Here is a 112,077-nt window from a genome sequence, read left to right on the forward strand (position 1 = left end):
CTCGCTCCCACAGGGGTTGTGGTGACTGTGGGAGCGAGCCTGCTCGCGATGATTTCAGAAGTTAGTTCGGCCCCGGATCCGCCACCAAACGACCACCATCCTTGGCCAGTGACTTCATGAATTCGGTCTGCAACTCGGGATCGTTGCGCGTCAGTTCGATCAGGCTCTGTTCCAGCTCGCTGGCCTCTTCCTCCAGGCCCAGCTCCGAGAGGCGCTTGACCCGGTGTACCCACTGGCTCACTTCGCCGTCTTCGAGGTCGTCGTAAATCAGGCCATGGGCTTCGAGCAATTTGCCACGCAGCGAGCTGCTGACCGCCAGGCTCGAGTCCGTATGCACATCGTCCTGGCCGTCCTCGACACGGATCAGCAACCGGCTCAGGTGATTGATGTCACGTTCGGCGAAAGGGCTGTCCAGCAGGTTCAGGCGCAAGACGCCGTTCTTGTCCGTGCTCAGCTCGAACGTTTCCTTGCCGGCCTTGACCTCGACCGGACGCTCGCTCCACGGCAGGCTCGAGTACTCGTTGCGTTTGTCGAGCTGGACTTCGTCGATGCCGGCGAGGTTCTGCTGTGAGCGACCGTTGGACGGTGCGTTCATGAACGGGTTGAGCCCGGCGATGCCGTAGCTGAACCAGTCCTTGGTCATGCTATCGGGCAGGTTGCCGAGGGCGAACACGTTGGCCACGTTCGCGCCGACACCGGCCACCACCGCCACCGCGCCCAGCGGGATCTCGTAGATCTCCCGCCAGGGTTGGTAAGGCGTGTAGCGATCGTAATGCCGCGTCACTTCGAACTCGGTGACTTCGAAAGTCTTTTGCTCGTGGATCTTCACCCGACGTTGCGGCAGCTCGAGCACCTTGGGCTCGCCGACATCGATCTGCAGGCGGTGGTCGAGCAGTTTGCGCTCGACACGTTCCTCGTGCTCGCTGCGTTGCGACATGTGGTTGGCACAGCCGCTGACCAGCAGGGCGCCGCACAGGGCGGCGCCACCGAGGCCTAAGGTGTTTCGCTTGAACATGACGTCTCTATCTGGTTTCAGCGGCGGATACGGGCCTGAAGGAACGACAGTACCTCAGCAACCGGCAGCGCTTGCGGCTCGGCCTCGGTACGGCTCTTGTACTCCAGGTTGCCTTCGGCGAGGCCGCGGTCGCTGACCACGATCCGGTGAGGAATGCCGATCAGCTCCATGTCCGCGAACTTGATGCCCGGGCTGGTTTTCTTGTCGCGATCGTCCAGCAGCACTTCGAACCCGGCAGCGGTCAACTCGGCGTACAGCTTGTCGGTGGCTTCGCGCACCTGCTCGGTTTCGTAGCGCAATGGCACCAGGGCGACCTGGAACGGCGCCAGCGTGTCGCTCCAGATGATCCCCTTGTCGTCGTTGCTCTGCTCGATGGCGGCGGCGACCACGCGGGACACGCCGATGCCGTAGCAACCCATTTCCAGGGTGACCGGCTTGCCGTTCTCGCCCAGCACTTCGCACTTCATCGCCTTGCTGTACTTGTTGCCCAGCTGGAAGATGTGCCCGACTTCGATGCCGCGCTTGATTTCCAGGGTGCCCTTGCCGTCCGGGCTCGGGTCGCCGCTGACCACGTTACGCAGGTCGGCCACGGTCGGCACTGGCAGGTCGCGCTCCCAGTTCACGCCGAAATAGTGCTTGTCGTCGATGTTCGCGCCAATGCCGAAGTCGCTCATCAGCTCGACGGAGCGGTCGATGATCACGGGCAGCGGCAGGTTCAGCGGGCCGAGGGAACCGGCGCCGGCGCCAATGGCGTCGCGCAGTTCGGCGTCGGACGCCATCACCAGCGGGCTGGCCACGCCTGGCTGCTGGGCGGCCTTGATTTCGTTGAGTTCGTGGTCGCCACGGATCACCAGTGCAATCAGCTTGCCTTCTTCTTCGGCGTGCACGATCAGGGTCTTGATGGTCTTTTCAATCGGCAGATTGAATTTTTCCACCAGGGCGGCAATGGTCTTGGTGTCCGGGGTGTCCACCAGGCGCAGCTCTTCGCAAGGAGCAGGACGGGACGTCTCCCGTGGCACGGCTTCGGCTTTCTCGATGTTGGCCGCGTAGTCGGAACCGTTGCTGAAGACGATATCGTCTTCGCCGGATTCGGCCAGCACGTGGAATTCGTGGGAGCCGGCACCGCCGATGGAGCCGTTGTCGGCTTCCACCGGACGGAATTTCAGGCCCAGGCGTGTGAACACGTTGCAGTAGGCCTGGTGCATGCGGTCATAGGTGACCTGCAGCGAGGCCTGGTCGGCGTGGAACGAATAGGCGTCCTTCATGATGAATTCGCGGCCGCGCATCAAACCGAAGCGTGGGCGGATTTCGTCACGGAATTTGGTCTGGATCTGATACAGGTTGATGGGCAGCTGCTTGTAGCTGCTCAGCTCGTTGCGCATCAGGTCGGTGATCACTTCTTCGTGGGTCGGGCCGGCACAGAAGTCACGATTGTGGCGATCCTTGAAGCGCAGCAGCTCCGGGCCGTACTCTTCCCAGCGACCGGATTCCTGCCACAGTTCAGCCGGTTGGGTGCTCGGCATCAACACTTCCAAAGAGCCTGCTGCGTTCATTTCTTCGCGAACGACGGCTTCGACCTTGCGCATCACTCGCAAGCCCATCGGCAGCCAGGTGTACAGGCCCGAGGCGAGTTTGCGGATCATGCCGGCGCGCAGCATCAGCTGATGGCTGATCACAACCGCGTCGGAAGGCGTTTCTTTCTGTGTGGCGAGCAAAAATTGACTGGTGCGCATGGTTGGCCGTTATCGATTGCTGATGACGAGAAATGACGGAGCATTGTACGGGCGAGATCCGCTGGCGTACAGGCGTGCGGTCGGCGGTGTGGCAGGTGGGCGGGAATCTCCCCGCCCGTTGCGATGCTGGCTGGGTGAACGCCCTACGATTCTTCCGCAACTTGCGTGGGCGCCGGCTCCGGGGTGGGAGTCGGGCCTTCGCGACGGCTCTCCTGGAACCAGTGCAAGGCAATCAGCAGCAGTGTCGGAACGCCGAGCAGCGCGGTGATCAGGAAGAAATTGTGATAGCCGAATTTTTCCACCATGACCCCCGAGTAACCCCCGATCAGGCGCGGCAGCAGCAGCATGATCGAGCTGAGCAGAGCGTATTGGGTGGCGGAGAACTTGAGGTTGGTCAGGCTCGACAGGTAGGCGACGAACGCCGAGGTCGCCAGGCCCGAGCTGAAGTTGTCCAGGGAAATGGTCACGATCAGCATGTTCAGGTTGGCGCCCATGTCGGCGAGCATCAGGAACAGCAGGTTGGTGGCGGCTGACGCCGCGCCGCCGATGAACAGGATGGGCAGGATGCCGAAGCGTACGATCAGCAGGCCGCCCATGCCGGCCCCGACGAGGGTCATGATCAGGCCGAAGATCTTGCTGACGCTGGCAATCTGGTCCTTGGTGAAACCCTGGTCGATGTAGAAGACGTTGGCCATCACACCCATGACCGTGTCCGACATTCGGTACGTAGCGATCAGCCCGAGCAGTAGCAGCGCCTGCCAGCGGTAGCGCAGGATGAAGTCGTTGACCGGTGTCAGCACTGGCGCAAGCCCGCGACGTCCCATGGCCGATAGGCACATGGCCGTCAGCGTGATGTAGAGGATGGCGCGCAGGAACGCACGATCCTCCAGCAGCAGGTCGAGCAGACTGACACCGCCAAACAGTACGCTGGCGAAGTCGGTGTTGAACAGCTGAGTGAAGGTCGCTGGCACCGACACCAGCAGCACGATCAGCACGAACACCGAGGCCAGTTGATGCACGAAGCTGTAGCGCCCGGCCTGCAGTTGCGTGCGCAGCGGCACCGGCGGTTCGCGCATGAACAAGGAAGTCAGCAGCGCCGGGATCATCAGTACGCCGAACAGCAGATAGGTGCCGGCCCAGGCCGAATGCTTGTAATTGAAGCCGGTGGAGCCGAAGCCTTCGGCAAAGTACAGGGCGCCGGCAGTGGCCAGCAGCGCCGCCACCCGATAACCGGACATGTAGCTGGCAGCGAGCGCGGCCTGGCGGCTGTCGTCGGCGATTTCCAGGCGATAGGCGTCGACCGCGATGTCCTGGGTCGCGGAAGCGAAGGCAACGAGTACGGCGATGGCGATCAGCCAGGACAGGTGTTTTTGCGGGTCGCAGAAACCCATGCCGATCAGACCCAGAATCACCAGTGCCTGGGAAAGCACCAGCCACGAACGACGGCGGCCGAGCTTGCCGAGCAACGGCAGGCGCCATTGATCGAGCAGCGGTGACCAGACCCATTTGAAGGCGTAGGCCAGACCGATCAGACTGGCATAGCCAATGGTTTCGCGAGCCACACCGGCTTCGCGCAACCAGACCGAAAGCGTCGAAAATACCAGCATGTAGGGCAAGCCGGCGGCGAAACCAAGCAACAACAGCACAAGTGTCGAAGGGCTGGCATAGGCAGCAAGCGCGGCGCGCCAGGTTTTACGGGGCATGGGCTGGAGTCTGCCTCAAAATTTCAGAAACAAAGCGCGCACTCTAACCGCTGTGCTCTACCGGGCGCCAGCCATGGCACCGAATATCAACACGATTATTCAGGATGCTGATGCCTTCGTCGCGTAATCGTGCGCGCTGTTCGTCGCCTGAAGGGCTGCCCACCGGCAGGCTGATTCTGCCGCCCGCCCCGAGTACCCGGTGCCAGGGCAGTTTGGTGTCCGCAGGCAACTGGCTCAGAGTCCTCCCCACCCAACGTGCCGCGCGACCCAGGCCCGCCAGTTCGGCCAGCTGACCATAACTCACGACCTTGCCCTCGGGTACTTGCGCCAGGGTCAGATAGAGCGCCGTGCGTCGGATTTGCGCAGCGCTTTCGGTTTCGTTCGCGGGATCGGTCAAGGCGGATTTCCTGAAAGGGTACACACAGCCGTTCGTAGAGTAATGCACGGATTGGCATTTGAGATTTGAACTCAATAGCAATCGTCAGGTCAGTCGTTGCTAGGGTCTTATTCCTACGGATAATGCCAATTTTTTCCGCAAATATGAGCGTTTGTTTTGCTTATGGTCTCCAGAACTCTGCTGTGCCTCGCTGTTCTCGGTGCTTCCACGCCCTTGCTTGCCGATACCGTCTGGTTGAAAAACGGAGACAAGGTGAGCGGCAAGATCATCCTGTTCGACGGCGGCAAACTGTTGGTCCAGACCGAATACGCCGGGGCGGTGCCCATCGACTGGAAGCAGGTCAAGACCCTGGACAGCGACCAGCAACTGCTGGTCAAGCAGGATGCCTACACCGGCGAGAAAGCCAAATCGCTGAAGCCGGCGGAGGATGGCAAAGTCACGCTGGCCAACGGTGATGGTCCGAAGACGGTTGAGCTGGCCAGCATCCAGCAGATCCTCAAACCCAAGCCGGTTGTCGAAGACCTGGTGTGGAAGGGCAACATCGATGCGGCCCTGGATTACCAGCGTGCGGAAAAAGACACCGACGACTATGACATCGATTTCAAGACCACGGCGCGCCACGGCAAGTGGCGTCACATTGCCGAGGGTGAATACAACCGGGAGTTCCAGGATGACGTGGTGACCACGGACAACTGGCGCGCCGAGTACTCGCTTGACCGGTTCCTGACCGACAAGTGGTTCTGGCAAGGGCGACTCGTCTACAAGCGCGACAAGGTCGAGGAGTTGTCTCGTCAGCGCACCGTCGGTACCGGCCCGGGTTACCAGTTCTGGGATGACGAGCTGGGCGCATTCTCTCTGGGATCGCTGATCAACCGCACGGACTATGAGTACGATGACGGCAGCAAGGAGAACTTCTATTCCGTGGCCATGAAGTGGGATTACAACCGCTACCTGATCGGTAAGAAGGTCGAGTTCTTCACCAATGGCGAAGTGGGCAAACCGCTGTCGGGCGTTGCCGAATATGCATTGGATGCCGAGATGGGGCTGCGTTACAAGGTGACGGACTGGGCTTCGCTCAACCTCAAGGCCGAGCGTGACATCATCGATGGCTCCAGCGATGCCGATCTGGACAAGACGCGCTACACCGCTGGGTTTGGCGTGACTTGGTGAGGTGTTGAGCAGAAAAAAACGCGGCCATCGGGTCGCGTTTTTTTTGCCCGGCCGTCATGGACAAAGCTGTCCCGTGCAAAAAATGCCAGGCACAAAAAAGCCCCGCTGTTGAGGGCGGGGCTTTTTACTAAAGCAAGGACAAGTTAGATAACTTGAACTTCTTCAGCTTGCATGCCTTTCTGACCGCGGGTAGCGATGAAAGAAACCTGTTGGCCTTCTTTCAGGCTTTTGAAGCCGTCGGATTGGATAGCTTTGAAGTGAACGAACAGGTCGTCACCGGATTGTGGAGTGATGAAGCCGAAGCCTTTTTCATCGTTGAACCACTTAACGGTACCGGTTTGGCGATTAGACATGGTGTAACTCCTTGAACAAAGATAACTGCGACTCAGGAAAAACCCTGGTCGAGACTGAGTGCAAAGAGCAGGAAAAATTCTTGTAGATGGTTGGATCGAAATTCAACATATCGTGTAGAGATTCTCAGTGACACAAGCAGCACAGTGGCGCCACCTTAACCCTTTTTCCGGAACGTGCCAATGCTTCTTGCGAAGGTTTCTCGGTTTTCGTGACTGACGGTGCGCCGGGCTGCCTTGAACCCCCATATTTTGCGGAGGATCGCCGAGATTTGCGCCCGGTCTTTGAACCCTGAGCGCGGCCCCGGTAAGATGCCGGACAGATTTTTTCCACCTCGCTATTCAGGACATCGCCATGAGCATCAAATCGGACAAGTGGATTCGCCGCATGGCGCAGGAACACAACATGATCGAGCCTTTCGTCGAGCGCCAGGTGCGCGGCGAGAGCGACAGTCGGGTGATCTCCTTCGGCGTGTCCAGCTATGGCTACGATGTGCGTTGCACCAACAAATTCAAGGTCTTCACCAACATCAACTCGGCCATCGTCGACCCGAAGAACTTCGACGCCGGCAGCTTCGTCGACATCGAAAGCGATGTCTGCATCATCCCGCCGAACTCCTTCGCGCTGGCCAGCACCGTCGAGTACTTCCGCATTCCGCGCAATGTGCTGACCATCTGCCTGGGCAAGAGCACCTACGCCCGTTGCGGCATCATCGTCAACGTCACCCCGCTGGAGCCGGAGTGGGAAGGCCACGTGACCCTGGAGTTCTCCAACACCACCAACCTGCCGGCGAAAATCTACGCCAACGAAGGCGTGGCGCAGATGTTGTTCCTCGAGTCCGACGAAGAATGTGAAGTGTCCTACAAGGATCGGGGTGGTAAATACCAGGGCCAACGCGGCGTGACCCTGCCACGCACCTGATCCGTTCATCCTCGATGGGGAATTCCTTGGCGTTTGGACACTCTATTGGGTGTCCTGCCCGGTTCGCGCTCAGCGGACGGGGCTCTCGCTCAGGAGCGTCTCATGAAAATCGATCCGCGAATAAGTGCCGAACTCGCAAGGCTTGAACCCAATCAGATTGGCGTTCTAGCCTGGTCGTTACTGGCGCACCCTCCCGTCGCGATGGCAGGTGGAATCCCCGGTCAGCCAGATCCGGACAGCCCCAGCGAACAACCCGAAGAACCTGACGAAACCGGTGTGCCAACGCTGCCGGATGAGCCGCCTCCCGCGCCCGTGGCCTGATTTCCGATGACCCTGTAGGAGGGAGCATGTTCGCGATGGTCGTTCGGACACTGCTGGCTGCCTGACATCCCGCGTTGTTCGATCCACCATCGCGAACATGCTCGCTCCTACAGGGGATGCGGACCCACTGGCCATATCTCGTTATCGCCGATCACGAAGATTCGGCTACGGTCATTGCGTTCTACTTCGTACCCGCCCGTAAACGCGCCAAACGCCGGCAGCAGGCTGATGTGCTCACCGAACCTGAAACACGCCAGGCGCAAGCGTTGCCGACCGCGACCATGAAGGCGGTACACAGGATGGACGTGCCCGGCGATCACGTGCCGTTGCGGGTGTGGGTCCGGCTCATGCTGGAGCGCAAACGGTCCCAGCAGCATGGGCTCCGCCACCACCCCAATGTTCAATGAAGCCGGCGGGTCGCCCGCACGTTTGTCGTGGTTGCCGCGAATCAGCGTCATGGCCAGGTCGCGGTGTCGCGCGCGCCATGCCGCCAGCGCATCAAGCGTGCCGCTGGCGTGGGAGCCTGGGCCGTGGAGGAAATCGCCGAGGAAGATCAGTTGGCGGCAGGGCAGGGCGGCAAGCAGGCTGTCCAGCACCGCAATGTTGCTCGACGTGGTGCCTTGGGGCACCGGTTGGCCCAGGCTGCGATAGGCAGCGGCTTTGCCAAAGTGCACATCGGCAATCAGCAGAGCCTGTTGGTCGGGCCAGTACAGCGCTTTCTCCGGCAGCAACCACAGTTCTTCACCTGCCAGGCGTATGGGGTAGGGCGTATTCATCAGGCTTTTCCGGTTTCGGCACTTTTCTCAAGGTCGCCGACCATGCGTCTGATACGGTCGGCGAGTTTTTCCGAGCTCATGCTCTCGCGCATCCGCTCCACCAGCAGGGGAAAGCTCAGGGGCGTTGGGCGCTTGACTGCATGCACGTCCAACCTCAGCCGGCTGATCCGCCCCAGCGTCTGTTCCAGGCGGTCAATATCCAGTTCGTTGCGCAGCACTTCTTCTCCCGCCTGGGCCAGCAGCAGGTTGCCGGCGTCGTATTGCTTGAAGACTTCGAAGAACAATCCGCTGGAGGCCTGGACCTGACGGGTGCTTTTCGGCGCGCCGGGGTAACCGGCGAACACCAATCCGGCAATCCGGGCAATTTCGCGAAAGCGGCGCAGCGCCAGTTCACCGGCATTCAGGCTGGCGAGCACATCGCTCATCAGGTGTTCCGGGCTCAGCAGTGCCTGATTCAGGGCTGCCGGCCAGTCCACGTAAGTGGCACTGAGCAGTTCCAGGCCGTAATCATTGACGGCAATGGAAAAGGTCACCGCCTGCTGCTGGCTGACGCGCCAGGCCAACAGGCTCGCCAACCCCAAGTGCACCTGCCGGCCTGCGAAGGGATACAGAAACAGATGCCAGCCTTCGCGCGACTTCAGGGTCTCGGCGAGCAGGCTGTTTGCCGTCGGCAGTCCGGACCAGCGCTGTTGGACCTCCAGCAATGGGCGCAATGCCTGCATTTCCGGACCGCTGAACTCGCCTTGCGCCGCAGCGCTGAAACGCGCAACCACCGCTTGCGCCAGCTCGTTGGAGAGCGGCATTCGCCCACCGTTCCAGCGTGGCACGGCGGCTTTTTTCGCGGTGCTGCGCTTGACGTAGGCGGTCATGTTTTCCACCCGGACCAGTTCCAGCAAGCGCCCGGCGAAGAGAAACCCGTCGCCGGGTTTGAGCCGGGCGATAAAACCTTCCTCGACACTGCCCAACTGCTTGCCACCACCGCCCTTGCTCCAGTATTTCAGGTGGATGCTGGCGTCGCTGACAATGGTGCCGACGCTCATGCGGTGTCGGCGGGCCAACCGCGCATCCGGCACGCGCCAGACACCCTGCTCATCCGGCTCGACCCGGCGGTAATCCGGGTAGGCGGTCAGGGAAAGCCCGCCGTGGCGTACGAACGCCAGCGCCCAGGTCCAGTCTTCGGGCGTGAGGTCGCGATAAGCCCAGGCAGTGCGGACTTCTTCATACAGCTCATCGGGCAAAAAACCTCCGCCCAAGGCCATGCTGACCAGGTGCTGGACCAGCACGTCCAACGGCTTGTGCGGCGATTCGCGGGGCTCGATGCGGCGTTGGGCCACGGCATCCTGCGCGGCGGCGGCCTCGATCAACTCCAGGCTGTGCGTCGGCACCAGGCTCACCCGCGACACGCGCCCAGGTGCATGACCGGAGCGCCCCGCCCGTTGCATCAGCCGCGCCACGCCCTTGGCGGAGCCGATTTGCAGTACCCGTTCCACCGGCAGGAAGTCCACGCCCAGGTCCAGGCTGGAGGTGCAGACCACCGCTTTGAGCTGGCCGTCCTTGAGTGCCCGCTCGACCCAATCGCGGGTCTCGCGTGACAGCGAACCGTGATGCAGCGCAATCAGGCCGGCCCAATCCGGACGGGCTTCGAGCAAGGCCTGGTACCAGATCTCCGATTGCGCGCGCGTGTTGGTGAAGACTAGACAACTGGCGCTCGACTCGACCTCGGCGACGACCTGCGGCAACATTTTCAAGCCGATGTGCCCCGCCCACGGAAAGCGCTCCGTGGCCGGTGGCAGCAGCGTGTCGATCTGCAGCGCCTTGCGAGTGTGTCCCTGTACGCTGATCCCGCCGCCCTGCGGGATCAATACCTGCTCGGCGTGGCTTTGATTACCCAGCGTCGCAGAAACGCCCCACACGATCAGTTGCGGATTCCACCGTCGTAGACGGGCCAGGGCCAATTGAAGCTGCACGCCGCGCTTGTTGCCGAGCAGTTCGTGCCATTCATCCACCACCACCATGCGCAAGGTCGACAGCGCGGTGTGCGCATCGGCGCGGGCCAGCATCAGGGTCAGGCTTTCCGGTGTGGTGATCAGCGCGGTGGGCAATCTGCGGCTCTGGCGCGCCCGCTCGCTGCTGCTGGTGTCGCCGGTGCGAAGGCCGACGCTCCAGGGAATCTGCAGATCCTGCAGCGGTGCTTCCAGCGACCGCGCCGTGTCGGCCGCGAGGGCGCGCATGGGCGTGATCCACAGGACGGTCAGGGGTTCGGCGGCGGGTTTACGCTTGCGCGGTTTTTCTTGCGGCGCACGGGTGACGGCAAAGCGATTGAGCGCGGCGAACCACACCGCGTAAGTCTTGCCGGCACCGGTGCTCGCATGCAGCAGCCCGGATTGCCCTTGCTTGACTGCGGCCCATACCTCTTTCTGAAAGGCGAACGGTTTCCAGCCGCGAGTGGCGAACCATGTTCTGGCGAAGTCCTGGGCTTTTGCCATGCCGGGCGTGTGCGCTCTGAGGGTGTTCCTTCACAGACCGCGGGGGATGAAGAGTGGTTCTACTTAACTCGAACCGACGCACGACCTCTGTAGGAGCGAGCATGCTCGCGAAGAACGTCCAGTCACCGCTGGGTATCAGACAGCCAGCGTTATCGTTGACGACCATCGCGGACAAGTCCGCTCCTACAGTTTTGAACGTGTCCCCCTGTAGGAGCGAGCATGCTCGCGGTGGAGCCAATTACACCGGTGGGTGTCAGGCAGCCAGCGTTATCGTTGACGTCCATCGCGAGCATGCTCGCTCCTGCAGGGGACCGGGCTATTTGAGGTTGCCGCTCAAGAACTGCTTCAACCGCTCGCTCCTCGGATTGCCCAGCACGTCGTCCGGTGCGCCTTCTTCCTCGACCAGCCCCTGGTGCAGGAACAGCACCTGGTTCGATACCTTGCGCGCGAAGCTCATTTCGTGGGTGACCATGATCATGGTCCGGCCTTCCTCGGCCAGGCCCTGAATCACCCGCAGCACTTCGCCCACCAGTTCCGGGTCGAGCGCCGAGGTGGGTTCGTCGAACAGCATAACCTCCGGTTCCATGGCCAGGGCCCGGGCGATGGCGACCCGTTGCTGCTGGCCGCCGGAGAGGAACGCCGGGTACTGGTCCGCCACGCGGGCGGCCAGACCTACTTTGTCGAGGTAGCGACGGGCACGGTCTTCGGCCTCCTGCTTGCTGCAACCCAACACCCGGCGCGGTGCCATGGTGATGTTTTCCAGCACGGTCATGTGGCTCCACAGGTTGAAGTGCTGGAACACCATGGCCAGGCGCGTGCGAATACGCTGCAGCTCGTCGGCGTCGGCCACGTGCATGCCGTGGCGATCCTTGATCATGCGGATGTTCTGGCCGTCCAGGGTCATCGCGCCGTCGTTGGGCTGTTCGAGAAAATTGATGCAACGCAGAAAGGTACTTTTGCCCGAGCCGCTGGCGCCGATCAGGCTGATGACGTCGCCGGTGTTGGCCTTGAGCGAAACACCCTTGAGCACCTCATGATCGCCATAGCTTTTATGCAGGCCTTCAATGGTCAGTTTGTACATGGAGCAGGCATCCTCAAGGCGAAAGTAGGTAACCGCTGCGGAAGGCTTCGGTGCCCGCGACATGGGCGATCACCATGCCGGCAGTGGCCATGCGCCGTAACGAGCGGGCGTACATCAGGCCGGCGACGGTGCAGTGAACGGGGGTGACGCGATCAGTGATCGGGTCGATGATTTCGGCAATCAACTGGCCGGCTTCCAGGTATTCCCCGGGTAGCACGGTGTACACCAGCAAACCGCCCACGGGGGTTGCCACCGGCTCGACGGCCGCCAGCGGCGTGGCCGGATAGGGCAGCTCGGGCAGGGGCAGCGGCTCGCCGGCAATCGCACCGAAGTGAATCAGGTAATCGAGCAGCGCCTGGCAATCGAGGCTGGCCAGCGGGTGGTTGACGTCGCCCTGGCCGCGCAGTTCGACGGTCACGGAAAAGCTCCCCAGCGGAATATCGAAGTGTTCGCCGAAGCGCTCCTTCAATTGCCACCACAGCAGGGTGAAGCACTCGTCGAACGATTGGCCGCCGGAGTCGGTGGCCAGCAGGCTGGCTTCGCTGCCGATGTAGCGCGCCAGCGGCTCGACCTGCGGCCAGGCCTCGGGCGTGGTGTAGAGGTGCGCGACGGCTTCGAAGTCGCAATGCAGGTCCAGCACCATGTCGGCATCACAGGCCAGGCGTTGCAGGGTCAGGCGCTGGGATTGCAGCTGAGTGCTGGCAGTCTGGCGTGCCAGTGCGGCCCGCAGGCTGGTGCGGATCAGTTCGAGGTTGCGCTGCGGATCGTCGCCGAGCTGACCTTCGATGTCGTTGCCGACTTCCTCGCTCAGATCGACGAACCAGCGGTTGAAATTCTGCCCGCTTTCCAGCTCGTAGCGGCCCAGGGGCACGTCCATCAGCACTTGCTCGAGGCCGATCGGGTTGGCCACCGGCACCAGCACGATTTCACTGCGCAGACGGCCGGCGGCTTCAAGTTCCGCCAGGCGTTGCTTGAGGTGCCAGGCGACCAGCATGCCGGGCAGTTCATCGGCGTGCAGCGACGCCTGGATGTAGATCTTGCCCTCGGCCGTCTGCGGGCCGAAGTGGAAACTGTGAATCTGGCGTGCGGTCCCCGGCAGCGGGGCCAGCAAGTCATGTATCTGGTGGCGCATGTGCTTTTATCTCAGTGGGTCGGCCCGAGGAAGGCCAGCCATCGGCGTTCGGCGAGGCGGAACAGGCCGACCAGCGTAAAGGTGATCGCCAGGTAGATCAGCGCGGCGATGCCGAACGACTGGAAAGTCAGGAAGGTCGCCGAGTTGGCGTCCCGCGCAACCTTGAGGATGTCCGGGATGGTCGCGGTGAACGCCACGGTGGTCGAGTGCAGCATCAGGATCACTTCGTTGCTGTAGTAGGGCAGCGAACGGCGCAGCGCCGACGGCATGATCACATAGGTATACAGCTTCCAGCCGGTCAGCCCGTAGGCCTTGGCGGCTTCGACTTCGCCGTGGTTCATGCTGCGGATCGCCCCGGCGAAAATTTCCGTGGTGTAGGCGCAGGTGTTCAGGGCGAACGCCAGGATGGTGCAGTTCATCGCATCGCGGAAGAAGCTGTCGAGCAGTGGTTGCGCGCGCACGGCGGCCAGGCTGTAGATCCCGGTGTAGCAGATCAACAACTGGATATACAGCGGCGTGCCCCGGAACAGGTAGGTGTAGAACTGCACCGGCCAGCGAATGTAGAAATGGCTCGACACCCGGGCGATGGACAGCGGGATCGAGACGATGAAGCCGAAGAAGATCGACGCGCTGAGCAGCCACAGGGTCATGGCCAGGCCGGTGATGTTGTTGCCGTCGCTATAAAGGAAGGGTTTCCAGTATTCCTGCAGGAGTTCGATCATCGTACGGCCTCCCGGGTGCCGGCGGCGTAACGGCGTTCCAGCCAACGCAGAATGAAGTTGGAAACACTGGTGATCAGCAGGTAGATCAGTGCAGCGATGACCAGGAAATAGAACAGTTGATAGGTGCTTTTACCGGCGTCCTGCGCAGCCTTGACCAGGTCGGCCAGACCGATGATCGAGACCAGTGCGGTGGCCTTGAGCATCACCATCCAGTTGTTGCCGATGCCGGGCAGGGCGTAGCGCATCATCTGCGGGAACACCACAATCCAGAACCGTTGCCCGCGTTTGAGGCCATAGGCGACGGCCGCTTCGACCTGGCCCCGTGGGACGGCGAGGATCGCGCCACGAAAGGTTTCAGTGAAGTAGGCGCCGTAAATGAAGCCCAGGGTCAGGACCCCGGCGCTGAACGGGTTGATCTCGATGTATTCCCATTCCATGTAATCGGTGAACGACGTCAGCCAGGTTTGCAGGCTGTAGAAGATCAGCAGCATCAGGACCAGGTCCGGTACGCCGCGAATCAGCGTGGTGTAGCACTGGGCGGGCAGGCGCAGCAGTTTGACTTTTGACAGCTTGGCACTGGCGCCGAGCAGACCGAGCAACACGGCCACCAGCAGCGACATCGCCGATAATTTGATGGTCATCCAGGTGCCTTCCATCAGCAACGGGCCGAAGCCCTTGAGGCTGAGGGCAGAGAGCCCCAGATTTTGCAGGAGGTTTTCGAACATAAATCAGCAACCTGATGGGAAGAAAAAAGCGCCCATCGCGAGATGGGCGCCTGGCATTATTTGCCGCTGTACAGGTTCAGATCGCCAAAGTGTTTCTTCTGAATGGTGGCGTAGGTGCCATCATCGTGTAACGCTTTGATACCTTTATCCAAAAGCGCCTTCAGCTCGGTGTTACCTTTCTTAATGCCGACAGCGGTTTTGGACGGCAGCAGTTTGTCGTCAACCGGCTCGCTGACGGCATAGTCAGCGCCCTGTGGCGACTTCAGAAAACCCAGTTCAGCTTGCAGCATGTCCTGGATGCCCGCGTCGAGGCGGCCGGATGTCAGGTCGGCGTACACCTGGTCCTGGTTCTGATAGGCCTGGGTTTTCACGCCGGCCTTGTCCAGCACGGCCTTGGCGTAGGCTTCCTGAATGGTGCCTTGCTCGTAGCCGACGGTTTTGCCTTTGAGCGACGCGACGTCTGCGGTGATGCCGGAGCCTTTCTTGAAGACCAGGGCGGTCGGGCCGGAGAACAGCTCGCTGGAGAAGTCGATGACTTTTTCGCGGGCTTCGGTGACGGTCATCGAAGAGATCACACCGTCGAATTTATTGGCCTTGAGGCCAGGAATCATGCCGTCGAAATCGCTTTCGACCCATTTGCACTTGACCTTCAGCTCGGCGCAGATGGCGTTGCCCAGGTCGATGTCGAAACCTACCAGGCTGCCGTCCGCTGCTTTCGACTCGAACGGAGCGTAGGAAGGGTCAACGCCAAAACGCAATTCCTTGTATTCCTTGGCCATTGCGGCGCCGGCGGTTACGCACAATGCCAGTGCAGAAAGGGTCAGCAATGCTTTTTTCATTATTCAATCCCTAAGAACCAATATGAGCGCTTGTGGCGCAGATTTATTGTTACTGGTAAGCGTAAGACCTAATGAAAGTAGCAATTTCCGAACCAGAGTGCCGAACAAGCGTTTAAAAGGCGTTCAGGAAATGGCCGGACGGGATTAGTGCACGAAAACGGGCATCGTGAATAGAGCGCACACTTTTGAAGCGTTATGCCGATCCCCTGCAGGAGCGAGCATGCTCGCGATGGACTCAAGGACAACGCGGGGCATCAGGCTTGCGGCGTTATCGTTGAGCGCCATCGCGAGCATGCCCGCTCCTACAAGGTGGGCGTGCTAGCCGAGCAAATCCTGAAGTGTCGCGAGGCTGTCCGCCTCCTCGACGCGCTTGTCCTGCCGCCAGCGCAGCATGCGGGGGAAGCGCACGGCGATCCCGCTTTTGTGCCGTTTGGACAGGGCAATGCCCTCGAACCCCAATTCGAATACCAGGCTCGGTTTGACGCTGCTGACCGGGCCGAACTTCTCGATCGTGGTCTTGCGCACGATGCTGTCGACCTGACGCATTTCTGCATCGGTCAGCCCCGAGTAGGCCTTGGCGAACGGCACCAGGGTTCGTTCGCTGGCGTCGGGCGGGCCGTCCCACACGGCGAAGGTGTAGTCGCTGTAGAGGCTGGCGCGTCGACCATGCCCGCGTTGTGCGTAGATCAACACCGCGTCGACGCTGAAAGGGTCGACTTTCCACTTCCACCAGGTGCCCATGTCCTTGGTCCGGCCGACGCCATACAAGGCGTCCCGGGCTTTGAGCATCATGCCTTCGACCCCGAGGCTGCGTGAGGCTTCGCGTTGGCGGGCGAGGTCGAACCAGTCGTCGCCGGTGAGCACGGGGGAGGGCAGCAGCACCGGGTTATTGCACCGGGTGATCAGTTGTTCGAGCTGTGCGCGGCGTTCAATTTGCGGACGATTGCGCCAATCTGCGCCTTGCCATTCCAGCAGATCGTAGGCGAGCAGCACCACCGGCACCTCATCGAGGATCTTCTTGCCCAAGGTCTTGCGCCCGATCCGCTGTTGCAGCAGGGCGAATGGCTGCACGGCAGGCGGGGCCGATGTCGCGGGATCGAAGGCGTCTTCGGTGTCGGGCGGCGCGGTTTTCCAGACCACGATCTCACCGTCGATCACCGTGCCGTCGGGCAGGCCATGGACCAGGCTGTCGAATTCCGGAAAGCGTTCGGTGACCAGTTCTTCCCCGCGCGACCACACCCACAGCCGACCTTCACGCTTGACGATCTGGGCGCGGATGCCATCCCATTTCCACTCGACCTGCCACTGGCTGGCCGGCCCGAGCAGGGCTTCGAACTGTTCGACCGGCTGCGACAGCGCATGGGCGAGAAAGAATGGATAGGGTTGGCCGCCGCGCTGGGCATGTTCGTCGGCGGATTCGGCGGCAATCAACTTCAGGTAGCTCGCAGAGCTCGGGCGGTTGGACAAATCGGTGTAACCCACCAGGCGCTGGGCCACGCGCTTGCTGTCCAGTTGCGCCATGGCCGCCAGGGCGCGGGTGACGAGCAATTTCGAAACGCCGACGCGGAAGCTGCCGGTAATGAGTTTGATGCACAGCATCAGGCTGGAACGGTCCAGTTGCGACCAGAGCGCGGGCAGGCGCTCGGCGAGGATCTCCGGGGCTTCGCCGCGCAGGGGCAGCAGTTTTTCCTCGATCCACACGGCCAGCCCGTCGCTGGAGGTGTGGGGCGCTTCGGGCAGGACCAGCGAGATGGTTTCCGCCAGATCGCCGACCGCCTGATAACTTTCTTCGAACAACCACGGCGTCAAGCCAGAATAGGCCACCGCCAGTTCACGCAGGATGCGCACCGGCACCAGTTGCCGAGGCCGTCCACCGGACAGGAAATACACCGCCCAGGCGGCATCTTCCGGCGCGGCCTGGGCAAAGTAGCGTTGCATCGCCGCCAGCTTGGCGTTGCTTGAGGTGGTGGCGTCGAGGTCGGCGTACAGTTCGGCGAAGGCTTTCATGGTTGCACCTCGGCCGTTTCGGCGGCGGCACTGGCGTGATCTTCCTCATCGTCGCCGTACTCGGTGTTGAAGCCTTGGGCATCGAGGCCCTGTTCGCGCAAATGACGCACCAGCACGCCGATCGAACCGTGGGTGACCATGACGCGCTCGGCGCCGGTCTGCTCGATGGCCCAGAGCAGGCCAGGCCAGTCGGCGTGATCGGACAGCACGAAGCCACGGTCCACGCCGCGCCGCCGCCGCGTGCCGCGCAGGCGCATCCAGCCGCTGGCGAAGGCGTCGCTGTAGTCGCCGAATCGCCGCATCCAGGTGCTGCCGCCGGCTGAGGGCGGGGCCAGCACCAGCGCCCTGCGCATCACCGGATCGGTCTTGTTGACCTCGCCGGCATAGATCGTCGGCGGGATGTAGATGCCGCCTTCGCGGTACACCCGGTTGAGCGGCTCGACGGCACCATGCACCAGGATCGGCCCGATGGTTTCGTCGATGCCGTGCAGAATCCGCTGAGCCTTGCCGAAGGAATAACAGAACAGCACGCTGGCCTTGTCCTGGGCCGCATTGGCCTGCCACCACTGGTTGATCTCGGCGAACACCTGCGCCTGGGGCTGCCAGCGATAGATCGGCAGGCCGAAGGTCGACTCGGTGATGAAGGTGTGACAGCGCACCGGCTCGAACGGAGCGCAGGTGCCGTCGGGCTCGATCTTGTAATCCCCCGAGGCGACCCAGACTTCGCCGCCGTATTCCAGACGGACCTGGGCCGAACCGAGTACATGCCCGGCCGGATGAAAGCTCAGGGTCACGCCGTGATGCTGCAGCCGTTCGCCATAGGCCAGGGTTTGCAGGTTGATGTCCTGACCCAGTCGCGAACGCAGAATGCCTTCACCGGGCGCGGCGGCCAGGTAGTGCTGGTTGCCGTTGCGGGCATGGTCGCCGTGGGCATGGGTAATGACCGAACGCTCGACCGGCCGCCACGGGTCGATGTAGAAATCCCCGGGCGGGCAATACAAACCTTCGGGACGCGCGATGACAAGGTCCATGGTGTGACCGCAATGGAGGGCTTGTTAGCTGAGAGGTCGGCGCGGGGAGGGAAGTTCTATCGAATCTGGGGCAGTCATCATTTGGGAGCGAGCCTGCTCGCGATGGCATTGCTTCAGCCAACGGTGATGTTGACTGGACAACTGCTATCGCGAGCAGGCTCGCTCCCACAGGTTTGATGTGGCTGTTATTTACCGGGCGTCAACGTCAACCGCTTGGTCCCATACACCCTGTCATAGTTCTGCGACTGCATCGGCAGGCTCATGTATTGCGCCTTGAGCCACGGTTCGACGCTGTCCAGATAATGCGGGCTGGCCGGGTTGCCGGATTGGCCGCTGCCGTTCTGCCCCATCAGCGGTTCAGCCTGGCTGAAGTCGACGATGAAGCGCATGGCCGGTGCCTGCGTGGTGTTGAAATCCTGACCCCAGGCGAACGCGGCCATGTTCAGCGTGGTGTGATCGCCACCCGCCGCGAGTGGACCGCGCACGGTCTGGCCATTGGCGTTCTTCCACTCGTAGCGGTGCAGCTTGCCCCACTGCCAGGTTTTGTGATCGCTGCCCAACTGGCTGTCGCCGGCGGTGATGGCCGCCGCCAGGCTGCGGGCGAGAATGGTCGGTTTGTCCTCTTTCTGCGCGGTACGGGTGTCATCCCAGAAGGGGCTGTCCTCGCGACCGAGCAGGTGATCGGCCTGCGCTGCGTAGGACAACTTGCCATTGGCGATGAAGGCGTTCCACGCCGGGCTGTTTTGCGGGCCGAGTTCGTCGAGGAAAATCTGTTTGCTGCTTTCCTGCAGGAACAGCTCGTAAATCGCCGCATCGGCGGACGTCGGGGTGAGCTTGCCATCGAACGCCATCAGGCGGGCCAGCGCCTCACGAGCCTTGCCGCGATCGGCCTCCGGCAACGCCTCGATGGCCTGTTTCAGCGGTTGCGCCATGCCGGGCGCGCTGAACATGAGCTTCAGTTTCGCGGCGAAGGTGGTGGTCTGGTCGTACTGCATGGCAATCACGCTGCGGCTGTCGTGTTTACCCGCGCCGGCCAGTTCGGCCAGGCGTTCGCCACGCTCCGGTGCCGACCAGGAGTTGGACAACTGCATGCCGTAGCCATGGGGAATCACGCGTTGGTTGGCGGTGCCGAGCCAGCCTTGGGCCGGGTCCTGGTCGTAAGGGTGCAGCATCGGATCGGCGTAGCCGTCCCAATCGTAGCGACCTTCCCAGCCCGGCGAGGGCAGCAGGCCTTCGCCTTCGCGTCGGTTGGGGTAACGGCCGGTGACCTGCCAGCCGATGTTGCTGGCGTCGGCAAACACCAGGTTCAAGGTGATTGCACGGATCTCCCGGCTGGCATCCGAGGCTTTCTCGACGTTCTGCGCCCGGGACAGGTCGAAGAAGGCGTCCAGCGATTTGTCATCGGCAAAGCTCGGCGTCTGCAGGGCCAGGCCGAAACCGTTGCCCAGCGCCGTCCCCTGCGCGCTGTTGAGCAATGGCCCGTGGCGGGTTTCGTACACCGCTTCGCGAAGAGGCCGTTGGCCTTTGACGAAATAGGTTTCGTTGCGAACGATGACTGGCTGCCATTTGCCACCGGCTTCGTAGGTCAGGCCGTTGCCCTGGCGCCTGATTTTTTCCAGAAACAGGTCCTGGTTGTCGCCCATCACCGAAGCGATGCTCCAGGCCACCTTGCCGTTGAAACCGCCCAGCACCATCGGCAGGCCGGCGATGGTCACGCCCGAGGCCTGGTATTTTGGCGCGCGAATCTGCACATAGCTGAACAGGGCCGGTACGCCCAGCGGGCCGTGGCTGTCGCTGGCCAGCAGGCTCTTGCCGCTGCGGCTGCGTTGCGGGGCGATTGCCCAGTTGTTCGAAGACGTGGCGCCCAGCAGGTTCAGGGCGGACAGCTGGCCGGTGGCCTTGCTGAGGTCGGCCAGCCCCGGGATTGCGCCGCTGAGCTTGATGCCGCGCAGTTTTTCCGCCTCGGCCTCAGGCAGTTTTTCGTCGGGCGCGGAAGGCGTCAGCCACGGCAGTTTGTCGGTGCTGAGCGTCTGGGCCAGGACCAGCGAGGCGATTTCCTCGGGCAGATTCGCCGACTGGCTGAAATTCAGCAGGCAGAAGATCAGCGCCGAATCTTCCGGCTTCCAGTATTCGGGCTTGTAGCCCGTGGCCGCGAGATCGGCCGGCAGCTTGTCGCGGTAGCGGAACAGGTACGCGTTGACCCCGCGAGCATAGACCTCGAAGAAGCGCTTGAGCCGTGGCGAAGACGCCTTGTACAGCTCGTCGGCACTTTTGCGCAGATTGACGGCGCGCATGTAGCGGTCGGCATCGAGCAGATCGGCACCGGACATCTCCGACAAACGGCCCTGGGCCAACAGCCGCAAGGTGACCATCTGCGTGATGCGATCACTGGCGTGCACATAGCCGAGGGTGAACAGCGCGTCATGGAAGCTGCTGCTTTCGATCAGCGGCACGCCCATGGCGTTGCGCCGCACCGAAACGTTCTGCGCCAGGCCCTTGAGCGGCTGCACGCCGACGGTCGGCACAAGGCTGTCCTGGGCGTTGAAGGTCTGACAGCCGCTCAGGCCCAGAACAGCGGCTACTGCTGCGGCAACGCCGAACCGGGGAAGAAAATGAGTGAGGGCTGGCGAGGCCATGGCAAGGCTCCTGCGGGGGTGGCGTCGGTAAAGGCGCTACGTTAGTGAGCGGGAGGTGGCCGCGCAAGCGGGGCACGAGGTTATTTCAGGATTTGTCTGTCAAATGCTTGTCCGCAGCAGACACCGATGCAAAAGTGGGTGAAATCCAACGACCGTGTATGGGAACAGGCAGCATGGAGCTCAAGAGCAACGCAGCACTGATTATTATCGATCAGCAGAAAGGCATTCTGGAACCTCGGCTCGGTCGGCGAAACAATCCACAGGCTGAGGAGCGCATGGTCGAATTGCTCGCCGCCTGGCGGCGCAGCGGGCGGTCGCTGTTTCACGTGCAGCACCTGTCGCGTTCGCCGCAATCGGTATTCTGGCCGCAGCAATCGGGTGTCGAGTTCCAGCCGCGTTTTCAGCCATTGCCCGGCGAGTCACTGATTCAGAAGCAGGTGCCGGATGCGTTTTGTGCGACGGCGCTGGAGGCCCGTTTGCGGGAGGCGGGGATAGGGCAATTGATCATCGTCGGCGTGGCCACGAACAACTCGGTGGAGGCCACGGCGCGAACGGCCGGAAACCTGGGGTTCGACACCTGGGTGGCGGAGGATGCGTGCTTTACGTTCGACAAGGCCGATTACTTTGGCAAGCTATGGGCGGCCGAGGATGTGCATGCGATGTCGCTGGGTAACCTGCATGGCGAGTATGCGACGGTGGTGGGCAGTGCGCAGATTCTGGAAGGGGCGTGATTGTTGGGGCTTCATCGCGAGCAGGCTCGCTCCCACAGGGTTTTTGATGTGGGAGCGAGCCTGCTCGCGATGCAGTTCAACAGGCGACGCCAAACATCGCCCGAGGCTTCAGGCGCCGTGGCACTTCTTGAATTTTTTGCCGTTGCCGCATGGGCAAGGGTCGTTGCGGCCGACGTCCTTCAAGGCGTTGCGTACCGGTTCCTGGTGCGCGTGGCCGCAGTTCGGGCCGTGGACATGACCATGGTCGTGATCATGGTGGTGGTCGTGATCATGATCGTGGTTGCAGTCAGGGCCATGGACGTGGGGTTGCTGGGTCATCGGGTGTGCTCCGGAATTAGATCGGCTGGGATTATCACGCCATTGCGCGTCAGGTGCACGTAGTGCGCGATGAATAAACCGGTTTCCAGCTCACCTTCCAGTCGATAGGGAATGGGTTGGTCGGACTTTTCCAGGAGTTTGACCAGGTCGCGCACCTTGGGCCACAGGTTGGTACGGATCGGCACCTTGAAAAACCCGCTGCGTTTGGGGCCCACGGTGAACCAGTGCTCATGTTCGCCTTCGGCCAAAAGGATTGTGCCCAGGTAAATCCGGTAATCGATGCCGCGCACGGTCAGGTCGCTGTCGGCGGGGTTGTCCACCCGGAAGTAAAGCTCGAAGCGTTGCTGCATCAGTTTCGCCGAGACCACCTCGACCTTGACCAGGTGCACGGCGGGGTCCGGAGTATCGTCGCTGAACCAGGACGCGCAGCCGCCCAGCCCAAGCAGCAGGATCAAGATGAACAGGCGCTGTGCGAACCGATGGCTGATCATGGTGGTATGTCTCCCTTGACCCCCAGTCTAGTCCTTCACGCCTGACCTTAACCGGCGAAGTACCCCGCACAGCATTTCTTGAATTTCTGCCCGCTGGCACAGGGGCAGGCGTCATTGCGTCCGGCCTTGAGCGCCACGGTCGGGTCGATGAAGTACCAACGGCCGGCGTTCTGTACGAACGAGGAGCGCTCGCGGTGGCTGTGTTCGCCGCTGCCGTCATGCCAGCGCGCGGTGAAGGTCACGAAGGCATGCTCCGGCTGACCGCCGAACACCTCGGAGCTTTCCACCTCCAGACCCAGCCAAGTGCTCTGCGCGCTCCAGTCGCTGATGGATTGCCGGTCCAGCCCGGGCTGCTGCGCGGGCAGGGTGGTCGCCACCAGGTAATCGACCAGGCCCAGCACATAGGCGCTGTAGCGCGAACGCATCAGGGCTTCGGCGCAAGGGGCCGGATGGCCGGCGTGAAAGTGGCCGCAGCAGGCGTCGAGCAGGGTGCCGCTGCCACAGGGGCAAATGGATGTACTCATTGCGTTACCACCAATATTTCCCGAAGTTTTCCGGATTGGCCCAGAAGCGTGAATTGAGCCAGTCGGGGACTTGTTTGTAGTCAAGCAGATCATAGGTGAACAGGGTCAGCACCTGGTCGTCGCGCTGGAAGCGTTCGCTGGCTTGCAGGGCCAGGGAGAAAAAATCGGTTTCCTGCCAGCCGCTGGCCGGCACGTCCGCGAGCACCGCCAGACGACTGGCATTGAGGTTGCGGATCCCGCCGAGCAGGTTCAGTCCCTCGCGCTTGGGCAGATGTTCGAGGCAATCGAGCACCAATGCCAGGTCAAAGCGACGGGCCGCCAGTTCACTTGGCAATGGTCCCGGCGCGGCATGGTCTACGCAAGTGTCCGGGTGCGCGAGCCGGAATGCCTCGAGCGCCGGGAACTCGCTGGCGCCGATCAGCAGCAGGCGCGGCGGGGCGTAACGGTCGAGCAAAGCGGCCAGCGCCTGTTGGGGCGTGCGCGAAGAAATAGCTGCAGTCATCGAAGATCCTCAATCAGAGCGCCAAGACTAGCGCGCCCACAGGTCCAGATATAGAGCGGTCTGGCAGCTCTGGTGCCAATGGCCTGCGAACACGGGACAAAACTGCAATGGCCTATTGCTGGCGGAGATTAAAACTCGGGTCTTTACTCCCTGAATCGGTTCTAAGCCGATCCTTCAGGAGAAAACTAGATGAGCATAGTTCGGACAGCATTACCCTTGGTTCTGCTCACCAGTGTGTTGACTGGTTGCGCAGGTTTGCAGAAAACCGACTGGCCGACCTGTGCGGCCGTCGGCGGTGTCGTGGGTGCGGGTCTCGGCGCGACCGAGAGCTCGGCGTGGGCAGGTTACGGTGCGCTGCTGATCGGCGGTACGGCGGCAGCCTACTGCTGGGTGCACGGTGATGGCGACGAGGACGGCGATGGTGTGCCGGACAGCCGCGACAAGTGCCCGGGCACGCCTCGTGGCGTGAAAGTCGATGCCGATGGCTGCCCACCCCCTGTACCTGCGCCAGTGGTTGAAGAAGTGGTCGTGGTCAAGGAAGAAACCATCGTCATCCGCGATGTTCACTTCCAGTTCGACAAAGCCACGCTGACCGCTGCTGACAAAGACGTCCTCAATACCGTCGCGACTCGTCTGAAACAGGAATCCTCCACCGCTCAACTGACCGTGACCGGCCACACCGACAGCGTGGGCAGCGATGCCTACAACCAGAAACTGTCGGATCGTCGTGCCCATTCGGTTGTGGACTACCTCGTCCAGAGTGGTGTGCCACGCAACAGCTTCGTGTCGGTGTCCGGTGCCGGTGAAAGCCAGCCAGTGGCCGACAACAAAACCGCTGAAGGCCGTGCGCAGAACCGTCGTACGGAAATCAGGATCAATCGCTAACCCCCCCCTGCGTCCGCGGCTTGTGCAGTCGCGGATGCGGGTCTTTACTCCTGTGTAGCCGGCATCGGCCGGTAACACAGGAGCTTCCTTTATGAGCGTACTCATTCGGACCGTCTTGCCGGTTGTGCTGCTGAGCAGCCTGTTGACCGGTTGCGCTACTCACAGCGATGGCACCGCCCCCCTCAACCAAAGAACCTGGCCGATCTGCAGCGTCATCGGCGGGCTGGTCGGTGGCGGCCTGGGCGCCATTGAAAGTGGCGGATGGGCGGCCGGTGGTGCGGCGCTCGGGATCCTCACCGGCGGTTTGATCTGCTACGCCCAGGATGGCGACGAAGACGACGATGGCGTGTTTGACCGACGCGATCGCTGCCCGGACACGCCGGCCAATACCCCTGTCGATCATCGTGGTTGCCCGCTGCCGCAGTACCCGGTCAACGCGAAACCCGCCGAACCCGCACCGGTCGAGATCATCACCCTGAGTGATGCCGGCGCGGTGTTGTTCGCCTTCGACAAATCCGACCTGACGCCGGCGGCGCAGAGCCAACTGGACGAGGTGATGCCCCGATTGCAAAGCCCCGACGTGACAAGCGTCAAGGTCATCGGTCACACCGACAGCAAGGGCTCGGACGCCTATAACCAGGCGCTTTCGGAGCGCAGGGCCAGCAGCGTGGCCGCTTACCTGCTGGGCATGCACGTGGCGCCGAACAAGATCACCAGCGAAGGTCGGGGCGAGAGCGAGCCGGTGGCCGACAACGAAACGGAAGAAGGCCGGGCGAAAAATCGTCGTGTGGAGTTGCACCTCAATCGCTGAGCCGCGTGGTAGAGCCGTCGGATCGTTCCTGTGGGCGATTCGGTGGCCATTCGGCAATCTTCATGAAGAATTTTCCCTTGTCCTCTGGCTTATCCCGCGTGGAAGCCGTTACTGTGCGCAAAAGAATAATTCTCATCGGGGGAACGTATGAAGGTGGTCTGGGGGCTGGGCAAGCTGTTGACCCTGCTGTTCTGGGCGGTGGTGCTGGTCAATCTGATGACTCCCTTCGTCTATCCGCTGCACCTGCTGGTCACCCTGGCCGGTGGTGCGCTGGCGGTCCTTCACCTGCTCGAGGCGTTGTTCTGCTTTCGCAGCCTGCGGGGGCGTGCCCATCCTTGGCGAGACCGTCTGAAAATTGTCCTTTTTGGTGTTTTCCACCTGCAAACCCTTCCAGCTCCTGCCGAATCTAAGGCTTCCCATGCGTAAACTCTGTCTGCTCGCCGTACTTGTCAGCCCGTTCGCCTGTGCCCAGGTGGTCAGCGTCGAAACCAACTCCCTGATGCGCCTGCCCAACGCCACCAGCACCTTGCAGCTGGAGCGTCTGGAGGTGGCCGATTACGGCACGCTGCTGATTCCTGCGAATGTGACCGAAGTCAGCGTCGGCGAGCTGCACCTGGGCCGCGAAGCGCGGATCGCCATTGTCCCAGGCGAGAATGCGCTGGACTTGAAGGTCAACCGCGCCGAGTTGTCCGAGGGCAGCCAGATCACTTCGCGGGGTGCGCCGGGCACTTATCAGAAAGCCGCTCGTGCGGGGCGTAATCTGAACGTACAGTTCAAGGCATTGACGGCGCCGCAGCTGTCGGTCGATGCACGTGGTGGCGCCGGGGCGCCGGGTTTTGTCGGGCTCGATGGCGCCAACGGTCAGGCGCCGGGCTGCACCTGGGGTCAGGCCGGTCGCGGTGCCGACGGCAGCAATGGCAGCGACGGCCAGCCGGGCGCGCCCGGTGCGCTGGTCAGGCTGGCTGTGCCGCAGGATTATCCGGCTGAGCAGATCAAGGTCCAGGTCGACGGTGGCGCGGGCGGCCTGGCCGGTCCCGGCGGCAAACCGGGGGCGGGTGGCAAGGCCAAGGGCTGTCTGATCTACAAGGCCGACGGTGGCAAGAGCGGCAAGCCGGGGGTTGATGGCCAGCCAGGTCCTGCGGGTGCGGCGGGGGCGGTGACCGTACAAAGGTTGTAGTCGCCCAACCTGACTCTGCGGGCTCGCGGGAGATGGCTTTAAAAAGTCAGTGCCCCTGTAGGAGCGAGCATGCTCGCGAGGGTGGTGTGGACAGCGCGGGGAGTGAGGCAGGCCCCGTCATCGTTAGCGACCATCGCGAGCGTGCTCGCTCCTGCAGGGGGAGTCTCTCAGAAACCCGGGCGTGCTGCCGCGATTGCCACCACCGCCAACCCCACCAGCAGGTTGATCCCCACCAACCGCCGAATCCTTCCCAGCACCGCAGCCCCTGCCGGCCAATCCTGCGCGTCGACGGCGGTGCGCAGTTCCGGCAGCAGCAAGGCCTGGATCCGGATGAACAGGGCGGTCATCACCAGGTACAGCCCCATCATGACCTGCACATAACGGGGCGCGTGTTCGAAACCGGTGAAGTGCAGGTTGAGCATGATCACGCCACTGACCGGCAGCAGCACCACCGCGCCCCAGACCCAGCGGAAAAATCCTTGAAACACTTCAACCCACAGCTTCAGCCGGCCAGGGCCCTCCAGTGCCTTCATCGCCGCAGGGCGCAGGACCATCCAGGCGAAAAACATGCCGCCCACCCACACCAGTGCGGCGAGGACATGCAAGCTGTAGACGAGGCTGAAAGCGGTCATTCGGGTACTCCGTTCTGCGCAGATTTGATTACCGGGGTATGATAGCCGCCGATCCAAACCACTGAAAATTTATCCAGCGTTTTTCGCGCCCGACAATACATGATCAGCACTGAACTCAAAACCACGATCCAGGGCGCCTACTCGCGTTTTCTCGAAGCCAAGAGCCTCAAGCCGCGCTACGGCCAACGCCTGATGATCGCCGAGGTGGCCAAGGTCCTGGGTGACATCGACACCGACGACGAGGGCCGGCGCAGTGGCGACCCCGCGATTGTCGCGGTGGAGGCCGGCACCGGTACCGGCAAGACCGTGGCCTACAGCCTGGCAGCGATCCCCACTGCCAAGGCCGCCGGTAAACGTCTGGTGATCGCCACGGCCACCGTCGCCCTGCAGGAGCAGATCGTCTACAAGGACCTGCCCGACCTGATGCGCAACAGCGGGCTGAACTTCAGCTTTGCCCTGGCCAAGGGACGGGGCCGTTACATGTGCCTGTCCAAGCTCGACATGTTGCTCCAGGAAGGCCACGCGCAAACCGCCACGGCACAGCTGTTCGAGGAAGAAGGCTTCAAGATCGAGGTCGATGAGGCCAGTCAGAAGCTGTTCACCAGCATGATCGAGAAGCTGGCGGGCAATAAATGGGACGGCGACCGCGACAGCTGGCCCAATGCCCTGGAAGATGCCGACTGGGCGCGCCTGACCACCGATCACAGCCAGTGCACTAATCGCCATTGCCCGAACTTCGGCCAGTGCGCCTTCTACAAGGCCCGCGAAGGCATGGGTAAGGTCGACGTGATCGTCACCAACCACGACATGGTCCTGGCCGACCTGGCCCTGGGCGGTGGCGCCGTGCTGCCGGACCCGCGCGATACCGTCTATGTGTTCGACGAAGGCCATCACTTGCCGGACAAGGCCATCGGTCACTTTGCCCACTACACGCGCCTGCGCTCCACGGCCGACTGGCTGGAAACCACCGCCAAGAACCTCACCAAGCTGCTGGCCCAGCACCCACTGCCGGGCGATCTGGGCAAATTGATCGAGCAGGTGCCGGAGCTGGCGCGGGAGATCAAGTCGCAGCAGCAATTCATGTTCAGCGCCTGCGAGCAGGTTGCCGATTTCAAACCCGGCGAAGATGTCGAGGGCCGCGAGCGGCCGCGCCATCGATTCGTCGGCGGGGTGATTCCCGAGCACATGCGCGAGATGGGCATCGAGCTGAAAAAAGGCTTCGCCCGGCTCACCGATCTGTTTACCCGCCTGACCGACCTGCTCAAGGAAGGCATGGACGGCGAGGTCAACATCGGTATCGCGAGCAACCAGGCCGAAGAGTGGTATCCGTTGTTCGGCAGCCTGTTGTCCCGTTCCTCGGGCAACTGGGAGTTGTGGACCGCATTCACGGTCGAGGACCCGGAAGACAACCCGCCCATGGCCCGCTGGCTCACGCTGGCCGAAAGTGGCTCGCTGTTCGACATCGAGGTCAACGCCAGCCCGATCCTTGCGGCGGAAATGCTGCGGCGCAACCTGTGGAACGTGGCGTACGGCTGCCTGGTGACTTCGGCGACCCTGACCGCCCTCGGCACCTTCGACCGCTTTCGCATGCGCGCCGGCCTGCCGAAAAAAGCCGTGACGGCCGTGGTCCCCAGCCCGTTCCACCACGCCGACGCCGGCGTACTGCGGGTGCCGAACCTGAACGCCGATCCCCGGGATGCGGCGGCGCACACGGCGGCGATCATTCGTGATCTGCCGGAACTGGTGGAAGGTTCGCGCGGTACGCTGGTGCTGTTTTCTTCGCGCAAGCAGATGCAGGACGTGTTCGACGGGCTCGACCGCGACTGGCGCAAGCAGGTGTTCATTCAGGGCAACCTGTCGAAACAGGAAACCCTGAACAAACACAAGGCGCGGGTCGATGGCGGGGATTCCAGCGTGTTGTTCGGCCTGGCGAGCTTCGCCGAAGGGGTCGACCTGCCCGGCGCCTATTGCGAGCACGTGGTCATCGCCAAAATTCCGTTTTCCGTGCCCGACGATCCGGTCGAAGCGGCACTGGCGGAATGGATCGAGGCGCGGGGCGGCAATCCATTCATGGAAATCTCCGTGCCCGACGCCTCGCTGAAGCTGGTCCAGGCCTGCGGTCGCCTGCTGCGCACCGAAGAAGACCGCGGCACCATCACCTTGCTCGACCGGCGCCTGGTCACCCAGCGCTATGGCAAGGCGATTCTCAATGCGTTGCCGCCTTTCCGTCGTGAAATTTCCTGAGACATCGGTGGGCAATTCAGCCCGCCGTGTTGTCTATCTCTCTGTCATCGTATTTCCACTGGCCATCATTGGTCGTTAGGGAGAATTTCGTTCTTATGATCCGCCGTTCGTTGCCCGCTGTTCTTGCCGTGTTCATCGCAGCCCCCGTATGGGCAGCGCCCGCCGGCCAGCAGACGCTGTTCAACTTTGTCCGTCCCGCCGATGTGGTCCAGGTGGCGACTCAGGACGCCAGCCTGCCGCAATCGAACGCCGAGCAGACGGCCGAAGGCGAAGTGCTGCGTCGGGTGACGTTCAATCCGGTGGCGCAACCGACCCTGCGCTTGACCCCGCAAACCGGCGCCTGGGACTGGTCGCAGTCCGGGATGATGAGCCTGCGGATCCAGAGTGCGATGAACTGGGCCGTGACCCTCTACGTGAAAATCCAGAGCAACGATGGCAAGACCCTCGTCAGTCGCGTCGACCTGCCGGCGGGCCCGGCGCAGACGCTGTTGGTGCCGTTGCAACCGAGTACGCCGTTGAGCCTGGGCATGAAGGCCGGGCCGCCGATGCCGATGACCATTGACGGGCAGCGCGTGTTGCTGGCCAGCAGCGCCGGCGAGCTGGATCGCAGCCAGGTGGTGTCGGTCAGCCTGTCGATGGATCAGCCCAAAGCCGCGCAGAGCATACTGCTGGAGCGCTTTGGTGTGCAGGACGGCGAGGCTGTGACCCGCGCGGCGTATGGCGGCCTGGTCGACGCTTACGGCCAATCGACCCGGGGTCGGTGGCCGGAGAAAGTCAGCAGCGACGAGCAGCTCAAAAGCGCCAGCGCCAGGGAACAACAGCAAACCAGGACCTGGCTGGCCGAGCGGCAGAAGGCGTCCCTGGACAAATTCGGCGGCTGGACCCAGGGCCCGACATTCAAGGCCAGCGGGTTTTTCCGCAGTGAAAAACGTGACGGCCGCTGGTACCTGGTGACGCCCGAGGGCCATCCGTTCTATTCGCTCGGGGTCAATACCGTCGCCCCGGACGTCAACGCGACTTACATTGCCGGTCGCGAGTGGATGTTCGAATCATTGCCCGCGCCCGACGCACCGCTGGCCAGTCATTACGGTGAAGGCGACAACCGGGGCGGCAATGGCGCCGACCAGGGACGTGGTTACAACGCCGGTCGCTGGTACGATTTTTATGGCGCCAACCTGCAACGCCTGTATGGCAGTCCCTGCGCGCCGGTCAGCGAGCCCAAGGCTGGCGTCGCCGAGGCAGCCAAGGCTGATGCGGTTGAAGCGAGCAGCGAAAAGGCGGCTGAGCAGCCTGTCGTCCCATCCACGACCGAAGCGGGTGTGGCCGAAGCCGCCAGAACCGGCGCCGAGGACGCCACCGCTGCGAAAGCCGTCGAACAGAAACCCGCCGAACCTTGCACAGCGGTGATCGATCAGCAGCGTTGGGCCAGCCAAACCCTGGACCGCCTGCAAGCCTGGGGTTTCAACACCATCGGTAACTGGAGCGCCCCGGCGTTGGCCAGTGCCGATCGGGTGCCCTACACCTTGCCGCTGTCCATCGTGGGCGATTACGCCAGCATCAGCACCGGTGCCGACTGGTGGGGTGGCATGCCCGACCCGTTCGATCCGCGCTTTGCCATGGCCACCGAACGTGCCGTGGCCATTGCCGCCCGTGATCATCGCGACGATCCGTGGCTGATCGGTTATTTCGCCGATAACGAGCTGGCCTGGGCAGGCCCCAGCCCTGCCGACGATCCGAAAGCCCGTTACGCGCTGGCCTATGGCACGCTGAAACTGACCACCGACGTGCCGGCCAAACGTGCGTTCCTCAAGCAATTACGTGACAAATACCGCAATCAGGCCGGCCTCTCCAAGGCCTGGGGCATTGACCTGCCCGCCTGGGAACTGATGGAAGACCCCGGCTTCGTACCGCCGCTGCCGAGCGCGGAACACCCGGAAATCGAGAACGACTTCAAATATTTCCAGAAAGTCTTCGCCGATACCTACTTCAAGACGATTTCCGACTCGCTCAAGTGGCACGCGCCAAACCAGTTGCTGCTGGGCGGCCGCTTTGCCGTCAGCACCCCGGAGGCGGTCGCCGCCTGCGCCCAGTACTGCGACGTCCTGAGTTTCAACATGTACACCCTGCAACCGCAGGACGGCTATGACTTCGCCAGCCTGCGCAGCCTCGACAAGCCGGTGCTGATCACCGAGTTCAACTTCGGCTCGACCGATCGAGGGCCGTTCTGGGGCGGGGTCACGCAACTGGCGCGAGAAGAGGACCGGGGCCCGGCCTACGCGAACTTCCTCAAACAGGCCGTGAGCGAGCCGTCGATTGTCGGGGTGCACTGGTTCCAGTACCTCGATCAACCGGTGACCGGCCGACTGCTGGATGGCGAGAACGGGCACTTCGGCCTGGTGGGCGTCACCGATCTGCCGTTCCAGGGCTTCGTCGACAGCGTGCGCAAGAGCAACCTGGCGACCCTCGATCAGCTGGGCAAAGAAGCGCAGAAGGCCAAGGCCGAAGCGGAAAAGGCCGGGCATGATGCCGCCGGTGGGCGTCAAGGCGAGGCGGGCAAGGGTGCCGGGCATGCGGGCGGGCATTCGGGCACCGGGCATTGAGACCGCATCGCGGGCAAGCCCGCTCCCACAGGTATCCGGGGTAACCTGAGATTGGGTAACGACCCGAATCACTGTGGGAGCGGGCTTGCCCGCGATGCCGTCCTTCCAGTCCTCGACTGATTCGGGGCAAAGCGACCGCCCGGCCCGACCCTGTTCCCAAAACCGTCAATGGCTGGAACAATGCCTGCCTCTGTGTAACAGGCTTATTCGAGAGGTAGCGGGTGCAGATTCAGGGTCATTACGAACTCAGGTTCGAAGCGGTGCGTGAAGCGTTTGCCGCGTTGTTCGACGATCCCCAGGAACGTGGTGCCGCGTTGTGCATCCGGATCGGCGACGAAACGGTCGTCGATCTCTGGTCCGGCACCGCCGACAAGGACGGCCTGGAAGCCTGGCACAGCGACACCATCGCTAACCTGTTTTCCTGCACCAAGACCTTCACGGCCGTCACCGCCCTGCAACTGGTGGCCGAAGGCAAGCTGCAACTGGATGCCCCGGTGGCCCGCTACTGGCCCGAATTCGCGGCGGCTGGCAAAGAGTCCGTGACCCTGCGCCAGTTGCTCTGCCATCAGGCGGGTCTTCCGGCGCTGCGTGAGTTGCTTGCCCCTGAAGCCCTGTACGACTGGCAGCTCATGGTCGATGCCCTGGCGGCTGAATCACCCTGGTGGACGCCCGGCACCGCGCACGGCTACGCCGCCATCACTTATGGCTGGCTGGTGGGTGAGTTGCTGCGCCGGGCGGACAATCGCGGGCCGGGGGAATCGATCCTGGCCCGTGTTGCCAAGCCGCTTGGGCTGGATTTCCATGTCGGGCTGGCGGATGAAGAGTTCCATCGTGTGGCGCATATCGCCCGAGGCAAGGGCAATGTCGGCGATGCCGCTGCCCAGCGCCTGCTGCAAGTGACGATGCGCGAACCGACGGCCATGACCACGCGGGCGTTCACCAACCCGCCTTCGGTCCTGACCAGCACCAACAAACCCGAGTGGCGGCGCATGCAGCAGCCGGCCGCCAATGGCCACGGCAATGCCCGCAGCTTGGCCGGTTTTTACGCCGGGCTGCTCGACGGCAGCCTGCTGGAAAGCGACATGCTTGAAGAGCTCACCCGCGAACACAGCATCGGCGAAGACAAGACCTTGCTGACCCGGACCCGCTTCGGCCTGGGGTGCATGCTCGATCAACCGGACGTGCCCAACGCGACCTACGGCCTCGGCCCACGGGCGTTCGGCCATCCCGGCGCAGGCGGTTCCATCGGCTTTGCCGACCCGGAACGTGATGTCGCCTTCGGTTTCGTCACCAACACACTGGGGCCATATGTATTGATGGATCCGCGCGCGCAGCAGCTCGCCCGGGTACTGGCCACTTGTCTGTAAAACGCGCTCCAGGGTTCCAGGGCCGGAACCCGAAGGCCTTTATGTTTTCCAAGCGTCTATTTATCCGGTACCTGCCGGCCTTTTTTTCATGATCATCATTTTGTGGATATCCAATGTCATTCAATAAAACCACCCTCGCTCTGGCCCTGAGCATCGCCGTCACCGGTTGTGCGCAAACTCCAAAAAATGATTCGGATGGCGGCAGTTGGTGGTCGTTCGGCTCCTCCGACAAGGTCGCGGCAAAAGAGCCGGCACCCGCTGCCGCACCTGTGAAGCCGGTTGCAGCGGCGCCGGCGGCCAAGGCAGAAAGCAGCAACCCCTGGTATTGGCCGTTCGGCTCCGAGGAAGTGCTGGACAAGAAACCCGAAGCCAAGCCGGTCGAAGTGGCGAAGGCTGAAGCTCAAGCAGGCGGTAAATGGTGGTGGCCGTTTGGCGGCAAAGAGCAAAGCACCGCCAAGGCGGTGCCGATGCCTGACCCGAAAGTCACCCAGGCCTGGCTCGATGACTACGAGCCGCGCCTGCGCACGGCAATCAAGGACAGCAATCTGCAACTCGAGCGCCGTGATGATGTGCTGGTGATCACCGCACCGGTCGAGGGCTCGTTCAACCCCGACCGTCCGGCCATGTTGCTGCCCGTGACCCTGGGCCCGTTCACCCGGGTGGCGAAAATCCTTGAAGTCGATCCGAAAACCGCCGTGCTGGTGTTGGGGCACAGCGATACCTCGGGTGAAGCGCCGGCCAACGTCAAGCTCAGCCAGGAACGCGCCCAGGCCGTGGCGGCGATCTTCCGTCTCAGCGGTCTGCAGCGCGATCGCCTGATGCTGCGCGGCATGGGCAGCGATGCTCCGCGTGCGGCGAACGACAGCGTCGAAGGTCGTGCGCTGAATCGTCGGGTTGAAATGCTGGTGACCCCGCAAAACACCATGGTTGCGCTGCTGAGCAAATACAACATGCCGGCCCCGGCACCGGTGAAAATGGTCGCGGCCCAGGACGTCAAGCCGGCGGCCAAGCCTGTGACCCCGGCGCCTGCCGCCAAGAAAGCCGCTGTGCCGGCCGCGAAAAAAGCGCCAGCCAAGAAAGCGGCTGCCAAGGCACCGGCCAAGAAAGCACCGGCCAAGACCGCCACCCCGGCGAAAAAGACCACCCCGGCGAAAGCGGCCACGGCTGACAAGAAAGTCGCTACCGCCGATGCCACGAAGAAGTGATTCGTTAATCAAAAGGAATGCGCCATGACCCAGGGCCTGGCTGATATGCGTCGCGACTACACCCGAGACGGCCTGACCGAGGCGCAAGCTCCGGCCGAGCCGTTTGCGCTGTTCCACACCTGGTTTGCCGACGCGGTGAAAACCGAACAGGCGCCGGTGGAGGCCAATGCCATGACATTGGCCACCGTCGACTCGGACGGTCGACCGCATTGCCGCATTCTGTTGCTCAAGGGGCTGGACGAGCAGGGTTTCACGTTCTTCACCAACTACGACAGCGCCAAGGGCCAGCACCTGGCCGCGAACCCGTTCGCGGCCATGACCTTCTTCTGGCCGGCGCTGGAACGCCAGGTGCGCATCGAAGGACGAGTGGTGAAGGTCACGCCAGAGGAGTCCGATGCCTATTTTCAGGTTCGGCCACTGGGCAGTCGCCTCGGCGCCTGGGCCTCACCGCAAAGCCGGGTCATCGCCGACCGTGGTGAGCTGGAAGCCCTGCTCAAGCGCACCGAGCAACGATTCAGCGATACCCAGCCGCATTGTCCGCAGCATTGGGGCGGTTATCGCCTGCTCCCCGAGCGCATCGAGTTCTGGCAGGGCCGTTCGAGCCGCCTGCATGATCGCCTCAACTACCGTGCCCAGGGCGCCGACTGGATTCTTGAACGTCTGGCACCCTAGGCAGTCTACCGACCGGGATAACCTGCCGCAGCGGCCTCAAGCCACTGCGGCAAGTCCCGGCGCTTGATTTTCTGCGCTTGAGCGTTCGCCAGTTGCTGGAGCATGAAGACTTTCTTATGCTCGTCATCACCTGCCAGGGCGAGCGCCAGGTCGCGGTCCATCCAGCGTTTGATCCGCACGTAGATCCACCAGTGGAAGTACAGACCGGCGAACGTGGTGACGACAATGATGAAGTAATCCATGACAATCTCTGGTTGAGCGGCGCAAATTCGGCCAAATGCCGCGTGCCAAGTGGGTGAAAACGCCTGTACCTGGCCTGAATCAAACCCATTTTATCCCGGCTACGTCGTGACACGCGTCAAGCTGCGGAGTTTAATGAATACCTGTCCTTTGGAGTTGATCCCATGCGTAAGTCTGTTCTGCTAATTGCTTCCTTTTCCACGATGGCGATGTTGCTCACTGGCTGCCAATCGAGCTTGACCGGTGACTCCTACTCCCGTGACGAAGCGCGTCGCGTGCAGACGGTTCGCATGGGCACCATCGAGTCCCTGCGTCCGGTCAAGATCGAAGGCACCAAGACCCCGATCGGTGGCGCTGCAGGCGCCGTGGTGGGCGGTGTCGGCGGCAGCGCCATTGGCGGTGGTCGCGGCAGCATCGTTGCCGCCGTTATCGGTGCCGTTGCCGGTGGCCTGCTCGGCTCTGCCACCGAAGAAGGCCTGACCCGCACCCAGGGTGTGGAAATCACCGTTCGCGAAGACGACGGCAGCATGCGCGCCTACGTGCAACAGGTTCAGGAAAACGAAGTGTTCCGTGTCGGCGAACGCGTTCGTATCTCTACCGTTGACGGCACCAGCCGCGTTTCGCATTAAGCGCAGCGGCGGGTAACGAAGAACCCCGATCAGCGAGCGCTGGTTGGGGTTTTTTGTTTTGGCTGTTGCGACCCTATGCGTTGCAGGTCAATTGGAATGTGTACGCGGGGTCGTAGATAGTCTTTCCCAACAACTCTTGCAGGGCGCCAAGCTGCTGGGCATTCAGGTCGTACCCTTCCCAACCCTGCTGTTCGGTCCCCCATCCCATGATTTCTTTCAGCTTTGCATCAGAGCCTTGCGGCAGCGCTTCTTCGAATGCAAGGAATTCGGTCTTTTTATCGAACGCTTCAATCAAGTAAATCATGACGCTGACCCCTGTCTGCGCTCAGCTAATCTTGGATGTTGCACTGAGGGGGGAGGTAAATCTTCCCTCTGCGATACCCTCATTGCTGGGGGGAAAGTCAATCTGAATGCCCGACGACTTGGAATAGATACTGTGGATCGTAGAAGTCGTTTTTGAGCATTAATTGAAGTTTCTCAATCTGAAAGGCGTCCAGATCGTAGCCGTAAATTTCGTCTTCGGGGTCCTTCCATCCCATAATTATTCTCAGCTCTTCAATTTTCATCGCTGGGATGTGCACTTCGAAACCCAGTGCCTCGGTTTCCTTATCAAAAGCGAAAATGATGTGATTCACGGTTCAATCCTTCTTGTGGAGTCCGCCGGTTTCGTTCTGTTTCCTGTTAGTGGGTCAAACTCACCAAGATGCCGACCTCGCTTGTCGTACATCTCTACCGCTCCATGCTGATAGTCCCATTCCAGAATTCGCCCATCCGCAGTTTTCCAGCGCTTCCTCGTGCCTTTCCCTTTTACCCTTGTTTTTTGTTTCGCCGCAATCGCATCGGGAAAAGCAATCAGTCCTGTGGGTGCCTGATGGTATTTGTGATTGGAGGCGACCACGACATAAACCGGCCGAACCCCCGACCCCACCGGAAACACAAGAATGAAATCCTTGTAATCCGGCGGGTAAACCGGGTCGACGATGATCGCCTCAGCCTGTTTCGTCGGCGGATAGACCCAGATATGTGGTGCCTGCGGCGCCGCTTCCAGCTTGGGAATGCCGAGAATGTCCGAACCATCGACGGCCGGGGTCCAGATCAGCTCGATGCCTTCGCCCAGATCGGCAACGTATTGGCTGTCGCGCAACGCAAGTTGCACCACATCGACCATTTCCCAATCGCGGTTCGTACCGGTGTAGAAGCCGTAGCCCTTGAGGGTGCCGTCGGCCAGCTGCTCGACGTGCAGGCGCACGCGGGTACGGGCCTGTTTCAGGGTGCGCAGTTGCTCTTCGCTGTAGAGCGCGCTGTCGCCCAGGCTCGGCGACCAGAACACCGCTATCAGTGCGACCAGGGCGGTTGAGCCGGCCACGCTGAGTGCGCCGACGGGCGCTGCAGCAGCCGGCGTCCACAGCGCCAGTCGGCCGATGGCGAGCGCCGTGCCGCCGATGCGGTTGAGCTCTGCCAGGCCTGCGCTGTCGACCTCGGAGGCGCCGAGCCAGGCCACTTCGCCGTAATCCTTGAGGCTGTCGGTGGGCACCATCCCCGAAGGGTTCGTGTAGTCGATGATGGCGTCCGGCAGCTTGCAGGACTTGGCGAACACGCAGCCCTTGCGAACCATCGCGGGCTCGCCTGGCACCACCGTCCGGCTGTCTTCGAACGCCTGCTGCCGTTCGCGCATGGCGTCGTAGGCCTTCTGCCTTGCCTCCCGCTCGGCCAGCTCGGTGGCGTTCATCAGGCGATAGGTCACATGATGGCCATCGCCCGACGGAGGGTTTTTGACCCTGGGAATATCCTTGTTGCCAGCCACTGATCGTCCTTGCATTCATACGTCGCCAACCCTTGGCAAACGGGTTGTGCGACGTTATCGAAGCGGATTGATCGTGGCTGTAGGAAGCGTCGCTAATGTGACGCGGAGTTGTCTCAGATGATCAGGACGGCAGCGCAGCATTCCTGCGACTCGCCGCCGCCGTCACCGCATAACCGATCAAGGCGGCCAGGATCGAGCCGGTGAGGATGCCCATGCGGTCCATGCCCGCGTAGTCGCTGGCGCCGGGCACGAAGGCCAGGGAGCCGACGAACAGGCTCATGGTGAATCCGATCCCGCAGAGGATCGCCACACCCAGCACCTGCCCCCAATTGGCGCCCTGGGGCAGGGCGGCGATGCCGGTTTTTACCGCCAGCCAGGTCAGGCCGAACACGCCGAGGGTCTTGCCCAGCAGCAGGCCCGCTGCGATGCCCATGGGAACGTGGTGGGTGAAGCTTTCAACGGTTACGCCGCTGAGGGACAGGCCGGCGTTGGCGAAAGCGAACAATGGCAGGATGCCGTACGCCACCCAGGGGTGCAGGGCGTGCTCCAGCGTCAGCAGGGGCGAAGGTTCGGCGTTTTTCGTGCGCAACGGGATGCAGAACGCCAGGGTCACGCCGGCCAGCGTCGCGTGGACCCCGCTCTTGAGCACGCACACCCACAGGATCAGGCCGATGATCATGTACGGCCCGAGCTTGACCACCCCGAGCCGGTTCATCGCGATCAGCGCAATGATGCACGCCGCCGCCAGCGCGAGGGACAGGGTCGACAGCGCCCCGGAGTAGAAGATGGCGATGACGATGATGGCCCCGAGGTCATCGATGATTGCCAGGGTCATGAGAAACAGCTTCAGCGATACCGGCACCCGTTTGCCCAGCAGGGCGAGGACGCCGAGGGCGAAGGCGATGTCCGTGGCCATCGGGATGGCCCAGCCGCCCAGTGCGGCCGGATCGTCACGGTTGATGAACCAGTAGATCAGCGCCGGCACGACCATGCCGCCGATCGCCGCCGCGCCGGGCAAGACCACCTGTGAGGGTTTTGCCAGTTGGCCATCGAGCACTTCGCGTTTCACTTCCAGGCCGATCAGCAGGAAGAACAGCGCCATCAGGCCGTCGTTGATCCACAGCAGCAGGGGCTTGGCGATTTTCAGCGCGCCGACCTGGGCCACCACCGGGGTGTCCAGCAGGCCGCTGTACAGCCATGACAGCGAGGAGTTGTTGATGATCAGGGCCAGGGCCGCGGCGGCGATCAACAACAGACCGCTGGCAGCTTCCAACTGAAAGAAACGTGTGAATGTGCTACGCAGAGGCAAGGTCGCTCTCCATCGAATTCGAGAACAGGTGGCACACCCTAACCCGTACCCTTAGTTGTTAAAACAAAAATTATATTCTTTTTTGTTATATGCGGTCAGGGCGCGATGGGCAGCACGGACCTGAGCCTAGCAGTTGAATCAGCTATTGAGGCTCAGCTGTATCTGTGCGCGATGTCGGATATTTCCTAAGCTGCCGGGCTGAGCCTTGCAACAAGGCCGCCTCAACGAGATAACCATCATGAGCGACAACCGACAATGGGCCCGGGAAGCGATCCGGATCATCGAAGCCGACTTCCAGCGCAGCGCCGACACGCACCTGATTCCCTTGCCCCTGGCGGGTTTCCCGGGGATCGAGCTGTATTTCAAGGACGAGTCGAGCCACCCCACCGGCAGCCTGAAACATCGTCTGGCCCGTTCGTTGTTCCTGTATGCGCTGTGCAACGGCTGGCTCAAGCCCGGTGCGCCGGTGATCGAAGCCTCCAGCGGCTCGACGGCGATTTCCGAGGCCTACTTCGCTCGTTTGCTCGGCCTGCCGTTCATTGCAGTGATGCCGGCGACCACCTCCCGGGAGAAAATCGCGCAGATCGAGTTCTACGGCGGCAAAAGCCACCTGGTGGACGATCCGACCCAGATCTATGCCGAGTCCGAGCGCCTGGCCCGTGAGCACGACGGGCATTTTATCGACCAGTTCACCTACGCCGAACGCGCCACCGACTGGCGGGCGAACAACAACATCGCCGAATCGATCTTCCAGCAGATGCGGTTCGAGCAGCATCCCGAACCGAGCTGGCTGATCTCCAGCCCGGGTACCGGCGGCACCACCGCGACCCTCGGTCGTTACGTGCGTTATCGCCAGCACTGCACCCGCGTGCTGTGCGCCGATGCCGAGCGTTCGGTGTTTTTCGATTATTACCAGACGGGCGATGCCAGCCTGCGCCTGGATCACGGCTCGCGGATCGAAGGTATCGGACGGCCACGGGTCGAGGCGTCATTCCTGCCGAAAGTGATCGATGCGATGGTCAAGGTGCCAGACGCCTTGTCACTGGCCGCCATGCACTACCTGGCGCAACGCCTGGGGCGGCGTGTGGGTGGTTCGAGCGGGACCAACCTGATCGGCGCGCTGATGGCGGCGCAGCAGATGGCGGCTGCGGGGGCGTCGGGATCGATCGTGGCGATTCTGTGTGATGGCGGCGAGCGTTACGAGACCAGCTACTACGATCAGGCCTGGCTCAAGGCCCAAGGGTATGAATTGAGCGGGTTGATGGCTGAAGTGGCTGCCACGGTCGAACGAGGTGAGCCACTGCCGGACACAGTGCTGCGCGCCAACATCTGACACCCACACTATCAAGTGTGGGAGCGGGCTTGCTCGCGAAGGGGTTTAACACTCAACAGAGATGTTGGCTAATCTACCGCATTCGCGAGCAAGCCCGCTCCCATATTTGAATCGGGTCAGGCTTGCAGGCCGAGGATGTCCCGCGCCACAGCTTCGGCAATGCGAATGCCATCGACACCCGCCGACAGAATCCCGCCGGCATAACCTGCGCCTTCACCCGCCGGGAACAGACCCTTCACGTTCAGGCTCTGCATCGACTCATCGCGGGTGATGCGCAAAGGCGACGACGTGCGGGTTTCGATGCCCGTCAACACCGCATCATGCAACGAGTAACCACGGATCTGCTTTTCGAACGCTGGCAAGGCTTCGCGAATGGCTTCGATCGCGAACGCCGGCAAGGCCAGCGCCAGGTCACCCAGTGCAACCCCGGGTTTGTATGACGGTTCGACGCTGCCCAGTTCGGTGGACGGCTTGCCGGCGATGAAATCGCCCACCAGCTGCGCCGGTGCCTCGTAGTTGCTGCCGCCCAGGACGTAGGCGTGGGATTCCAGCCGTTCCTGCAACTCGATACCCGCCAGCGGGCCGCCCGGATAGTCGACTTCCGGGGTGATGCCGACCACGATGCCGGAGTTGGCATTGCGCTCGTTACGCGAATACTGGCTCATGCCGTTGGTCACGACGCGATTGGGCTCGGACGTCGCGGCCACCACGGTGCCCCCTGGGCACATGCAGAAGCTGTAGACCGAGCGGCCATTCTTGGCGTGGTGCACCAGCTTGTAGTCGGCAGCCCCGAGTTTCGGGTGGCCGGCGTACTTGCCCAGGCGCGCGCGGTCGATCAGCGACTGCGGGTGCTCGATGCGGAAACCCACGGAGAACGGCTTGGCTTCCATGAACACGCCACGGCCGTGGAGCATGCGGAAGGTGTCGCGGGCGCTGTGGCCGAGGGCCAGGATCACGTGTTTAGAGTGAATCTGTTCGCCGCCATGGAGTTCGACGCCGACCAGTTGGCCGTCCTCGATCATCACATCGGTGACACGCTGCTGGAAGCGGACTTCGCCGCCCAGGGCACGAATTTCTTCGCGCATGTTTTCCACCACGCCCGTCAGGCGGAACGTACCGATGTGCGGTTTGCTGACGTAGAGGATCTCTTCCGGTGCGCCGGCCTTGACGAACTCGTGCAGGACCTTGCGACCGATGAATTTCGGGTCCTTGATCTGGCTGTAGAGCTTGCCGTCGGAGAAGGTGCCTGCACCCCCCTCGCCGAACTGCACGTTGGACTCGGGGTTGAGCACGCTTTTGCGCCACAGGCCCCAGGTGTCCTTGGTGCGCTGGCGCACATCGGGGCCACGCTCGAGGATGATCGGCTTGAAGCCCATCTGTGCCAGCAACAGCCCGGCGAAAATCCCGCAGGGACCGAATCCGACCACGACCGGACGTTGTTCGAGATCGGCCGGAGCCTGGCCGACCACTTTGTAGCTGACATCCGGTGCCACGTTGACGTTACGGTCATCGGCGAACTTGTGCAGCAGTGCCGCCTCATCCCGGGCGGTGAGGTCGATGGTGTAGATGAAGCACAGTTCGGAAGATTTCTTGCGCGCATCGTAGCTGCGCTTGAACAAGGTGAAATCGAGCAGGTCATCACTGGCGATGCCCAGGCGTTGCACGATGGCGCGGCGCAGGTCTTCATCGGGATGGTCGATCGGCAACTTGAGTTCGGTGATTCGTAACATGACAGGATCCGGTTCGCGGGGCGCACAACTGCGCCAGGGCGTTTGAACCGGCGATTATAAGCCTCAAAGGACGATTCCCGTGAGGCTTAAACGATCAGTCGTTGCGCGAACCGCCGAAATACCCGCAGCCCCGTTGCACCTGGCCATCGATGCGCAATTCGGCGCTCATGTGCGCGATGTTGCCGGTGCTGCTGTCGACGCAGCGCTGCGGCGCGACCCACAATTCGATGTGCTGGTCATTGGCTTCGGTGCTGAGGTTGAAGCGCCCGTCGCCCAGTTGTTCTTCAACATAGGGAAGGGCGAGGGGCGGTTGGCCCGCGCGGTCGATGACCATGCCCTTGCCACTGACCCGAACGTTCCAGTCCGGACCGTGGCCGGCGGCGCGCAGGATCAGCAGCTTGAAGTTCGGATCGTCGCACGCGGTGCCCGAGCGCTCGACCCGGTACAGCTGCGTGAGGTCGAGTCGGCTCTCGCCGCCGCTGGTCTCGACGCGCCCACGGACATCGGCGAACAGCTTGCCCTGGTCATCGGCCAGGGTCGCGGCTTCCTGGAGGACGCTGGTGCCGCCGACATCGTTGACCACCAGGCTGCGCTGCTCATTGCACGGCTGGAACACCAGTTTGCCATCGACCGCTGTGAGTTGACCCTGCAGGCGGGTCTGCCCCACGTGAGAGGCATTTTCACGGGGGCCCTCCAGCAACTGGCAGGCGGCGAACAGCGGAAGCAGGGCAATCAGGACGAAGGAACGGGCAACACGCATCTTTGGCTCTCCAGACAAGTGCCGCCACGTTACGCAGCCTGACCGTTCATCACAAGGGCTCAGCCCACATGAAAGGTCTGACCTGTTTGCAGGCCTTCCACGCTTTTGGCGTAGGCCAGCGCCACATCGGCGGCCGGAACCGGTTTGTAGCCACGGAAGTACGGTGCATATTTGCCCATCGCTTCGAGCAGGACGGCAGGACTCACCGAGTTCACACGCAGGCCGCGCGGCAGTTCGATCGCGGCGGCTCGCACGAAGCTGTCGAGGGCGCCATTGACCAGGGCTGCGGAGGCGCCGCTGCGGATCGGATCGTGGCTGAGCACGCCGGTAGTGAAGGTGAACGAGGCGCCATCGTTGGCGAACTCGCGGCCGATCAGCAGCAGGTTGACCTGGCCCATGAGTTTGTCTTTCAGGCCCAGGGCAAAACTGTCCGAGGTCATTTCGCCCAGTGGCGCGAAGGTGACGTTGCCGGCGGCGCAGATCAGTGCATCGAATTTCCCGGTTTTTTCGAACAGTGCGCGAATCGAGGCGCTGTCGCTGATATCCACCTGCAAATCGCCGCTGTTGCGGCCGATGCGGATGATCTCGTGACGTTCCGACAGTTCTTTGTCGATGGCTGTGCCGATGGTGCCGCCGGCGCCGATCAGAAGGATTTTCATGGGATGGTCCTCGTGTGTTTGAAAGTGCCCTCAGTCTAGAGTGGTTTTTTCGGCGGATAAGCGCGCTAATAGGCAACCTTTGGTTTTCTATTGGAAACAATCCATGAGCGAGATGGATGATCTGGCGGCGTTCGCTGTGCTGATCGAAGCAGGCAGCTTCACGCTGGCGGCGCAGCAACTGGGTTGCAGCAAAGGCCAGTTGTCCAAACGCATCAGCCTGCTGGAAACGCGGTTTAGCGTGGTGCTGCTGCAGCGCACCACGCGTCGCCTGAGCCTGACGGCAGCCGGGGCGGCGCTGTTGCCCCAAGCCCAGGCGCTGGTGGTGCAGGTGGAAAGGGCGCGTCAGGCATTGGCGCGCCTCAAGGACGATATGGCGGGACCTGTGCGCATGACCGTTCCGGTGTCCCTGGGAGAAACCTTCTTCGATGGCCTGTTGCTGGAGTTTTCCCACCAGTACCCGCAGGTGCAGATCGAACTCGACCTCAGCAACGACTACCGGGATCTGTCCCGGGAGGGGTTTGACCTGGCGGTGCGATCCGAAGTGGGCAAAGACGAGCGTCTGGTGGCGCGGCCGCTGCTGGCCTGGCACGAACTGACCTGCGCCAGCCCGGCCTATCTCGCGCAACATGGCGAACCCCTGGCGCCGCAGTCTCTGGCCGAGCACCAGTGCCTGCTCAACAGCCACTACAGCGGGCGCGAGGAATGGCTCTATCACCAGCAACACGATTTGTTGCGGGTGCGGGTTTCCGGGCCGTTCGCCAGCAATCACTACAGCCTGCTGAAAAAGGCCGCACTGGCCGGCGCCGGCATTGCGCGTCTGCCGTCCTACCTGTTGCAGGCGGAATTGGCGGACGGTCGATTGCGCTGGCTGCTGCGCGACTTCCAGACCCGGCGCATGCCGATGTACCTGGTGCACCCGTACCAAGGCGGATTGCCCAGGCGTACGCAGGTGTTGGCGGATTATCTGATCGGCTGGTTCAAGCGCAGTGGGGAGGCGTTGGATCGGCTGTAGCCAGCACAACCTGAAACCTGTGGGAGCGGGCTTGCTCGCGAAAGCGTTGTATCATTCGCCGTAGATGTTGACTGTGCGGGCCTTTTCGCGAGGAAGCCCGCTCCCACATTGGGTACTTCATGGACGCATAAAAAAACGGCCCGCAGGCCGTTTTTTCGTTCAAGTGCAAAACACTCAACCGCCCAGGTACGCCTCGCGCACTTTCGGGTCGGTCAGCAGCGCTTCGCCGGTGCCTTGCATCACCACCCGGCCGTTCTCCAGCACGTAGGCGCGGTCAGCGATCTTCAGCGCCTGGTTGGCGTTCTGCTCCACCAGGAACACCGTCACGCCATCCTTGCGCAGCTGTTCGATGATGTCGAAGATCTGCTGGATGATGATCGGGGCCAGGCCCAGCGAAGGCTCGTCGAGCAGCAACAGCTTGGGTTTGCTCATCAGCGCGCGGCCGATGGCAAGCATTTGCTGTTCGCCGCCGGACATGGTGCCGCCGCGCTGGTTGAAGCGTTCTTTCAGCCGTGGGAAAAGCTCCAGGACCTTGTCCATCTGTTCCTGGTAATCGCCCTTTTCGGTGAAGAAACCGCCCATCGAGAGGTTTTCTTCCACGGTCAGGCGGGCAAACACCCGACGACCTTCCGGGACCACGGCGATGCTCTTGCGCATGATCTGCGACGAACTCTGGCCGACGAGCTCTTCACCCAGGTAGCGGATGCTGCCGCTGTGGGCTTGCGGCGAACCGCAGAGGGTCATCAGCAGGGTCGACTTGCCGGCGCCGTTGGCACCGATCAAGGTCACGATCTCGCCCTGACGGACTTCGACGTTGACGCTGTGCAGGGCCTGGATCTTGCCGTAGAAGGTGGAAACGTTTTCGAACTGCAGCATTTACGCTTCCCCCAGGTAGGCTTTGATCACTTCAGGATTGTCGCGAATCTGTTCCGGCGTGCCATCGGCCAGGGGGGTGCCCTGGTTGATCACGACGATGTGGTCGGAAATGCTCATGACCAGCTTCATGTCGTGCTCGATCAGCAGCACGGTCACGTCGTGTTCTTCACGCAACACGCTGATCAGCGCCTTCAGGTCTTCGGTTTCCTTGGGGTTCAGGCCGGCGGCCGGTTCGTCGAGCATGAGGATCCGCGGGCGGGTCATCATGCAGCGAGCAATTTCCAGGCGGCGTTGCTGGCCGTAGGCCAGGGTGCCGGCCGGACGGTTGGCGAACTCCGTGAGGTTGACCTTGTCGAGCCAGTACGCGGCGAATTCCATCGCCTCGCGCTCGCTCTTGCGGAACCCCGGGGTCTTGAACAGCCCGGACAGGAAGTTGGTGTTCAGGTGACGGTGTTGCGCGATCAACAGGTTCTCGACCGCCGTCATGTCCTTGAACAAACGCACGTTCTGGAAGGTCCGCACCACGCCCTTGAGGGCGATCTTGTGGCCGGGCAGGCCCTGGATCGGCTCGCCGTCCAGCAGGATGCTGCCGCCGCTCGGCTTGTAGAAACCGGTCAGGCAGTTGAACACCGTGGTCTTGCCGGCACCGTTGGGGCCGATCAGGGCAACCACTTGTTTCTCTTTCACGGTCAGGGCCACGCCGTTGACCGCGAGCAGGCCGCCGAAGCGCATGCTCAGATTTTCGACTTTAAGGATCTCGCGGCTCATTTGCGCAGCTCCATGTGAGGACGTTGCATGGGCAGCAGGCCTTGAGGTCGCCAGATCATCATCAGCACCATCAAGGCGCCGAACATCAACATGCGGTACTCACTGAACTCACGCATCATTTCCGGCAGCAGGATCATCACCACGGCCGCCAGGATCACGCCCAACTGCGAGCCCATGCCACCCAGCACGACGATGGCGAGGATGATCGCCGACTCGATGAAGGTGAACGACTCCGGTGTCACCAGGCCCTGACGGGCGGCGAAGAAGCTGCCGGCGAAACCGGCGAAGCTGGCACCGAGGGTGAAGGCCGAGAGCTTGATCACCGTAGGATTGAGACCCAGCGCACGGCAGGCGATTTCATCTTCACGCAGCGCTTCCCAGGCACGGCCGATCGGCATGCGCAGCAGGCGGTTGATGATGAACAGCGCGGCCAGGGCCAGCAACAGCGCAACCAGGTAGAGGAAAATCACCTTGTTGATCGAGTTGTATTCCAGGCCGAAATATTCGTGGAAGGTCTGCATGCCTTCGGCGGCTTTACGCTCGAAGGTCAGGCCGAAGAACGTCGGCTTCTCGATGTTGCTGATGCCGTTCGGGCCCCCGGTGATGTCGGTCAGGTTGCGCAGGAACAGACGGATGATTTCACCGAAGCCCAGGGTCACGATCGCCAGGTAGTCACCGCGCAGACGCAGCACCGGGAAGCCCAGCAGGAAGCCGAAGGTGGCCGCCATCAGGCCGGCGATCGGCAGGCAGACCCAGAAGCTCAGGCCCAGGTAATGCGAGAGCAGGGCATAGCTGTAGGCGCCGACGGCGTAGAAGCCGACGTAGCCGAGGTCGAGCAGGCCGGCCAGGCCGACCACGATGTTCAGGCCCAGGCCCAGCATCACGTAGATCAGCACCAGGGTGGCGATGTCCACCGCGCCGCGGGAGCCGAAGAACGGCCAGATCAGGGCGCCGACGATCAACGCAATGATGATCCAGCGTTGAGTGCCCGGCAGGGTCAGGAAGTTGCTGGTCTTGGCCGGGATCAACGGCATGCGTGGCGAGGCGCGCCAGGCCGAGCTGATCTGCTGATCGAACAGCACCCGCAGGAACATCAGCACCGAGCACACGGCGATGATGGTCAGCGTGGTGGTGCTGGTGCCGTGAACTTCGAGCCTGATACCGACGATGGACAGTTTCAGGCCCAGTACCGGGTAGGCAACCGCCCACACCAGCAAGGCGCTGAACAACGCCTGTTTAAGATTCCTAGTCATACTTTCTCAACCTCCGGACGACCCAGCAGGCCGGTTGGCCGGAACAACAACACCAGGACCAATAGACCGAACGCCACGACGTCCTTGTACTGGTCGCCGAAGATATCGGCACCGAAGGCTTCCGCCACGCCGAGCACCAGCCCGCCGAGCATGGCGCCGGGGATGCTGCCGATTCCGCCCAGTACGGCGGCGGTGAAGGCCTTGAGGCCGACCAGGAAACCGGCGTTCGGGTTGATCACGCCATATTGCATGCTCAGCAGCACGGCCGCGATGGCCGCCAGGGCGGCGCCGATGACGAAGGTCAGGGCGATGATGTTGTTGGTGTTGATGCCCAGCAGGTTGGCCATCTTGATGTCTTCGGCGCAGGCGCGGCAGGCGCGGCCCAGGCGAGAGCGGGAGATGAACAGCGTCAGGCCGAGCATGGCGATCAGCGTCACCACGAACACCACGATTTGCATGTAGGAAATCAGCACTTCATGTGCGCCACCTGGCCCAAAGGCAAAGTTGCCCGGAATCAGGTTGGGAATGGATTTGTCCTTGGAGTCCTGCGCCAGCAGAACGGTGTTCTGCAGGAAGATCGACATGCCGATGGCGGAAATCAGCGGGATCAGACGGTTGCTGCCGCGCAAGGGGCGGTAGGCGATCCGTTCGATGCTGTAGCCGTAGGCACTGGTCACGACAATGGTCGCGAGGAAAGCGGCGGTCATCAACAGCGGCACACTGTCGAGTCCCATCATGGCCAGCCCGGCGATGGCGATGAACGCCACGTAGGAACCGATCATGTACACCTCGCCGTGGGCGAAGTTGATCATTCCAATGATGCCGTAAACCATCGTATAGCCGATGGCGATCAGGGCATACGTGCTGCCAATGGTCATGCCATTAACCAGCTGTTGGAAAAAGTGATAGATGTCAGGCATTACAGCGCTCCTAAAAACCTGATACGCATTTCACTGGTGGAGTCATTTTCCCGCCCGGGCCCCGTGGATCTGCATCCACTTCGAATCCGGGTTTTGCCAGCGAACCGCTGATGACGGTTTTGAGATTTTCAGGTGGGGAGACTGGCGGATCACGCCAGCACGGCCCAGGTACATTCGTAAAACAAAGCCCACGGCACGCCGTGGGCTTTGTGGGCAGTCAGTCAGGCAAAGCCTTACTGAGGCGAAGCTTCGGTTTTAGGTTTGCCGAAGTGCCACTCGTAAACCACGAATTTGAAGTCTTTCAGGTCGCCCTTGGCGTCGAAGCTCAGGTCGCCGGTCGGGGTCTTGAAAGTGCCTGCGTGGATGGCGGCAGCCACCTTGGCAGTGTCTTCGCTCTTGGCGGCGGTGATGGCATCAGCGATCACGGTCACAGCCGAGTACGACGGGAATACGAACGGACCGCTCGGGTCTTCTTTCTTCGCTTTGAAGGCGTCAGCCAGTGCAACGTTGGCCGGATCCTGGTCGAACGACTTCGGCAAGGTCACCAGCAGGCCTTCGGAAGCACCCTGGGCGATTTGCGAGATGGAGTCGTTACCCACGCCTTCCGGACCCATGAACTTGGCTTTCAGGCCTTTTTCCTGAGCCTGGCGCAGGATCAGGCCCAGCTCCGGGTGGTAGCCGCCGTAGTAGACGAAGTCGACGTTGGCTTGCTTGAGCTTGGCGATGATCGAGGAGAAGTCCTTGTCGCCGGCGTTGATGCCTTCGAACACGGCAACCTTGACGTTCTTGCCTTCCAGGGTTTTCTTCACGGCCGAGGCGATGCCTTCGCCGTATTGCTGTTTGTCGTGGAGCACAGCAACGATTTTCGGTTTCACGTGATCGGCAATGTAGTTACCGGCGGCAGGGCCCTGGGCGCTGTCCAGGCCAATGGTGCGGAACACCATTTTGTAACCACGGTTGGTGATGTCCGGGCTGGTGGCAGCCGGGGTGATCATGATCACGCCTTCGTCTTCGTAGATGTCCGAAGCCGGTTGAGTGGAGCTGGAGCACAGGTGACCGACCACGAACTTGACGCCGTCGTTGACGACCTTGTTCGCTACCGCCACGGCTTGTTTTGGATCACAGGCGTCGTCGTATTCAACAGCTTCGAGTTTCTTGCCGTCGACGCCGCCCTTGGCGTTGATCTGCTCGATGGCCATTTTGGCGCCACTGAACTGCATGTCGCCGTATTGGGCTACAGCACCGGTTTTAGGGCCGGCGATACCGATCTTGATGGTGTCAGCTGCGAACGAATGGCTGGCAACCCCGGCCAGAACCATAGCGGCAAACAGTTTGGAAATCTGCTTAGTAGCCTTTGTCATAGTGCTCCACTCTTTACTGTTGTAGTTTTTATAGTCCTGGCGCCGAAGCAGCAGAACCGGGTCAGATATCGCGACATCCCCCGGAAAATACCCTCGGCAACTGTACCGGTACAGTGTAGAGCGCCGATTGTCAGCCTGGGAAGCTGGCGCCGGGGGGCAAAATCAGGGGGTGTCGCTTTTATGAAAGAAAAAGACAGAATTGCGGCGGGGTTCCAGCTGAACAATCCAGCAATCCTTGGCGCTCCTGCAGTTTTCAATCGGTGACGCATTTGCTTCCGGGTTTTTCTGACGGACCACCGACGTTATCATCCGCGTCGATTTCTTTTCCGGACAGGACCCATGACTGAAGAACCTAGCACCCTCTATGCCAAGCTGCTTGGTGAAACCGCATCTATTTCGTGGAAAGAGCTTGAGCCCTTCTTCGCCAAGGGTGCCCTATTGTGGGTCGATCCGGGGCTGGATTTGATCGCGGCGGCGGAGGCCGTGGCGAAGGACGAGGGCGAGAAAGTGGCTGCCTGGCTGGCCGCCGATGAGGTCGCGAAACTGTCTGAAACGCGGGCGCTGGATCTTTTTGAACGCGATCCCGAGCTTTGGGCCGTGGTCGTTTCGCCCTGGATCCTGATCCAGGAAAGGGCGACGAACTGAACCTTGGCACCGTATTGGTGCGTCATCTTCGCGGCGGAAAGTGTGTAGCCGAGTAGCGTGATGGCATGTTGCCGTAGAGAAAGACCCCAGCTTCACGGTGACGTAAACGTAACGGGCACAGTTGGGGGCGCTGGTTGAGGCGGGTTTAATTGTTTCCAGATGTGGATTTGCGCTGGATTCAAGGCCAATCGCGAGCAGGCTCGCTCCCACAGGTGGACGGTGGGCCCCTGTGGGAGCGAGCCTGCTCGCGATCGATTCGCCTCGGTCTGTATCAGACCGAGTAAGTCTTGCCCGTGTGGTTGTTCAGGGAAATGACCTTGGTCTTGCCGATACGGTGACGGTAGATCTCGCGCAGGTACTTGATCGCCTTCTTCACGCAATCGCGTGACAGGCGAATGTCGTTGATCGAGACGAACTTCTCCTTGTCGTTGATCAGTTCACGGTACTTCTTCTCGTACATCGGCTTGATCGCATACCAGTTGGTATCGAGGATTTTCGCCGGGTTCTCGAACTCGTTGAGCAAGTCGTCGATCAACTCTTCGTTGAATTCCTCCTGGATGATGAAGTCCAGGATCGAGTTGTCCAGCGTTTCGTCGAAGCGGTACGGGTTCCGCGCGAAGCAGCGCTTGATGAAGGCGACGATCAGCGTCAGGAAGTCATCCGACAGGCACGGGCTCTTGGCGATCAACGTGGTCAGCGACAGGTTGGCCGAGGCGCCGATCACCAGCGCATAGCGCTTGAGCGTGGTGTTCGGGAACAGGCTGTTGAGGTGAGTCTTCAGGCGGTTCAGGTCCATGTAGGACAGTTTGTAGTCTTTCGGCAGCGAGACGATCGACACCACCGACGAGCAGTTCTTGAAGAAGTGCAGGTCGTGCAGCGCGGCCGCGTCGTAGCCGGAATTCTTGTACTGCTCCAGCGAAGCGCGATAGCGCTTGGATTCGATCGGCAGCAGGCTGATGCCTTCGATGGCCTGGGTCACCTTGTTGAAGTGCGGCAGGTCGATGGAGCGGAAGAACAGGTCATCGATGTTCAGGCGCTGCGGCTCTTTTTCGAACACCTTGAACTTGTCGCTGCTCGGTGGCGGTGTTTCCGGCACCACGGATTCGGCGTAGGCAATCGCCACCGGACCGGCCAGGCTCATGAACAGGTCGTTGGCGTCCAGACGAATGGTTTCGCCGATGTCGATGCCGGCGCGGCGGAAGTAGTTCTGGTCGTAGTCGGTGGTCACCGCCTGCGCCGTCAGGATGTTGAAGATCTGCTGCGAGATGTACTGGTTGGCGTGCTTCTCCATCGCGTTGACGTCGATATTCTGAATGTTGCCATCATCGTTTTCTTCGGCGTAGCGCATGATGTCGTTGGAGATCAGCATCATCGCGTTCCATGGACGGATACGGCCCATGACGCTGGCTTCGCTGCTGTCTTCGTTGGCGAAGTTGTAGGAGAAGTCCCACTCTTCCGACAGGTATTTACACAGCAGGCGACCAGCGTTGATGTGCAGGGCTTCGGACATTTCACTGCGGTGGTCGGAAATGTTCGGCAGCACGCAGATGCCGCTGGTGAAAATCGGTTCGAACACAAACGAATGACCGCTCTTGCCGTCGTGTTCGTCCATGGGCTTGGTGTCGAACGTCTTGTTCATGTACGAGTGCTGCTGCGCCAGGCCGAATTCCGAGGCCATGCCCGAACCGGTACCGCCACCGGCACTGAAGATCGAGAAATACAGGCGCGACTGGTTGGCCTTGATCCCGCAGCTGTCGATCAGGTACGAGTGGATCATCTTCCAGTCGGGGCTGGAGAAACGCTGGGTGTCCTTGTTCAGGATGATCTTGGCCAGGTACTGGCCGAGGATCGGCGCGTTACCGGCGCCACCGGCGTGGACTTCCGACAGGTCCATGATTTTCATTTTGCTGTAGTCGCGCAGGAAACCGCTCTTTTCGCCCTTGCGCGAGAAGCGGATGCGGCCGGCGATGTCCTTGTCGAGGTCGCCGAGCATGACCAGCGGCTCGACCAGGAACACCGGCTTGGTGGCCTTGTTCGGGATCAGGCGCAGGCTGGAACGGATCCACTGTGCCGGGCTGTAGCCTTTGTCGGCGAGCCGTTTATCCGACGACACGCGATCTTCGTTGTTGAATTCGTTGAGGTAGAACTTGCGGGCGTTGTACACCAGCTCCGCGACATCCAGCGCGATATTCGAACCGCAGCGACCGAGGCCGATCAGGCACACCGACGGGAATTCCTGGGCGCTGTACTGTTCGCTGTCGCCTTCCAGGTGTGGTGGGCGCGGGAACACCAGGTCGCGCAGGCCGTCGAGGTTGTCGAGGATGCGGTCAGTGTTGGTCTCGGTGAAATACAGGTATTGCTGGCTCGCCAGCGGGCGCGACGGCGTCAATGGCTTCGACGGAACAGGGCTGTTCGCTGCCGGGCTGGGCGTCAGATCGGAAATGGCGGGTGCCGGGTTGTTTTTGGAAGTCATTGTGCGCCATGTACCTGGGCTGGTCGGTTGGGCGGCGGGGATCGCCGGACCGTCACGGTTGGGTTCTCGCGTCTTCGTTCGGCGCGTAATGGGCCCAAGCATTCAGGGGGTTGGCCTGAGCATCGCTCGGGGGAATCCTTTCCTAGTCATGATGGATCGGCCAATATTCGGCGATCTTTAATCGAAAAGAAGGCTAAATGATGTCAACCCTACCATCGTTGGGTTTTGCCGGGATCGGCCTGATGGGACTGCCAATGTGTCGACGCCTGCTGGCTGCGGGCTATCCGCTGACCGTCTGGAACCGCAACCCGGCCAAGTGTATCCCGCTGGTTGAAGCGGGCGCGCGGCACGTTGCCACACCGGCCGAGCTGTGCCAGCACGCCGATGTGGTGATGTTGTGCCTGGCCGACACGGTCGGGGTCCGCGAAGTGGTGTTTGGGCCAGACGGCATCGCCGAAGGTGGGAAAAGTGGTCAGTTGCTGGTGGATTTTTCCAGCCTGGAGCCCACCGCGACCCGGGAAATGTCGGCCCGCTTGGCCCGTCAGGCCGGCATGGGCTGGCTGGACGCTCCGGTGTCAGGCGGTGTGGTCGGCGCCGAGGCCGGCAGCCTGGCCATCATGGTTGGCGGTACGGCGGCGGACCTTGAGCGAGTCAGGCCGGTGCTGCTCGATCTCGGTCAGCGAGTCACCCACATGGGCGCGGTCGGGGCGGGGCAGGTGACCAAGGCCTGCAATCAGATGATCGTTGCCTGTAACGTGCTGGTCATCGCCGAGGTGGTGGCGCTGGCCGAGCGCTCGGGCGTTCAGGCAGGTCTGATCGCCGAGGCGCTGGCCGGCGGATTTGCCGACTCGAAGCCGTTGCAGATCCTGGCCCCGCAGATGGCCGACAGCCGTTTCGAACCGGTGAAGTGGCACGTGCGCACCTTGCTCAAGGACCTCGACACGGCGGTGCAATTTTCCCGTGAGCAAGGTTCGGCCACGCCCATCAGCGGATTGGCCGCACAACTGATGCGCCTGCATGGGAGCCAGGGCTTTTTGGAAAAGGATCCGTCGACGTTGGTGCAGTTGTACCGTGAGCCAGGGTCAGGGAGCTGAACGCATAGGTGTGCTGGCGCTGCTGGATGTCGTCGAGCACCGTGCGCAGCTCCGCCAGTGGTACCGGGCGGCTGAGCAGGTAACCCTGCACCAGGTCGCAGCCGTTGCGCTCCAGAAATGCATATTGCTCGGGGGTTTCCACGCCTTCGGTGACCACCTGCAGGTGCAGCGTATGGGCCATGACGATGATCGCCTGGACGATCTCCATGTCCTGGCTGGCCTTGGGAATGTCCTGGATGAACGAGCGATCGATCTTCAGCGTGTTCAGCGGCAAGCGCCTCAGGTAGGCCAGGGACGAATAACCGGTGCCGAAATCGTCGATCGACAGCGAAACGCCGAGGGCGCGGATCTGGCGCAACAGCACCAGTGATTCGGCGATGTTGCCCATCAGCGCGTCCTCGGTGACCTCCAGCTCCAGACGCTGCGGGGCGACCCCGGTCGCACGCAGCGCGTGTTCGATGTCGTCGGCCAGGTCTGCACGCGCCAGATTCAGCGGTGAGCAGTTGACCGCGATATGCAGCGTTTCTGCGCCCTGGCGCGACAGCTCGGCGAGGTCTTCGCAGGCTTTGCGCAGGACCCATTGATCCAGCTCGGCGATCAGGCCGTTGGCTTCGGCGATGGCAATGAAGCGATCGGGTGTCAGCAGGCCGTGGATGGGATGTTGCCAGCGCACGAGCGCTTCGAGCTTGGTGACCTGGTGGCTTTTCAGGTCATAGATCGGTTGGTAGTGCAGCACCAGTCCGGTGTTCTCGCGCAGGGCATGGCGCAGTTCTTCTTCAATTTGCAAGTCCAGGGAGGCCCGGGTTTTGAGGCTGGGGTTGAAGAAGTTCAGCCCGTTACGCCCGCCGCCCTTGGATTGATAGAGCGCCAGGTCGGCGTGTTTCAACAGTTCTTCACAGGTGGTGCCGTCCTCGGGGAACAGGCTGATACCGATGCTGGTGGTCATGACCATGCGGCGCCCGGCCAACTCGATCGGCTCCTTCATTTTCAGCATGATGCGCTGGGCCATGAGCCGTGCTTCCTCGCGATCGCGCAGGCTGATGAGCAGGCAGAACTCATCGCCGCCAAAGCGCGCCACCACGTCTTCCTGGCCGCGTACCGAGCCCTTGATGTGCCGGGCCACGACCATCAGCAATTCATCGCCGGCGTCATGCCCGAGGCTGTCGTTGATGCGTTTGAAATGGTCCAGGTCCAGGAACATCACGGCGAGCATGCCGCCTTCGCTGGTCTTCTGCAGCAGCTTCTCGGCGAACACCTGGTTGAAGCCTCGGCGATTGATCAGGCCGGTCAGGGCATCGTAATTCGCCGCGTGTTGCAATGACAGGCGCGCCTCGTCGAGCTGACCGAGCAGCAGGTTGACCCGTTGCAGGTCGCGTTCCTTGTGCTGCAGTTTCTTGTCCGCCAGCGCGGCACTGATGCCGCTGCCGATGATCAGCAATGTAATCACCGCCACCGTGAGGGCCAGTTGGTGGTGGCTGCTTTCCCCGGGCAGTAGCAGCGTGCCGCCAGTGGGGAGCACCAGGGTAAACGCTGCCATGCCGGTGAAATGCATGCTGATGATGCCCGCGCCCAGTACCAGGCTGGCGCTGAGTTTGATCAACTGATGCAGCCGGCCCGAGCCGTCACGCAGGCGACTGGAAAGCAGCAGCGCCGCGAAGCTGGCGCCGATGGCAATCGCGATGGAGAGACCGAACAGGACAGGCTGGTAATAGGCGGTCGCGTCCGAGCGCATGGCCGACATGCCGACGTAGTGCATGGCGGCGACACCCAGACCGATGCAGACCGACGCCTGGACGTATTGACGGATCGTCAGGCGTGGACGGCTGAGGGTATGCATCGCCAGCCACGAGGCGAGCAGGGCGATCAACAACGAGGCCAGGGTGATGGGCAACTCGTAGTGGATCTGCACCGGTGCCTGAAATGCCAGCATGGCGATGAAGTGCATGGCCCAGATGCCCCCCGCCAGGCACGCGGCGCCGACCCAGCGCCACAGTCTTTGGGAGGAAGGTTTTTCCGAGTGTCCTATGCGCTCGGCGATGTCCAGCGTGGCAAAGCCGCCCACGCAGGCGACGATGTACGCCAGCACCACCAGAAAGGGGTCATGGGTGCAGTTGAGAATGACCCTGCCGTCAAATGGCAGCCCCGCGACAAAGTGCAACCCAAGCCATTCCATAGCATGCCCCAATTCGTTCCCTGGCCGGCACGAGGACACCGGCGAACTTCAGGGAGTATAGAGGGCACGCAAAATCCGTATCGGCTAATGGCACTCTGCTTTCTATGATTTTGGAATTGGCGTTATAGCCAACGGTGCTGAGCGATCAGGCGATTCGCCCGGGCAGATGCGCCGGGGCTGGCAAAGGCAAAAGGCCGAAGGCGGCGCGCGCCTTGTCGCAATCGGTATTGACCTGACCGTCGACCCAGGAGGCCTCGAACTCCCGGCAAGGGGTAGAACGCTGGTCATAGATCGTGCATTTCACCGCGCTGCCCACTTCTCCCTCCAGGCTGATGCAGCGAGGGGATTTGCAGTTCGTGCCCAGCATAGCCACCCGACTGGGCGTGACCTGTTCGACGAGTTCATCGGGCACTGTTCCGCCGGATGAAGCACATTCGCCCCAAAAAAAAGACACACGAAAATGTGAACAGCAGGCACCGCAATTCAGGCACGGACTGGCTTCGGACATGGGTAATGATCTAAGGGAGGAGTGGGGAGGCCGGAGGGACCGGCAAGTTCGCTATTCTAGGCTTTGCCCACGGCTTGAGAAGGGGGGCGCAGGGTTATTTTTCAACGACTGGACGCGCGGTCGAGGCCAGCACCGGAAGCCCGTCAGCAGGGCGCCTAGCCGATGCACGGCGCCGAGTCGCGGGTCGGGAACAGGCGATGGGTGGGTATCAGCCTTACGAATAATTACAGACAGTTTTGGCCGGCCTGTCTAGATTGCAGATTCCGGGGGAAATGATGCCCCAATAACAATAAAAGAGACGGACCCATGCAGAACTCGACCCAAGCGGCGAATGCCTGGCGCATTCTGTTCCTGCTGTTCCTTGCGAACCTGTTCAATTTCTTCGACCGCACCATTCCGGCCATCATCATCGAGCCGATTCGCATGGAGTGGAGCCTCAGCGATTTCCAGCTGGGGATCATCGGCACCGCGTTCACCATCGTCTATGCCATTGCCGGCCTGCCTCTGGGGCGAATGGCCGACACCGGTTCGCGCTCCAAACTGATGGGCTGGGGCCTGGCTGCGTGGAGCGGGTTGACCGCGGTCAACGGCATGGTGGGCAGTTTCTGGAGTTTCCTGATCGTGCGCATGGGCATCGGCATCGGCGAAGCCAGTTACGCGCCGGCCGCCAACTCGCTGATCGGCGACCTGTTTCCCGCGCACCGCCGCGCGCGCGCCATGGGCATTTTCATGCTGGGCTTGCCGTTGGGCCTGTTGCTGGCGTTCTTCACCATCGGCTGGATGGTCAAGGCATTCGACAGCTGGCGTGCACCGTTTTTCATCGCCGCCGTGCCGGGGCTGATCCTCGCGGTGTTCATGTTTTACATCAAGGAGCCGAAACGCGGTGCGGCAGAAAGCGTGCAGGTGTCCCAGGAGCGAGTTGACCGGCCGATCCGTCGGGTGCTGGCGGTCCCGACCTTCCTGTGGCTGGTCATGGCCGGGCTGTGTTTCAACTTCGCGACCTACGCCTGCAACTCCTTCCTGGTGCCGATGCTGCAACGTTATTTCCTGATGCCTTTGCATGAGGCCGCCGTCGCCACTGGCGTCATCGTCGGTGTGACCGGGTTGATCGGCCTGACGCTGGGGGGATGGGTGGCGGACAAGATCCACCAGCGCGTGGCGAACGGGCGCCTGCTGTTCGCCGCGTTCAGCCTGATCGTCTCGACGGTCTGCACCGCTTGGGCGTTGCACGCGGGGCGCATCGAGATCGGCGTGTTCGTGGCGGTGTTCAGTGTCGGCTGGTTGTTCGCCTACAACTTCTACACCTGCGTTTACACGGCCATTCAGGATGTGGTCGAGCCGCGCCTGCGGGCGACCGCCATGGCGCTGTTCTTCGCCGGCTTGTACCTGCTCGGCGGGGGGCTGGGGCCGGTGGTGGTGGGCGGCCTGTCCGATCACTTCGCCAAGACGGCGATGCTCGCAGCCGGTACCGAGCAGATGACCGAAGCATTCAAGGCCGTCGGCCTGCACGATGCGATGTACCTGATTCCGGTCGCGCTGTTCCTGACCATGGTGTTTCTGTTCCTGGCGTCGCGCTGTTTTGTGCGCGATGCCAAGCGGATGAAGGAGGGGTTGGGCGCCGTGGTCGAGACTCAGGGTTCCGCGGCGACGGCATAGTCGCTATCGCGAGCAGGCTCGCACCCACAGGGGATAACGCAAACACTGTGGGAGCGAGCCTGCTCGCGATACATCATCAGCGGCACTGGAAAACTCAAGCACACAAAAAAGGCCCGCATCACTGCGGGCCTTTTCCATGGTCGGTGGAGCAGGAGGCTCAGCCCGCCACCAGCACCCGAATCGCTTCCAGTCGCAGCGCCGCCTTGTCGAGCATGGCCAGGCCTTGTTCGCGCTGGGTGCGCAGGGCGACCAGTTCGCTGTCGCGCACGGTCGGGTTGACCGCCTGCAGCGCGGTCAGGCGCGCCAGTTCTTCGTCGGTATCGGCCGCCAGGCGACGTTTCGCCTCGGCCACGCGCTCGGCGTGACGCGGGAGGATTTTCTCTTCACCGGCGTTGATCCTCGGCGTCAGCTGGTCGCGCTGGGCCTGGATGAACTTGTTGGCGCTGGCACGCGGCACGCTTTCCAGCTGATCGTTGAGGGTTTCGAATGCCACCCGGGCCGACAGGTCGTTGCCATTGGTATCGAGCAGGCAGCGCAGGGCGGCCGGCGGCAGGTAACGGCCCAGTTGCAGGGAACGCGGGGCGACCACTTCGCTGACGTACAGCAGTTCCAACAGCACCGTGCCGGGTTTCAGCGCCTTGTTCTTGATCAGCGCCACGGCGGTGTTGCCCATGGAGCCGGACAGCACCAGGTCCATGCCGCCTTGTACCATCGGGTGTTCCCAGGTGATGAATTGCATGTCTTCGCGAGACAGCGCCTGGCTGCGATCGTAGGTGATGGTCACGCCTTCGTCGTCGCCCAGCGGGAAGCTGGCGTCGAGCATTTTTTCGCTCGGCTTGAGGATCAGGGCGTTTTCCGAATGGTCTTCGCTGTCGATGCCGAAGGCGTCGAACAGGGTTTCCATGTAGATCGGCAGGGCGAACTGGTCGTCCTGTTCCAGGATCGCTTCCACCAGCGCCTCACCCTCGCCAGCGCCGCCGGAATTAAGTTCCAGCAAGCGGTCGCGACCGGTGTGCAACTCGGCTTCCAGGCGCTCGCGCTCGGTGCGGGCTTCGTCGATCAGGGCTTGCCACTCGCCGTCATCGGCATTTTCCAGCAGCGGCAGCAGGCGTGGGCCGAACTGGTGCTGCAGGGCGTTACCGGTCGGGCAGGTATTGAGGAACGCGTTCAGCGCCTCGTGGTACCACTGGAACAGGCGCTCTTGCGGGCTGGTTTCCAGGTAGGGCACGTGCAGTTGGATGGTGTGCTTCTGGCCGATCCGGTCGAGACGGCCGATGCGCTGCTCCAGCAGGTCCGGGTGCGACGGCAGGTCGAACAGCACCAGGTGGTGCGAGAACTGGAAGTTGCGGCCTTCACTGCCGATTTCCGAGCAGATCAGCACCTGCGCGCCGAACTCTTCGTCGGCGAAGTAGGCGGCGGCGCGGTCACGCTCGAGGATGTTCATGCCTTCATGGAACACCGTGGCCGGGATGCCGGAGCGCACGCGCAGGGCGTCTTCCAGGTCCATCGCGGTTTCGGCGTGGGCGCAGATCACCAGCACCTTGGTGCGCTTGAGCATCTTCAGCGTGTCGATCAGCCATTCGACGCGCGGGTCGAATTTCCACCAGCGTTCTTCTTCGTTGGCGTCCGGCTGGGCCTGGAAGCTGACTTCGGGGTACAGCTCGGCGTGATCGCCCAGGGGCAGTTCGAGGTATTCGTCCGGCGACGGCAGCGGGTAGGGATGCAGCTGGCGCTCGGGGAAACCCTGCACGGCGGCGCGGGTGTTGCGGAACAGCACGCGGCCGGTGCCATGACGGTCCACCAGTTCACGCACCAGGCGGGCGCTGGCTTCGGTGTCGCCATCGTTGACTGCCGTCAGCAAGGCTTCGCCTTCGTTGCCGAGGAAACCCTGGATGGTCTGGTGAGCGGCAGGCGACAGACGTCCCTGGTCCAGCAACTCCTGAACGGCTTCGGCCACCGGGCGATAGTTCTCGCTCTCGGCGCGGAAGGCGTGCAGGTCATGGAAGCGGTTCGGGTCGAGCAGGCGCAGACGGGCGAAGTGGCTGTCCTGGCCAAGTTGTTCCGGGGTCGCGGTCAGCAGCAGCACGCCGGGAATGACTTCGGCCAGCTGTTCGACCAGCGAATATTGCGGGCTGACCTGGTCTTCGTGCCACACCAGGTGGTGGGCTTCGTCGACCACCAGCAGGTCCCAGCCGGCCGCGAACAGCGCGTCCTGGGCCTTCTCGTCGTCCACCAGCCACTCCAGCGCCACCAGCGCCAGTTGGGTATCTTCGAACGGGTTGGTGGCATCGCTTTCGATGAAACGTTCTTCGTCGAACAGCGCGACTTGCAGGTTGAAGCGGCGACGCATCTCGACCAGCCACTGGTGCTGCAGGTTTTCCGGCACCAGGATCAGCACGCGGTTGGCGCGGCCCGAGAGCAGTTGGCGATGGATCACCAGACCGGCTTCGATGGTCTTGCCCAGGCCGACTTCGTCCGCCAGCAGCACCCGCGGTGCGATGCGGTCGGCGACTTCACGGGCGATGTGCAACTGGTGCGCGATCGGTTGCGCGCGCACGCCACCCAGGCCCCAGAGCGAGGACTGCAATTGACGGCTGGTGTGCTCCAGGGTGTGGTAGCGCAGGGAGAACCAGGCCAGTGGGTCGATCTGACCGGCAAACAGACGGTCGCTGGCCAGGCGGAACTGGATGAAGTTCGACAGTTGGGTTTCCGGCAGGGTGACCGCTTCGTTCTGCGCGTTGAGACCGTGGTAGACCAGCAGACCGTCGACATCATCGACTTCCTGTACGGTGAGCTTCCAGCCTTCGAAGTGGGTAATGGAGTCGCCTGGCGAAAATCGCACGCGGGTGAGGGGCGCATTCCGTAGCGCGTACTGGCGTGTGTCGCCAGTGGCCGGGTAGAGCACGGTCAACAAGCGGCCGTCCTGTGCCAGAACGGTGCCTAAACCCAGCTCGGCTTCGCTGTCACTGATCCAGCGTTGCCCCGGTTGATACTGCTGCGCCATGCTGCCTGACTCCCACCTTGAAAAAGCGGGCTATCTTAACGGAATGAGGGCTTGAGGGCCAAAGGAATAGGAGCAGCGGCAAGCAGTAAGCCATGAGTTGCGAGCCATTCATGGCACCATTGACTGCCAATCAGGTCACAGTTTGCGACCGATGGCTCAAGTCGTCATCGGCGCAGCCGAAAACCTGAGGACAGGAGACAATAAAACCATGCTGCCACCGATGCTTCCCTTGAGTGCCGTGCCGGTCACGTCACAGCACGATCCGATCCGCCAGCGACCGGATATCCCGCCCGTGGTACCGGTACAGGAAAGCTCCAAAGAGAGCACCATCGACCTGCAACAGCGCGACCCCGAGGAAGCGGCATTTCAACTGCGCGAGGAACAGCGCCGCAAGCAGGAGCAGCAACGCCGTCGCCGCGAAGCGGATGAAGATCCCGAGGAGCACCTGGCGATCCCCGGCGTCGAGCTCAACGCGGACAACACTGTGCCGGTCAAGCCGCTGATCGACGACGAACCGCGCCAAGGGCTGTGGGTCGACATTCAGATCTAGCCGGTTGGGCGAAATTCGTCCGATTCTCCCTGTTTCACCCTTGATCGAGGCATGGACCGCTGGTCAGCGAGTGCACCAGGCTGCATTATTGGTACACCCCTGCGAATGTTTGCGCAGTCGAATTCCACTCCACGCGATGCACTGAACGCCATGAGCCAAGACGACAAGCTGATCGACCTTAATGCCGAACGTGCCAAACGCGTGCATGACCTCAACGACAAACGTCTGAATGAAGTGCGTCAGGCCTTCGAGCAAGCCATGCCGCTGGGCAAAACCGCCAAGAAGAAACCGAAGAACAAACCGAAAAAGCGTTAATCCCCCCTTCTTTATTGATGTAGATCACTTTCCCTCCTCCTTTGCCTCCAAACCCTGACGATATTGATCCCGGTCAATTTCCCCGCCTGCCTGATTGGTTAACTTAGCTCCATCGCAACAAGGCAAGCGCAGGAGGCCAGTCATGTTTTTCGACAACGTGGTGTTCGCCGGGGTGCTGACTGTCAGCCTCATGGTTCTGTTTTTTGCAGGGTTTGGTTTCTTTATCTGGAAAGACGCACATAAGCGGAAAAAACCGTAAGTCTTTCTTGAGACAATGAGCACGCAAGGCATTTTGGGCAACTTCGGTTGCCCTTTTTTTTGCCTGTTGAAAAGCGGATCAATCTCCTGCAAGTGGTGGGGATGCAAATAAAAAAGGCGCGAACCTCACGGAACGCGCCTTTTTCGTTGCAGCGATGAATCAGCTGCCCAGTGCCTTCGATGCCAGCCAGAACAGGCCGGCCGAGAGGGCCACGGTGGCGGGCAGGGTCAGGACCCAGGCCAGCAGGATGGTTTTCACGGTGCCGCTCTGCAGGCCGGCCTTGTTCGCGACCATGGTGCCGGCCACGCCAGAAGACAGGACGTGGGTGGTGGACACCGGCAGGCTGAAGATGTTGGCCATGCCGATCAGGCTCGCGGTGGTGATCTGTGCCGACATGCCCTGGGAATAGGTCATGCCTTGTTTGCCGATTTTCTCGCCAATGGTCAGTACCACGCGCTTCCAGCCGACCATGGTGCCCAGGCCCAGGGCCAGGGCCACCGCGAGAATCACCCAGAACGGTGCGTATTCGGTGGTGGCGGTCAGGTCCTTGCGCAGTTTGTCCAGGTCAGCCTTTTCACGAGGGGCCAGGTTTGGCAGCTTGCTGACTTTCTTCGCCGTGTCGTCCAGGCAAAGCAGGTAGCGGCGTACTTCGATACGGCTTTCCGACGGCAGCGAATGGTAGTCGGCAACGCCCTTGAGCGTGTCGAGCAGGGCGCTGATGGTCGGTTCGGTCTGTTGCGGGTTGCAACGGAATTTCTCCGGCAGGTCGCCTTCCACGCTCTTGCCAAGGGCCAGGAACTCACCCAGGGTGTCGGCGTTGCGCTTGTAGAACTGGCTCAGGTGCAGGGTGGCATCGCGGGTGCGTTCGATCTGGTAGGTGCTGCTGTTCAGGTCGAGCACGAACTGCGCCGGGACGATACCGATCAGTACCAGCATGATCAGGCCGATGCCTTTCTGGCCATCGTTGGAACCGTGCACGAAGCTGACGGCCATGGCCGAAATCACCAGCACCAGGCGGTTCCAGAACGGCGGATGCTTCTTGTCGTCGAGCTTGCGGCGCTGTTCCGGTGTCTTGTGCATTTTCGACAGCGGACGCCACCATTTCAGTCCGATCAGGATCAGTGCCGCGACCAGGAAGCCGGCCATCGGCGAGAACACCAGGGAGGCGCCGATATCGATCGCTTTCTGCCAATTCACGCCATCGGCCAGCGGGATGTCATTGATCAGAGCGTTGGCCAGGCCAACCCCGAGGATCGAGCCGATCAGCGTATGCGAGCTGGAGGCCGGGATCCCGAAGTACCAAGTGCCCAGGTTCCAGGCGATGGCCGCAGCCAGCAACGAGAAGACCATGGCCAGGCCGTGCCCGGTGTTCACATTGATCAGCAGCTCTACCGGCAGCAGGTGAACGATGGCGTACGCCACGCCGACACCGCCCAGCAGCACGCCGAGGAAGTTGAACACGCCGGAAAAGAACACGGCCAGGTGCGGCGGCATGGCTTTGGTGTAGATAACGGTGGCAACCGCGTTAGCGGTGTCATGAAAGCCGTTGATGAACTCGAACGCGAGGACAAAGGTGAGGGCGAGCAAGAGGCTCACAAGCACCCAAGCATCCAGTCCGCTGAATAAATCGATCATGAAGGTTTTCTGACCCGGTCATAAGGGGGCGCGATTATGCCAGAAAAGACAGGTAATCGATGCACTAGCTGCTCATCGGTCACATTCTTCATTGAATTATCCTGCAGCAATACCCTTGCTTCCGGGTGTTTTCAGGGGGGTGCAAGTGCTTGAATTTCTTCGCAAAGCAGCCAGACACAAGGGTTTCGCGCGCAATCGCGATGGTCGTAAAGACTTGTATGAAATATCTGAGAAGCGAGCCGGACATGAGCCATTTTCTCATCAGATAGATGAGGTGGCCGCTGCCCGCTCGTAGCGGGCGCGAATGGCAACATCGGTGCATCCCGCTTTTAGCGGTAGCAGATGCAGGCCCTGAAAGGGGTCAGGCCGACGAGCTCACGGCTCCTCGGCTTTGAGCTCCTTTTCCATCTTCTGCAGTTCCTGGGTAAAAGCCTGGTCCTGAACGGTGGCGCGTTTACGCCAGGGTTTGCGTTCCGGTTCGGGCTGGGCGGCGTAAGTGGTGATTTCTCCGCCGTAAACTTCCTTGTAACGTTGTTCCTGGCGCTCTAATTCGGCGCGCAGTTCGTCTTTCGTCACAGTGCTACCTGTATGGGTTGAGATTGATTCTGGTAAATCGCGCTGCATCCAATGTATCGACCGCGCTCGACAAAACAACAGTGCCTGAGCAGACATTGTTCATGACAAGGCAATCAATACTTCCATGTTGCAGGGCGGCCACGGCACCAGAGCAAAACAGCTGACGTAGCATCAGTTTCCTGTTTAGCGAGCGCACTGCCTGCGCATTTTGCGATGAGCCTCAGGCGCTGCTGCGGGCAACAACGATTGAACATCGTGTTACCGGTGGCGGACCCGGCCAATCAAAAGAACCAGTCACCACTGATTCGCATTATAGCGGTCGATTTGAGGAACACTATCGGCAAAGAGTTAAAAATGGATCTTGATGTGTGATTGGGTTAATGACTTGCAACTTTTTCAGGCTCAGTTGATGGCGATGTCTTTCTGGCGCCATTAAGTCGAATAAGTTCCGGTGTCAGGCCGGGGCGATTTATTTCAAGGACCTGCCCAAGTAACAGCATCTAAGAGGCGATGTAACCCGGCAGCGCGGTGCTCGTCTCCAGCCAGTGCGGATTGCGATTATCGATTGTTGGTTCGATAATCGCCCAATCATGGCGGTGTGTGGCTTGTGTGACCAACACCGAGCCGCTTGTAATAGCCGTCGCCGATTCGTGTGGGAAAAGGACCTGATATGAACGATCAACTGCGCAACTCCTTCGCCTCGGTGGCGCCGCCGATCGTTGCATCGCCCGCCAAGCGGATCCAGGCCCTGACCGGTGATCCGGACTTCATGACGTCATTGGCCCGTGGCCTGGCGGTCGTGCAGGCCTTTCAGGAGCGCAAGCGGCACCTGACCATCGCCCAGATCAGCCACCGTACCGAAATTCCCCGCGCCGCCGTGCGACGTTGCCTGCACACGCTGATCAAGCTCGGCTACGCCACCACCGATGGGCGGACCTACTCGCTGTTGCCCAAAGTGCTGACCCTCGGCCATGCCTACCTGTCCTCGACCCCGCTGGCAGTGTCGGCGCAGCCTTATCTGGACCGCATGAGTGAGCAGCTCCACGAGGCGTGCAACATGGCCACCCTCGAAGGTGATGACATCTTGTACATCGCCCGATCGGCGACCACCCAGCGCCTGATTTCCGTCGACCTCTCGGTGGGCGGGCGCCTGCCGGCCTATTGCACTTCCATGGGCAGGATCCTGCTCGCCGCGCTGGACGATACCTCGCTGCGCGAGTACCTCGACCATGCCGACCTGCAAGCCAAGACCAGCCGCACCCTGCACACTCCCGAAGCGCTGCTCGAATGTCTGCAGCAAGTGCGGCAGCAAGGCTGGTGCATCGTCGACCAGGAACTGGAACAGGGCCTGCGTTCGATCGCCGTACCGGTGTATGACGCCTCCGGGCAAGTGGTGGCGGCGCTCAATGTCAGCACCCATGCCGGGCGTGTCAGCCGCAGCGAGCTGGAACAGCGTTTCCTGCCGGGTCTGCTCGCGGCCAGCCGCAACCTCAGCGCCCAGCTGTTTGCGTAAGCTGTTCGATCACCGCACAGAGTTGCGTTTATCGAATTGACGGTCTTCCCCAAGGATCTCTAATGTCGCGGCAGCGCCAGCCTGCGCTGGCTCCTGTCCGACTGCGTTCTTGCGTGGAATAAAAATAATGAACCAGCCTCAGTCCGTTGTGGTGAACTGCCTCGATGTGCAGTCCTTCATCAATGCCCAACCCATCTCGCGCTATCAATGGCGGGTGGTGATCCTGTGTTTCCTGATTGTCTTTCTCGATGGCCTCGACACGGCGGCCATGGGTTTCATCGCGCCGGCCCTGTCCCAGGACTGGGGCATCGACCGTGCGAGCCTCGGCCCGGTAATGAGCGCGGCATTGATCGGCATGGTCTTCGGTGCGCTGGGTTCCGGCCCGCTCGCTGACCGCTTCGGGCGAAAAGTCGTGCTGGTGGGCGCGGTGCTGGTGTTCGGTGCGTTCAGCCTGGCCTCGGCCTACAGCAGCAACGTCGATCAGTTGCTGGTGCTGCGCTTCCTCACCGGCCTGGGCCTCGGCGCCGGGATGCCCAATGCCACGACGCTGCTGGCCGAATACACCCCGGAGCGCAAGAAATCCTTGCTGGTGACCAGCATGTTCTGCGGCTTCAACCTCGGCATGGCCGGCGGCGGGTTCATGTCCGCCAAGCTGATTCCGGCGTTCGGTTGGCACAGCCTGTTGCTGTTGGGTGGAATCCTGCCGTTGATCCTTGCCGTCGTTCTGATGTTCTGGTTGCCGGAATCGGCGCGTTATCTGGTGGTGCGCAACCGTGGCAGCGACAAAGTGCGCAAGGCGCTGGCACCGATCGAACCCAACACAGTCGCCCAGGCCGCCAGTTTCAGCGTGCCGGAACAGCAGACGGTGAAGGCGCGCAATGTGTTTGCGGTGATCTTTTCCGGGACCTACAGCGCCGGCACCTTGTTGTTGTGGCTCACCTACTTCATGGGCCTGGTGATCGTCTACCTGCTGACCAGTTGGCTGCCGACGCTGATGCGTGACAGCGGCGCGAGCATGGAGCAGGCGGCGTTCATTGGTGCGCTGTTCCAGTTCGGCGGCGTCTTGAGCGCGGTGGGCGTGGGTTGGGCGATGGACCGGTTCAATCCGCACAAGGTCATCGGCACTTTCTACCTGCTGGCCGGGGTGTTTGCCTACGCCGTAGGGCAAAGCCTGGGCAGCATCACGCTGTTGGCAACGCTGGTGCTGGTGGCAGGGATGTGTGTCAACGGCGCGCAATCGGCAATGCCGTCCCTGGCGGCGCGGTTTTACCCGACCCAGGGCAGGGCGACCGGCGTTTCATGGATGCTCGGGATCGGCCGCTTCGGCGCGATCCTGGGTGCCTGGATGGGCGCGACCTTGCTCGGGTTGGGCTGGAACTTCGAACAGGTGCTGACGGCATTGGTGATTCCGGCGGCGCTGGCGACGGCGGCGGTGTTGATCAAGGGCATGGTCAGCCATGCGGATGCGACTTGAAGCTGCCCGGGGGCAGTAATACCGAGTCGCGGCCTTCGCGAGCAAGCCCGCTCCCACAGGGGAATGCATTCCAAGTGTGGGAGCGGGCTTGCTCGCGAAAGCAGGCGGCGCGGTGCTCAATCAGGATGATTAGCAAGACAACATTCTGTTCGATAAACGAACACTTAGTCGATTATCGGATTGTTCGGGGTATTTCACAGGCTTAACCTTCAGTCATCCGGCGTGCGCATCGCGCCTTGTTCATCCACTGTCGGTTCAAACCAATCGGGAGCCTGCCCCATGGCTGAAATCCTTTCGCTGCACGAAGCGGTGAAGCAGTTCGTCAACGACGGCGATACCGTCGCGCTCGAAGGCTTCACTCACCTGATCCCTACGGCGGCAGGTCACGAAATCATTCGCCAGGGCAAGAAAGACCTGACGCTGGTACGGATGACGCCTGACCTGATCTACGATCAATTGATCGGTGCCGGTTGTGCGCGCAAGCTGATTTTTTCCTGGGGCGGCAACCCGGGTGTCGGCTCCCTGCATCGTCTGCGCGATGCCGTCGAGAAGCAGTGGCCGCACGCGCTGGAAATCGAGGAACACAGCCACGCCGATCTGGCCAATGCCTACGTCGCCGGTGCTTCCGGCTTGCCTTTCGCGGTGCTGCGTGCCTACGCCGGTTCCGACTTGCCGAAGGTCAACCCGCTGATCAAGTCGGTGACCTGCCCCTTTACCGGTGAAGTGCTGGCGGCGGTGCCTTCGGTGCGCCCGGACGTCACCGTGATCCACGCCCAGAAAGCCGACCGCAAGGGCAACGTGCTGCTGTGGGGCATTCTCGGCGTGCAGAAAGAAGCCGCGCTGGCGGCCAAGCGCTGCATCGTCACGGTCGAGGAAATCGTCGACGACCTCCAGGCACCGATGAATGCCTGTGTATTGCCGACCTGGGCCCTGAGCGCGGTCTGCCACGTTCCCGGCGGTGCGCATCCGTCCTACGCCCACGGGTACAACGAGCGCGACAACCGTTTCTACCAGGCCTGGGACCCCATTGCCCGCGACCGTGAAACCTTCACCGCGTGGATCAACGAGTACATCCATGGCTGCGCTGACTTCAGCGAGTTCCAGGCCAAGCTGGCCGCTGCTTCGGAGGCGAAGTAATGACTTACACCACCAATGAAATGATGACCGTCGCCGCTGCCCGGCGCCTGAAGAACGGTTCGGTGTGCTTCGTCGGCATCGGCCTGCCCTCGAAAGCCGCCAACCTGGCGCGCCTGACGTCCTCACCGGACGTGGTGCTGATCTACGAGTCGGGCCCGATTGGCGCCAAGCCCAGCGTATTGCCTCTGTCGATCGGTGACGGCGAACTGGCGGAAACGGCCGACACCGTGGTCCCGACCGGTGAGATCTTTCGCTACTGGTTGCAGGGCGGGCGCATCGACGTCGGTTTTCTCGGCGCCGCCCAGGTCGACCGTTTCGGCAATATCAACACCACAGTGGTGGGCGATTACCATCAGCCGAAAGTCCGCCTGCCGGGCGCTGGCGGTGCGCCGGAGATTGCCGGGTCGGCCAAGAGCGTGCTGATCATCCTCAAGCAGTCGGCGCGTTCGTTCGTCGACAAGCTCGACTTCATCACCTCGGTGGGTCACGGCGAGGGCGGTGATTCGCGCAAACGCCTGGGGCTGCCGGGCGCGGGGCCGGTGGGCATCATCACCGACCTGTGCATCATGGAGCCGGAAGCGGGCACCCACGAATTCGTGGTCACTGCGCTGCACCCGGGCGTCACTCGTGAGCAAGTCAGTGCCGCCACCGGCTGGCCGATCCGTTTCGCCGAGACGGTGCAGATCACCGACGAACCCACTGTGGTCGAATTGCAGGCGCTGCGTGATCTTGAAGCCCGCACGGCCGCCGCCCACGGCCAAGCTCCCGGAGAAGCGTGATGCGCGACGTATATATCTGCGATGCGATTCGCACCCCCATCGGCCGTTTCGGCGGTGGCCTGTCAGCCGTTCGCGCCGACGATCTGGCCGCCGTGCCGATCAAGGCGTTGATGGCGCGCAACCCGTCGGTGGACTGGACGGCCGTGGACGAGGTGTTCCTCGGCTGCGCCAACCAGGCGGGCGAAGACAACCGCAACGTGGCGCGCATGGCGCTGCTGCTGGCGGGCCTGCCGGAGACGGTTCCCGGTGTGACCCTCAATCGCCTCTGCGCTTCGGGCATGGATGCCATCGGCACCGCGTTTCGCGCCATCGCCAGTGGCGAAATGGAGCTGGCGATTGCCGGAGGCGTCGAGTCGATGTCCCGCGCACCGTTCGTGATGGGCAAGGCGGACGCGGCGTTTTCGCGCAACATGAAACTCGAAGACACCACCATCGGTTGGCGTTTCATCAACCCCTTGATGAAAGCCCAATACGGTGTGGATGCGATGCCGCAGACCGCAGACAACGTCGCGGACGATTATCAGGTAACGCGCGCCGATCAGGACGCGTTCGCCCTGCGCAGTCAGCAACGCACGGCGGCCGCCCAGGCCGCTGGCTATTTCGCCGAAGAAATCGTGGAAGTGCGCATTGCCCACAAGAAGGGCGAAACCGTGGTCAGCCAGGACGAGCACCCTCGCGCCGACACCACCCTGGAGGCCCTGACCAAACTGAAACCGGTCAATGGCGCTGATAAAACCGTCACCGCCGGCAACGCATCCGGGGTGAACGATGGCGCAGCGGCGCTGATCCTGGCCTCGGCGGACGCGGTGAAACAACACGGCCTGACTGCTCGCGCAAAAGTGTTGGGCATGGCCAGCGCCGGAGTGGCACCAAGGGTCATGGGCATCGGCCCAGTACCGGCGGTGCGCAAGCTCACCGAGCGCCTGGGTGTGGCGGTCAGCGATTTCGACGTCATCGAACTCAACGAAGCCTTCGCCAGCCAGGGCCTGGCCGTGCTGCGCGAACTGGGGATCGCCGATGACGCACCGCAGGTCAACCCGAACGGCGGCGCCATCGCCCTGGGGCATCCGTTGGGCATGAGTGGTGCGCGTCTGGTGCTGACGGCGCTGCATCAACTGGAAAAGACCGGTGGCAAGAAAGGCCTGGCGACCATGTGCGTCGGTGTGGGCCAAGGCCTGGCCCTGGCCATCGAGCGCGTTTGACGCCCAGCGGACTAACAAGAACAGAGGAAAGCGAAATGTCTGACAAGCCTGGTTATCGCCGCCCGCAGGAAGGCACCCAGCCGGAATACCTGCACCCGACTTACCAATCCACCAACCTGCGGTCGCCGTCCAAGCCGTTGGTGTTTCTGCCCCATTCATTGTCGGAAATTACCGGACCGACCGTCGGTGCAGAGCGCATCAACGACAAGGACAACGACCTGACTGCCCAGCACGAAGGGCAACCCCAGGGAGAGCGCATCATCATTCACGGCCGGGTGCTGGATGAAAACGGCCTGCCGGTGCCGGGCATCCTGGTGGAGATCTGGCAGGCCAACGCCGCCGGACGCTACGCCCATGCCCGTGACCTGCACGATGCGCCGCTGGACCCGAACTTCACCGGTACCGGCCGCACCGTGACCGACGCCGATGGCTGGTATCAGTTCCAGACGATCAAGCCTGGCGCTTATCCGTGGGGCAACCACCACAACGCGTGGCGCCCGGCGCATGTGCATTTTTCGCTGTTCGGGCCGAGCATCCTGACCCGCCTGGTGACGCAGATGTATTTCCCCGGCGACCCCTTGCTGGCGTACGACCCGATCTACAACTGCGTCCCGAATACCCAGGCCAAAGAGCGTCTGATCGCCCGTTTCGACCTGGAAAAAACCATCCCTTCCTACGCCCTCGGTTATCGCTGGGACATCGTCCTGCGCGGCCGCGACGCCACGCCGATGGAGAAATAAGATGACCCTGACTGCGACCACGTCCCACACCGTCGGGCCGTATTACCACATCGGCCTGACCTGGCTGAACCGTGAAAATCTGACCGTCGAGCAGACCCTGGGCCAACGCGTGGCGATCACCGGGCAAGTCGTCGATGGCAACGGCGACATCGTCAACGATGCGATGCTCGAAGTCTGGCAGGCCAACGCTGCCGGCAAATACGATCATCCCGAAGACGCTCAGGACAAGCCCCTGGACCCACACTTCGAAGGTTTTGGCCGGATTCCGGTGGACGCCGAAGGGCGCTTTCGCTTCACCACGATCAAGCCTGGCACCGTCGAAGGCCTGAAGGGCTCGACCCAGGCGCCGCACCTGGTGGTGCTGGTATTTGCTCGCGGCCTGGTGAAGCACTTGCTGACACGGATCTACTTCGAAGGCGAACCGGCCAATGTCAGCGACCCGTTGCTGGAGTGCGTGCCCGCCGAGCGCCGCGCCACGCTGCTGGCCAAGCCCGATGCGAGCGGTGTCTACCAGTGGAATGTGGTGTTGCAGGGCACCGACGCCGAGACGGTGTTTTTTGATTACTGATCGGGTGATTCCTCCCTGTAGGAGCGAGCATGCTCGCGATGGACTCAAGGACAACGCGGGGTGTCAGGCACCCAACGTTATCGTTAACGACCATCGCGAGCATGCTCGCTCCTACAGAGATCTGCAGCGCTGAGCCAATTGAGGAACGGGACTGTTGCAAAGTGTGTCTAGACTTTGAATGTCCCCAAAGAGTGAACCAACAATGACCATTCCCTCCGCGACTACATCGCACTACACCGGCGAAGAACGCAGCAAACGCATCTTCGCGATTGTCGGCGCTTCGTCGGGCAACCTCGTCGAATGGTTCGACTTCTATGTCTACGCCTTCTGCGCGATCTATTTTGCCCCGGCGTTTTTCCCCTCGGACAACCCGACGGTGCAACTGGTGAACACCGCCGGCGTGTTCGCCGCCGGGTTCCTGATGCGTCCGATCGGCGGCTGGATCTTTGGCCGTGTCGCCGACAAGCACGGGCGCAAGAACTCGATGCTGATTTCGATTCTGATGATGTGCTTCGGCTCGTTGCTCATCGCCTGCCTGCCGACCTACAAGGACATCGGCGTCTGGGCCCCGGTCCTGCTGCTGTTCGCCCGCTTGCTCCAGGGCCTGTCCGTGGGCGGCGAGTACGGCACCACCGCCACCTACATGAGTGAGGTGGCGCTCAAGGGCCAGCGCGGATTCTTCGCCTCATTCCAGTATGTGACGCTGATTGGCGGGCAATTGCTGGCAGTGTTGCTGGTGGTGATCCTGCAACAGTTTCTCAACGAAGATGAACTGCGCGCCTACGGCTGGCGGATTCCGTTCGTGGTCGGCGCCGTGGCCGCGTTGATCTCGCTGTTCCTGCGTCGTTCGCTCAAGGAAACCACCAGCAAGGAAATGCGCGAGAACAAGGACGCCGGCAGCATCATGGCGTTGTTCCGTGACCACAAGGCCGCGTTCATCACCGTGCTGGGCTACACCGCCGGTGGTTCGCTGATTTTCTACACCTTCACCACGTACATGCAGAAATACCTGGTGAACACCGCCGGCATGCATGCCAAGACCGCCAGTTACATCATGACCGGCGCGCTGTTCCTTTATATGTGCATGCAGCCGTTCTTCGGCATGCTCGCCGACAAGATTGGCCGGCGTAATTCGATGCTCTGGTTCGGTGGCCTCGGCACGCTGTTTACCGTGCCGATCCTGTTGACCCTCAAAGGCATCAGCAGTCCGTTCCTGGCCTTCGTGCTGATCACCCTGGCGCTGGCCATCGTCAGTTTCTACACCTCGATCAGTGGCCTGGTGAAAGCCGAGATGTTTCCACCGGAAGTGCGCGCCCTGGGTGTTGGCCTGGCGTATGCGGTGGCCAACGCGATCTTCGGCGGTTCGGCGGAATACGTTGCGCTGAGCCTGAAGGCCGGCGGCATGGAAAACTCGTTCTACTGGTACGTCACGGTGATGATGGCAGTGGCCTTCCTGTTCAGCCTGCGCCTGCCGAAACAGGCGAAATACCTGCACCACGACCTTTGATCCCTCTGCGTGGGCCGTTGCGGCCCACGCTTTCAAGGACTGTTTATGAACCAGCGACCGGGCAATCAATTGTTCGATGCCTATTTCACTGCCCGCGATATGCGCGACGTGTTCTGCGATCAGGGCCGGGTCCAGGCCATGCTCGATTTCGAAGCGGCGCTGGCCCGGGCCGAAGCGCGGGTCGGGCTGATTCCGCAGGCTGCCGTGGCGTCAATCGAAGCCGCCTGCCAGGCCGGGCATTACGACTTTGTCGCACTGGGCGAGGCGATCGCCACGGCGGGCAACTCGGCAATTCCATTGGTCAAGGCCCTGGGGCAGCGGATTGCGGCCAGCGATGCCGAGGCCGAGCGTCATGTCCATCTGGGTGCGACCAGCCAGGACGTGATGGACAGCGGCCTGGTGCTGCAACTGCGCCGCGCGCTGCAACTGATCGAAGACGATCTGGCACAACTGGGCGAAACCCTGGCGACACAAGCCGAGCGTTTTGTCGCCACACCCTTGGCCGGGCGCACCTGGTTGCAGCATGCGACGCCGGTCACCCTGGGCATGAAGATCGCCGGCTGGCTGGGCGCGGTCAATCGCAGCCGACAACGCTTGCGAGAACTCAAACCGCGTTTGCTGGTACTGCAATTCGGCGGTGCGTCCGGGACGCTGGCCGCCCTGGGCGAGCAGGCCATGCCGGTTGCCCAAGCGCTGGCAGACGAGTTGCAGCTGAGCCTGCCGGAGCAGCCCTGGCACACCCAGCGCGATCGCCTGGTGGAGTTCGCCTCGGTGCTGGGCTTGATCGCCGGCAGCCTCGGCAAACTGGGGCGCGACATCAGCCTGCTGATGCAGACCGAAGCCGGCGAAGTGTTCGAACCTTCGGCGCCGGGCAAGGGCGGTTCCTCGACCATGCCGCACAAACGCAACCCGGTGGGGGCGGCGGTGCTGATCGGCGCCGCGACGCGGGTGCCCGGCCTGCTCTCGACCCTGTTCAGCGCCATGCCGCAAGAGCACGAACGCAGCCTGGGCCTGTGGCACGCCGAGTGGGAGACCCTGCCGGAGATTTGCTGCCTGGTGTCCGGCAGCCTCAAGCAGGCGCTGTTGCTCGCGGCCGGTCTGGAAGTGGACGCCGAGCGCATGGCGCGCAACCTCGACCTGACCCGGGGCCTGGTCCTGGCCGAAGCGGTGAGCATCGTCCTCGCCCAGCGCGTCGGGCGCGACACCGCGCACCACCTGCTGGAGCAATGCTGCAAGCGCGCCGTGGCCGAACAACGACACCTGCGCGCCGTGCTCGGCGACGAGCCGCAAGTGACCGCCGAACTGTCGGCGGCTGAGCTCGATGACCTGCTGGACCCCGCCCACTACCTCGGTCAGGCCCAGGTCTGGGTCGAGCGTGCGGTGGCTGAACATTCCGCGTTGACTGCCTGAAGGAGATTGCTGTGGCTTTCGTACAACTCGCCGAGGGCGAACTGCATTACCAGCTCGACGGGCCGCAAGAGGCGCCGGTGCTGGTGCTGTCCAACTCGCTGGGCACTGACCTGCACATGTGGGATGCGCAGATGGCCGACTTCACCCGGCACTTTCGCGTGCTGCGTTTCGACACCCGTGGGCACGGCCAGTCCCTGGTCACGCCGGGGCCCTACAGCATCGGGCAACTGGGTGCCGATGTGCTGGCGCTGCTGGACGCCTTGAAGCTTGAGCGCGTGCATTTCTGCGGCCTGTCGATGGGCGGCCTGATCGGCCAGTGGCTGGGGATCAATGCCGGTCAGCGCCTGAACCGGCTGGTGGTGTGCAACACTGCCGCGAAGATCGGCGATCCGTCGATCTGGAACCCGCGTATCGAGACGGTGCTGCGCGATGGCGCGGCGGCCATGGTGGCGCTGCGCGACGCGTCGATTGCGCGCTGGTTCACGCCGGACTTCGCCCAGGCCCACCCTGATGCGGCGAAGAGAATCACCGACATGCTCGCGGCCACCTCACCGCAAGGTTATGCGGCCAATTGCGCGGCCGTGCGCGATGCCGATTTCCGCGAGCAACTGTCCTCGATCAGCGTGCCTTTGCTGGTGATTGCCGGCACCGAGGATGCGGTCACCCCGCCGTCCGGCGGGCACTTCATCGAGGAACGGGTGCCGGGGGCCGAGTACGCCGAGTTTTATGCCGCGCACCTGTCCAATGTCCAGGCCGGGGCTGATTTCAGCGCGCGGGTGCTGGCCTTCCTGTTGGCCGCTTAAGGGGATTGTTGTGGACGAGAAACAACGTTACGACGAGGGCATGAACGTGCGTCGCGCCGTGCTCGGCGACGCCCATGTCGACCGCAGCCTGACCACGCTGACCGAGTTCAACTCGGAGTTCCAGGAAATGATCACCCGCCATGCCTGGGGTGACATCTGGACCCGTCCGGGCCTGCCGCGCCACACCCGCAGCCTCATCACCATCGCCATGCTGATCGGCATGAACCGCGAAGGCGAGCTCAAGCTGCACCTGCGCGCCGCCGCCAACAATGGCGTCAGCCGTGGCGAGATCAAGGAAGTGATCATGCAGAGCGCAATCTACTGCGGCATTCCGGCAGCCAATGCCACGTTTCACCTGGCCGAGTCGGTTTGGGATGAGTTGGGGGTTGAGTCGCGGGACTAAATTCCGCGTTTTGCGGTGCATTCATTGACGCCATCGCCGGCAAGCCGGTCTCGCTCCCACAGGTTGTTCGATGCGGACACAGGTTTTGTATCCACAGTAGATCCCCTGTGGGAGCGAGCCCGCTCGCGATGGCGGTATCAGGATTTACAACAGGCTGATCGGATAGCTGACAATCATCCGGTTCTCATCAAACTCGTTGTTGCTGAAATCCCGGCGCATCGTCGAGTTGCGCCATTTCAGGTTCAGGTCTTTCAGCGCACCGCTTTGTACGGTGTAGCCCAATTCGCTTTCGCGTCCCCATTCCTTGCCGTCGGTGATCGTGCCGGTGTGCACGTTATCGCCGCTGATGTAGCGGTTCATCAGGGTCAGGCCGGGAATGCCCAGGGCCACGAAGTTGTAGTCGTGGCGCAGTTGCCAGGATCGTTCCCGGGCGTTGTCGTAGCTGGCGTTGTAGCTGTCGTTGGCCAATGTGCCGCCGCTGGTGCCATTGACGCGCATCCAGGCGCTGTCACCGCTGAGTTTTTGCAGGCCCACGTAGAAGGTATGGCCGCCATATCTTGCCGAGAGCAGGGCCGACCAGGTCTTGTTGTCCAGGTCGCCGGCCCGGGCGCTGCCGTCTTCCTCGCCATGGAAATAGCCGAGGGTGGCGCCCAGGGTCCAGTCGCCGACGGGCTGGCTGTGGGTCAGGTTGAGGTATTGCTGGCGGTAGATGTCCTTGAGCTGCGCGTTCCACACAGCGATTTGCGTGCGCTTGTCGTTGAACAGGTATTCGCCGCCCTGGAAGTTGAAGCGATCGGACGTGAACGCGGCTTTGCCGGTCATCGACATATCGCCCATGCTGCTGTCGTCGCGCGGACTGTTCTGCCGGAACTGGCCACCGTAGAGCGTCAGGCCGCTGATTTCCTTCGAGGTCACCTGGCCGCCGCGAAAGGTCTGCGGCAACGAGCGACCATCGTCGGAACGCAGGATCGGCAAGACTGGCATCCACTCACCCACCTTGACCTCGGTCTGCGACAGCCTGGCCTTGAACGCCACGTTGGTTCGGCCGAAATTGTCCGCCGGGCGGCCATCGTGGTCCAGCGGCAGTAGTTGCGTGCCTCCGGTGCCTTTGCCGCCATCGAGCTTCACCGAGTACAGGCCCAGCACGTCCATGCCGAACCCGACGGTGCCCTGGGTGAACCCGGATTTGGCATCGAGAATGAAACTCTGCGTCCACTCTTCAGCCTTGCCCTGGGTTTTGCTGGGGTTGGTGAAGTTGCGGTTGATGTAGAAGTTGCGCAGGTTCAGGTTGACCTTGGTGCCTTCGACAAAACCCGATTCTTCGGCTGATGCGGGGAGGGTGGTGCTGGCGACGGCGAGGGCGATCAAGTAGTGGGGACGGATTGCGAGTGTCATGGATTCGAGCCTGTTGTTATTGGTTTTGTGGGCCCGATGGTGCTGTGAATGTACTGGATGGTTCAATCTGCGGAAGTGGGTTTTGGGCGATTATCGAACTGATATTGATCAGGGTTTTTGTGATGTATTGACTGGCCTCATCGTCGGAACGCCGCCCGGAGCAAACCCGCTCCCACATTTGACCGCATTCCTCCTGAAGGACCCGGGTCACTGTGGGAGCGGGTTTGCTCCGGGCGGCGTTCCGACGATGACGCCGGCACTGCCAGTAGAGATTCCCCGCTGAAAACAAAAAGCCCACCAAACGGTGGGCTTCGTGTGTCGCGCCAAAAATCAGAACAACCGCATCTTCGGTGCTTCTTCTTTCTGCGGCTCGACTTTCGCCGTCTGTTCGTTCCACCCACCGCCCAGTGCCTTGTACAGGTTCACGGCGCTGGTCAGCTGTGCCAGACGGTCGGTGATCAAGGCCTGCTGGGCGCTGAACAGCTGACGCTGGGCATCAAGGAAGGTCAGGTTGCTGTCGACGCCAATGCGATAACGACGCTCGGCCAGGCGGTAGTAATCCTGGTTGGCATTGACGAAATCACGTTGCGCCTGCAACTGCTCGGTGTAGGTCTGGCGCGCGGCCAGACCGTCGGCGACTTCCTGGAAGGCCGTTTGGATGGACTTCTCGTAGTTCGCCACGCCGATGTCCTTCTGGATTTTCGAGTAATCCAGGCTGGCGCGCAGGCTGCCGGCGTTGAAGATCGGCAGGTTGATCTGCGGCTGGAACAGCCAGGTGCCCGAACCGCCCTTGAACAGGCCCGACAGGTCGGGGCTGAGGGTCCCGGCGTTGGCGGTCAGGCTGATGCTCGGGAAGAACGCCGCACGCGCCGCGCCAATGTTGGCGTTGGCCGCTTTCAGGTTGTATTCGGCCTGCAGGATGTCTGGACGGCGTTGCAGCAGGTCCGACGGCAAGCCGGGCGGCACATCGCTCAGCAGATCGTCGGACAGCGGCTTGGCGGCTTGCAGATTGGCCGGGATGCCGGTGCCGAGCAGCAGCACCAGGCTGTTTTCATCCTGGGCGACCTGGCGGGTGTAACGGGCCAGTTGCGCACGGGCGTTTTCCACCGAGGTCCGCGACTGCGCCAGGTCCAGCGCCGAGGCGACCCCCACTTCGTTGCTGCGCGAGGTGAGCTTGTAGCTCTCCTCGAACGCACCGAGGGTGTCCTGGGTCAGTTTGAGCAGTTCCTTGTCGGCCTGCCAGGTCAGGTAGGCATTGGCCACGTTGGCCACCAGGCTGATCTGCGTACTGCGTCGACCTTCTTCGGTGGCGAAGTACTGTTGCAGCGCTTGTTCGCTCAGGCTGCGAACCCGGCCGAACAGGTCCAGCTCGTAGGCACTGATGCCGACGGTGGCGGAGTAGGAGCTGGTGATCCCCGCCTGACCGGTCTGCGAAGCGTCCGCCGGCACCCGCTGGCGGCTGCCGGTACCGTTGGCCGAAATGGCCGGGTACAGGTCGGCACGCTGGATGCGGTATTGCGCGGCAAACGCATCGATGTTCAGCGCCGCGACACGCAGGTCGCGGTTGTTCTCCAGAGCGACCTGGATCATCTGCTGCAGCGCCGGGTCATGGAAAAACTGCTTCCAGCCTTGCTCCGCAGCCGCCTGGGCCGGCGCCTGGGCCGGCGAATAGGCCGGGCCCTGCGGGTACTGGGCGGCCACCGGCGCTTGCGGCTGCTGGTAGTCTGGGATCAGCGAGCAGCCGCTCAGCACGAAGGCGGCGACTGCGATGGAGAGTAGCGACTTGCTCATTGGCCAGCCTCTTTGGAAGGTTCGAATGCAGCGTCCTGGTCGGCAATCTTGCGCTGGCCCATGGACGATACGGCGACGAAGAACAGTGGGACCCAGAAGATCGCCAGTACAGTGGCAGTGATCATACCGCCAATTACCACGGTACCGATCGCATGTTGGCTACCCGAACCTGCACCGGTGGAAATTGCCAACGGTACAACGCCGAGGATGAACGCCAGCGAGGTCATGATGATCGGGCGCAGACGCATGCGGCAGGCCTCGATCGCGGCATCGGCCAGACTGCGGCCTTGCTCATGCAGTTCCTTGGCGAACTCGACGATCAGAATGGCGTTTTTCGCCGCCAGACCGATGGTCGTCAACAGACCCACCAGGAAGTACACGTCGTTGGACAGGCCGCGCAGGCTGGTGGCCAGCAGGGCACCGATGATACCCAGCGGCACCACGAGCACCACGGCGATCGGAATCGACCAGCTTTCGTACAGCGCCGCCAGGCACAGGAACACCATCAGCAGCGACAGTGCGAACAGCGCCGGTGCCTGGGAACCGGCCAGGCGTTCTTCATAGGACAGGCCGGTCCAGGAAATACCGACGCCGGCCGGCAGTTTCTTCGCGATGGCTTCGACTTCGGCCATGGCTTCACCGGTGGAGTAACCTGGTGCCGGGGCGCCGAGGATTTCCACCGCTTCCACGCCGTTGTAACGCGACAGCTTGGGTGAACCGTAGATCCACTCACCCTTGGCGAACGCCGAGAACGGCACCATGGTCCCCGCGCTGTTGCGCACGTACCACTTCTGCAGGTCTTCGGGGCTCATGCGCGAGTCCGGTTGGCCTTGCACGTACACCTTCTTCACGCGACCACGGTCGATGAAGTCGTTGACGTAGCTACTGCCCAGTGCGATCGACAGGGTGTTGTTGATGTCGGCGATGGTAATGCCCAGGGCACTGGCCTTCTCGTCATCGATTTCCAGCTGGTATTGCGGCTCGTCGTTCAGACCGTTCGGACGCACTTGCGCCAGCACCTTGCTCTGCGCGGCCATGCCGAGGAACTGGTTGCGCGCTTCCATCAGCTTCTCGTGGCCCAGGCCGGCGCGGTCCTGCAGGAACACGTCGAAACCGGTGGCGTTACCCAGTTCCAGTACGGCTGGCGGGGCAAACGCGAACACCATGGCGTCACGGAAGGTGAAGAAGTGCTGCTGCGCACGGGCGGCGACCTTGAACACGCTGTTGTCGGCGTTACGTTCGTCCCATGGCTTGAGCATGATGAACGCCATACCCGAACTCTGGCCACGGCCGGCGAAGTTGAAGCCGGTCACGGTAAACACCGAGTTCACCGCATCGCCTTCACCGCCGTCCTTGCCCGAACGCAGCAGGTATTCACGCATCTGGTCCACGACCACTTGCGTGCGCTGGGACGTGGAACCCGCCGGTGTCTGCACCTGGGCGAACAGTACGCCCTGGTCTTCCTCGGGAAGGAAGGAGGACGGAATGCGCAGAAACAGCCAGATCATGCCGATGAAAATGATCAGGTAGACCAGCAGGTACGGCGTCTTGTGACGCAGGATGTTGCCCACCCCACGCTCGTAGCTGAGCACGCTGCGATCGAAGTTACGGTTGAACCAGCCAAAGAACCCGCGCTTGGCAGTGCCGTGGTCGCCTTTGGCAATCGGCTTGAGCATGGTGGCGCACAAGGCCGGGGTGAAGATCAGTGCGACCAGCACCGACAGGGCCATGGCCGAGACGATGGTGATGGAGAACTGCTTGTAGATCACGCCGGTGGAACCGCCGAAGAACGCCATGGGCAGCAACACCGCCGACAGCACCAGGGCAATACCGACCAGGGCGCCCTGGATCTGCCCCATGGATTTCTTCGTGGCTTCCTTGGGTGACAGGCCTTCCTCGCTCATCACCCGCTCGACGTTTTCCACCACGACGATGGCATCGTCCACCAGCAAGCCGATGGCCAATACCATGCCGAACATGGTCAGGGTGTTGATGCTGAAGCCGAACGCCGCAAGAATCCCGAACGTACCGAGCAAGACCACCGGCACGGTCATCGTGGTGATGACGGTGGCGCGGAAGTTCTGCAGGAACAGGAACATCACCAGGAACACCAGCACGACTGCCTCGACCAGGGTTTCAACGACGCCCTTGATCGATTCGGTGACCACCGGGGTGGTGTCGTACGGGAACACCACTTCCATCCCTTGCGGGAAGAACGGCTTGAGGTTGTTGATGGTGGTGCGCAGGGCTTTCGCCGTGTCGAGGGCGTTGGCACCGTTGGCCAGCTTGACCGCGAGACCGGAGGCCGGCGCGCCGTTGAACTGGGCGTTGATGCTGTAGTTTTCGCCACCCAGGCCGACGTCCGCGACGTCCCGGAGACGGACCTGGGAACCGTCCTTGTTGACCTTGAGCAGGATCTTGTCGAATTGCTCGGCGGTCTGCAGGCGGGTCTTGCCGATGATCGTCGCGTTCAACTGAGTACCGGGCAGGGCAGGCAAGCCGCCCAGCTGGCCGGACGACACCTGGACGTTCTGCGCCGCGATGGCGGTCTTGACGTCGATCGGGGTCAGGTTGAACTTGTTCAACTTGGCCGGATCGAGCCAGATGCGCATCGCGTACTGCGAACCGAACACCTGGAAGTCACCGACACCGGCGGTCCGCGAGATCGGGTCCTGCATGTTGGATACGATGTAGTTGGACAGGTCGTCCTTGGTCATGCTGCCGTCGCGGGAAACCACGCCGATCACCATCAGGAAGTTCTTCACTGCCTTGGTCACGCGGATACCCTGTTGCTGCACTTCTTGCGGCAGCAGCGGGGTGGCCAGGTTCAGCTTGTTCTGCACCTGGACCTGCGCGGTATCGGAGTTGGTGCCTTGCTCGAAGGTCGCGGTGATGGTCATGGTGCCGTCGGAGTTACTTTCCGAAGACACATAACGCAGGTTGTCGATACCGTTGAGCTGCTGCTCGATGACCTGGACCACGGTGTCCTGCACGGTTTGTGCGGAGGCGCCCGGGTAGGTGACCGAGATGGCGATTGCCGGAGGGGCAATGCTCGGGTACTGGTTGATCGGCAACTTGAGGATCGACAGCGCACCGACCAGCATGATCACCAGGGCAATCACCCAGGCGAAAATCGGTCGTTCGATAAAGAATTTCGACATGGTTTACTCCCCTTTGCCGCTGGAAGCCTTATCAGCTGCCTGTGCGGGGGCCGGGTTCTTCGCGCCGACGTTGGTGGCCTCGGTGGCCTTGACTTCAATGCCAGGCTTGACGAATTGCAGGCCTTCGGTGATCAGGCGGTCGCCGGCTTTCAGGCCGTCTTCGATCAGCCATTGGCTGCCGACGGTGCGGCTGGCCTTGAGCTGACGCAACTCGACCTTGTTGTCTGCACCGACGACCAGGGCGGTCGGGCTGCCCTTGAGGTCACGGGTCACGCCTTGCTGGGGAGCAAGGATGGCTGCGCTGTTCACGCCGGCCTGCAGTTGAGCATGCACGAACATGCCCGGCAGCAGGGTGTGATCCGGGTTTGGGAACACGGCACGCAGGGTCACGGAACCGGTGGTCTGGTCAACCGAGACTTCGGAGAATTCCAGCTTGCCGTCCAGCTTGTACTGGCTGCCGTCCTCGAGGGTCAGCTTGACCGCCGCCGCGTTGTCACCGGACTTTTGCAGGCGACCGCTTTCCAGTTCGCGGCGCAGTTGCAGCAGTTCAACCGAGGACTGGGTGACGTCGACGTAGATCGGGTCCAACTGCTGGATCACGGCCATGGCGTCGGCCTGACCGCTGGTCACCAGTGCACCTTCGGTCACGCTCGAACGGCCGATGCGACCGCTCAGTGGCGCGTAGACTTTGGTGTAGCGCACATTGATCTGTGCGCTTTGCAGGGACGCTTCCGATTGCAGCCGGTTGGCCAGGGCCGTGTCGTATTCCTGACGGCTCACGGCTTGCTCGTTGACCAGTTGCTTGTAGCGGTCGGAAATCGACTTGGTCTGCTGCAGGTTGGCTTCGGCGCTTTTCAGCGTGGCTTCATACACCGCTGGATCGATCTGATACAGCTGCTGGCCGGCCTTGACGTCGGCGCCTTCCTTGAACAGACGCTTGAGAATGATGCCGTTGACCTGTGGACGGACTTCGGCAATGCGATAGGCACTGGTGCGCCCCGGCAGTTCCGAGGTCAGGGTGAAAGCCTGGGGTTGCAGGGTGACGACGCCGACCTGAGGCGGTGGAGCGGCGGGCGCCGCCTCTTCCTTTTTACAACCGCTGAGCAGCGATGCAAGGGCGACGGCGGCGACCAGAGCGGTAACAGCTGGCTTGAATTGCATGAAAATCCTCGGGTCAGGCGCGCCAAAGGCGCACAGGAAAGGTGAAAGGGTAAAAAATGAGTGCCGGGTGGATAAGTAGCTTGCTAAGGAATATACTTACGTTCATGGTTGTTTGTAAATACCTTGGCTGCGTATCCTTCCCGTTACCGAAGCCGCTTCAAAGTTTCGAATTGTAGGCCGGGGACGGGCCCCGAGAGCGCTCGCCCCACTTTTATTCAGCGCCTGTTCAGACATCGCTGAAGCACCCTGATTGAGGTTGTACTGCCATGGTCCGTCGTACCAAAGAGGAAGCTCAGGAAACCCGTAGCCAGATACTCGAAGCGGCCGAGAAAGCCTTTTACGAACGGGGCGTGGCGCGCACGACGCTGGCCGACATCGCGACCCTGGCTGGCGTGACGCGCGGGGCCATCTACTGGCATTTCAGCAACAAGGCGGACTTGGTGCAGGCCATGCTCGATACGCTGCATGAGCCGCTGGATGAAATGGCCAAGGCCAGCGAAAGCGAAGACGAGCCCGACCCGTTGGGTTGCATGCGTAATCTGCTGATTCATTTGTTTCATCAAGTTGCACTGGACCCGAAAACCCGGCGCATCAATGAGATTTTGTTTCATAAGTGCGAATTCACCGATGAAATGTGCGATCTGCGCCAGCAACGGCGGGAGGTGAGCCTCGATTGCAATGTGCGCATTGGCCTGGCCTTGCGTAACGCGGTGAATCGCGGGCAGTTGCCGGAAGATCTCGACCCGGCTCGGGCGGCGATCAGCCTGCATGCCTACATCGACGGCATTCTGTACCAGTGGCTCCTGGCCCCGGACAGTTTTCAACTGCACGCCGAAGCCGAGCGCTGGGTCGATACCGGGCTGGACATGCTGCGCCTGAGCCCCAGCCTGCGCAAATGAACCAAAGTACATAAACGGGATGCTTTTATATACGGCTGATGGCCATGATGACAGCCACTATGCACCCTATTTTGTAGGAATTTTGTGTTGTATCGCTTTTCCCTGTAGGAATGGACTTGTCCCGGGTGGCGTTCCGACGATGGTCGTCACCGATAACGCTGGCATCCTGACACCGCGCGGTGTTCTCACGCTCTTCGCGAGCATGCTCGCTCCTACACAAAGGCATGCCCTTACGGGGCACAACAAAAAGCCCCGACTCTTTCGAACCGGGGCTTTTGTATTTCAGGGCTGAGGCTTACAGCGTCGGGTAGTCGATGTAGCCCACCGGCCCCTTGCCATAGAAGGTTTCCGGGTGCGGCTCGTTCAGCGGTGCGTCGGCTTGCAGGCGCGCCGGCAGGTCCGGGTTGGCGATGAACGGGATGCCGAAGGCCACGGCGTCCGCCTTGCCGCTGGCCAGCCAGGCGTTGGCGCTGTCCTTGGTGAAGCGCTCGTTGGCGATGTAAGGACCGCCAAACGCTTCTTTGAGGGTTGGGCCAAGGCTGTCGGCGCCTTCTTTCTCCCGCGAGCAGATGAACGCGATGCCACGTTTGCCCAGTTCGCGGGCGACGTAGGTAAAGGTCTCGGCCAGGTTGTCGTCGCCCATGTCGTGGGAGTCGGCACGCGGTGCCAGGTGCACGCCGACACGGCCGGCGCCCCAGACTTCGATCGCGGCGTCGGTGACTTCCAACAGCAGGCGGGCACGGTTTTCCAGGGAACCGCCGTACTGGTCGGTGCGCTGGTTGGTGCTGCTTTGCAGGAACTGATCGAGCAGGTAGCCGTTGGCACCGTGGATTTCCACGCCGTCGAAGCCTGCGGCCTTGGCGTTTTCGGCACCGGTGCGATAAGCCTCGATGATCTCGGCGATTTCATCGGTTTCCAGGGCGCGTGGCGTCGGGTAATCGGCCAGCGGACGCACCAGGCTGACGTGACCTTTTGGCTGCAGCGCGCTCGGCGCAACCGGCGCTTCGCCGTTCAGGTACGACGGGTGGGACACCCGGCCGACGTGCCACAGTTGCAGGAAGATCTTGCCGCCCGCGCCGTGGATCGCCTTGGTCACGTTGGTCCAGCCACGGACCTGGTCGTTGGACCAGATCCCCGGGGTGTCCGGGTAGCCAACGCCCATCGGCGTGACGGACGTCGCTTCGCTGAGGATCAGGCCGGCCGAGGCACGCTGCACGTAGTATTCGGCCATCAGTGCGTTGGGCACGCGACCTTCGTCGGCGCGGCAGCGGGTCAGTGGCGCCATGATGATGCGGTTGGCCAACTCGACGTCGCCCAGTTTGATCGGATCGAAAATAGTCGTCATTTCAACATCCTCAAGAAGTATCAGTTAGTAGCAGGAGCCAGCTCGGAATTACCGTTCTGGCGGAATGTGATCAGGGTGACCAGCAGGGCAAGCACCGCCAGCGCCGCAGCGGCGAGGGGTACGCGGGTCAGGCCGAAGCCGTGGGCGATGACGCTGCCGCCGACCCAGGCGCCCAGGGCGTTGCCGACGTTGAAGGCGCCGATGTTCAGGGTCGACACCAGGTTTGGAGCGGCCTTGCCGTAGGTCACCACGTTGACTTGCAGGGCGGGCACGGCGGCAAAACACGCGGTGGCCCAGAGGAACAGGGTGATCTCGGTCGGGATCAGCGCGACGCTGGTCCAGGTCAGTACGGTGGAGACCACGGCCATGGCGATGAACACGCCGATCAGCGTGGCCGCCAGGCCCTTGTCGGCCAGTTTGCCACCGATGATGTTGCCGACGGTCAGGCCCAGGCCGATGAGCATCAGGGTCCAGGTCACGCCGCGTGGCGAGACACCGGTGACTTCGCCCAGCAGCGGTGCGACGTAGGTGAACAGGGTGAAGACCGACGCGGCGAACAGTGCGGTCATGCTCAGCGACAGCCAGATGCCGGCGCCTTTGAGGGCTCGCAGTTCGGAGCGCATGTCGAGTTTTTCTTCATCGCGCTTGGCCGGCAGGAAACGGATCAGGCCGATCAAGGCAATCACGCCGATCACGGTCACCGCCCAGAAGGTCGAGCGCCAGCCGGCCTGCTGACCGAGTGCGGTGCCCAGCGGCACGCCGAGGACGTTGGCCAGGGTCAGGCCGGTGAACATCAAGGCCACCGCCGACGCACGCTTGTTGGCCGGCACCAGGTTGGCCGCCACCACCGAACCGATGCCGAAGAAGGCGCCGTGACACAGGGCGGTGATGACCCGGGCAAACATCAGCACGTTGTAGTCGCTGGCCAGGGCGCACAGCAGGTTGCCGATAATGAAAATGCCCATCAACGCCACCAGTGCGGCCTTGCGCGGCAGCTTCGCGGTGGCCAGTGCCATGAAGGGCGCACCGATGGCCACGCCCAGGGCGTAACCGGTCACCAGCCAGCCGGCGCCGGGGATCGACACACCGAGGTCCGCCGCCACCTCGGGCAGCAGGCCCATGATGACGAACTCGGTGGTGCCGATGGCGAAGGCGCTCAGGGCCAGGATGAGTAGCGAGAGGGGCATCGTTGTGTCCTTTGGGCTGGCTGACGTTAAGGGTCAGAGCTCTTTGCTGAAGGTGCTGAGGAAGGCCTGGATGGTTTCCTCGTTACGTTTGAAGAAATGCCACTGGCCGACCTTGCGGCTGCTGATCAGGCCGGCGCGTTGCAGCGTCGCCAGGTGCGCCGACACCGTGGACTGCGACAGGCCGCAACGTTGATCGATCTGCCCGGCGCACACGCCGTGCTCGTTGCTGTGGGACTGGTCGGGAAATTCGACGGCAGGGTCTTTGAGCCAGTGCAGGATTTCTCGCCGTACCGGGTGCGCCAGGGCTTTTATTATTTCGTCGAGGTCGATGTTCATGGCGGTGGGCCTGTCAGGTGTAAAACGTTATATCGCGATTAAGCGAAATTTAAATCGTTACATCGCGATATACAAATATGATTTTGTTCTGGCGAACGCATATTTCGCTATATCGGGTTATAACGATATGAGGTGTCAGGGCGACACCGGGCGGTGCTAAGCTGCGCCCATGAACTATCTCGCACATCTTCATCTCGGTGGCCAGCGTCCCGGTCAACTGCTCGGCAGTCTGTATGGCGATTTCGTCAAGGGTCGGCTGCAGGGGCAGTTCGCGCCGGACATCGAAGCCGCCATTCAGTTGCACCGTCGCATCGACGTGTTTACCGATCGCCATCCGCTGGTGGACGTGGCGCTGTCGCGCTTTTCACTGACCCGAAGGCGTTACGCCGGGATCGTGCTCGACGTGTTTTTCGATCACTGCCTGGCGCGCGACTGGGCGCTGTACGCCGACGGCCCGCTGGAAACGTTCACGTCGGATGTCTACCGGGTGCTGTCCAGCGAACGGCAATTGCCGGAGCGGCTGGCGAGAATCGCGCCGTATATGGTGGCCGACGACTGGTTGGGCTCCTACCGCGAGTTCGAGGTGCTGGAGCAGGTGCTACGGGGCATTGCGCGGCGGCTGACGCGGCCGGAAGAGCTGGCAGCGGCCATGCAGGAACTGCGGGCGCTGTATGAGCCGCTCAGTGAAGACTTCAGGTTGTTTTATCCGCAGTTGCAGGATTTTTCACAGAATTCGCAAATCCTGTAGGAGCGAGCATGCTCGCGATGGTCGTCAACGATAACGCTGGATTCCTGACACCCCGCGTTGTCCTTCAGTCCATCGCGAGCATGCTCGCTCCTACAGGTGGATAGCAGATTCAAGCCGCAATCGCCGGCCGCATCGGCACCTGCTGTTTTTCCGGAACCGCCCCGAACAATGCCTTCTGCACCGCCTGCTGCGCTTCGAACGCCAGCGCCGCGCGTTCGCGGCCTTCGCAGGCGATCGGTCTGAGCAGGTGGATTTCCACGTCGCCAAGGTCGTTGGCGAACAGGCGCATCAGGTGCGACAGCAGGTCATCGTCGCCAATGAACGGCGCCAGCGAGCACACTTCGCCTTCGCGCAGGTAACGAATGGCCACCGGTTGCAGCTTCACCTGGGAATCGATGGCCGCCGACAGCAGCCGGCCATGGAAGGTGCGCAGTGAACGGCCGTCGGTGGTGGTGCCTTCCGGAAACATCAGCAGCGGATGGGCGTGTTCGAGATGGCGGGTCATCTGCTTGCGGATCAACTGGCTGTCGCCCGAACCGCGACGGATGAACAGACTGCCGGCCTTGGCCGCCAGCCAGCCCGCCACGGGCCAGGTGCGCACTTCGGCCTTGGACAGGAACGACAGCGGCGTGAGCATGCCCAGCAGTGGAATGTCGGTCCAGGACACGTGATTGCTGACCCAGAGCATCGATTCCTTCGGCAGTTCACCGTGTACGGTCACGCGAAAGGGCAGGGCGTTGGTCAGGCGGGCCATGAAGAACCGCGACCAGCGCTGCCGACGGCTCATCGAATGAGACATGCCCAGACGCTCGAACACACCAAAGACACTGGCCATGCCCAGCCCCAGTGTCACCACCGCCAGGACTCGCGCGATCCGCGCGTACACCCGCAGGCGGCTCATTACACCGCCGCCTTGAAGTGCCTGGCGTAGCGCGGGCAGAGTTCGTCGCGTTTGAGCAGGATGAACACGTCGGCGACCTGGAAGTCTTCGTCCCAGCAGGGCTCGCCGCAGATCTTCGCGCCCAGGCGCATGTAGGCCTTGAGCAGCGGCGGCATTTCGGCAATGACGTTGGATGGGATGTCCAGCGCCGGCAGCGGCTTTTTCGGCTCGGCGCGCAGGTGTTCGGTGCACAGGTAGCGTTCGCGCAGGCGCTGCATGATCGCATGGGCCTGAACGCCGCCGTCCTGCATCGGGATGCTCGCGCAACCCATCAGGTAGCTGTAGCCGCCCTGGTTCAGCACTTCGGCCAGCTCACCCCAGAGCACGGCAATGGTGCCGCCGTTGCGGTAGGCCGGGTCGACGCAAGTGCGACCGATCTCCAGGATCGGGCCCTTGAGGTGGACCAGGCCGTGCAGGCTGAATTCTTCTTCGCTGTAAAACTTGCCCAGGCTGCTGGCGGCCGTGTGGTCGAGCAGGCGGGTGGTCGCCACCAGGCGCCCGGTGTTCAGGTCGCGCACGCCGATGTGGGCGCAGTGAGCGTCATAATCATCCATGTCCAGACCCAGCTCCGCGCCTTTGAGCTTGGCGTCGAATTCACCGCTGAATACGTTGAAGCGCAAGGCCTGGGCCTCCTGCAGGGCTTTGGCGCCTACCAGGCGTTCGGCTTGCAGGCGGCGTTCATTGCCGGTGTCGCTGATGCGGGCGATCTGAGTCATGGCGAATCTCCGTGCGGGCTGCTCACCCGTCTTTGGGTTACAGCGGATCGACTTTCTTTATCCAGCCTTGTTGTGCAAAGTCAGGCTATGTAGCCCCGGTGTCATCGCCGTTAAACTTTGGTGATGCTTGTATGACAGCCTTCAAGGAGCCTTCCATGCCCTGGCAAACCCTGTTGCAACGCCGTGATCGTTTAACCGCCAGCTCGGATCTGAGGGAGGGATTCGCGACCCTGTTGCGTGAGTTGGGGACGGTCACGCCGTTCGAGCTGGCGGTGGCCGGCGGGCGCCTGATGGCGACCCCGGGCCTGGCCTTCCTGGTGGGTTATCAGGCGGCGTTGCGCATGCTCTGGCCCAGCGCGCCGTTGAGCCTCGGCGCTTTGTGTGCCACCGAGCGGCGCAGCCTGCGGGCGGCGGACATGCAGACCCGCCTGAACGACCTGCGCCTGAGCGGGCGCAAGGATTTCGTCACCGCCGGCGATGCGGCCGACTGGCTGCTGGTCGCGGCCCGCAGCGAAGCGCCCGGCACCGATCCGCGCCTGAGCCTGGCGGTGGTTTACCCCGGCGAGCCCGGCGTGCAGGTCGAAACACTGCCGCCCATGCCGCTGATGCCGGACATCCACCACGGGCGACTGGTCCTGGACCATGCGCTGTGTGAATTGCTCGCGGGGGATGGCTGGGACGCGTACGTCAAACCGTTCCGCACCCTTGAAGACCTTTATGTGCTGAGCGCCATGGGCGCCTGGCTGTATGGCGTCGGCCAGGACTGCGATTGGCCGCAGGCCTTGCAACTGCGTCTGCTGGCGTTGCTGGCCGGCTGTGCGGAAGTCAGCCGCCAGGCGCCGAACAACCCGTCCGGGCATGTGTTGCTGGGCGGTTTGTTCGCGCAATTCGACGGGCTCAAGGCCGAGGTGAACCAGGCTCTGGCCGATGGGCCGCCGCAGTGGGCAGCGATGTGGCAGCGCGATCAGGCAGTGATGGACCTGGCGGCAGGGGCCAGGGCAAAGCGCTTGGCCAAGGCACTCGCGATGGCGGCGGGATGAATTACACACATTCCAAAACTGTCATCAACCTCAGCTAACCTCACCCCGCCCATTCCCAGAGCCCCCGCCATGTTCAAAGGCGTGTCCCTGCTGTTCCTCTTGCTGCTGAGCCTCAGCACCCAGGCCGATACCTGGCCCGGCGAGCAATGGCCCACCACACCGACGCCCACCGGCCCAGCCCTCCAGGCGCTTGAGGCCTATGCCTTCCCGCCCCGCGACGATGCGCAACGCACAGGCGTGCGCACCGACGCCCTGCTGGTGATCCGTGACGGCCATTTGATCTACGAGCGCTACGCCGGCCCGACTCACGCCGACACCCCGCACCTGACCTGGTCGATCAGCAAGAGCCTGATGGCCACGGTGTTCGGTGTGGCCTATGGCGAGGGCCTGTTCAAGCTCGAGGACCCGGCGGCCAGGTTCTACCCGGCATTGGCCGCGCATCCCGCGATCACCCTGGCCGACCTGCTGCACTGGGCTTCGGGCCTGGACTGGCAGGAGGACTACGAATACGCGCCGTTGAAGTCTTCGGTGGTGGCGATGCTCTACACCCGTGGCCAGCAGGACATGGCCCGGTTCACCGCCGATCATGCTGTCTACGCGCAACCCGGTCAGGCGTTTCGTTATTCCAGCGGCGACAGCAATCTGCTGTCCGCCGCGCTGAAAACAATCGTTGGCCCGGCGCGTTATCCGGACTACCCCTGGACGGCGCTGTTCGAACCGTTGGGCATTCGCCAGGCGGTCTGGGAAACCGACGCCACTGGCACGTTCGTCGCCTCGTCCTACGCCTACCTCACCGCCCGGGACCTGGCGCGCATCGGTTTGCTGATGGCCCGCGCCGGCCGTTGGCGCGACCGGCAATTGCTGCCCAGGGAATGGATCGCCTTCAACCGTCAACCGTTCGAACGCTATAAGGCCCATCAGGACGAAGCCGTGCCGGGCGGCCACTGGTGGCTCAATCGCTCGGCAGATGGCGCGGCGCAACCCTGGCCCGACGCCCCGGCCGACACCTTCGCGGCACTGGGCCATTGGGGCCAGGCCCTGTACGTGATCCCCAGTGAACAGTTGGTGATTGTGCGCTACGGCGATGATCGCGACGGACGTTATCGGCACAACGAACTGCTCAAGCTGGCGCGCCAGGCGTTCGCCGGGACGGTGCAACCATGACTCGCCGCCATTTTGTCCGCCGTCGACCCTTTGTCACGCTGGGGCTGATCCTGCTGGTCGTCCTGCTCGGCTGGGGCTGGCAGGAGCGGGTGGCGCTCTGGTCTTTTCCCGACATCATCAGCGCCTACACCGCCAAGGAATATTGCTCGTGCCGCTATGTCATGCACAACGACGCAGCCTATTGCCGTGGCTATGTGAAACAGTGGCTGCCCATCGGCCGTTTTACCGATGACCCCGCCGATAAACGCGTGTCGGTCAGTGGCCTGGGCCGCAGCAACAGTGCGCAATGGGTGGGCGAGCGTCAGGGCTGCCGATTGAATTTCTGAGTCGCGGCACGGGCCGCAACCGCTGGCAGTTTGCAACGGGCGCGCGGGCGGTTAAGGTTCGTGCAGGTTTATCTGCCCCACGAGTCTTTATGTACAAACGGTCCCTCTGCAAAACCCTCGCCGCTGTGCTGTTGGCAGGCGCCGCGTGCTCAGCCCAGGCCAATTGGTACCTGGACGGCGAGTCCTCGCGGCTGTCGTTCGTCAGTACCAAGGACGCCAACGTTTCCGAGGTTCAGCGTTTTCTGGTGCTGCACGGCAAGGTCAGCCCCAAGGGGCTGGCTGAGGTCGAAGTCGAGCTGGAGTCGATCTACAGCGGCATCCCCTTGCGCGACGAGCGCATGCGCAAGGATTTGTTCGAGATCGAGCGCTTCCCCGAAGCGGTGATTTCCGCGCAGATCGATTTGCGTCCGATCAACGATCTGGCCTCTGGTGCGCAGCTGGAATTGCGCCTGCCGGTGACCGTCGATCTGCACGGCAAACAACATCAATACAACGCCGAGCTGCTGGCCACCCGCCTCGACGATCGGCGTTTTCAGGTGGTGACCCTGGAGCCGCTGATCATCAACGCAGCGGACTTCGATCTGGCGCCAGGCCTGGAGGCCTTGCGCAAGACCGCCGGTTTGTCGGCCATCAGCCTGTCGGTGCCGGTGGGTGCGGTGCTGATCTTCACGGCGCGCTGACATGCAAGGCGCGATTTTTCCCTGGCGTGAAGGCAATCGCTTCGAACTGCTGATCGACGGTCCGCAGTTTTTTCCGCGGATGCTGGTGGCGATTGCCCGGGCCGAGGAACAGGTCGAGCTGGAGTTGTACCTGGTGGAGGCGGGCGAGTGCGCCGAAGCCATGGTTCAGGCCCTGGTCCAGGCGGCCGAGCGAGGCGTGCGGGTGCGCTGCCTGTTCGACGATTACGGCAGCCTGGCGTTCAACCTGACCTTGCGCCAGCGGCTGCTGGCGGCGGGGGTGGAACTGCGTTTCTACAATTGCCTGAGCTGGCGGCGCTGGGTGGCTAACTTCTATCGCGATCACCGCAAGCTGTTGCTGGTCGATCAAAGCCTGGCGGTAGTGGGCGGGACCGGTGTCACCGATGAGTTCTGGTTGCCCAGCGAAAACACCAGCCAATGGCACGAAGTCATGGTGGAAATCACCGGCCCGCTGGTGATCGACTGGCAGTTGCTGTTCGACCGCCAGTGGATCGCCAACCGCCACCCGCGAGCCTGGAAACCCACCGCGCATTTCGGCTTGCCGCGACTGCCGCGCGTACCGTCCACGGGCGAGGGCATGGGGCGCGTGGCCTACGCGGACGCGCGTCAGCACCGTGACATCCTGCAATCGCTGGTGCGGGCGCTGAACAGCGGCCAGCGCCGAATCTGGCTGGCCACGCCGTACTTCCTGCCGACCTGGAAAGTGCGTCGCTCATTGCGCCGGGCGGCCGGTCGCGGGGTCGATGTGCGCCTGTTGCTGACCGGCCCGCGCACCGATCACCCGTCCGTGCGCTACGCCGGACACCGCTATTACCCGCGCCTGCTCAGGGCCGGGGTGAAAATATTCGAATACCAGCCCTGTTTCCTGCACCTGAAAATGGTGCTGGTCGATGACTGGGTGAGCATCGGTTCGTGCAACTTCGATCACTGGAACCTGCGCTTCAACCTCGAAGCCAACCTCGAGGCGCTGGACCCGAGCCTGACCCAGGCGGTAACGGCCAGTTTCGAGCAGGATTTTGCCTTGAGCCAGGAAGTCAGCCTGCAGGACTGGAAGCGCCGGCCACTGTGGCGGCGGGTCAAGCAGAGGATCTGGGGATGGGTGGATCGGGTGGTGGTGAATCTATTGGACCGGCGGGGGTAGCCGCAGGTTTTCAGGTCACTCAAAACACTGTGGGAGCGGGCTTGCTCGCGAAAGCGGTGTATCAGTCGACAACTTCGGTGTCTGACACTCCGCTTTCGCGAGCAAGCCCGCTCCCACATTTGTATCGTGGTGTGCTTACAACAACTCAAAACTCTGCTGCGTCACGTCCTGGGAATCCAGGCCGATCTGCACGTTGAACTTGCCCGGTTCTGCGGCGTACTGGAGCTGGGTGTTGTAGAACTTCAGGTCATCCTCGCTGATGGTGAAATGCACAACCTTCTCTTCACCGGCCTTGAGCATGATTTTCTGGAAGTTCTTCAGTTCCTTGAGCGGACGGATCATCGAGCCGGTCACGTCCTGGATGTACAGCTGCACCACGGTTTCGCCGTCACGCTTGCCGGTGTTTTTCACCGTGACACTGGCGTCTAGCTTGCCGGTCTTGTTCAGCGTGGTCGATGACAGGGCCATGTCGCTCAGGCTGAAGCTGGTGTAGCTCAGGCCGTAGCCGAACGGGAACAGGGGACCGGTGGTGTCGTCGAAATACTGCGAGGTGTAGTTGCCCGGTTTGCCCGGCGTGAAAGGCCGGCCAATGCTCAGGTGGTTGTAGTAGGTCGGAATCTGCCCCACCGAACGCGGGAAGGTGATCGGCAGTTTGCCCGACGGGTTGTAGTCGCCGAACAGCACGTCGGCGATGGCATTGCCACCCTCGGTGCCGCTGAACCAGGTTTCCAGGATCGCGTCGGCCTGCTGATTCTCCTCGAGAATCGACAACGGACGGCCGTTCATCAGCACCAGCACCAGGGGTTTGCCGGTGGCTTTCAGGGCGCGGATCAGCTCACGCTGGTTTTCCGGGATGTTCAGGTCGGTGCGGCTCGACGACTCGTGGGACATGCCACGGGACTCGCCCACGGCGGCGACGACCACGTCAGCCTCCTTGGCCGCTTTCACCGCTTCGTCGATCAGCACGTTGGCCGGACGCGGGTCATCCACCACTTCCGGAGCATCGAAGTTGAGGAAGTTCAGGTAGTCGAGGACCTTCTTGTCGCTGGTGATGTTGGCGCCACGGGCGTAGATCAGCGTCGATTTGTTGCCCATCACATGGCTCATGCCGTCGAACAGGGTCACCGATTGCGCAGGGCGACCGGCAGCGGCCCAACTGCCCATCATGTCGATCGGCGCCTTGGCCAGCGGACCGACCAGAGCGACTTTCGCGGTCTTCTTCAGCGGCAGGGTTTCGTTGCTGTTTTTCAGCAGCACCAGGCTGCGACGGGCCACGTCACGGGCATCGGCGCGGTGCAGGCGGCTGTCGGCGTAGGTGTCCGCCGGATCGTCTTCGGCCTTGCCGATGCGCAGGTACGGGTCCTTGAACAGGCCCATGTCGTACTTGGCGTCGAGCACCGCACGCACGGCATTGTCGATGTCGCTTTGCTGTATCTCGCCGGACTTGAGCAGCCCCGGCAGTTCCTTGCCGTACAGGGTGTCGTTCATGCTCATGTGGATGCCGGCCTTGATCGCCAGCTTCGCCGCCTCGCGACCGTCGCGTGCGACGCCGTGCTTGATCAGCTCGAAAATCGCCCCGTGGTCGCTGACCGCCAGGCCCTTGAAGCCCCAATCCTTGCGCAACAGGTCATTCATCAACCAGGTGTTGGCCGTGGCGGGTACGCCGTTGATCGAGTTCAGGGCCACCATCACGCCGCCAGCACCGGCGTCGATGGCCGCGCGGTACGGTGGCAGGTAGTCCTGGTACATCTTGACCGGGCTCATGTCGACCACGTTGTAGTCGCGACCGCCCTCGACCGCGCCGTACAGGGCGAAGTGTTTGACGCTGGCCATGATGCTGTCGGCGGCGTTGGCACCGGCGCCCTGGAACGCCTTGACCATCACCCCGGCAATGCGCGACACCAGGTAGGTGTCTTCGCCGAAACCTTCGGAGGTGCGGCCCCAGCGCGGGTCACGGGAAATGTCGACCATCGGCGCGAAGGTGATGTCGAGGCTGTCGGCGGCGGCTTCCTGGGCGGCAACGCGCCCGGAGCGGCCGATGGCGTCCATGTCCCAGCTCGAGGCCAGTGCCAGCGGGATCGGGAAAATGGTGCGGTGGCCGTGGATCACGTCATAGGCGAAGAACATCGGGATCTTCAGCCGGCTGCGCATGGCCGCGTCCTGCATCGGACGGTTTTCCGGGCGGGTGATCGAGTTGAACGTGCCGCCGATGTTGCCGGCGGCAATCTCCTTGCGGATCAGCTCCCGGGGCATTTCCGGGCCGATGCTGATCAGGCGCAACTGGCCGATTTTTTCATCGAGGGTCATCTGCTTCATCAGGTTGCTGATGAAGGCGTCCTTGTTCTCCAGAGGCGGAGCTGACGTAGCGGCCAATACGTTATGACTGGCCAGGCTGACGAGCAGACCCAGCAAACACAGCTTCTTCATGAATAGTTATCTCAAAGGCCTAAACGGCAGTCGATACACGCCGATCAGCCAAAAGTTGGGGAGCGACTATTGTTGTTCAGGTAAATGCAGCAAACTTCTGCAGTTTTTTATGCTGGTGCATCTTTTAGCCCATCGGCGGGATGCAATCCAGTGCGGTGGCCGATTATGCCCGAACAGTGGTTCAGCGGGTGGCTGGGTTGACGGTTCAATGGATGAGGCAAGGGAGCAAAATCAGATGAATGTACGACACCACACCCGATCGGGCCTGCAGGCGGCCGTCCTGCTGCTGTTGAGCACCTTGCTGGCCGGTTGCGGCATCAACAACATTCCGACCCTGGACGAGCAGGCCAAGGCGGCCTGGAGCCAGGTGCAGAACCAGTATCAGCGTCGCGCCGACCTGATCCCCAACCTGGTGGAAACCGTCAAGGGCTACGCCAGACACGAAGAAGAAACCCTGACCGCCGTGATCGAGGCCCGGGCCAAGGCGACGTCGATCCAGGTGGACGCCAGCACCCTGGACAACCCGGAACGCCTCAAGCAGTTCCAGCAGGCACAGGACCAGTTGACCGGCGCCCTGAGCCGTTTGATGGTGGTGTCCGAGCGTTACCCGGACCTCAAGGCCAACCAGAATTTCCTGGCGTTGCAATCGCAACTCGAGGGCACCGAGAACCGGATTGCCGTGGCGCGTCGGGATTTCATCCTGGCGGTGCAGAACTACAACACCGAAATCCGTACCTTCCCGGGGCGCTTGTGGCACACCGTGATGTACAGCGACCTGCCGATCCGTGAGACCTTCGAAGCCACCCCCGGTGCCGAAAAAGCACCCGAGGTGAAGTTCTGACCGCAGCACCACGGATGAGGTAGTCCATGCGCGTGTTGAAAGTGGGCCTGGTGCTGCTGTTCTGGGCGTTTGCCCTGACGGCCCAGGCCGAACTGAAGTTTCCCGAGTTGACCGGCCGGGTGGTGGACAACGCCCGGATGATCGAGCCGTCGGTGCGTGAGCAGCTCACGCAACAGCTCGCCGCCCATGAAAGCGCCACGGGCGAGCAGTTGGTGGTGGTGACCCTGGCGGATTTGCAGGGCGCCGAGATCGCCGATTTCGGCTATCAGCTCGGCCGTCATTGGGGCATCGGGCAGAAGGACAAGAACAACGGCGCGCTGCTGATCGTGGCACGCGATGAGCGCAAGTTGCGCATTGAAGTCGGTTACGGCCTGGAAGATCGCCTGACCGATGCGCAGAGTTCGGTGATCATCAATCAGGTGATCACCCCGGCGTTCAAGGCCGGCAATTTCAGCAAAGGTATCAGCGACGGGGTCGCGGCGATGCTGGTGGTGTTGGGCGGCAGTGCGCTGGATGAGCCGTCGACCCTCCATGAATCGGGTGGCGGGCAGGACGATTTCATGTCCCGGCATCCGGGGATTTTCGTGTTCCTGGTGATGCTGTTCATCCTGACGATCTTCGTCCTGCAGATGCTCGGTATCCTGCCGGCCGGCCGAGGCGGATCCGGCGGTTCCGGTGGCGGCTTTGGCGGTGGTGGTTTTGGCGGCGGTGGTGGAGGCGGCGGCTTCAGCGGCGGCGGGGGCAGTTTCGGCGGCGGCGGGTCGTCGGGTGGCTGGTAATCATAATAATCGATGGGCATTTTCAACATGGCACTACTGACCGAACACGAACAACGCAAAGTCGCCGAGGCGATTGCCCGGGTCGAGCGCGACACCGACGCCGAACTGGTAACGGTGCTCGCCGCCCGCGCCGACGACTATGCGTACATCCCGTTGCTGTGGGCCAGCCTGCTGGCGCTGGTGGTGCCGGGTGTCGTGCATTACCTGACGGGATGGCTGACCATGAACAGCCTGCTGCTGGTGCAGTGGATCACCTTCATCGTGCTGTGCCTGCTGTTTCGACTGCCGAAGGTCACCACGCACCTGGTCCCGCGTTCCGTGCGTCACTGGCGTGCCTCGAACCTGGCGCGTCGGCAGTTCCTGGCGCAGAACCTTCACCACACTGTGGGCAGCACCGGCATGCTGATTTTCGTCTGCGAAGCCGAGCGTTATGTGGAAATCCTGGTGGATGAGGGGATCTCCAGTCGGCTGGATAACCAGCATTGGGCCTCCATCGTGGCGGCGTTCACCCAGCAGGTGAAGCAGGGCCAGACGTTGCAGGGTTTCGTCAGCTGCGTCGAGGCCTGCGGCGAGTTGCTCAAGGTGCATGTGCCGGTGACCCAGGTGCGCAATGAGTTGCCGAACCGGTTGGTGGTGTTGGGCTGATCGTCGCTCCCACATCTGACGGTTGTTGACCGCAGGGTTTGTGCCGTTCGGGAAAATACCCGTGCCCTCGATCCCTATCCCCCCTAAAATGCCCGCCATTCCCGATTCGCTCCGCCCGAGGCCGTTTTCTCCATGTCTGTTACCGCCACACCCCCCAGCCTCGCGCCGGACCACCACGCCCAGTTCATCGAGCTGCTGCTAGGCAGCCTCGACGCCAACGCCTTCATCAAACTGGTGTTGGCCAAATACGTTGGCGGCGAAGCGGACCTGCAACGGCTGATCATCAAGCCGCTGACGGTCAAGGACCAGCCGTGTCTGTCGTTCGTCTACCGCTACAAGACCCGCGACATCACCAAGAACCTGCCGTTGGCCGAAGGCGTGGCGAACATCGCCGCGCTGTTGCCAACTTCGTTCAAGAATGCGCATTTGTTGGCGCTGACCGACGAAGTCCAGCTCGAATACAGCAAAAAGGGCAAATCTTCGCTGTTCAAGAGCAAACCCCAGCAATTGCGTGAAGTGCCCACCGCCGGCCATGACCGCGAGAAAAACCGCTTTCTTGACCTGAACCGGCCGTTTCTCGCTGACCTTGGCGTGACGAACAGCAAGCACGAGCTGATCCCGGCGATGTCGCGCAAGTGGAAACAGATCAACAAGTTCATCGAAGTCTTCAGCCATGCGCTGACGTCTTCACCGCTGGCGCTGGACCAGCCGGTGCGGGTGGCGGACTTCGGTTCGGGCAAGGGCTACCTGACGTTCGCGATCCACGACTACCTGCGCAACACCTTGCACGCACCGGGTGAAGTGACCGGCGTCGAGTTGCGCGAGGACATGGTGACCCTGTGCAATGCCGCCGCAGCGAAACTGGAACATCCCGGGCTGGTGTTCAAGTGTGGTGACGTGCGCAGCGTGGCACCGAGCGAACTGGAAGTAATGATTGCGCTGCATGCCTGCGACATCGCCACCGACTATGCGATCCACACCGGTATCCGCTCCGGCGCGTCGATCATCATGTGCTCGCCGTGCTGCCACAAGCAGATCCGCCTGCAAATCCAGAGTCCGACCTTGCTCAAGCCGATGCTGCAATACGGCCTGCATCTGGGCCAGCAGGCGGAAATGGTCACCGACAGCCTGCGCGCGTTGTTCCTGGAAGCCTGCGGTTACGAGACCAAGGTGTTCGAGTTCATCTCCCTGGAGCACACCAACAAGAACAAGATGATCCTGGCGGTCAAGCGCGCCGAGCCGGTGGACCCGGCCCAGTTGCTGGTGAAAATCCAGGAGTTGAAGGATTTCTACCGCATCACCGAGCATTGCCTGGAAACCCTGCTGCGCGCAGACGGTTATCTCTGACCCCTGTAGGAGCGAGCATGCTCGCGATGGTGGCACAAACACCGCTGGGTGTCAGACAGCCAGCGTCATCGTTGACGACCATCGCGAGCATGCTCGCTCCTACAGGAGTACGTCAGGAGTACGTCAGGTGGCGACGGGTGTCGGTTTGACCGCCGTCTTGCGCCCCAGCATCACGGTGACGATCACCCCGACCGCAAACAGCCAGGTGATGGGCTCGACGTGTTCGCCAAAGAACAGCGCCGAAAACGCGATGGTGAAGAAGATCTGCAGCAGCTGGATCTGGCTGACCCGGGCAATTCCGCCCATCGCCAGCCCGGCGTACCAGGCGAAGAAGCCGATGAACTGCGAGAACAGGGCGACGTAGCCAAACGCCCACCAGGTCCTGGCCGACACCTCGCCCTGGTGTTGCAGCGCCAGGTACAGCACCGGCCCGATCAATAGCGGCGTCGACAGCACCAGCGCCCAGCAGATCACCTGCCAGCCGCCCATTTCCCGGGCCAGCCGACCACCTTCGGCATAGCCCAGGCCCCCCAGGCCAATTGCGCCGAGCATCAGCAGATCGCCCGCCTGAATGCTGCCGGCACCACTGATCAGCGCGTAACCGAGTACCAGTGCACTGCCCAGCGCGGCGCAGGCCCAAAAGGCTTTCGACGGTCGTTCGTGGGACAGCCAGGCGGCGTATAGCGCCACACACAGTGGTTGCAGGCCGTTGACCAGTGCGCCGTGGGACGCCGGCAAGGTTTGCATGGCCCAGGCCGAGAGCACCGGGAAACCGAGGATCACCCCGGCGATGACCAGGGTCAGGCCTTTGAACTGTTTCCAGGTCGGCCACTTTTCCCGGCGCCACAGCAACAGGAGCGCAGCCGGAACCGCCGCGAACAGGGCGCGACCGAGGCCGTTCAACAGCGGGTGCAGTTCCTGCACGACCACCCGGGTAAAGGGCAGGGTGAGGCTGAAAATCACAACGCCCAGCAGGCCGAGGGCCATGCCGGTGTTTTCGCGCGAGGACATGATGGCAACCAGAACTCAGGGTGGCGGGGGAAGTGTTCATCTAGCCACAAACCCGAAGTTTCACCCTGTTACAGATGAGCACAGAGTTATCCGTACAGTTTGAGGGCCCCATCGCGAGCAGGGCTCGCTCCCACAAGGGTTGGGTGTCGTACGCAAGTCCAGTGTGGGAGCGAGCCTGCTCGCGATGAACGACAACGCGGTCCCGAAGTAGTAGCTGGTTATTACCCACCCCGCTGGATAAGGGCTACCTTCAATACTCCCAAGCATTCCCCAGAGGAGTCCTCCCCATGGCTGCCAAGAAAATCCTGATGCTGGTTGGCGATTACGTCGAAGACTATGAAGTGATGGTGCCGTTTCAGGCGTTGCTGATGATCGGTCACACCGTGCACGCCGTCTGCCCGGACAAGTCCGCCGGCCAGACCGTGCGCACCGCGATCCATGACTTCGAAGGCGACCAGACCTACAGCGAAAAACCGGGTCACCTGTTTGCCTTGAACTTCGATTTCGCCAAGGTCACCGAGGCCGACTATGACGCGCTGCTGATCCCCGGCGGTCGGGCGCCGGAATACCTGCGCCTGAACGAAAAAGTCCTGGCGCTGGTGCGGGCGTTCGACAAGGCCGGCAAGCCGATTGCGGCCGTGTGCCATGGCGCGCAACTGCTCGCCGCAGCGGGCATTCTCGAGGGTCGCGAGTGCAGCGCCTACCCGGCCTGTGCGCCGGAAGTGCGCCTGGCGGGCGGCACGTTCATCGATATCCCGGTGACGCAGGGTCACGTTCAAGGCAATCTGGCGACAGCTCCGGCCTGGCCTGCGCACCCGAGCTGGCTCGCGGGTTTCCTCGGGTTGCTGGGCACGACAATCACGCTGTAACGAGGGGCAATGTCATGTGCGAGCTTTACGTCAAGGCCGATCCGATTCTCTACGAGTCGCGCTCCCGCTCGCTGCGCATCTGCGGGGTGGTGACCACTCTGCGGCTGGAGAATCAGTTCTGGGACATCCTCAGCGAAATTGCCGAGGTCGACGGCATGACCACCAACCAGTTGATCGCCAAGTTGTATGAAGAGGTGATGGACTATCGCGGCGAAGTGGTGAATTTCGCCTCGTTTCTGCGGGTGAGCTGCACCCGCTACCTGAGCCAGCGTCGGGTGCAGATGCCTGAATTGTCGGTGGTGCGGACGGCAGTCAAGTAAGGTGCTCCGCGAATGATCGGTGCACCTGTACCTCCAGTGGCGAAACCACGCGGACGGTCTTTACTGTCAGACGATGTTCAGCGGATCAATCGACAGGAGCAGCACCATGTCCGGATGGTATGAGTTGAGCAAAACCAGCATTGGCCAGTTTCGCTTCGTGCTGAAGGCGGCAAACGCCGAAACCATTCTGAACAGCGAGCACTACACCACCCGCAGCGCCGCGGAAAACGGCATTGCCGCGGTGCAGAAGAACAGCCCGCTGGATGAGCGCTACGAGAAAAAGACCACCAAGGACGGTCATCCGTACTTCAACCTCAAGGCGGCCAACCACGAAATCATTGGCAGCAGCGAAGCCTATTCTTCCGAGGCGGCACGGGACAAAGGCATCGCCAGTGTCAAGGCCAATGGCCCGACCACGGTGATCAAGGACAAGACCTTGCCGGTGCTGTAAAGACGGTGGGAGCGAGCCTGCTCGCTCCCACCCGTCGACTCAAACCTCGACAGGCACCGCCAGCTTCGGATCGCCCAGCGCATGGGTCTTCGAATCGAAGAATCGCAGCTCGGAGCCGGTCCCCTCGAACACCTTCGCGTAATGCCGCTTCTGGTGCTGGATGAAGGCCTTGCTGCGTGGATAGATCGAGATCGCCAGCTGTTGCGGTTTTGCCTGGCGCAATGCGTGAATGAGGTGGCTGTCCTGCTCCCCCAGCGCATGTCCGAAGACGCACAACCCCTCGCCATGCGCCAGTAACTGCTCATAGCAGAACGACAGATAATCCGAACTGCGAATGGTCTTGAGCTTGTCGGCGCTCGACCCTTCGTTGATGAACAGCGGCACATCGTCCAGCGTCTTGATCGTGTTGTTGATCGCAAAGCTGCCGAGCAACGTCGCCTCGGTGGAGGTCAGTTTGCGCGCCGTGCCGTCCTGGTTGCGCACCAGGTGCAGGCCGCCGTGCAGGTACAGCACGCGGGTTTTATCGGTGGCCGTGGCGCTCAGGTCAAAGCCCGGCTCGGCACCCCGGAACAGATCGTCGAGGGTGTCGGGCTGATGCTGGAGTGCCCAATGGGTGAGCAGGTCGTAGTTGCTGGTGAACACCGTGCGGTAACGTCCCAGCTCCTGATTGAGGGTCGCCAGTGTGGCCGGTTGAACCAACCGCCAAGGAATGTGCACGGCATGTACGCTGTTGATCAGTGCTTCCTTGATCGCGTAGTAGCGATTGCGCGGCGCGGCGGAACTGACGGCCAGGGCCTTGTTGACCCGGCTGGTGGTTTTCAGCGCGCCCAGCACCTGCTCGAAACTGCGCGTCTGCAGGGCATCGAACACACTCAGCTCGGAGGGGCTCAAGGGCTTTTCTTCGACCGTACGGGCGTTCTCGAACAGCGAGTCATAGCCAAAGTCGTCCCATACCGCGCGACTGGCACCGTTACCCAGCAGCAAACCGCTGATCGAGACGCTGGCGCGCAAGGCGTTCCAGTCTTCAAGTTGGGCATCGACATCCTGAAAATCGGTCATTGCGGGGCTCGTCAAAAAAAACAAAGGTCAGATGGGCGGCGACTTTATCACGACCCGTACTTGAGCCAGATCAAGTCAATCATTGGCCGATGGGTCGATGCTGCAGGTTGCCGCCGGATCGAACAGGCGATACGGCCCAGACCTGGAGACTCGCGCATGAGCAGCACCTTTTTCATCCCCGCCGTGAATATCATGGGTAACGGTTGCCTTGACGAAGCAATGGACGCTATCCGCAACTACGGCTTTCGCAAGGCGCTGATCGTCACCGATGCGGGGCTGGCCAGGGCCGGAGTGGCGGCGATGATTGCCGAGAAACTGCGGATGCGCGACATCGATTCGGTGATTTTCGACGGTGCCAAGCCCAACCCGAGCATCGCCAATGTCGAGAGCGGCCTGGGCCTGCTCAAGGAAAGCCGCTGCGATTTCGTGGTGTCGCTGGGTGGCGGCTCGCCCCATGACTGCGCCAAAGGCATCGCGTTGTGCGCGACCAACGGCGGGCAGATCCGCGATTACGAAGGCGTCGATCAGTCGAGCAAGCCACAACTGCCGCTGATTGCCATCAACACCACCGCCGGTACCGCCAGCGAAATGACCCGCTTCTGCATCATCACCGATGAAACGCGCCACGTGAAAATGGCCATCGTCGACCGCAACGTCACGCCGCTGCTGTCGGTCAACGACCCGGCGTTGATGGTGGCCATGCCCAGGAGCCTGACCGCCGCCACCGGCATGGACGCCTTGACCCATGCCATCGAAGCCTACGTGTCCACCGCAGCCAACCCGATCACCGACGCCTGCGCGCTGAAAGCGATCACCCTGATCAGCAACAACCTGCGCATGGCCGTGCGTGACGGCAGCGATATCGAAGCCCGGGAGAACATGGCCTACGCGCAGTTCCTCGCCGGCATGGCGTTCAACAACGCGTCGCTGGGTTACGTGCACGCCATGGCTCACCAACTGGGTGGTTTCTACGACCTGCCCCATGGCGTGTGCAATGCCGTGCTGTTGCCCCATGTGCAGAGCTTCAACGCCGTGGTCTGCGCCGAACGCCTGACCGATGTCGCCCATGCCATGAGTGCCGACATCCGAGGTTTCAGCCCGGAAGAGGGCGCCCAGGCCGCGCTCGCCGCGATCCGCAGCCTGGCCAGGGACGTCGAGATTCCTGCCGGCCTGCGGGCACTCGGCGCTCGCCTGACGGACATCCCGACCCTGGCCAGCAACGCCTTGAAAGACGCCTGCGGCCTGACCAACCCGCGCGCGGCGGATCAGCGTCAGATCGAGGAGATTTTCCTCAGCGCGTTCTGACCCGATCCAGCCCCGAACACCCATGGATGGATCGGGGTTGGCAGCGTTTTGGGTGAAAGGGCACCCTGTGGGAGCGGGCTTGCTCGCGAAGGCGCCGTGTCAGTCGATGCACATTTGCCTGACCCACCGTCTTCGCGAGCAAGCCCGCTCCCACACGGGTATGCGGGAACAGCACTCGCGCGATTGATCCAACAGCATTAGGATCAAGCAGCCGATATTGCTCAAACCGCCCGAGGTGCCCAGCTTGCTCACCGGCCTCAACCACCTGACCCTCGCGGTCAGCGACCTGGCTCGCAGCGTGGCGTTCTATCGCGACCTGTTGCAGCTCCAAGTCCACGCCACGTGGGACGACGGCGCCTATCTGTCGCTGCCCGGTCTGTGGCTGTGTCTCTCCCGGGATCCGCTGCGCAACGCCGAGCCCGCCGCCGATTACACCCATTACGCCTTCACCTGCGGCGCCTCGGACTTCCCCTCGCTGGTTGCGGGTCTGCGTGCCGCCAATATCCAGGCATGGCGCGACAACCGCAGCGAAGGCGCCTCGTTCTATTTCCTCGACCCCGACGGACACAAGCTCGAAGTTCACGTCGGGGATCTGGCGTCGCGGCTGGCGGCTTGCCGGCAGCGGCCCTATGCGGGTATGACGTTCCTCGACGAGCAGTGAGGCGATTTTGGGGGGAGCTGACATAGACTTGCCCCCACTCACCGTCAGCTCGAAAGAATTTCCCCGATGACTCCCTGGCTGTTAATGGCCGTTCTCGCCTCGGGCTTCATCCATGGCATCACGCCTGGCCCTGGTGTGCTGGCGGTATTCGGCATCGGCGCGGCGCGGGGACGAGGGGCCGGGGCGGGTTTTTTGTGTGGGCATCTGCTCGGTGACGTGGTGTGGTGCAGCACGGCGCTGATCGCGATTGTCGGTGCGCGACAGGTCCGCAGCCTTTATCAACGACATAAGCTACTGATCACCCGGTTGTGCGGGGTGATGTTCATCGGCTTCGCGATCAACGCCCTGGTGCATGCCCTGCCGGGGCTGATGCCGAAAAAGGCCCGAGGCATGACCACCAGAAACTCCGCGCCACTGGCGAGTAACATCGATCTGCTGCTGGACGTCGTGTGTGCGGTGGACAAGCAGGGGCGCAGCACATGGCCCAATACGATCATCTGACCCAGCTACCCAACCGCGAGCTGCTGCGTGACCGGCTCCAGGCCTCGCTGACCCTGGCCAGGCTGGACGGCGGACTGATGGCGCTGCTGTATGTCGATCTGGACCGCTTCAAGGAAGTCAACGACACCCACGGTCATGGGGCGGGCGATATGCTGTTGCAAGCGGTGGGCAATCGGCTCAAGGGTTGCGTGCGCGACACCGATACCGTAGCGCGCATCGGTGGCGATGAATTCGTCGTGCTGCTGCACAGCATCCGTGCGGCGGAAGATGCCGACCGTGTTGCCGCCAAGATCCGTGTGGTGCTGGCGCAACCGTTGCGGTTGGAGGGCTACAGCCTGCACATCCAGCCGAGCATTGGCGTGGCTCATTTTTCCGAACACGGCACCGAGGAAAAGCAGTTGTTCCGGCATGCCGACGAGGCCATGTACTGCGCCAAACGGCAGAATCACCTCGGTGATAAGACCTGAATCCGGCGCGCCGTTCGTCGTTTCATGCGCTTATTTTTCTAAACCTTTGGCGTGATGAAAATTCTCAACTAAGGCGGGCTCCTGCTCGCCGCGATCATCATCAAGAGGTAGAGAATCATGCCTAACTCAAGAAACTCGAACTCGGGCAATTTCGCCAACGATCGAACCAAGGCGTCTGAAGCGGGTCGCAAAGGTGGGAAAACTACCACCACGACCGTCGATAAAGAGCCAGCGAAATCCGAAACGGAACGCAAAGGTGGTCAGAAATCCAAGTAGTGGTGACAGTAGTTTGATTGAGAGGCGGGAGCGAAAGCTCCCGTTTGAATGTTCATTTGAGGAGGGCGAGACCATGAGCCGGATGGCCACCCGATTACGCAACGCCGGATTTGCCACCTTGCTGGGCCTGTGTGCGAACAGCGCTTTTGCCCAGTCCCCCGCAGAATTCATCAACGAAGCCTCAGCCAAAGGCATGGCCGACATCGAGGCCAGCCGCCTGGCGCATCAGAAGTCCGAATCCAAAGAGGTCAAGGACTACACCATCGTCGTGATCAACGACCGCACAACCGCCAACCAGCATCTGGCGAAGATTGCCAAGCAACTGGATCTGCCGGTGGCGCCACGCGAAGAAGTGGTCGACAAGGCCAAGACCTTGATGCCCGATGTGAAAGAAGGTGCAGCGTTTGACCAGGACTATGCCGCCAATCAGGTGAAGACCACCCAGGAGGCGATCGAGCAGTTGCAGCATCAGGCCCAGACCACCGATGTGCCGGAGATCAAGGCATTTGCCGAGGAAACCTTGCCCAAACTGCAGAATCATCTGCAGATGGCCAGGGCGCTGCAAGCCAGCCGCTGAGCACGCGCGACAGGTTGGGAATACGGCGGCGCGTGACTGACATCACGCGCCGTTTTTTGTGTTCAGCAGTCATTCAGGTCGATTTTTTTCTTGCTACTGCTCGCCAGGCCCGCCAGCGCATGCACTTCGTTTTCGCCCATGCTGCGATAGTGTTTGCGCAGCGCCTCCAGTTGCTTGAGATCGAGCAGCTCCAGACCCAGCATGGCGTTTTGCGCTTCCTTGTTCACCCGCAACAACTCATCGATCTTCAGGTGCAGGATGTCGGTGTCGCGGTTCTGCGTGTTCTGGATCAGGAACACCATCAGGAACGTGATGATGGTGGTCGAGGTGTTGATGATCAGCTGCCACGTATCGTTGTAATCAAAAATCGGCCCGCTCAAGCCCCACAATCCGATCAGAATCAGCGCGCCCATGAACGTCTTGGGGCTACCGGCCCACAGGGCGAGCTTCTGCGAGATCTTTGCGAATTTCATTGCCGTGTTCCTTATAGGGATGCGCCTGAAGGTGAGACAGCGCGGGCGGGATGAAAATTCTGCTTACATTTGCAGCCTTGAGGAGCGGGCAAAGCGCGCTTGAACAGGTATGTTTAGCGAACCGGTATTTCGCACCGACAGGAGAACCCGATGACCTGGTCTGCCAAACAATACGTTGCCTTTGAAGATGAACGCACACGCCCGGCGCGTGACTTGCTGGCGGCCCTCCCGCCGGGGGACGTGCGTTCGGCCATCGACATCGGTTGCGGTCCTGGCAACTCGACGCAGTTGCTGGTCGAGCGCTTCAGCGGCGCCACGGTGCGTGGCGTCGACAGTTCACCCGACATGATCCAGGCCGCCCGCAAACGGCTGCCGCACGTTCAGTTCGACACCGTCGATATCGGCAGTTGGAACGACAACGGCCCGTTCGACGTGATCTTCGCCAACGCCGTGCTGCAATGGTTGCCTGATCACCCCAGGTTGCTGCCTTCGCTGGCTGCGCGCCTGACTCAAGGCGGCAGCCTTGCGATCCAGATGCCCGACACCCTCGACCAGCCGTCCCATCGCCTGATGCGCGAGGTGGCCGCTGACGGCCCGTGGGCCGGCAAGTTGGCCGATGCCGCCGGACAACGCACGGACATCGCCAGTGCCAGCGATTATTACTCGATGCTCAAACCGCACTGTTCGAGGGTCGATGTATGGCTGACCACTTACCATCACCCGCTGGCACAAGGCGCTTCAGGCGTGGTCGAGTGGTTCAAGGGCAGCGGTTTGCGGCCGTTTCTGCAGCCGCTCAATGACACGGAAAAAATACAGTTCCTCGAGCAATACCTTGCCGCCGTCGAGCAGGCGTATCCAGTGTTACCGGATGGCTCGGTGCTGCTGCCGTTTCCACGGTTGTTCATTGTTGCGACGCGCTGATGCCAGAAACGGACCGATCATGTCATCGGTCCTTTCTGTTGCTGCTCAGGTACTCGAAAAGAAACGACGCAAAGCCGAACAACCCAATCATTGAAACGATCATGAGCCCCAACTCCGAGTTTTCCATGCTGATCTCTGTGTGGAAAGTGAGTGGGGAGAGTAGGGGATCCGCCGGCGGAAGGGGCGCCGAGATACGCCGTGTTTATGCGCTTGCGAGGAAGTTTACGAGGTCTATACGGCAGGCCGGATCCTGCTCATGAAAACCGGCTGCAGGGAGCCGGTTCGAGCAGGGTTGAACCCGGCACATCAGCGCTGTTGCAGCACCTTGAGGGCCGCCGAAGCCAGAAAACCTGAACGGCTTTTCTCCTCGGGATGATTCAAGACGTATTCGTCGATGCGGTTGAGCAAGTAGCCCGGTAGCGTAATGTTCAGTTTCTGGGCTTTGCCCAGATACCTGGTGACATCGATGTCCACCACCGCCCACGTGCATCCAGCGTACTGCGGGTTGGCAGCATGCAGCGTAACCTTGTTCGCGGGCGCGATTTTTGTATTCCATTTGCGCCTGGTCGGTATTTTCGGATGTTGAGGATGAATCGGTTTTTGGGGGATTGGGGGTTGGCTTGGGTATAGGTGAAGCTCCGATGCTGATCGATTGGAGCCATCACCCTCTCGCTACCAAACGGAGGGTGGCGGCCATACGAAGGTTGGTAGACCGGGCATCGGAACCGGCGCTCCCGGAGGAGCTCTGCGCATGGCCACCAGAAAGCGCCGGCCTAAAGAGGGCCGAGCAAGGTGACACTAATGCGTCGATGCGGAAGGTCTACCAAACCCGATCGCTGCTTTTCCAGCGACCGGAAAACGATAAAACCCACCCCAAAACGCACAAGCCGGCGGATTCTTACGTACCCGTAGGCAACGACGCAAGGTTCTGTAGCTTTCATGAAGTATCCTGGAGGGCGCTTAAACATGAGTTGTTCAAGCCAAATCCCGGGCATGAAAAAACCGGCCGTCGAGGCCGGTTTTTTCTTACCTGCATCCCCGTCGACAGCGACGTGGGAGCAAATTCTTGTGAAGCAACCATTTCTCACGTTGAAGTCGCAACCTACTCCCAAGCCGCAGATACCCAGTGCTGCGACTGCTGTATGACGATTTGTCAGTCAATCTGTATCTAACGTTCGCTCTTTGGCCGCCCTACTATCACCCACTCCATCCAGGTGCACACCTTCGCGATGGCGAAAGTCGTTTGTACTGATTCAGCGGAACTTCCAATTCGTTATCTCTTCCTCCAGGAGTTGCGCCATGCCCGATCTGTCCAGCTTGCTTGCCTACGGTCTGATCTCACTCGGCATGGTGCTGACGCCCGGCCCGAACATGATCTATCTCATCTCGCGTTCGATCTGCCAGGGACGGATGGCAGGACTGATCTCCCTAGGCGGCGTTGCATTGGGTTTCGTCGTTTATTTGTTTTGCGCCGCACTGGGCATCACAGCCCTGCTCCTGGCGGTCCCCTATGCGTATGACGCCCTGCGACTCGGCGGCGCGCTCTATCTGCTCTACCTGGCCTGGCAAGCGATCAAGCCCGGCGGTCGCTCTCCGTTCCAGGTGCGCGATCTGCCCAAGGACAGCCCGCGCAAGTTGTTCATGATGGGCTTTGTCACCAACCTGCTGAACCCCAAAATCGCGATCATGTATTTGTCGCTGCTGCCCCAGTTCATCAACCCCGCCGACCACGGCAGCGTGCTGATGCAATCCATCGTGCTTGGCTGTACGCAGATCGTCATTAGCGTCAGCGTCAATGCGCTGATCGCCATCATGGCGGGCTCTATCGCAACATTTCTCGCAAGAGGGCCTGTGTGGCAGGTCGTGCAACGCTGGATGATGGGAACGGTCCTGGCAGGCTTAGCCGTACGCATGGCTGTCGAAGGGCGGCGCTGAATTCGCACAGCGCGCAAAAGTCATGGGAATAGGGATAGTTCGCTTGGAACATCATTCGTAATATTTCTCGCTACCAGGTCTGTCTATGCCGCTGAGCTTTCATAAAATGCACGCCAATGGCGATGATTTCGTTATCGTGGACTCGCGAAACTCACCCAACCCCATCACCAGCAATGTGGCTCGGCGGATGGGTGATCGGAACCGGGCAGTGGGCTTCAATCAACTCGCAGTGGTACTCGATTGCGATGATGCAGATGCGCGTTTGATGTTCTGGAACGCAGATGGCTCAACGCTAGACGCTTGCGGAAGCGCAACGCGAGGGGCCGCAGATATGCTCATGCGCGAAGCCAATATCACTTCGGTGGCACTGCGTACCAATCGTGGCCTGCTGACTTGCGAACGAACTTCAACCGGCGCCATTTCTGTAAACATGGGAACGCCGCTTACGGCTTGGTCAGATATTCCTCTGGCTCTGGAAATGGATACTTTAGTGTTGCCACTTGCCGATGCCCCAACAGCTTGCAGCATGGGAAATCCGCACTGCACCTATTTTGTGGATGACCTGACAGCCGTTGAGGTAGCGACGATTGGAACGACAATTGAAACCAACCCCTTGTTTCCCTTTGGGACTAACGTGCATTTCGTTCAGATCATTGACCGAAAGCACATCCGGTTGCGTATTTGGGAGCGTGGGGGTGGTATTCCGCTGGGCTCAGGCTCCTGTTCCTGTGGCGCTGCGGTAAACGGAATTCGTCGTGGCTTGCTAGACAATTGCGTTGAGGTTGAATGTGACGGCGGTTCTGTCACGGTTCAATGGGATGGCACGGGTCCCGTCTTTCTTTCCGGGCCGGTGGAGAGGTCTTTTTCAGGAACAGTCACGG

Annotated in this window: 106 protein-coding genes and 3 pseudogenes (1 of these 109 only partly in view); 56 read left to right on the forward strand and 53 right to left on the reverse strand. The window is 61.9% G+C overall.

From position 1 onward, the window contains the following. Window positions 1-61 precede the first annotated feature (61 nt). The 4 genes from QIW53_RS21260 to QIW53_RS21275 form a co-directional block, all read right to left on the reverse strand. On the reverse strand, window positions 62-1,015 hold the full coding sequence (locus QIW53_RS21260) for a hypothetical protein (protein ID WP_371051570.1): 954 nt from the start codon (window positions 1,013-1,015) through the stop codon (window positions 62-64). A 17-nt stretch (window positions 1,016-1,032) separates the two neighbouring features. Further along, the gene (locus tag QIW53_RS21265; protein WP_371051571.1) at window positions 1,033-2,748 is read right to left on the reverse strand and encodes a proline--tRNA ligase; all 1,716 of its coding nucleotides are present in this window, start codon (window positions 2,746-2,748) and stop codon (window positions 1,033-1,035) included. Between the two features lie 143 nt (window positions 2,749-2,891). After that, a complete protein-coding gene (locus tag QIW53_RS21270; protein WP_371051572.1) occupies window positions 2,892-4,451 on the reverse strand; it encodes an AmpG family muropeptide MFS transporter in 1,560 nt (519 codons plus the stop codon). 43 nt (window positions 4,452-4,494) lie between these two features. Beyond that, window positions 4,495-4,848 (reverse strand): MGMT family protein, encoded by a 354-nt coding sequence (locus tag QIW53_RS21275; protein WP_371051573.1) that lies wholly within the window; start codon window positions 4,846-4,848, stop codon window positions 4,495-4,497. Window positions 4,849-5,010: 162 nt separating this feature from the next. Between QIW53_RS21275 and QIW53_RS21280 the strand changes: the two genes are divergently transcribed. Next, entirely contained in the window at window positions 5,011-6,018 is a 1,008-nt protein-coding gene (locus tag QIW53_RS21280; RefSeq protein ID WP_371051574.1) for a DUF481 domain-containing protein, read from the forward strand. 143 nt (window positions 6,019-6,161) lie between these two features. Here the strand turns inward: QIW53_RS21280 and QIW53_RS21285 are convergent, their stop codons facing one another. After that, on the reverse strand, window positions 6,162-6,371 hold the full coding sequence (locus tag QIW53_RS21285) for a cold-shock protein (RefSeq protein ID WP_002554837.1): 210 nt from the start codon (window positions 6,369-6,371) through the stop codon (window positions 6,162-6,164). A 352-nt stretch (window positions 6,372-6,723) separates the two neighbouring features. Here QIW53_RS21285 and dcd point away from each other — a divergent pair, with 352 nt between their 5' ends. Both dcd and QIW53_RS21295 read left to right on the forward strand, forming a co-directional pair. Next, on the forward strand, window positions 6,724-7,290 hold the full coding sequence (dcd, locus tag QIW53_RS21290) for a dCTP deaminase (RefSeq protein WP_192302454.1): 567 nt from the start codon (window positions 6,724-6,726) through the stop codon (window positions 7,288-7,290). 102 nt (window positions 7,291-7,392) lie between these two features. Then, window positions 7,393-7,611, forward strand: a complete 219-nt coding sequence (locus tag QIW53_RS21295; RefSeq protein WP_371051575.1) for a hypothetical protein — start codon at window positions 7,393-7,395, stop codon at window positions 7,609-7,611. Between the two features lie 107 nt (window positions 7,612-7,718). Here QIW53_RS21295 and pdeM read toward each other — a convergent pair whose 3' ends face one another. The 10 genes from pdeM to QIW53_RS21345 form a co-directional block, all read right to left on the reverse strand. Further along, complete coding sequence (gene pdeM / locus QIW53_RS21300; protein ID WP_371051576.1) at window positions 7,719-8,387, reverse strand: ligase-associated DNA damage response endonuclease PdeM; 669 nt, start codon at window positions 8,385-8,387, stop codon at window positions 7,719-7,721. Next, window positions 8,387-10,873 carry a ligase-associated DNA damage response DEXH box helicase gene (locus tag QIW53_RS21305; RefSeq protein ID WP_371051577.1) on the reverse strand — a complete coding sequence of 829 codons (2,487 nt, stop codon included), beginning with the start codon at window positions 10,871-10,873 and terminating at the stop codon, window positions 8,387-8,389. Before QIW53_RS21305 ends, pdeM begins: the two co-directional genes overlap by 1 nt. Window positions 10,874-11,189: 316 nt before the next feature. Next, complete coding sequence (locus tag QIW53_RS21310) at window positions 11,190-11,954, reverse strand: ABC transporter ATP-binding protein (protein WP_371051578.1); 765 nt, start codon at window positions 11,952-11,954, stop codon at window positions 11,190-11,192. Between the two features lie 13 nt (window positions 11,955-11,967). Then, window positions 11,968-13,086, reverse strand: a complete 1,119-nt coding sequence (locus QIW53_RS21315; protein WP_371051579.1) for a succinylglutamate desuccinylase/aspartoacylase family protein — start codon at window positions 13,084-13,086, stop codon at window positions 11,968-11,970. Window positions 13,087-13,097: 11 nt separating this feature from the next. Continuing rightward, entirely contained in the window at window positions 13,098-13,808 is a 711-nt protein-coding gene (locus tag QIW53_RS21320) for an ABC transporter permease (protein ID WP_371051580.1), read from the reverse strand. Then, the gene (locus tag QIW53_RS21325) at window positions 13,805-14,533 is read right to left on the reverse strand and encodes an ABC transporter permease (protein ID WP_371051581.1); all 729 of its coding nucleotides are present in this window, start codon (window positions 14,531-14,533) and stop codon (window positions 13,805-13,807) included. The genes QIW53_RS21320 and QIW53_RS21325 overlap by 4 nt, the downstream gene beginning before the upstream one ends. Window positions 14,534-14,589: 56 nt before the next feature. Beyond that, a complete protein-coding gene (locus QIW53_RS21330) occupies window positions 14,590-15,372 on the reverse strand; it encodes a transporter substrate-binding domain-containing protein (protein WP_371051582.1) in 783 nt (260 codons plus the stop codon). 318 nt (window positions 15,373-15,690) lie between these two features. Then, window positions 15,691-17,379 (reverse strand): ATP-dependent DNA ligase, encoded by a 1,689-nt coding sequence (locus QIW53_RS21335; RefSeq protein WP_371051583.1) that lies wholly within the window; start codon window positions 17,377-17,379, stop codon window positions 15,691-15,693. Continuing rightward, on the reverse strand, window positions 17,376-18,410 hold the full coding sequence (locus tag QIW53_RS21340) for a ligase-associated DNA damage response exonuclease (RefSeq protein ID WP_371051584.1): 1,035 nt from the start codon (window positions 18,408-18,410) through the stop codon (window positions 17,376-17,378). The genes QIW53_RS21335 and QIW53_RS21340 overlap by 4 nt, the downstream gene beginning before the upstream one ends. 185 nt (window positions 18,411-18,595) lie before the next feature. Then, window positions 18,596-21,046 (reverse strand): penicillin acylase family protein, encoded by a 2,451-nt coding sequence (locus QIW53_RS21345; protein ID WP_371051585.1) that lies wholly within the window; start codon window positions 21,044-21,046, stop codon window positions 18,596-18,598. 173 nt (window positions 21,047-21,219) lie between these two features. Here QIW53_RS21345 and QIW53_RS21350 point away from each other — a divergent pair, with 173 nt between their 5' ends. Then, window positions 21,220-21,777, forward strand: coding sequence for a cysteine hydrolase family protein (locus tag QIW53_RS21350; RefSeq protein ID WP_371051586.1), 558 nt, complete (start codon window positions 21,220-21,222; stop codon window positions 21,775-21,777). Window positions 21,778-21,885: 108 nt separating this feature from the next. Here the strand turns inward: QIW53_RS21350 and QIW53_RS21355 are convergent, their stop codons facing one another. From QIW53_RS21355 to QIW53_RS21370, 4 genes are read right to left on the reverse strand one after another with little or no spacing between them, the layout of a single operon-like run. Continuing rightward, entirely contained in the window at window positions 21,886-22,095 is a 210-nt protein-coding gene (locus QIW53_RS21355) for an SEC-C metal-binding domain-containing protein (protein WP_008083915.1), read from the reverse strand. Next, window positions 22,092-22,586 (reverse strand): LEA type 2 family protein, encoded by a 495-nt coding sequence (locus QIW53_RS21360; RefSeq protein ID WP_371051587.1) that lies wholly within the window; start codon window positions 22,584-22,586, stop codon window positions 22,092-22,094. Before QIW53_RS21360 ends, QIW53_RS21355 begins: the two co-directional genes overlap by 4 nt. 47 nt (window positions 22,587-22,633) lie before the next feature. Next, window positions 22,634-23,110, reverse strand: a complete 477-nt coding sequence (locus tag QIW53_RS21365; protein WP_371051588.1) for a YchJ family protein — start codon at window positions 23,108-23,110, stop codon at window positions 22,634-22,636. Window positions 23,111-23,114: 4 nt separating this feature from the next. Next, window positions 23,115-23,612 (reverse strand): DUF6231 family protein, encoded by a 498-nt coding sequence (locus QIW53_RS21370; protein ID WP_371051589.1) that lies wholly within the window; start codon window positions 23,610-23,612, stop codon window positions 23,115-23,117. A 189-nt stretch (window positions 23,613-23,801) separates the two neighbouring features. Between QIW53_RS21370 and QIW53_RS21375 the strand changes: the two genes are divergently transcribed. From QIW53_RS21375 to QIW53_RS21390, 4 genes are all read left to right on the forward strand, one after another. After that, window positions 23,802-24,497, forward strand: a complete 696-nt coding sequence (locus tag QIW53_RS21375) for an OmpA family protein (RefSeq protein WP_371051590.1) — start codon at window positions 23,802-23,804, stop codon at window positions 24,495-24,497. A gap of 91 nt (window positions 24,498-24,588) precedes the next feature. Further along, window positions 24,589-25,308, forward strand: coding sequence for an OmpA family protein (locus QIW53_RS21380; protein WP_371051591.1), 720 nt, complete (start codon window positions 24,589-24,591; stop codon window positions 25,306-25,308). 147 nt (window positions 25,309-25,455) lie between these two features. Then, window positions 25,456-25,734: a DUF1145 domain-containing protein gene (locus QIW53_RS21385; RefSeq protein WP_371051592.1), complete on the forward strand. Its 279-nt coding sequence runs from the start codon at window positions 25,456-25,458 to the stop codon at window positions 25,732-25,734. Beyond that, the gene (locus QIW53_RS21390; RefSeq protein WP_371051593.1) at window positions 25,727-26,485 is read left to right on the forward strand and encodes a collagen-like protein; all 759 of its coding nucleotides are present in this window, start codon (window positions 25,727-25,729) and stop codon (window positions 26,483-26,485) included. The genes QIW53_RS21385 and QIW53_RS21390 overlap by 8 nt, the downstream gene beginning before the upstream one ends. A 167-nt stretch (window positions 26,486-26,652) precedes the next feature. Here QIW53_RS21390 and QIW53_RS21395 read toward each other — a convergent pair whose 3' ends face one another. Beyond that, window positions 26,653-27,117 carry a CopD family protein gene (locus tag QIW53_RS21395; RefSeq protein ID WP_371051594.1) on the reverse strand — a complete coding sequence of 155 codons (465 nt, stop codon included), beginning with the start codon at window positions 27,115-27,117 and terminating at the stop codon, window positions 26,653-26,655. Window positions 27,118-27,216: 99 nt separating this feature from the next. On the opposite strand from QIW53_RS21395, the gene dinG reads away from it, so the two are divergent. The 5 genes from dinG to pdxH all read left to right on the forward strand — a co-directional run bounded on the left by dinG (window position 27,217) and on the right by pdxH (window position 35,205). Continuing rightward, on the forward strand, window positions 27,217-29,361 hold the full coding sequence (gene dinG, locus QIW53_RS21400; protein ID WP_371051595.1) for an ATP-dependent DNA helicase DinG: 2,145 nt from the start codon (window positions 27,217-27,219) through the stop codon (window positions 29,359-29,361). Window positions 29,362-29,456: 95 nt separating this feature from the next. Continuing rightward, a complete protein-coding gene (locus QIW53_RS21405; RefSeq protein ID WP_371051596.1) occupies window positions 29,457-31,961 on the forward strand; it encodes a beta-agarase in 2,505 nt (834 codons plus the stop codon). Between the two features lie 221 nt (window positions 31,962-32,182). Beyond that, window positions 32,183-33,328 carry a serine hydrolase domain-containing protein gene (locus tag QIW53_RS21410; RefSeq protein ID WP_371051597.1) on the forward strand — a complete coding sequence of 382 codons (1,146 nt, stop codon included), beginning with the start codon at window positions 32,183-32,185 and terminating at the stop codon, window positions 33,326-33,328. 113 nt (window positions 33,329-33,441) lie between these two features. Then, window positions 33,442-34,533 (forward strand): OmpA family protein, encoded by a 1,092-nt coding sequence (locus tag QIW53_RS21415; RefSeq protein ID WP_371051598.1) that lies wholly within the window; start codon window positions 33,442-33,444, stop codon window positions 34,531-34,533. 24 nt (window positions 34,534-34,557) lie between these two features. After that, window positions 34,558-35,205, forward strand: coding sequence for a pyridoxamine 5'-phosphate oxidase (gene pdxH, locus QIW53_RS21420; protein ID WP_371051599.1), 648 nt, complete (start codon window positions 34,558-34,560; stop codon window positions 35,203-35,205). Between the two features lie 5 nt (window positions 35,206-35,210). On the opposite strand, the gene QIW53_RS21425 is transcribed toward pdxH, so the two are convergent. Beyond that, entirely contained in the window at window positions 35,211-35,447 is a 237-nt protein-coding gene (locus QIW53_RS21425; protein WP_371051600.1) for a hypothetical protein, read from the reverse strand. Between the two features lie 162 nt (window positions 35,448-35,609). On the opposite strand from QIW53_RS21425, the gene QIW53_RS21430 reads away from it, so the two are divergent. Then, the gene (locus QIW53_RS21430; protein WP_371051601.1) at window positions 35,610-36,074 is read left to right on the forward strand and encodes a glycine zipper 2TM domain-containing protein; all 465 of its coding nucleotides are present in this window, start codon (window positions 35,610-35,612) and stop codon (window positions 36,072-36,074) included. A gap of 73 nt (window positions 36,075-36,147) precedes the next feature. Here QIW53_RS21430 and QIW53_RS21435 read toward each other — a convergent pair whose 3' ends face one another. The 4 genes from QIW53_RS21435 to nhaA form a co-directional block, all read right to left on the reverse strand. Beyond that, window positions 36,148-36,378 (reverse strand): DUF7683 domain-containing protein, encoded by a 231-nt coding sequence (locus tag QIW53_RS21435; protein ID WP_371051602.1) that lies wholly within the window; start codon window positions 36,376-36,378, stop codon window positions 36,148-36,150. Between the two features lie 97 nt (window positions 36,379-36,475). Continuing rightward, window positions 36,476-36,709, reverse strand: coding sequence for a DUF7683 domain-containing protein (locus tag QIW53_RS21440; protein ID WP_371051603.1), 234 nt, complete (start codon window positions 36,707-36,709; stop codon window positions 36,476-36,478). Next, window positions 36,706-37,878 (reverse strand): S-type pyocin domain-containing protein, encoded by a 1,173-nt coding sequence (locus tag QIW53_RS21445; RefSeq protein ID WP_371051604.1) that lies wholly within the window; start codon window positions 37,876-37,878, stop codon window positions 36,706-36,708. Before QIW53_RS21445 ends, QIW53_RS21440 begins: the two co-directional genes overlap by 4 nt. A 121-nt stretch (window positions 37,879-37,999) precedes the next feature. Beyond that, a complete protein-coding gene (gene nhaA / locus QIW53_RS21450; protein WP_371051605.1) occupies window positions 38,000-39,187 on the reverse strand; it encodes a Na+/H+ antiporter NhaA in 1,188 nt (395 codons plus the stop codon). A gap of 235 nt (window positions 39,188-39,422) precedes the next feature. Between nhaA and QIW53_RS21455 the strand changes: the two genes are divergently transcribed. Beyond that, window positions 39,423-40,520, forward strand: coding sequence for a PLP-dependent cysteine synthase family protein (locus QIW53_RS21455; RefSeq protein WP_371051668.1), 1,098 nt, complete (start codon window positions 39,423-39,425; stop codon window positions 40,518-40,520). A gap of 116 nt (window positions 40,521-40,636) precedes the next feature. On the opposite strand, the gene QIW53_RS21460 is transcribed toward QIW53_RS21455, so the two are convergent. The 3 genes from QIW53_RS21460 to QIW53_RS21470 all read right to left on the reverse strand — a co-directional run bounded on the left by QIW53_RS21460 (window position 40,637) and on the right by QIW53_RS21470 (window position 43,669). After that, the gene (locus QIW53_RS21460; RefSeq protein ID WP_371051606.1) at window positions 40,637-42,250 is read right to left on the reverse strand and encodes an NAD(P)/FAD-dependent oxidoreductase; all 1,614 of its coding nucleotides are present in this window, start codon (window positions 42,248-42,250) and stop codon (window positions 40,637-40,639) included. Window positions 42,251-42,344: 94 nt separating this feature from the next. Further along, window positions 42,345-43,010 carry a COG3650 family protein gene (locus QIW53_RS21465; RefSeq protein ID WP_371051607.1) on the reverse strand — a complete coding sequence of 222 codons (666 nt, stop codon included), beginning with the start codon at window positions 43,008-43,010 and terminating at the stop codon, window positions 42,345-42,347. Window positions 43,011-43,069: 59 nt separating this feature from the next. Next, on the reverse strand, window positions 43,070-43,669 hold the full coding sequence (locus QIW53_RS21470) for a short chain dehydrogenase (RefSeq protein WP_371051608.1): 600 nt from the start codon (window positions 43,667-43,669) through the stop codon (window positions 43,070-43,072). A gap of 103 nt (window positions 43,670-43,772) precedes the next feature. Between QIW53_RS21470 and QIW53_RS21475 the strand changes: the two genes are divergently transcribed. Next, on the forward strand, window positions 43,773-44,681 hold the full coding sequence (locus tag QIW53_RS21475) for a LysR family transcriptional regulator (protein WP_371051609.1): 909 nt from the start codon (window positions 43,773-43,775) through the stop codon (window positions 44,679-44,681). A gap of 174 nt (window positions 44,682-44,855) precedes the next feature. Here QIW53_RS21475 and QIW53_RS21480 read toward each other — a convergent pair whose 3' ends face one another. From QIW53_RS21480 to QIW53_RS21500, 5 genes are all read right to left on the reverse strand, one after another. Further along, on the reverse strand, window positions 44,856-45,557 hold the full coding sequence (locus QIW53_RS21480; protein ID WP_371051610.1) for an ABC transporter ATP-binding protein: 702 nt from the start codon (window positions 45,555-45,557) through the stop codon (window positions 44,856-44,858). Further along, window positions 45,558-46,325 (reverse strand): high-affinity branched-chain amino acid ABC transporter ATP-binding protein LivG, encoded by a 768-nt coding sequence (gene livG, locus QIW53_RS21485; protein ID WP_371051611.1) that lies wholly within the window; start codon window positions 46,323-46,325, stop codon window positions 45,558-45,560. Further along, window positions 46,322-47,578, reverse strand: coding sequence for a high-affinity branched-chain amino acid ABC transporter permease LivM (locus tag QIW53_RS21490; RefSeq protein WP_371051612.1), 1,257 nt, complete (start codon window positions 47,576-47,578; stop codon window positions 46,322-46,324). Before QIW53_RS21490 ends, livG begins: the two co-directional genes overlap by 4 nt. Then, the gene (gene livH, locus QIW53_RS21495; RefSeq protein ID WP_192302417.1) at window positions 47,575-48,498 is read right to left on the reverse strand and encodes a high-affinity branched-chain amino acid ABC transporter permease LivH; all 924 of its coding nucleotides are present in this window, start codon (window positions 48,496-48,498) and stop codon (window positions 47,575-47,577) included. The genes QIW53_RS21490 and livH overlap by 4 nt, the downstream gene beginning before the upstream one ends. A 233-nt stretch (window positions 48,499-48,731) precedes the next feature. After that, a complete protein-coding gene (locus tag QIW53_RS21500; RefSeq protein ID WP_371051613.1) occupies window positions 48,732-49,859 on the reverse strand; it encodes a branched-chain amino acid ABC transporter substrate-binding protein in 1,128 nt (375 codons plus the stop codon). A 339-nt stretch (window positions 49,860-50,198) separates the two neighbouring features. On the opposite strand from QIW53_RS21500, the gene QIW53_RS21505 reads away from it, so the two are divergent. Then, complete coding sequence (locus QIW53_RS21505) at window positions 50,199-50,504, forward strand: DUF2288 domain-containing protein (RefSeq protein WP_371051614.1); 306 nt, start codon at window positions 50,199-50,201, stop codon at window positions 50,502-50,504. Window positions 50,505-50,775: 271 nt separating this feature from the next. Here QIW53_RS21505 and QIW53_RS21510 read toward each other — a convergent pair whose 3' ends face one another. Beyond that, window positions 50,776-52,977 carry a hypothetical protein gene (locus QIW53_RS21510; protein WP_371051615.1) on the reverse strand — a complete coding sequence of 734 codons (2,202 nt, stop codon included), beginning with the start codon at window positions 52,975-52,977 and terminating at the stop codon, window positions 50,776-50,778. Window positions 52,978-53,174: 197 nt separating this feature from the next. Between QIW53_RS21510 and QIW53_RS21515 the strand changes: the two genes are divergently transcribed. Next, complete coding sequence (locus tag QIW53_RS21515) at window positions 53,175-54,071, forward strand: NAD(P)-dependent oxidoreductase (RefSeq protein ID WP_371051616.1); 897 nt, start codon at window positions 53,175-53,177, stop codon at window positions 54,069-54,071. Here QIW53_RS21515 and QIW53_RS21520 read toward each other — a convergent pair. Beyond that, a complete protein-coding gene (locus tag QIW53_RS21520; RefSeq protein ID WP_371051617.1) occupies window positions 53,962-56,244 on the reverse strand; it encodes a putative bifunctional diguanylate cyclase/phosphodiesterase in 2,283 nt (760 codons plus the stop codon). The genes QIW53_RS21515 and QIW53_RS21520 overlap by 110 nt on opposite strands. Before the next feature lie 145 nt (window positions 56,245-56,389). After that, the gene (locus QIW53_RS21525; RefSeq protein ID WP_371051618.1) at window positions 56,390-56,752 is read right to left on the reverse strand and encodes a YkgJ family cysteine cluster protein; all 363 of its coding nucleotides are present in this window, start codon (window positions 56,750-56,752) and stop codon (window positions 56,390-56,392) included. A gap of 306 nt (window positions 56,753-57,058) precedes the next feature. Here QIW53_RS21525 and QIW53_RS21530 point away from each other — a divergent pair, with 306 nt between their 5' ends. After that, a complete protein-coding gene (locus QIW53_RS21530; protein WP_371051619.1) occupies window positions 57,059-58,408 on the forward strand; it encodes a spinster family MFS transporter in 1,350 nt (449 codons plus the stop codon). A 157-nt stretch (window positions 58,409-58,565) separates the two neighbouring features. Here QIW53_RS21530 and rapA read toward each other — a convergent pair whose 3' ends face one another. Continuing rightward, a complete protein-coding gene (rapA, locus tag QIW53_RS21535) occupies window positions 58,566-61,412 on the reverse strand; it encodes an RNA polymerase-associated protein RapA (RefSeq protein ID WP_371051620.1) in 2,847 nt (948 codons plus the stop codon). A 208-nt stretch (window positions 61,413-61,620) separates the two neighbouring features. Between rapA and QIW53_RS21540 the strand changes: the two genes are divergently transcribed. The 3 genes from QIW53_RS21540 (at window position 61,621) to ccoM (ending at window position 62,536) form a co-directional block, all read left to right on the forward strand. Further along, a complete protein-coding gene (locus QIW53_RS21540; RefSeq protein WP_371051621.1) occupies window positions 61,621-61,962 on the forward strand; it encodes an aspartate-semialdehyde dehydrogenase in 342 nt (113 codons plus the stop codon). A 150-nt stretch (window positions 61,963-62,112) separates the two neighbouring features. Further along, entirely contained in the window at window positions 62,113-62,277 is a 165-nt protein-coding gene (locus QIW53_RS21545; protein ID WP_371051622.1) for a hypothetical protein, read from the forward strand. A 142-nt stretch (window positions 62,278-62,419) separates the two neighbouring features. After that, a complete protein-coding gene (gene ccoM / locus QIW53_RS21550; RefSeq protein ID WP_275959760.1) occupies window positions 62,420-62,536 on the forward strand; it encodes a cytochrome c oxidase subunit CcoM in 117 nt (38 codons plus the stop codon). Window positions 62,537-62,695: 159 nt separating this feature from the next. On the opposite strand, the gene QIW53_RS21555 is transcribed toward ccoM, so the two are convergent. Together QIW53_RS21555 and QIW53_RS21560 are read right to left on the reverse strand one after the other, a co-directional pair. Further along, the gene (locus tag QIW53_RS21555) at window positions 62,696-64,171 is read right to left on the reverse strand and encodes an inorganic phosphate transporter (protein ID WP_371051623.1); all 1,476 of its coding nucleotides are present in this window, start codon (window positions 64,169-64,171) and stop codon (window positions 62,696-62,698) included. Window positions 64,172-64,546: 375 nt separating this feature from the next. Further along, window positions 64,547-64,747 (reverse strand): hypothetical protein, encoded by a 201-nt coding sequence (locus QIW53_RS21560; RefSeq protein WP_018926880.1) that lies wholly within the window; start codon window positions 64,745-64,747, stop codon window positions 64,547-64,549. A gap of 670 nt (window positions 64,748-65,417) precedes the next feature. Here QIW53_RS21560 and pcaR point away from each other — a divergent pair. The 11 genes from pcaR to pcaC all read left to right on the forward strand — a co-directional run bounded on the left by pcaR (window position 65,418) and on the right by pcaC (window position 76,283). Then, window positions 65,418-66,260 (forward strand): pca regulon transcriptional regulator PcaR, encoded by an 843-nt coding sequence (pcaR, locus tag QIW53_RS21565; protein ID WP_371051624.1) that lies wholly within the window; start codon window positions 65,418-65,420, stop codon window positions 66,258-66,260. A 127-nt stretch (window positions 66,261-66,387) separates the two neighbouring features. Then, on the forward strand, window positions 66,388-67,734 hold the full coding sequence (locus QIW53_RS21570) for an MFS transporter (RefSeq protein WP_371051625.1): 1,347 nt from the start codon (window positions 66,388-66,390) through the stop codon (window positions 67,732-67,734). Between the two features lie 279 nt (window positions 67,735-68,013). Then, window positions 68,014-68,871, forward strand: coding sequence for a CoA transferase subunit A (locus QIW53_RS21575; protein WP_371051626.1), 858 nt, complete (start codon window positions 68,014-68,016; stop codon window positions 68,869-68,871). After that, window positions 68,871-69,650 (forward strand): CoA-transferase subunit beta, encoded by a 780-nt coding sequence (locus QIW53_RS21580; protein ID WP_371051627.1) that lies wholly within the window; start codon window positions 68,871-68,873, stop codon window positions 69,648-69,650. Before QIW53_RS21575 ends, QIW53_RS21580 begins: the two co-directional genes overlap by 1 nt. Continuing rightward, on the forward strand, window positions 69,647-70,852 hold the full coding sequence (gene pcaF, locus QIW53_RS21585) for a 3-oxoadipyl-CoA thiolase (RefSeq protein ID WP_371051628.1): 1,206 nt from the start codon (window positions 69,647-69,649) through the stop codon (window positions 70,850-70,852). The genes QIW53_RS21580 and pcaF overlap by 4 nt, the downstream gene beginning before the upstream one ends. Window positions 70,853-70,887: 35 nt before the next feature. Beyond that, window positions 70,888-71,592 carry a protocatechuate 3,4-dioxygenase subunit beta gene (gene pcaH, locus QIW53_RS21590; RefSeq protein WP_371051629.1) on the forward strand — a complete coding sequence of 235 codons (705 nt, stop codon included), beginning with the start codon at window positions 70,888-70,890 and terminating at the stop codon, window positions 71,590-71,592. Between the two features lies 1 nt (window position 71,593). Continuing rightward, window positions 71,594-72,160, forward strand: a complete 567-nt coding sequence (gene pcaG / locus QIW53_RS21595) for a protocatechuate 3,4-dioxygenase subunit alpha (protein WP_371051630.1) — start codon at window positions 71,594-71,596, stop codon at window positions 72,158-72,160. A 202-nt stretch (window positions 72,161-72,362) separates the two neighbouring features. Further along, a complete protein-coding gene (locus tag QIW53_RS21600) occupies window positions 72,363-73,667 on the forward strand; it encodes an MFS family transporter (RefSeq protein ID WP_371051631.1) in 1,305 nt (434 codons plus the stop codon). Between the two features lie 45 nt (window positions 73,668-73,712). Beyond that, window positions 73,713-75,077, forward strand: coding sequence for a 3-carboxy-cis,cis-muconate cycloisomerase (locus tag QIW53_RS21605; protein ID WP_371051632.1), 1,365 nt, complete (start codon window positions 73,713-73,715; stop codon window positions 75,075-75,077). Between the two features lie 11 nt (window positions 75,078-75,088). Beyond that, window positions 75,089-75,880 carry a 3-oxoadipate enol-lactonase gene (pcaD, locus tag QIW53_RS21610; RefSeq protein ID WP_371051633.1) on the forward strand — a complete coding sequence of 264 codons (792 nt, stop codon included), beginning with the start codon at window positions 75,089-75,091 and terminating at the stop codon, window positions 75,878-75,880. Between the two features lie 10 nt (window positions 75,881-75,890). Further along, window positions 75,891-76,283, forward strand: coding sequence for a 4-carboxymuconolactone decarboxylase (gene pcaC, locus QIW53_RS21615; protein WP_371051634.1), 393 nt, complete (start codon window positions 75,891-75,893; stop codon window positions 76,281-76,283). A 144-nt stretch (window positions 76,284-76,427) separates the two neighbouring features. Here pcaC and QIW53_RS21620 read toward each other — a convergent pair whose 3' ends face one another. The 4 genes from QIW53_RS21620 to emhA all read right to left on the reverse strand — a co-directional run bounded on the left by QIW53_RS21620 (window position 76,428) and on the right by emhA (window position 83,791). Then, window positions 76,428-77,678: an OprD family porin gene (locus QIW53_RS21620; RefSeq protein ID WP_371051635.1), complete on the reverse strand. Its 1,251-nt coding sequence runs from the start codon at window positions 77,676-77,678 to the stop codon at window positions 76,428-76,430. A gap of 330 nt (window positions 77,679-78,008) precedes the next feature. Beyond that, entirely contained in the window at window positions 78,009-79,469 is a 1,461-nt protein-coding gene (emhC, locus tag QIW53_RS21625) for an efflux RND transporter outer membrane subunit EmhC (RefSeq protein ID WP_371051636.1), read from the reverse strand. Beyond that, window positions 79,466-82,630, reverse strand: a complete 3,165-nt coding sequence (gene emhB / locus QIW53_RS21630) for an efflux RND transporter permease subunit EmhB (protein ID WP_371051637.1) — start codon at window positions 82,628-82,630, stop codon at window positions 79,466-79,468. The genes emhC and emhB overlap by 4 nt, the downstream gene beginning before the upstream one ends. A 3-nt stretch (window positions 82,631-82,633) precedes the next feature. Continuing rightward, window positions 82,634-83,791 (reverse strand): efflux RND transporter periplasmic adaptor subunit EmhA, encoded by a 1,158-nt coding sequence (gene emhA / locus QIW53_RS21635; RefSeq protein ID WP_371051638.1) that lies wholly within the window; start codon window positions 83,789-83,791, stop codon window positions 82,634-82,636. A 266-nt stretch (window positions 83,792-84,057) separates the two neighbouring features. Between emhA and emhR the strand changes: the two genes are divergently transcribed. Continuing rightward, window positions 84,058-84,690: an efflux system transcriptional repressor EmhR gene (emhR, locus tag QIW53_RS21640; protein WP_371051639.1), complete on the forward strand. Its 633-nt coding sequence runs from the start codon at window positions 84,058-84,060 to the stop codon at window positions 84,688-84,690. 295 nt (window positions 84,691-84,985) lie between these two features. Here emhR and QIW53_RS21645 read toward each other — a convergent pair whose 3' ends face one another. From QIW53_RS21645 to QIW53_RS21655, 3 genes are read right to left on the reverse strand one after another with little or no spacing between them, the layout of a single operon-like run. Further along, window positions 84,986-86,035, reverse strand: a complete 1,050-nt coding sequence (locus QIW53_RS21645) for an alkene reductase (RefSeq protein WP_371051640.1) — start codon at window positions 86,033-86,035, stop codon at window positions 84,986-84,988. Window positions 86,036-86,055: 20 nt separating this feature from the next. Then, entirely contained in the window at window positions 86,056-87,222 is a 1,167-nt protein-coding gene (locus QIW53_RS21650; RefSeq protein ID WP_371051641.1) for an MFS transporter, read from the reverse strand. A 33-nt stretch (window positions 87,223-87,255) separates the two neighbouring features. Further along, window positions 87,256-87,558 carry an ArsR/SmtB family transcription factor gene (locus QIW53_RS21655; RefSeq protein WP_371051642.1) on the reverse strand — a complete coding sequence of 101 codons (303 nt, stop codon included), beginning with the start codon at window positions 87,556-87,558 and terminating at the stop codon, window positions 87,256-87,258. Window positions 87,559-87,727: 169 nt separating this feature from the next. Between QIW53_RS21655 and QIW53_RS21660 the strand changes: the two genes are divergently transcribed. Then, window positions 87,728-88,306 carry an acyl carrier protein phosphodiesterase gene (locus QIW53_RS21660; protein WP_371051643.1) on the forward strand — a complete coding sequence of 193 codons (579 nt, stop codon included), beginning with the start codon at window positions 87,728-87,730 and terminating at the stop codon, window positions 88,304-88,306. A 109-nt stretch (window positions 88,307-88,415) separates the two neighbouring features. Here the strand turns inward: QIW53_RS21660 and QIW53_RS21665 are convergent, their stop codons facing one another. Both QIW53_RS21665 and olsB read right to left on the reverse strand, forming a co-directional pair. Further along, entirely contained in the window at window positions 88,416-89,207 is a 792-nt protein-coding gene (locus QIW53_RS21665; RefSeq protein WP_371051644.1) for a lysophospholipid acyltransferase family protein, read from the reverse strand. Continuing rightward, on the reverse strand, window positions 89,207-89,962 hold the full coding sequence (gene olsB, locus QIW53_RS21670; protein WP_371051645.1) for an L-ornithine N(alpha)-acyltransferase: 756 nt from the start codon (window positions 89,960-89,962) through the stop codon (window positions 89,207-89,209). The genes QIW53_RS21665 and olsB overlap by 1 nt, the downstream gene beginning before the upstream one ends. 155 nt (window positions 89,963-90,117) lie before the next feature. On the opposite strand from olsB, the gene QIW53_RS21675 reads away from it, so the two are divergent. The 5 genes from QIW53_RS21675 to QIW53_RS21695 all read left to right on the forward strand — a co-directional run bounded on the left by QIW53_RS21675 (window position 90,118) and on the right by QIW53_RS21695 (window position 94,331). Next, window positions 90,118-91,002 carry an acyl-CoA dehydrogenase gene (locus QIW53_RS21675; protein ID WP_371051646.1) on the forward strand — a complete coding sequence of 295 codons (885 nt, stop codon included), beginning with the start codon at window positions 90,118-90,120 and terminating at the stop codon, window positions 91,000-91,002. Between the two features lie 69 nt (window positions 91,003-91,071). Further along, a complete protein-coding gene (locus QIW53_RS21680; protein ID WP_371051647.1) occupies window positions 91,072-92,166 on the forward strand; it encodes a serine hydrolase domain-containing protein in 1,095 nt (364 codons plus the stop codon). After that, window positions 92,163-92,492 (forward strand): amidase, encoded by a 330-nt coding sequence (locus QIW53_RS21685; protein WP_371051648.1) that lies wholly within the window; start codon window positions 92,163-92,165, stop codon window positions 92,490-92,492. Before QIW53_RS21680 ends, QIW53_RS21685 begins: the two co-directional genes overlap by 4 nt. Before the next feature lie 89 nt (window positions 92,493-92,581). Beyond that, the gene (locus QIW53_RS21690; RefSeq protein ID WP_371051649.1) at window positions 92,582-93,172 is read left to right on the forward strand and encodes a YceI family protein; all 591 of its coding nucleotides are present in this window, start codon (window positions 92,582-92,584) and stop codon (window positions 93,170-93,172) included. 1 nt (window position 93,173) lies between these two features. Then, window positions 93,174-94,331 carry a phospholipase D-like domain-containing protein gene (locus QIW53_RS21695; RefSeq protein ID WP_371051650.1) on the forward strand — a complete coding sequence of 386 codons (1,158 nt, stop codon included), beginning with the start codon at window positions 93,174-93,176 and terminating at the stop codon, window positions 94,329-94,331. Window positions 94,332-94,466: 135 nt separating this feature from the next. On the opposite strand, the gene bglX is transcribed toward QIW53_RS21695, so the two are convergent. Next, window positions 94,467-96,758 (reverse strand): beta-glucosidase BglX, encoded by a 2,292-nt coding sequence (bglX, locus tag QIW53_RS21700; protein ID WP_371051651.1) that lies wholly within the window; start codon window positions 96,756-96,758, stop codon window positions 94,467-94,469. A 235-nt stretch (window positions 96,759-96,993) separates the two neighbouring features. Between bglX and QIW53_RS21705 the strand changes: the two genes are divergently transcribed. From QIW53_RS21705 to QIW53_RS21720, 4 genes are all read left to right on the forward strand, one after another. Continuing rightward, entirely contained in the window at window positions 96,994-97,599 is a 606-nt protein-coding gene (locus tag QIW53_RS21705) for a LemA family protein (RefSeq protein WP_371051652.1), read from the forward strand. Between the two features lie 26 nt (window positions 97,600-97,625). Beyond that, entirely contained in the window at window positions 97,626-98,378 is a 753-nt protein-coding gene (locus tag QIW53_RS21710) for a TPM domain-containing protein (protein ID WP_371051653.1), read from the forward strand. Between the two features lie 27 nt (window positions 98,379-98,405). Further along, window positions 98,406-99,023 carry a TPM domain-containing protein gene (locus QIW53_RS21715; protein ID WP_371051654.1) on the forward strand — a complete coding sequence of 206 codons (618 nt, stop codon included), beginning with the start codon at window positions 98,406-98,408 and terminating at the stop codon, window positions 99,021-99,023. A gap of 132 nt (window positions 99,024-99,155) precedes the next feature. After that, the gene (locus tag QIW53_RS21720) at window positions 99,156-100,370 is read left to right on the forward strand and encodes a class I SAM-dependent methyltransferase (protein WP_371051655.1); all 1,215 of its coding nucleotides are present in this window, start codon (window positions 99,156-99,158) and stop codon (window positions 100,368-100,370) included. Between the two features lie 123 nt (window positions 100,371-100,493). Here QIW53_RS21720 and QIW53_RS21725 read toward each other — a convergent pair whose 3' ends face one another. Then, window positions 100,494-101,381, reverse strand: coding sequence for a DMT family transporter (locus QIW53_RS21725; RefSeq protein ID WP_371051656.1), 888 nt, complete (start codon window positions 101,379-101,381; stop codon window positions 100,494-100,496). A 287-nt stretch (window positions 101,382-101,668) separates the two neighbouring features. Between QIW53_RS21725 and QIW53_RS21730 the strand changes: the two genes are divergently transcribed. From QIW53_RS21730 to QIW53_RS21740, 3 genes are all read left to right on the forward strand, one after another. Beyond that, the gene (locus QIW53_RS21730; RefSeq protein ID WP_371051657.1) at window positions 101,669-102,250 is read left to right on the forward strand and encodes a DJ-1/PfpI family protein; all 582 of its coding nucleotides are present in this window, start codon (window positions 101,669-101,671) and stop codon (window positions 102,248-102,250) included. Window positions 102,251-102,264: 14 nt separating this feature from the next. Then, window positions 102,265-102,570, forward strand: a complete 306-nt coding sequence (locus QIW53_RS21735; protein WP_371051658.1) for a ribbon-helix-helix domain-containing protein — start codon at window positions 102,265-102,267, stop codon at window positions 102,568-102,570. Between the two features lie 106 nt (window positions 102,571-102,676). Then, window positions 102,677-103,021 carry a YegP family protein gene (locus QIW53_RS21740; RefSeq protein ID WP_201196290.1) on the forward strand — a complete coding sequence of 115 codons (345 nt, stop codon included), beginning with the start codon at window positions 102,677-102,679 and terminating at the stop codon, window positions 103,019-103,021. A gap of 39 nt (window positions 103,022-103,060) precedes the next feature. On the opposite strand, the gene QIW53_RS21745 is transcribed toward QIW53_RS21740, so the two are convergent. Beyond that, complete coding sequence (locus QIW53_RS21745; RefSeq protein ID WP_371051659.1) at window positions 103,061-104,080, reverse strand: DUF4917 family protein; 1,020 nt, start codon at window positions 104,078-104,080, stop codon at window positions 103,061-103,063. Between the two features lie 156 nt (window positions 104,081-104,236). Here QIW53_RS21745 and yiaY point away from each other — a divergent pair, with 156 nt between their 5' ends. The 6 genes and pseudogenes from yiaY (at window position 104,237) to QIW53_RS21775 (ending at window position 107,867) form a co-directional block, all read left to right on the forward strand. Further along, entirely contained in the window at window positions 104,237-105,385 is a 1,149-nt protein-coding gene (yiaY, locus tag QIW53_RS21750) for an L-threonine dehydrogenase (protein ID WP_371051660.1), read from the forward strand. Between the two features lie 244 nt (window positions 105,386-105,629). Then, window positions 105,630-106,046 carry a fosfomycin resistance glutathione transferase gene (gene fos, locus QIW53_RS21755; RefSeq protein WP_371051669.1) on the forward strand — a complete coding sequence of 139 codons (417 nt, stop codon included), beginning with the start codon at window positions 105,630-105,632 and terminating at the stop codon, window positions 106,044-106,046. A gap of 66 nt (window positions 106,047-106,112) precedes the next feature. Beyond that, window positions 106,113-106,430 (forward strand): annotated as a pseudogene (locus QIW53_RS21760) (hypothetical protein); the annotation flags it as partial. Window positions 106,431-106,510: 80 nt separating this feature from the next. Beyond that, window positions 106,511-107,014, forward strand: a pseudogene (locus QIW53_RS21765) (diguanylate cyclase domain-containing protein); the annotation flags it as partial. Between the two features lie 117 nt (window positions 107,015-107,131). After that, window positions 107,132-107,290, forward strand: coding sequence for a KGG domain-containing protein (locus QIW53_RS21770; protein ID WP_371051661.1), 159 nt, complete (start codon window positions 107,132-107,134; stop codon window positions 107,288-107,290). Between the two features lie 73 nt (window positions 107,291-107,363). Further along, window positions 107,364-107,867, forward strand: coding sequence for a DUF4142 domain-containing protein (locus QIW53_RS21775; RefSeq protein WP_371051662.1), 504 nt, complete (start codon window positions 107,364-107,366; stop codon window positions 107,865-107,867). Between the two features lie 62 nt (window positions 107,868-107,929). Here QIW53_RS21775 and QIW53_RS21780 read toward each other — a convergent pair whose 3' ends face one another. Then, entirely contained in the window at window positions 107,930-108,340 is a 411-nt protein-coding gene (locus tag QIW53_RS21780) for a low affinity iron permease family protein (protein WP_371051663.1), read from the reverse strand. A 150-nt stretch (window positions 108,341-108,490) separates the two neighbouring features. Between QIW53_RS21780 and tam the strand changes: the two genes are divergently transcribed. Then, on the forward strand, window positions 108,491-109,261 hold the full coding sequence (tam, locus tag QIW53_RS21785) for a trans-aconitate 2-methyltransferase (protein ID WP_371051664.1): 771 nt from the start codon (window positions 108,491-108,493) through the stop codon (window positions 109,259-109,261). Window positions 109,262-109,567: 306 nt separating this feature from the next. Here the strand turns inward: tam and QIW53_RS21790 are convergent. Continuing rightward, window positions 109,568-109,804, reverse strand: a pseudogene (locus QIW53_RS21790) (type II toxin-antitoxin system HicB family antitoxin); the annotation flags it as partial. A gap of 756 nt (window positions 109,805-110,560) precedes the next feature. Here QIW53_RS21790 and QIW53_RS21795 point away from each other — a divergent pair. Both QIW53_RS21795 and dapF read left to right on the forward strand, forming a co-directional pair. Further along, complete coding sequence (locus QIW53_RS21795) at window positions 110,561-111,196, forward strand: LysE family translocator (RefSeq protein ID WP_371051665.1); 636 nt, start codon at window positions 110,561-110,563, stop codon at window positions 111,194-111,196. An 85-nt stretch (window positions 111,197-111,281) separates the two neighbouring features. Next, window positions 111,282-112,077 carry the 5' portion of a diaminopimelate epimerase gene (gene dapF, locus QIW53_RS21800; protein WP_371051666.1) on the forward strand. The gene runs 98 nt beyond the window's last position, so 796 of the gene's 894 nt are visible here — the first part of the coding sequence; its start codon is at window positions 111,282-111,284; its stop codon lies off the right edge, out of view.

The organism is Pseudomonas fluorescens, assembly GCF_041354075.1.
GTDB lineage: Bacteria > Pseudomonadota > Gammaproteobacteria > Pseudomonadales > Pseudomonadaceae > Aquipseudomonas > Aquipseudomonas fluorescens_CE.

What these genes read in the sequence shown, in the direction of transcription:
- QIW53_RS21720 (WP_371051655.1), top strand. Translation starts at nt 99,156, where the DNA reads ATGTCTGTTACCGCCACACCCCCCAGCCTCGCGCCGGACCACCACGCC.
- dinG (WP_371051595.1), top strand. Translation starts at nt 27,217, where the DNA reads ATGATCAGCACTGAACTCAAAACCACGATCCAGGGCGCCTACTCGCGT.
- QIW53_RS21770 (WP_371051661.1), top strand. Translation starts at nt 107,132, where the DNA reads ATGCCTAACTCAAGAAACTCGAACTCGGGCAATTTCGCCAACGATCGA.
- QIW53_RS21320 (WP_371051580.1), bottom strand. Translation starts at nt 13,808, where the DNA reads ATGATCGAACTCCTGCAGGAATACTGGAAACCCTTCCTTTATAGCGAC.
- pdeM (WP_371051576.1), bottom strand. Translation starts at nt 8,387, where the DNA reads ATGAATACGCCCTACCCCATACGCCTGGCAGGTGAAGAACTGTGGTTG.
- QIW53_RS21545 (WP_371051622.1), top strand. Translation starts at nt 62,113, where the DNA reads ATGAGCCAAGACGACAAGCTGATCGACCTTAATGCCGAACGTGCCAAA.
- QIW53_RS21360 (WP_371051587.1), bottom strand. Translation starts at nt 22,586, where the DNA reads ATGATCAGCCATCGGTTCGCACAGCGCCTGTTCATCTTGATCCTGCTG.
- QIW53_RS21500 (WP_371051613.1), bottom strand. Translation starts at nt 49,859, where the DNA reads ATGACAAAGGCTACTAAGCAGATTTCCAAACTGTTTGCCGCTATGGTT.
- emhB (WP_371051637.1), bottom strand. Translation starts at nt 82,630, where the DNA reads ATGTCGAAATTCTTTATCGAACGACCGATTTTCGCCTGGGTGATTGCC.
- QIW53_RS21530 (WP_371051619.1), top strand. Translation starts at nt 57,059, where the DNA reads ATGCAGAACTCGACCCAAGCGGCGAATGCCTGGCGCATTCTGTTCCTG.
- ccoM (WP_275959760.1), top strand. Translation starts at nt 62,420, where the DNA reads ATGTTTTTCGACAACGTGGTGTTCGCCGGGGTGCTGACTGTCAGCCTC.
- QIW53_RS21325 (WP_371051581.1), bottom strand. Translation starts at nt 14,533, where the DNA reads ATGTTCGAAAACCTCCTGCAAAATCTGGGGCTCTCTGCCCTCAGCCTC.
- QIW53_RS21385 (WP_371051592.1), top strand. Translation starts at nt 25,456, where the DNA reads ATGAAGGTGGTCTGGGGGCTGGGCAAGCTGTTGACCCTGCTGTTCTGG.
- QIW53_RS21315 (WP_371051579.1), bottom strand. Translation starts at nt 13,086, where the DNA reads ATGCGCCACCAGATACATGACTTGCTGGCCCCGCTGCCGGGGACCGCA.
- QIW53_RS21425 (WP_371051600.1), bottom strand. Translation starts at nt 35,447, where the DNA reads ATGGATTACTTCATCATTGTCGTCACCACGTTCGCCGGTCTGTACTTC.
- QIW53_RS21775 (WP_371051662.1), top strand. Translation starts at nt 107,364, where the DNA reads ATGAGCCGGATGGCCACCCGATTACGCAACGCCGGATTTGCCACCTTG.
- QIW53_RS21525 (WP_371051618.1), bottom strand. Translation starts at nt 56,752, where the DNA reads ATGTCCGAAGCCAGTCCGTGCCTGAATTGCGGTGCCTGCTGTTCACAT.
- QIW53_RS21570 (WP_371051625.1), top strand. Translation starts at nt 66,388, where the DNA reads ATGAACCAGCCTCAGTCCGTTGTGGTGAACTGCCTCGATGTGCAGTCC.
- QIW53_RS21365 (WP_371051588.1), bottom strand. Translation starts at nt 23,110, where the DNA reads ATGAGTACATCCATTTGCCCCTGTGGCAGCGGCACCCTGCTCGACGCC.
- QIW53_RS21605 (WP_371051632.1), top strand. Translation starts at nt 73,713, where the DNA reads ATGAACCAGCGACCGGGCAATCAATTGTTCGATGCCTATTTCACTGCC.
- QIW53_RS21260 (WP_371051570.1), bottom strand. Translation starts at nt 1,015, where the DNA reads ATGTTCAAGCGAAACACCTTAGGCCTCGGTGGCGCCGCCCTGTGCGGC.
- QIW53_RS21515 (WP_371051616.1), top strand. Translation starts at nt 53,175, where the DNA reads ATGATGTCAACCCTACCATCGTTGGGTTTTGCCGGGATCGGCCTGATG.
- QIW53_RS21305 (WP_371051577.1), bottom strand. Translation starts at nt 10,873, where the DNA reads ATGGCAAAAGCCCAGGACTTCGCCAGAACATGGTTCGCCACTCGCGGC.
- emhR (WP_371051639.1), top strand. Translation starts at nt 84,058, where the DNA reads ATGGTCCGTCGTACCAAAGAGGAAGCTCAGGAAACCCGTAGCCAGATA.
- QIW53_RS21575 (WP_371051626.1), top strand. Translation starts at nt 68,014, where the DNA reads ATGGCTGAAATCCTTTCGCTGCACGAAGCGGTGAAGCAGTTCGTCAAC.
- QIW53_RS21375 (WP_371051590.1), top strand. Translation starts at nt 23,802, where the DNA reads ATGAGCATAGTTCGGACAGCATTACCCTTGGTTCTGCTCACCAGTGTG.
- pcaG (WP_371051630.1), top strand. Translation starts at nt 71,594, where the DNA reads ATGACCCTGACTGCGACCACGTCCCACACCGTCGGGCCGTATTACCAC.
- QIW53_RS21660 (WP_371051643.1), top strand. Translation starts at nt 87,728, where the DNA reads ATGAACTATCTCGCACATCTTCATCTCGGTGGCCAGCGTCCCGGTCAA.
- QIW53_RS21685 (WP_371051648.1), top strand. Translation starts at nt 92,163, where the DNA reads ATGACTCGCCGCCATTTTGTCCGCCGTCGACCCTTTGTCACGCTGGGG.
- QIW53_RS21280 (WP_371051574.1), top strand. Translation starts at nt 5,011, where the DNA reads ATGGTCTCCAGAACTCTGCTGTGCCTCGCTGTTCTCGGTGCTTCCACG.
- QIW53_RS21680 (WP_371051647.1), top strand. Translation starts at nt 91,072, where the DNA reads ATGTTCAAAGGCGTGTCCCTGCTGTTCCTCTTGCTGCTGAGCCTCAGC.
- QIW53_RS21745 (WP_371051659.1), bottom strand. Translation starts at nt 104,080, where the DNA reads ATGACCGATTTTCAGGATGTCGATGCCCAACTTGAAGACTGGAACGCC.
- QIW53_RS21665 (WP_371051644.1), bottom strand. Translation starts at nt 89,207, where the DNA reads ATGAGCCGCCTGCGGGTGTACGCGCGGATCGCGCGAGTCCTGGCGGTG.
- emhA (WP_371051638.1), bottom strand. Translation starts at nt 83,791, where the DNA reads ATGCAATTCAAGCCAGCTGTTACCGCTCTGGTCGCCGCCGTCGCCCTT.
- QIW53_RS21470 (WP_371051608.1), bottom strand. Translation starts at nt 43,669, where the DNA reads ATGAAAATCCTTCTGATCGGCGCCGGCGGCACCATCGGCACAGCCATC.
- dcd (WP_192302454.1), top strand. Translation starts at nt 6,724, where the DNA reads ATGAGCATCAAATCGGACAAGTGGATTCGCCGCATGGCGCAGGAACAC.
- QIW53_RS21390 (WP_371051593.1), top strand. Translation starts at nt 25,727, where the DNA reads ATGCGTAAACTCTGTCTGCTCGCCGTACTTGTCAGCCCGTTCGCCTGT.
- QIW53_RS21340 (WP_371051584.1), bottom strand. Translation starts at nt 18,410, where the DNA reads ATGGACCTTGTCATCGCGCGTCCCGAAGGTTTGTATTGCCCGCCCGGG.
- QIW53_RS21480 (WP_371051610.1), bottom strand. Translation starts at nt 45,557, where the DNA reads ATGCTGCAGTTCGAAAACGTTTCCACCTTCTACGGCAAGATCCAGGCC.
- QIW53_RS21620 (WP_371051635.1), bottom strand. Translation starts at nt 77,678, where the DNA reads ATGACACTCGCAATCCGTCCCCACTACTTGATCGCCCTCGCCGTCGCC.
- QIW53_RS21310 (WP_371051578.1), bottom strand. Translation starts at nt 11,954, where the DNA reads ATGTACAAACTGACCATTGAAGGCCTGCATAAAAGCTATGGCGATCAT.
- QIW53_RS21780 (WP_371051663.1), bottom strand. Translation starts at nt 108,340, where the DNA reads ATGAAATTCGCAAAGATCTCGCAGAAGCTCGCCCTGTGGGCCGGTAGC.
- QIW53_RS21285 (WP_002554837.1), bottom strand. Translation starts at nt 6,371, where the DNA reads ATGTCTAATCGCCAAACCGGTACCGTTAAGTGGTTCAACGATGAAAAA.
- pcaH (WP_371051629.1), top strand. Translation starts at nt 70,888, where the DNA reads ATGTCTGACAAGCCTGGTTATCGCCGCCCGCAGGAAGGCACCCAGCCG.
- livG (WP_371051611.1), bottom strand. Translation starts at nt 46,325, where the DNA reads ATGAGCCGCGAGATCCTTAAAGTCGAAAATCTGAGCATGCGCTTCGGC.
- QIW53_RS21355 (WP_008083915.1), bottom strand. Translation starts at nt 22,095, where the DNA reads ATGACCCAGCAACCCCACGTCCATGGCCCTGACTGCAACCACGATCAT.
- yiaY (WP_371051660.1), top strand. Translation starts at nt 104,237, where the DNA reads ATGAGCAGCACCTTTTTCATCCCCGCCGTGAATATCATGGGTAACGGT.
- QIW53_RS21520 (WP_371051617.1), bottom strand. Translation starts at nt 56,244, where the DNA reads ATGGAATGGCTTGGGTTGCACTTTGTCGCGGGGCTGCCATTTGACGGC.
- pdxH (WP_371051599.1), top strand. Translation starts at nt 34,558, where the DNA reads ATGACCCAGGGCCTGGCTGATATGCGTCGCGACTACACCCGAGACGGC.
- QIW53_RS21270 (WP_371051572.1), bottom strand. Translation starts at nt 4,451, where the DNA reads ATGCCCCGTAAAACCTGGCGCGCCGCGCTTGCTGCCTATGCCAGCCCT.
- QIW53_RS21555 (WP_371051623.1), bottom strand. Translation starts at nt 64,171, where the DNA reads ATGATCGATTTATTCAGCGGACTGGATGCTTGGGTGCTTGTGAGCCTC.
- QIW53_RS21730 (WP_371051657.1), top strand. Translation starts at nt 101,669, where the DNA reads ATGGCTGCCAAGAAAATCCTGATGCTGGTTGGCGATTACGTCGAAGAC.
- QIW53_RS21370 (WP_371051589.1), bottom strand. Translation starts at nt 23,612, where the DNA reads ATGACTGCAGCTATTTCTTCGCGCACGCCCCAACAGGCGCTGGCCGCT.
- QIW53_RS21345 (WP_371051585.1), bottom strand. Translation starts at nt 21,046, where the DNA reads ATGGCCTCGCCAGCCCTCACTCATTTTCTTCCCCGGTTCGGCGTTGCC.
- QIW53_RS21645 (WP_371051640.1), bottom strand. Translation starts at nt 86,035, where the DNA reads ATGACGACTATTTTCGATCCGATCAAACTGGGCGACGTCGAGTTGGCC.
- QIW53_RS21330 (WP_371051582.1), bottom strand. Translation starts at nt 15,372, where the DNA reads ATGAAAAAAGCATTGCTGACCCTTTCTGCACTGGCATTGTGCGTAACC.
- QIW53_RS21715 (WP_371051654.1), top strand. Translation starts at nt 98,406, where the DNA reads ATGGCACTACTGACCGAACACGAACAACGCAAAGTCGCCGAGGCGATT.
- QIW53_RS21705 (WP_371051652.1), top strand. Translation starts at nt 96,994, where the DNA reads ATGAATGTACGACACCACACCCGATCGGGCCTGCAGGCGGCCGTCCTG.
- tam (WP_371051664.1), top strand. Translation starts at nt 108,491, where the DNA reads ATGACCTGGTCTGCCAAACAATACGTTGCCTTTGAAGATGAACGCACA.
- QIW53_RS21695 (WP_371051650.1), top strand. Translation starts at nt 93,174, where the DNA reads ATGCAAGGCGCGATTTTTCCCTGGCGTGAAGGCAATCGCTTCGAACTG.
- QIW53_RS21655 (WP_371051642.1), bottom strand. Translation starts at nt 87,558, where the DNA reads ATGAACATCGACCTCGACGAAATAATAAAAGCCCTGGCGCACCCGGTA.
- livH (WP_192302417.1), bottom strand. Translation starts at nt 48,498, where the DNA reads ATGCCTGACATCTATCACTTTTTCCAACAGCTGGTTAATGGCATGACC.
- QIW53_RS21650 (WP_371051641.1), bottom strand. Translation starts at nt 87,222, where the DNA reads ATGCCCCTCTCGCTACTCATCCTGGCCCTGAGCGCCTTCGCCATCGGC.
- QIW53_RS21740 (WP_201196290.1), top strand. Translation starts at nt 102,677, where the DNA reads ATGTCCGGATGGTATGAGTTGAGCAAAACCAGCATTGGCCAGTTTCGC.
- QIW53_RS21795 (WP_371051665.1), top strand. Translation starts at nt 110,561, where the DNA reads ATGCCCGATCTGTCCAGCTTGCTTGCCTACGGTCTGATCTCACTCGGC.
- QIW53_RS21395 (WP_371051594.1), bottom strand. Translation starts at nt 27,117, where the DNA reads ATGACCGCTTTCAGCCTCGTCTACAGCTTGCATGTCCTCGCCGCACTG.
- QIW53_RS21465 (WP_371051607.1), bottom strand. Translation starts at nt 43,010, where the DNA reads ATGCGTGTTGCCCGTTCCTTCGTCCTGATTGCCCTGCTTCCGCTGTTC.
- QIW53_RS21600 (WP_371051631.1), top strand. Translation starts at nt 72,363, where the DNA reads ATGACCATTCCCTCCGCGACTACATCGCACTACACCGGCGAAGAACGC.
- QIW53_RS21690 (WP_371051649.1), top strand. Translation starts at nt 92,582, where the DNA reads ATGTACAAACGGTCCCTCTGCAAAACCCTCGCCGCTGTGCTGTTGGCA.
- QIW53_RS21265 (WP_371051571.1), bottom strand. Translation starts at nt 2,748, where the DNA reads ATGCGCACCAGTCAATTTTTGCTCGCCACACAGAAAGAAACGCCTTCC.
- QIW53_RS21435 (WP_371051602.1), bottom strand. Translation starts at nt 36,378, where the DNA reads ATGATTTACTTGATTGAAGCGTTCGATAAAAAGACCGAATTCCTTGCA.
- olsB (WP_371051645.1), bottom strand. Translation starts at nt 89,962, where the DNA reads ATGACTCAGATCGCCCGCATCAGCGACACCGGCAATGAACGCCGCCTG.
- QIW53_RS21380 (WP_371051591.1), top strand. Translation starts at nt 24,589, where the DNA reads ATGAGCGTACTCATTCGGACCGTCTTGCCGGTTGTGCTGCTGAGCAGC.
- emhC (WP_371051636.1), bottom strand. Translation starts at nt 79,469, where the DNA reads ATGAGCAAGTCGCTACTCTCCATCGCAGTCGCCGCCTTCGTGCTGAGC.
- QIW53_RS21735 (WP_371051658.1), top strand. Translation starts at nt 102,265, where the DNA reads ATGTGCGAGCTTTACGTCAAGGCCGATCCGATTCTCTACGAGTCGCGC.
- QIW53_RS21490 (WP_371051612.1), bottom strand. Translation starts at nt 47,578, where the DNA reads ATGACTAGGAATCTTAAACAGGCGTTGTTCAGCGCCTTGCTGGTGTGG.
- QIW53_RS21510 (WP_371051615.1), bottom strand. Translation starts at nt 52,977, where the DNA reads ATGACTTCCAAAAACAACCCGGCACCCGCCATTTCCGATCTGACGCCC.
- QIW53_RS21580 (WP_371051627.1), top strand. Translation starts at nt 68,871, where the DNA reads ATGACTTACACCACCAATGAAATGATGACCGTCGCCGCTGCCCGGCGC.
- QIW53_RS21710 (WP_371051653.1), top strand. Translation starts at nt 97,626, where the DNA reads ATGCGCGTGTTGAAAGTGGGCCTGGTGCTGCTGTTCTGGGCGTTTGCC.
- QIW53_RS21505 (WP_371051614.1), top strand. Translation starts at nt 50,199, where the DNA reads ATGACTGAAGAACCTAGCACCCTCTATGCCAAGCTGCTTGGTGAAACC.
- QIW53_RS21335 (WP_371051583.1), bottom strand. Translation starts at nt 17,379, where the DNA reads ATGAAAGCCTTCGCCGAACTGTACGCCGACCTCGACGCCACCACCTCA.
- QIW53_RS21295 (WP_371051575.1), top strand. Translation starts at nt 7,393, where the DNA reads ATGAAAATCGATCCGCGAATAAGTGCCGAACTCGCAAGGCTTGAACCC.
- bglX (WP_371051651.1), bottom strand. Translation starts at nt 96,758, where the DNA reads ATGAAGAAGCTGTGTTTGCTGGGTCTGCTCGTCAGCCTGGCCAGTCAT.
- QIW53_RS21415 (WP_371051598.1), top strand. Translation starts at nt 33,442, where the DNA reads ATGTCATTCAATAAAACCACCCTCGCTCTGGCCCTGAGCATCGCCGTC.
- QIW53_RS21405 (WP_371051596.1), top strand. Translation starts at nt 29,457, where the DNA reads ATGATCCGCCGTTCGTTGCCCGCTGTTCTTGCCGTGTTCATCGCAGCC.
- QIW53_RS21350 (WP_371051586.1), top strand. Translation starts at nt 21,220, where the DNA reads ATGGAGCTCAAGAGCAACGCAGCACTGATTATTATCGATCAGCAGAAA.
- pcaR (WP_371051624.1), top strand. Translation starts at nt 65,418, where the DNA reads ATGAACGATCAACTGCGCAACTCCTTCGCCTCGGTGGCGCCGCCGATC.
- QIW53_RS21725 (WP_371051656.1), bottom strand. Translation starts at nt 101,381, where the DNA reads ATGTCCTCGCGCGAAAACACCGGCATGGCCCTCGGCCTGCTGGGCGTT.
- QIW53_RS21475 (WP_371051609.1), top strand. Translation starts at nt 43,773, where the DNA reads ATGAGCGAGATGGATGATCTGGCGGCGTTCGCTGTGCTGATCGAAGCA.
- QIW53_RS21430 (WP_371051601.1), top strand. Translation starts at nt 35,610, where the DNA reads ATGCGTAAGTCTGTTCTGCTAATTGCTTCCTTTTCCACGATGGCGATG.
- QIW53_RS21540 (WP_371051621.1), top strand. Translation starts at nt 61,621, where the DNA reads ATGCTGCCACCGATGCTTCCCTTGAGTGCCGTGCCGGTCACGTCACAG.
- QIW53_RS21460 (WP_371051606.1), bottom strand. Translation starts at nt 42,250, where the DNA reads ATGTTACGAATCACCGAACTCAAGTTGCCGATCGACCATCCCGATGAA.
- rapA (WP_371051620.1), bottom strand. Translation starts at nt 61,412, where the DNA reads ATGGCGCAGCAGTATCAACCGGGGCAACGCTGGATCAGTGACAGCGAA.
- QIW53_RS21675 (WP_371051646.1), top strand. Translation starts at nt 90,118, where the DNA reads ATGCCCTGGCAAACCCTGTTGCAACGCCGTGATCGTTTAACCGCCAGC.